The sequence below is a fragment of the Ruegeria sp. BE3 genome, from assembly GCF_056538865.1.
The window spans coordinates 1-113,611 of record NZ_JBQFTW010000005.1; the positions used below are offsets into that span (position 1 = coordinate 1).

Consider the following 113,611-nt stretch of genomic DNA (forward strand, 5'->3'; position numbering starts at 1 on the left):
CAGGATTTGGCGCGTGCCGCCGAAACCCTGCTGCCGGATGGCAGCCTGGATGTCATCAGCTATGCCTGCACTTCGGGCAGTCTTGTTCTGGGCGAAGACAAGGTGTTCGCTGAATTGCAAAAAGGCGCCCCGAACGCAGTGGCAAGCTCGCTGATCACGGCCGTGATCAATGCCCTGAATGCACTGTCCGTAAAAAAGGTCGCGGTGTGCACACCTTACCTGGATGAAGTAAACCGCCAGGAACAGACATATATGGAAGAACGCGGCTTTGAAGTGACCACGATCCGCGGTCTGAACCTCGAAAAAGACAGCGACATGATCCGCGTCCGTCCCGATGCCATCATGGAATTGGCACGATCCGTGGATTCGCTCGAGGCAGAGGCCGTCTTCATCAGCTGTGGCGCATTGCGTGCGGTCGAAATCGTCGATCAGCTTGAGGCCGAACTTGGCAAGCCGGTCGTCTGTTCGAATCAAGCCATGGCCTGGGATGTGTTGCGCCAAGCGGGCATCAAGGATCAGATTTCAGGATACGGACGGTTGTTGAGAGATTACTGATTGGCGGTCAGAAATGGTTAAGAACACGAGGAGGGATCAGAACAGTGACTATTGCAGATCCGGAAATCGCGGCGCCCCCAAAGGTGACTGTAGACGAGATCCAAGAGCAAATCCTGGAGCGCATTTGCTTTGCGTATTACCCACCGGGCGCTCAGTTGAAAGAGGCCGCGCTTGCCAAGGAATTCGGCGTCAGCAGAACACCTGTCAGAGATGCCATTGCGCGAATCGGACATCTTGGACTGATCGAAACCCGCAACGGGGTTGGTACAGTTGTCATTGAGCTTTCGGCAGAACGTGTCCGCCATCTCTATGAGATGAGGATGGAGCTGGCCCAGATGATCGGAACATTGTCGCCGATCACTGTTACAGCGCATCATCAGGAAGAAGCGCGCGCGATTTACGAAGATGCTGTTACGCTGCGAGAGCGGCTGGACTCTCAGGAATATGTAAAACTGAACCAACGGCTGCAGGCACTGATCGCATCTCTGATCGGAAACCGCTCGCTGCGCGAGTTCTGGAACCAGGCATATTTCCAGTCGTCCAGCGTCTGGCATCGCATGGAACAGATTGTTGGCATCGTCGCTTATGACGCTGTGGTTCAGGAAACCTTTGATCTGGCGAAAGCGCTAGAGCGTGAAGACATTGCCGCCGTCGGGTTTCTACAGAGAATCTACATAGGCTATGCTTTTCAACTGATTGAAAAGCACCTGTTGAACCCACAAAAAAGAGATTGAAATTGGCCGCGCTGACCGGCTCTTCGGGCCGACGCTATCGGCTAAGCCCATCAAGGCGAGAGATCTGGACCAGTTGCTCGTTGCCACAGGTCTGAACTGCGTTTTCCGAGCCCATCCAAAGCAATACCGTCTTCGCTCACATACTGGATCGTGCAATGCTTGGACTTGCGCCGATCAGTAACCGGCGCGCGAAAAAGTCGACGCGGGCGGGCAGCGACGATACGCTGCCCTCAGGCTGACGCTCAGGCGATGGATTTCGCCGCCGCCAGCAGACCATGATGAAGGGATCCTGCTGAAGACCTGGGACCGATGACAGCCACATGATCGTCTGCCAGCTTCCACAGGAAGACGCCCAGATGCTCAGCCGTGGTACGGATCGCCGCGCCCTGTTCCATCGTGCGAACCGGGGCATTGGTCAGCCGTTCGAACAAGTCGGACAAGGCAACACCTTGCACATCGAACCGGCACCATCCGTCGGTCTGCTCAGCAACCGAGGCTGCATCACCGGTGATTTGTTTCAGCTCAGATGCCAGCAGCTCGTGGCTGTAATGAGGTGCCGTGACCATCCACTGATCCGGCCCCATCCAAAACACGGCATAGGGTGCCGCCACGGCGGATTGACCAATTTCGGGCAATCTCACACCAATCTTGTCGGCCAGTGCATTTTGCACGGCACCTGCCTGATCTGTCCGTGCGGCGACCGAGGCCAGCGCCTGATCCACTACTTCGGTGATGGTGATCGTACCGATGGTATCGACGCGCGGTGTGTCGCCACCCAGCGGGGTGATGGGTTTCAGTTTATGCACGAAGCTTCTCCCCTTCTGGGTCCACGAAATGAGCGCTGACGATTTCGACCATGATCTCTTGTCCTTCCAGCGGGTTCACAAGGCGCAGCTTTTCGCCCTTGCGATCAAACCCGCCTTTGACGAAGCCCAACCCGATTGAGCTTTCAAGGATCGGCGAATAGGCCGCCGAGGTGACATAGCCCTGATCATGGGCTGCATCGACCGGCCCGGTGGCGTTCATCAGATGCCCGCCCGCTGGCACGGTGTCCTTGGCATCTACCGGTTTCAATCCGACCAGTGCCAGCGCATCCGGAGTATTCATCCCTTCACGGCGGCTGAGCACATTGCCGATGCAGTCTTTCTTCGTGCTGACCATACGGCCCAGTCCAAGGTTCAGCGCGGTGGTTGTGCCGTTCAGTTCGTTGCCCGCAGCGTGGCCCTTTTCGATCCGCATGACGCCTAGCGCCTCGGTACCGTAAGGCACGATGTCGAATTCTTCGCCCGCCTCCATCAGCGCGCGCATCAGCGCGTCGCCATAGCGTGTGGGTACAGCGATCTCATAAGCCAGCTCGCCCGAGAACGAGATCCGGAACAGCCGCGCACGACAACCACCGCACACGGTGATCTCACCGCAGGCCATGAAGGGGAACGCCTCGTTCGAGATGTCAAACTCGGGATCCACGATCTTCTGCAGCAGTTTGCGGCTGTTTGGTCCGGCCACGGCATACTGCGCCCAGGCCTCGGTGGTCGAGATTAGCTGAACATCCATATCCGGGTACAAACACTGGCGCACGAATTCCATGTTGCGATAGACCAGAACCGCGTTGGCGGTGGTCGTGGTCACGACAAAATGGTCCTCGGCCAAACGCGCGGCGGTGCCGTCGTCATATGCTACGCCATCTTCGCGCAACATCAGGCCATAGCGCACTTTGCCCACAGGCAGTTTGGCGAAGCCGTTGGCGTAGATCGTGTTCAGGAAAGCCGCGGCATCCGCGCCCTGCACATCGATCTTGCCCAGTGTGGTCACATCACAGACACCGACTGAGTTACGGGTCTGCAGAACCTCGCGGTCCACCGATTGCCGCCAATGGGTTTCGCCCTTGCGGGGGAACCATTGTGCACGCAGCCAGTTGCCGACTTCAACAAACACCGCGCCCTGTTCCTCGGCCCATTTGTGGCTGGGTGTCAGGCGGGTCGGGTGGAATTCCTTACCGACCGCGCGGCCACCAAAGGCCCCCATCGCCACCGGCGTATAGGGTGGGCGAAAAATCGTCGTGCCGGTTTCCGGGATCGATTTGCCCGTCAGTTCCGCCATCACCGCCAGAGCACCAACGTTCGAGGTTTTACCCTGATCCGTGGCCATACCCAGTGTGGTGTAACGTTTCAGGTGTTCGACCGAAGTGAAGTTCTCCTGATGCGCCAGCTTCACATCCTTGGCGGTCACATCGTTCTGATAATCCAGCCAAGCGCGTTTGGCACCTTTGACATGCCAGAACGGCGTGATCGAAACAGGCGCATCCGCTGCAGCGGGCAGATCAGCAGGTGTTGCCGTAATCCCCAGATCTCCTAGCGCAGTCACTGCTGCCGCCGCACCGCCTTGTAGTGCAGCATCGGTGGTCAGTTCACCCTTGGCCGCACCAGCAACGGTCTGGCCAAGGGGCAGACCCTCGCCTGGAATAAAGGCATGGATATCATCGTTCCAGACCGGGCGACCGCGCTGATGGCAGGTCAGGCCCAGGTTCGGGTTCCAACCGCCGGACATCGCCAGCGCCTCGCAATGCAGATCGCGGGTGTAACCTTTGTCGGTGCGCACCTGCACCGAGGTCAATCCAAGGCGGCCCGATGTGTTGATGATCTCGGCCCCTTTCAGAACTTCGGTGCCCTCAACATCGGGCGCGTCGGGACGCGTATCGACAATGGCCGGAACCTTGACGCCCTGTGCCATCAGATCGCGCGCCGTCTGATGCGCATCATCGTTGTTTGCAAACACCACAACCGATTGTGCGGGCGTCGCGGCCCAGCGGTTGGCGTAGGCCCGTACCGCTCCGGCCAGTAGAATGCCGGGCCGATCGTTGTTCTCGAACGCAATCGGACGTTCGATTGCTCCGGTCGCAATCAACGCGCGCTTGGAGTAGATCCGCCACAAGGTCTGACGCGGCTTGTCCGCCTCGGGCTCAATCAGGTGATCCGCGTTGCGTTCGACCGCGCCATAGATGCCGTGATCATAGGCACCAAAGACAGTCGTGCGCGGCATCACCCGCACATTCTGCATCGACGCCAGCTCTGCCAGAGTCTGCGCAACCCAGTCGGTTCCAGAGATATCGGCTAGAGCCCCAGTCTCGGCAATCAGACGCCCGCCCATACGGAAATCCTCATCCGCCAGAATGACCTGGGCACCCGCACGTCCAGCAGTCAGCGCCGCTGCCAGACCCGCCGGACCCGCGCCGACGATCAACAGATCGCAGTGCAGAAAGCCCTTGTCATAATGATCCGGGTCATCTTCTCCGGTCAGGCTACCCAGACCGGCGGCTTTGCGGATGATCGGTTCATACAGCTTTTCCCAGAACGCCTTGGGCCACATAAACGTCTTGTAGTAGAAACCCGCGGTCAGGAAGTTCGAGAACCGGTCGTTGATCGCCATGAAGTCGCGTTCCAGCGACGGCCAGCGGTTTTGCGAATTGGCACTCAGCCCGCCATAGAGCTCGACCACGGTCGCGCGGGTGTTGGGCTCCTGCCGTCCGCCCGAGCGCAGCTCGACCAGCGCATTAGGTTCTTCACTACCCGAGGTCAGCGGCCCGCGCGGGCGGTGGTATTTGAACGACCGCCCCATCAGCCGCACGCCATTGGCGAGCAAGGCCGAGGCCAATGTGTCGCCTTCAAACCCCTGATAAGACTTGCCGTCGAATTTGAAACTCAGGCTGGCGTCACGGTTGATCAGGCCACCGTTCAGACGATTGCGTTGTGTCATTGGGCAGCCTTCCTTGCGGTTTTGGCGACATCGCGCGCCAGCTCGACGTTCAGAATTTCATGGGTCACCGTGTTGCGGGTCACCACCAGCCACGACCGGTCGCCCTGTTCGTGGAACCACAATTCACGATGTTCGCCCGCGGGGTTGTCGCGCAGGTAGAGGTAATCGTGAAACGCCTGCGCCGCATTCTCAGCCTGCCAGTCGGGCCGGTTGATGAGGGACGCATCGCCCAGATAAGTGAACTCCTGCGCGTCGCGCGGGCCAAGCAAAGGATGGTTGATAATCATCTGATAAGCCCCTCAGTGCAGGTTCGGTTGGGCGCCCTGCCCTTTTTCATCGATCATGTGCCCGGTCATGAACCGGTCCAACCGATAGGCGGTCGCGGTTTCGTGCGGACGGTCGGTTTTCAGAAGATGGGCAAAGCAATAGCCGGACGCCGGCGTTGCCTTGAAGCCGCCGTAGCACCAGCCACCATTGAAATAGAGCCCATCGATATGCGTCTTGTCGATAAAGGGCGAGCCATCCATGGACATATCCATGATACCACCCCAGCTGCGCAGCAGGCGCGCGCGACCCAAAGCAGGGATCAGCGACATGCCGCTTTCGATCACGTCCTCGACCACCGGCAGATTGCCCCGTTGCGCATATGAATTGTACATATCCAGATCGCCACCGAACACCAGACCGCCCTTGTCGGACTGGCTGCAATAGAAGTGACCCGCCCCATAGGTGATCACGCCGGGGATGAAGGGCTTGAGCCCCTCTGAGACAAAAGCCTGCAACACGTGGCTTTCGATCGGCAGGCGCATCCCGGCCTTCTCCATCACGCGGCTGGAACTGCCTGCCACGGCGACGCCGACCTTCTTGGCACCGATGAAGCCGCGGGACGTGTCGACCCCAAGGACCTTACCGTTTTCGATACGGAAGCCCGTGACTTCACAATTCTGGATAATGTCGACGCCGCGCATATCCGCGCCACGCGCATACCCCCAGGCCACCGCATCGTGACGCACCGTGCCGCCCCGACGATGAAGCAATCCGCCTTTGATCGGGAACCGCGCGTCGTTGAAGTTCAGGAACGGATACATCGCGCGGACGCCTTCGGTATCCAACAGCTCGGCATCGGATCCATTCAGGATCATCGCATTGCCCCGACGCCGCGCCGCATCCCGCTGCGCGTCGGAATGCACGAGGTTCAGAATACCGCGTTGGCTGACCATCGCGTTGTAATTGAAATCCTGCTCGAGGTTTTCCCACAGTTTCAGCGAAAACTCATAGAACGGTTCATTGCCGTCCAGCAAATAGTTCGACCGGACAATCGTCGTGTTCCGACCGACATTTCCCCCACCGATCCAGCCTTTTTCCAGAACCGCGATACGGGCCCCACCGAATTCCTTGGCAAGATAGTAGGCAGTCGCCAGACCATGTCCGCCACCTCCGACGATGATATAGTCGTAAGCATCCGCAGGCGCCGGGTCACGCCATTGCGGACCCCAACCCTTGTGGCCGGTCATAGCCTCCTTGAAAAGTCGCAGAGCTGAAAAACGCATGAAGGCTCCTGTTCGTTGCAGTCTTTGGTTTGCACCCAACTCGGCTTGTGTTGCAGATGCTGTTTCGGACAGAATCCATTTCAGAACCGACAAACTTGGGCATCGCCCTAAAAAGACCCGCGCCTGAGCTTCGGACAGAACCTGTTTTTGCCTGCCAAAAAGAGAGCCGGGAGCGCGCGACGACCTGCATATAGAAAACCGGTTTTCGAAAGGGCAACTGCATCTGCCGAAGGAATAAGTCGAAAGCGAAGGTCATCCGACGCTATCGGCGAGATATGATCCTGATGGTGAAAAAGCAGCAATGATGCATTGACAACTGCGCTCCAAAATTGCAACCAATTACATATTGGTTTATTATAAAGGTTGCGAGCTGTGCCCAACCAAAACCCCAACGCCAAGTCTGACTCGTCAGTCGAGATCCTGAAGCTGTCTGACTTCAGCCTCTCGTTTCGCGGCCAACCCGCATCAGCCGTGGATGGTTTGGACCTGTCGGTATCTGCTGGCGAGACTTTGTGCATCGTGGGTGAATCCGGATGCGGAAAATCCGTCACCGCCATGGCCCTGATGGGGCTGCTGCAGCGTGACGTCATCGATATTCCGTCTGGCCTTCTGGAGTTTGAAGGTCGGTCATATGACCTGCGCACCGAACAGCTGGACGGCGCGACACGAGGCGATCGCATGGCGATGATCTTTCAGGAACCGATGACCTCGCTCAACCCCGCCTTCAGGATAGGCGATCAGATCACCGAGGCCGTTTTACATCACCGCAACTGCAACCGAGACGAAGCTGACGCAAGCGCTTTGGCCATGCTGCGCCGCGTTGGCATCCCAGCCCCGGAACAGCGGTTGAACGAATACCCTCACCAGCTTTCCGGTGGCATGCGGCAGCGTGTGATGATCGCGATGGCGCTGATCAATAACCCCTCGCTGCTGATCGCGGACGAACCGACAACGGCGTTGGATGTCACCATCCAGGCGCAGATCCTCGATCTTGTCCGAGAGCTTCAAACAGAAACCGGAATGGGAACCTTGTTCATCACCCACGATCTGGGTGTGGTGGCTGAAATCGCGACGAATGTGGCTGTCATGTATGGGGGCCAGATCGTCGAGAGCGGCCCTGTCGACGCGGTATTCGACGATCCGCAGCACCCCTATACCATCGGCCTTATGAGCTCGGTCCCGCGGATGGCAGGATCGCGGGATCGGCTGATCACCGTGCCCGGAACCGTGCCGTCTATGGCCGATATGCCTACTGGATGCCGGTTTCGCACGCGCTGCCCCTTTGCCACTGGCGAGTGTGCAGACCGCCCGATCTTGTCAGAGATGGGTTCCGAACATGCGGTTGCCTGCCACTACGCCCCACTGGAACAGCTCAAGGGGGTCAGATGCGCGATGTAATCCTTGAGGCGCGGAACCTCACACGCCATTTCACACTGGGTGCCGGGCTGTTCGAACGCAAAACCAGAGTGCGCGCGGTCGATGGCGTTTCGCTGTCGGTGCGCAAGGGTGAAACCTTTGCGATTGTCGGTGAATCGGGGTGCGGAAAATCGACGCTTGCGCGCCTTTTGATGCGGCTGGATCGGCCGACCTCTGGCCAGGTCCTGTTTGAGGGGCGGGAGGTTCAGGACCTCGCCCGTCGCGAAATGGCCCCTTTGCGCCAGCAGATGCAGTTCGTCTTCCAGGACCCATTCTCGTCGCTGAATCCGCGCATGACCGTCGGCAAGCTGGTGGGCGAACCGCTGGAGGTGCATGCGCCTGAATTGGACGAGACCGCGCGCCGTGAAAAGGTGGCTACGTTGCTGGCTCAGGTTGGGTTGTTGCCGGACCACGCCAACCGCTATCCGCACGAATTCTCAGGCGGTCAAAGACAGCGGATCGGCATCGCCCGCGCGCTGGCTTCAGGACCAAGGTTGTTGATCGGGGATGAACCGGTCTCGGCATTGGATGTGTCGGTACAGGCGCAGGTGATCAATCTGTTGAATGACCTGAAACAGGATCTGGATCTGACCCTTGTGATCATCGCCCATGATCTGGCCGTGATCCGTCACATGAGCGATCGCATCGCCGTGATGTATCTGGGTAAGGTGGTCGAAACTGGCCCTGCCGATCAGGTTTTCGAAGAACCGCGCCATCCGTATACGCATGCCCTATTGTCCGCGATACCGGAACCCGAGCCGGGCCGCGACCGTGATCACATGGCGCTTAGAGGCGAAACGCCCAGTCCATCGTCTCCGCCATCGGGTTGCCGGTTTCACACCCGTTGCCCCTTTGCACAGGACGATTGCCGAGCCCAGACTCCGGTTCTTGACGATGCGGATTCGCATCATCACGTCGCCTGCCATCACTGGAAAAACATACCAGAGGCCGGAAAACCGGCCCCGCCCCGACGCCGCAGCGCCGGAGCAGAAGAGCGGTTCGCGCTGTATCGCGCGGCTGTCCAATCTCCCCAGGCTTCTGCCAAAAACAGAGAGGAAATATCATGAATGTCTTGAAAACCGGTCTTGTGGCCGGATTACTCGGCGCGACTGCCCTCAGCGCACAGGCCGCCGATCTGCGCATCGCCCTGCAATCGGACGCCGATGTGCTCGACCCTGATCAGTCCCGTACGTTCGTGGGACGCATTGTCTACGCCTCACTCTGCGACAAGCTGGTCGACATCACCCCCGATCTGGAGCTGATCCCACAACTCGCCACCGGTTGGGAATGGAGCGAGGACGGCACGTCCCTGACCATGACCCTGCGCGAAGGCGTGGTGTTCCATGACGGCACGCCCTTCAACGCACAAGCCGTGGCCGACAATATCGACCGCTCGCAGAACCTTGAGGAATCGCGCCGCAAGTCAGAACTGAAGTCGGTGACCGGAGTTGATGTGGTCGATGACTATACGGTTCGCTTCAACATGGCCGCGCCTGATGCAACTCTGCTGGCGCAATTCGCCGACCGTTCGGGCATGATGGTCTCTCCAACCGCTGCGAAAGCTGCTGGTGCAGATTTCGGGCTGAACCCAGTGTGCTCTGGCCCGTTCAAGTTTAAGGAGCGTGTGGCCCAGGACCGGATCGCGCTGGAGCGCTTCCCGGATTACTGGAACGCGGATCAGATCCACTTTGACAGTGTCACTTTCCTGCCGATCCCCGACACCACCGTACGTCTGGCCAACCTGCAATCCGGTGACATCGACATGCTGGAGCGTCTGGCCGCGACTGATCTGACGCAGGCCGAAGGAGATGCAGGCATTAATGTCGAGAGCGCTGTTTCACTTGGCTATCAGGGCATAACGATCAACGTGAACAACGGAGACAAGGGCGATAATCCCTGGGGCAACGACAAACGTCTCCGTCAGGCGCTAAGCTATGCGTTGGATCGTGACGCGATCAATCAGGTCGTGTTTGAAGGCGCCTTTGCGCCGGGCAATCAGCCCTTCCCACCCACATCACCGTGGTATGACGCCGACCATCCGGTGCCTGCACGCGATATAGACAAAGCCAAAGCGCTGCTGACCGAGGCGGGCTATCCTGATGGGATCGACCTTGAGGTTCAGGTCCCCAACACCACCGTCCCTCTGCAACTGATGCAGGTCGTTCAGGCCATGGCCGCCGAGGCCGGGATCAATATCGAGATCACGTCCAAAGAGTTCGCCACACTGCTCGCCGATCAGAGCGCTGGCGACTATCAGGCCAGCCAGATCGGATGGTCGGGCCGCGTGGACCCGGATGGCAATATCCATCAGTTCATGACCACCGGCGGCGGCATCAATGACAGCCACTATTCGGACCCGAAAGTGGACGAGATGCTGAACAATGCCCGTGCCTCAACAGACTTTGACGCACGCAAGGCTGAATATGACGCCGCGCGGGACATTCTGGCAGCGGATATGCCCATCGTTTACCTCTATCACCAGACATGGATCTGGGCACTGGATGATGGGCTCAAAGGCTTCAACCCCTATCCTGACGGCATGATCCGTCTGGAAGGCGTGAAGCTGGAGAAATAAGCCACTCACGGCCTGCCCGGCCTTTTGGCCGGGCGGGTTCCTTTGATCGAAAGCCCAAGCCATGTTGTCTTTCATTCTGCGTCGCATCCTGATTGCGATACCGACAATCCTGCTGATCTCGATCTTCGTTTTCAGCCTGCAAAAGCTGCTGCCCGGCGATCCCGTGCTGGCGATGGCAGGCGAAGAGCGTGATCCGGAAGTGCTGGAGTTCCTGCGCGAGAAATATCGCCTGAACGATCCGATCCCAGTGCAATACCTGACCTGGGTTGGCAACGCGTTGCAGGGCGATCTGGGGATTTCGCTGCGCACCAATCAGCCAGTGACCGAACTGATTGCAGAAAAGCTGCCGGTGACGATCCAGCTTGCCATTATGGCCATCCTGTTTGCGCTTGTGATCGGAATCCCGGCGGGCATCTTGTCGGCGGTGAAAAAGGGGACTGTCACAGACTACGTGGCCAACATCGTGGCGCTGTCCGGACTATCCATTCCGAATTTCTGGCTGGGGATCATGCTGATCCTGCTTGTTTCGGTAAAGCTCGACCTGTTGCCCGCCTCGGGTTACGTACCCTTGTCTGAGGATCCGGTGAAATCCATCACCACCATGCTGATGCCCGCCTTTGTGCTGGGGACCGCACTGGCGGCAACGCTGATGCGACATACGCGGTCGGCCATGCTGGGCGTGCTGAAATCAGACTACGTGCGCACTGCCCGCGCCAAGGGTTTGCACGAACGCCGGGTCGTCCTGAAACACGCCTTCCGCAATGCGCTGACGCCGATTGTGACCCTGACCGCACTGCTGTTCGGCGAGCTGATCGCCGGAGCGGTCCTGACCGAACAAATCTTTACCATCCCAGGTTTCGGCAAGATGGTCGTCGATGCCGTGTTCAACCGCGATTATGCCGTGGTGCAGGGCATCGTATTGGTCACCGCTGTGGGTTTCATCGTGATGAACTTGCTCGCAGACGTGGCCTATGTGCTGCTCAACCCGCGCCTGAGGGCTGCCTGACATGACCGTTGCCGATCCTATCCTGTCTCGTCGTCCCGAAAACCGTGTGTGGAAGAAATTCCGCACCCACAAAAGCGCCATGCTGGGCGGCTTTCTTGTCACCTTCTTTGTGTTGATTGCCCTACTGGCCCCGATCCTGCCGGTGCCTGATCCGGCGGCCACCGATTGGGGCGCGGTGCGCAAACCACCAACCGCCGCTCATCCGTTTGGTACAGATGAAATCGGGCGCGACGTGCTGGCCCGGATGATCTGGGGGGCGCAAGCCTCGCTTCTGGCTGGGGTGGTTTCCGTTGGGATCGCGGTGATGCTGGGCGTACCTCTGGGCATCATCGCCGGGTATTTCGGTGGATGGGCCGACGCCATCATCTCACGCTGCACCGAGGCGCTGCTGGCTGCGCCTTTCCTGATCCTTGCGATCGCATTGGCGGCCTTTCTAGGGCCATCACTGACCAACGCGATGATTGCCATCGGTCTGTCAGCGACCCCGATCTTCATCCGGCTGACCCGCGGACAAGTGTTATCGGTCCGGGCTGAGGATTATGTGACCTCGGCCCGCGCCATCGGATTGCCCACGGCGAAGATCCTCAGCCGCTACATCTTTCCCAACGTGCTGCCACCGGTGCTGGTGCAGGCCACGCTCACCATCGCCACCGCGATCATCGCGGAGGCGTCGTTGTCCTTCCTCGGCCTCGGCCAACAACCTCCAGCACCCAGCTGGGGATCGATGCTGAATACGGCCAAGAACTTCCTCAACCAGGCCCCATGGATGGCCATGTGGCCGGGCATCGCGATCTTCCTCGTTGTGCTGGGGTTCAACCTTCTGGGCGACGGGCTGCGCGATGCGCTTGACCCGCGCGAACACTGAATTTCGGAGACAAAGAACATGTCAGATTTCACCACCCGCCCCGAGATCCGAGGCACCTTCGGAGTCGTCACCTCGACCCATTGGATCGCCTCGGCTGTGGGCTTTGGCATTCTGGAAAAGGGTGGCAACGCCTTTGACGCCGCAGTTGCCACGGCAATGACCTTGCAAGTGGTTGAGCCGCATCTGAACGGCCCGGCAGGCGACATGCCCGCGATTTTCCACTCGGCCAAAACCGGCAAGACCGAGGTGCTGTGTGCGCAAGGTCCCGCCCCCGCTGCTGCGACAATCGAACACTATACCGGGTTGGGTCTGAATCTGATCCCCGGTTCTGGTCTGTTGGCCACAGTGATCCCCGGAGCCTTCGATGGTTGGATGCTGATGCTGCGCGATCATGGCTCACTGCCGCTACGCGATGTGATGGCGCCCGCTATCGCCTACGCGCGCGACGGGCACCCTGTGCTTCCGCGCGTGGCGCATACCATCAACGGTCTTTCAGATTTCTTTGAAGACGAATGGCCTACATCCGCAGAAACCTGGATGCCGGACGGCAAAGCCCCCGAGCCGCACAGCAACTTTGCCAATCCGGCGCTGGCGGCGACCTATGAACGCCTTGTGACAGATGCCGAAGCTGCGCATAAAGATCGTCTGGAGCAGATCGATGCGGCGCGGCGCGTGTGGCGCGAAGGCTTTGTCGCGGATCGCATCTTCGAATATCTGGCCGATGCCAAGGTCATGGACGTGTCAGGCCAGCGCAACAGCGGGGTCATGGCGCGTAAGGACATGGCCGACTGGCAAGCAACCTACGAAGAGACACTCACCTACAACTACCACGGATGGACCGTTCATAAGACTCACGCCTGGAGTCAGGGGCCGGTCTTGTTGCAAGCTTTGGCCATCCTCAAGGGGATTGATCTGGGCGCAATGGACCCGAACGGGGCCGAGTTCGTGCACACGGTGATTGAGGCGATGAAACTCGCCTATGCAGATCGCGAGGCTTACTATGGTGATCCGGCGTATAGCGAAATCCCGATGGACTATATGCTAAGCGACGAATACGCCGCCCAGCGCCGCGCCATGATCGGCCCGGATGCATCACAGGATCAACGCCCGGGCCGGGTGCCCGGTTTTGAACACTTGGCAGACGCCTATGTCGCTCGCGCAGCGCGTGATTTCTCGGCCAGAACCGGGGCCAGCGCGGGTGAACCGACCATGTCGCATCTGACCGAGAAACGCGGTGACACCGTGCATCTGGACGTGATCGACCGCTGGGGGAACATGGTGTCGGCAACGCCGTCCGGGGGGTGGTTGCAAAGCTCACCCGTCATCCCGGGGCTGGGATTTCCGCTCAACAGCCGGGCACAGATGTTCTGGTTGGAACCTGGCTTGCCGACCTCGCTGGCACCCGGACGCAGGCCACGTACGACACTGACACCCAGCCTTGCGGAAAAGGACGGGGTCCAGCTGGTCTTCGGCACTCCCGGAGGAGATCAGCAGGACCAATGGCAATTGATCTGGTTCTTGCGTTTCGTGCATTTCGGGCTGGGGCTGCAGGAATGCATGGACGCGCCACTGTTCCATTCGATGCATTTTCAGGGCTCGTTCTATCCCCGCGCCACAGCGCCCGGCGAGATGATGATCGAGGAAACCTTTGGCGAGACCGTGATCGAGGACCTGCGCGCGCGCGGTCACAAGATCACCGTGGCCGAGCCCTGGACAGTTGGGCGCCTCACCGCAGCCCTTCGGGAAAAAGATGGAACCTTGCGCGCGGCGGCAACACCGCGGCTGATGCAGGCTTATGCAATAGGACGCTGACATGACGTATTCCCTGATCGCAAAAGACCCCGAGACCGGAGCCATCGGCCTGATCGTGGCCAGCCGCTTCTTCGCTTGCGGCGCGCGCGTTCCGTGCGTTGGTGCGCGCAGTGCGATTGCCTCTCAGGCGTTCTCGAACCCGGTCTGGGGAACCGAAGGGCTTAGGCGGCTTGAGGCGGGCGAAGCTGCGCAGGCGGTTCTGGATGATCTCGTCACCCGGGATTCAGGTCGGGACGCGCGACAAGCCCACCTAATGGACGCACAGGGCAACTTTGCGGCCTATACCGGGGCTGATTGCGTCGACTGGGCCGGGCATCGGCTCGGTGAGGCACATTCGGTTGCAGGCAACATGCTGGCTGGGCCGGATGTCGTGGACGCCACTTTCGAAACCTACGCCTCGGAAACCGGCCTGCCCTTTCCAGAACGCCTGATGGCGGCCATGGAGGCTGGCGAGCGCGCGGGGGGCGACAAACGCGGCAAACAGGCCGCCGGTCTTGTCATTCATCGCGGGCAATCGCATGCATGGCTGGATATGCGCAGCGACGACCACGCTGACCCTCTGGCCGAACTGCGCAGGCTTTATGATGTGGCTGCTGAGCGGTATCTACATTTTGCGGAGGCGATGCCCAGCGAGCAGAATTTCTCGGGCAATCCCGACCGGGGCGCGCTGGAAGAGGCGATTGCCCGCGCGGACGCGAAACGTCAGGCCGAAGGGCGGGTAAGCCGCTCGCTGGCCAGCGACCCCGCGTGAGATATGGGCGGGATTGACCTTTCCACTCTGGCAACGCTGATCGCCATCGCAGGTGCGGCCGGAGTGTTTGGTGGTATTCTGGCCGGTTTGCTGGGCGTTGGCGGAGGGATCGTTATCGTTCCGGCGCTTTACTTTGCCTTGTCATTGACCGGCAGCAATCCTGCACTGACGATGCAGGTTGCAGTGGGTACGTCGCTGGCAACCATCGTGTTCACGGCGCTGTCCTCAAGCTGGGGGCACTACAAGCGTGGGGCGTTGGACATGGCGCTGCTGAAACGCTGGGCCCCGGCCATTCTGGTTGGAGTGATCATTGGCGGCCTGCTTGGCGGCGTGGTCAGCGGCTATATTCTGGTCGCCGTCTTCGCGACGGTTGCTGCTCTAGTGGCGCTGGACATGATCTTTCGCAAACCCGGCAATAGCGGCCCGCCGCGCAGTTTTTCTCCGCGCGTCTGGGCTACGACCGGTGTGTTTGCCGGTGCGATTTCCGCGATGATGGGCATCGGTGGCGGTACTGTCTGCGTACCGGTTCTCAACTTTCTGGGCTACGACATCCGACGCGCGGTGGGCACCTCGGCGGCAATCGGCTTTGTCATCGGCCTGCCGGGCGCGCTGATCTATGCCGGAACAGGTCTGGGGCAATCCGGCTTGCCGCCTTTCTCCATCGGTTACGTCAATCTGGTCGCCGCAGCGCTGATCATCCCGCTGACAACCAGCTTTGCCCATGTGGGCGTCCGCATCGCGCACACGATTTCGCAACGTGCCTTACGCCTTGCCTTTGGTGCATTCCTGATGCTTACGTCTTTGCGCATGTTTTACGACCTGACCGGAGCGTTCTGAACTTGGGAAATTGTCCAACAGATACTGAGCTGACCGCCGCCCTGCGCGCTGGGATCGAAACCGGCGATTTCCTGAAGAACGGCAAGTTGCTGCCCGAACGCGCACTGGCCGAAGCGCTAACCGTTACCCGCGCCCGTATGCGTCGGATTCTGGATCAGCTCGAGGAAGAAGGCACCGTGTTTCGCAGGCACGGGCAAGGCACGTTCGTGTCACCACCCCCGGCCGTTGGCGCAAGCCCGTTCCGCGCCGTTGCAGCCAAGGTTATGCCCCGTGATGTCATGGAAGTACGTCTGGAGATTGAACCGGCATTGGCGGCATTAGCGGCACAACGCGCCTCGATCAAAGAATTGCGAACGCTTGAACAACTCATGCGGGCCACACTGGATGCTGCCGATACGCAGGCTTACGGGGTTGCCGATGATGTGTTTCACTACAAAATCGCGGAACTGGCTCACAATCCGTTGTTCCTGACGGTATATGACTCGATCCGCGCTGTACGGAAGCAGTCGGAATGGACACGTCAGCGCGAGACACAATATTCATCCGCGACTCTGGTACGCCTTGGCGAACAGCACGAACTGTTGTTCAGCAACATCGCATCACGCGACAGTCAGGCCGCCGCAGAGGTCATGCAATCGCATTTGCTTTCGGTATCAAACGCCATGCTACGAGACAGGACATATGCGCAAGCCGAGAACCTCACCGAGCAGCCAGAAGGTTAGCATGACCTTGGCGTCTTCCATCAGGTTTGGATGACCCCCTCTCGTCCACCCTCCTAATACAAGACAGAGACAGAGAAAGATGCCCACACTATTCAGCAGCTTTCACCTTCGTGATGTGACGTTCAAAAACCGTATCGCTGTCTCACCGATGAGCCAGTATCGCGCCGTGGAAGGCCGGGCCAATGACTGGCATCTTGTGCATCTGGGACGGTTTGCCATGGGCGGAGCGTCGCTGGTCTATGCTGAGGCGACGGCGGTGACCCGCGACGGGCGTCGCACGCCAGGGGATCTGGGCCTTTGGGACGACAGCCAGATTGAACCACTGAGGCGTATCGCTGAGTTTATCACGCGCGAAGGTGCGGTACCGGGCATCCAGCTGAGCCATGCGGGGCGCAAAGCATCCGAGCGACGGCCTTGGCACGGCGAAACGCCACTGGATGAGGAGGATGTAAGCGCACGCAACGAAGAGGCGTGGCCGGCCATTGCGCCATCTGCCCTCCCCTATGCCGAAGGTTGGCCGACGCCGCGGGAAATGACGCAAAGCGATATCGAAGCCGTCATTTCCGCATTTGGTTCCGCTGCGAGACGTGCCCATTCCGCCGGTTTCAAGGTGATCGAAATCTATGCGGCCCACGGCTTTCTGGTGCATCAGTTTTTGTCACCGGTGACCAATCAGAGACAGGACAGATGGGGCGGCAATGCAGAGAACCGAATGCGGTTTGCCGTTGAGGTCGCACGCGAAATCCGCAGAAACTGGCCCGAGGGTTTGCCACTGGCCTTTCGCCTGTCAGCGACCGATTGGCTGGAGTCGGGGCTGACCGTCGAGGACACGGTTGAGATCGCGGCAGCGCTCAAATCGGTGGGTGTCGACCTGATCGATTGCAGCTCGGGCGGGATCGGTGGCAAAGAGAGGCCGCAACGGATGACCATTGCACAAGGGTTTCAGGTGCCTTTCGCCGCGCAGATCAAGGCGCAGGCAGATATTCCCACCATGGCCGTCGGCTTTCTGTGGGACCCGAAGGTTTGCAACGCTGTCATAGAACGGGGCGACGCCGACATGATCGCCCTCGCACGTGAGCTGTTGGACGACCCCAACTGGCCCCTGCACTGTGCTGCGGAACTGGGGGAGGACACTGGTCACGCCCGCTGGCCCGTCGAGGCGGGCTGGTGGCTGATGAAGCGAGAGCGGCTGCTGTCCAAACTTGGTCTGCATCCGCTCTAGTCACCTGCCAGCAATCGGAATGCGATTGGTCCTGAATCCGGATTGCAGGTAAGACGACGGTAGCTAAAGCGCAATTTGCCCATTTCTTAGGCGATCCACCGAAAAGCGCTTAACGAATAACCACGCACTCCAGGTTGGTGGCCACCAGCGTTGTCGAGGAGTGGTTTCCAAACGCGCTAACGCGGAAACACGGGACTCGAACCAACGCGTTGCGGGTGCGATATTACTCAACTTGCCTCCATATTGCCCACATCGGAAAGGGTGCAGCCACGTGCGAAAGGCTCAGTGAGCCTCAGCACCAAGCGGCTGGGTGACAGAACGGTGTTGGATGTCCTGCACCAATCCGGCTCGTTTAAGTGTCTGTTTCCCCGCGCGCTCTCGCCTGAATTGGACACGGTTCTGCTGAATACTGCCGGTGGCGTTACGGGAGGTGACTCATTTCGGTTCAGTGGCACAGTTGCCACGGGAACGACACTTACGCTGACCACTCAGGCCTGCGAACGCATCTACAAAGCCAAGCCCGGCCCCTCCGGCCAGGTCACCAACCATCTGACGGTTGGGTCAGGTGCACGGGTGAACTGGTTACCTCAGGAAACGATCCTGTTCAACGGCTGTGCTCTCGACCGCCGACTGCTTATCGAGATGGCACCCGATACAACAACGCTGTTGGTCGAGCCATTGGTCTTCGGGCGCGCTGCGATGGGAGAGACCCTGACTGATATCCGCCTGCGTGACCGGATCGAAATCCGGCGCGATGGCATGCCTATCTTTCTGGATTCCATACGGTTCTCAGGTGACCTGCACAGCCATCTCTCGGGGCAGAACATAGCCAATGGCTCCCTTGCGATGGCGTTGGTCATCTTTGCCGGGCCCTCGGCCGAGGGTCAGTTAGACACTGTGCGCCGGATGCTGCCCGATACTGCCGGAGCCAGCCTGATCGGAAATGATCTTCTGGTCATCCGGATGCTGGCCCAGAACAGCTTCACTCTGCGCAAGGCTCTGCTGCCGGTTCTGCGCCGGTTGAACAACGATACCTTACCACGATGCTGGATGCTCTGACATGAACCTGACCCCACGCGAGAAAGACAAACTGTTGGTCGCCATGGCTGCCGAAGTTGCCCGTAAGCGGCTGGCAAGAGGCGTCAAACTGAACCACCCCGAGGCGATTGCTCTGATCTCCGACGCGGTGGTCGAAGGCGCGCGCGATGGCCGGTCCGTGGCTGACATGATGCAGGCGGGGGCCGAGGTGATCACCCGTGCACAATGCATGGAAGGTGTGCCCGAGATGATCCACGAGGTTCAGGTCGAAGCCACCTTTCCGGATGGCACCAAGCTGGTGACCGTTCACAATCCCATTCGCTAACGAAGGAACTCTGATATGACCCGTATGCTCTTCCCTGCCCTGATCCTGGCCGGTCCTGCCGCCGCCCATACCGACGCACATATACACGCCCACGGCACCGACTATGCCACACTTGGTATTGGTCTGGCGGCGGCAGCGCTGGCCATGGTGGCGCTGATGATCAAGCTGAACAAATGATCCCCGGAGAAATCATTCCGGCCGAAGGCTCTCTGACGCTCAATGCCGGACGACGCAGTCGCCTTGTCGTTGTCGCCAATACCGGTGATCGACCGGTGCAGGTCGGCAGCCATTACCATTTTGCCGAAGCAAACTCGGCTTTGGACTTTGATCGTTACGCTGCCTTGGGGATGCGCGCGGACATACCCGCTGGCACTGCTGTCCGCTTTGAACCGGGACAGATCCGCGAGGTCATGCTGGTGCCGTATGAGGGGCGTCGGCACATCTATGGCTTTAACATGCACATCATGGGGGCTTTGAAAGATGCCGGGCAAGATAAGTCGGAGTGACTATGCCTCGATGTTCGGTCCCACGGTCGGCGACAAGGTACGTCTGGCCGACACTGACCTCATCATCGAGGTTGAAAAGGACCTGATCGTGGATCGCGCGACCGCCGCGCGCTTCAGTGAAACGGGTCATCGCGAAGACGTCTATGGGGAAGAGGTCAAGTTCGGCGGCGGCAAAGTCATTCGCGATGGGATGGGACAGTCACAGGTTACTCGCGCCGCAGGTGCTGTGGATACGGTGATCACCAACGCGCTGATCGTGGATCATTCTGGTATCTACAAGGCAGATGTGGGCTTGAAGGACGGACGCATTGCCAAGATCGGCAAGGCTGGCAACCCCGACACCCAGCCCGGGGTCGACATCATCATCGGACCCGGCACCGAGGCCATCGCGGGCGAAGGGCGTATCCTGACCGCAGGTGGGTTCGACAGCCATATCCACTTCATCTGCCCGCAACAGATCGAGGACGCTCTGCATTCCGGCCTCACAACCATGCTGGGCGGCGGAACCGGTCCCGCGCATGGCACTCTCGCCACGACCTGCACCCCCGGCCCCTGGCATATCGGGCGGATGCTGCAGGCGGCGGATGCCTTCCCCATGAACCTTGCCTTTGCGGGCAAGGGCAACGCCTCATTGCCTGCGGCACTAGAGGAACAGGTAAAAGCCGGAGCTTGCGCTCTGAAACTGCATGAGGATTGGGGCACCACACCCGCTGCTATCGATTGCTGCCTCTCGGTGGCTGATGCGATGGACGTTCAGGTGATGATCCACACCGATACGCTCAATGAATCCGGCTTTGTGGAAAACACCGTGGCCGCCATGAAAGGGCGTACCATCCATGCCTTCCACACCGAAGGCGCGGGCGGAGGTCACGCCCCGGATATCATCAAGATCTGCGGCGAGAACCATGTTCTGCCCTCATCGACCAATCCCACGCGGCCCTTCACGGTCAATACGGTCGAAGAGCACCTCGATATGCTGATGGTCTGCCACCACCTCGACAAATCCATCCCCGAGGACGTAGCCTTTGCAGAAAGCCGCATCCGGCGCGAGACGATTGCGGCCGAGGACATCCTGCATGACATGGGCGCATTCTCGATCATCGCCTCTGACAGCCAGGCGATGGGACGCGTGGGGGAGGTACTGATCCGCACCTGGCAAACCGCTGACAAGATGAAGAAACAACGCGGCCGCCTGCCCGAGGAAACCGGCGAGAACGACAACTTCCGCGTTCGCCGCTATATCGCTAAATACACGATCAACCCTGCCATTGCCCACGGCCTCAGCCATGAGATCGGCAGTATCGAAGAGGGCAAGCGCGCTGATCTGGTCCTGTGGAACCCAGCCTTTTTCGGAGTGAAGCCCGAGATGGTTCTGTTAGGTGGTACAATCGCCTGTGCACAAATGGGCGATCCAAACGCCTCGATACCAACCCCGCAGCCGGTCTATAGCCGTCCGATGTTTGGCGCTTATGGGCGCTCGGTCGAACACTCGGCGATCACATTTATCTCTAAGGCCGCGCAAGCCGAGGGGATTGGTGATACACTGGGACTGGCCAAGCAGACCGTCGCGGTCCGCAACACGCGGAATATCGGCAAGAAAGATTTGTTGCTGAACAACGCGACTCCGCATGTCGAAGTCGACCCCGAAACCTATGAGGTCCGCGCCGACGATGAGCTGCTGACCTGTCAGCCCGCCGAAGTTCTGCCCATGGCGCAGCGCTATTTCATGTTCTGAGATCCCACGAGGCCCCCGATGACTCCTGAAATCAAAACTGCCCGCATCTATCACGATCACTCACATGCCCCGGCTCATGCGCAGGTCTCGCTGGACTATGACGGGCGCTTCCTGCGTCGAAAAATGCTTGCCACCGACGATGGAGAGGCGTTTCTGGTCGACCTGGCCCAAACCTTGTCGCTGGATCACGGCGGTGTCCTGATACTGGAGGACGGTCGCAAGGTCGAAGTGATCGCTGCACCGGAACAATTGCTGGAAGTGACCGGAGGTAACCTTCTTCGCCTGGCTTGGCATATCGGCAACCGCCATACGCCTTGTCAGATTGAACAGGATCGTCTGCTGATCCAGCGTGATCATGTCATCCGGGATATGCTTGGTAAATTGGGGGCGACCACCCGCGAAGTGGTTGAACCCTTCACACCCGAGGGCGGCGCATATGGTCATGGTAGGACCCATGGTCACGCCCACTAACGCAGATATCCTGACGCTGACCCAGTGGTTGTCGCCCGCTTATCCGGTGGGTGGCTTCGCCTATTCCCATGGTTTGGAATGGGCAATCGATTGCGGTGATGTTCAGACGGCAGACGACACCAAAGCCTGGATTGCGGATGTGATCACCTTCGGCGCGGGCTGGTCCGACTGCGTGTTTCTGGAATCGGCATACAAAGCTCAATCGACCGAAGCATTGCACGAGGTCGACATGCAGGCGCGCGCCTACTGTGCCTCATGCGAGCGATTGCAGGAAACACACCTTCTGGGTCAGGCCTTCTGTGAAGTAACCGCAGCGGTGTGGGCGCTGGATCTCGCCGCTCTGACCTACCCGGTTGCTGTTGGTCGTGCGGCGCGTTTGCGGGGATTGCCGGCCGAACTGACCACCCAGATGTTTCTGCACAGTTTCATGTCCAACCTCACCGCTTGCGCGACGCGTCTAATACCGTTGGGGCAGACACAAAGTCAGCGCGTCGTACACGAGATGACGCCCGTTTGCGTCCGTGTTGCCTCGGACGCTCAGACAGCCAACCTGGACGACCTGAGCGCAACCAGTTTTCTGGCCGACATCGCATCGATGAAACACGAAACACAACATTCGAGGATCTTCAGAACATGAGCAACATGAACGGCCCGCTTCGCGTTGGTATCGGCGGCCCCGTGGGCGCGGGCAAAACCACGCTGACGGCAGCCTTGTCCCAGGCGCTGCGGGACAAGCTGTCGGTTGGAGTGATTACAAACGATATCTATACTCAGGAAGATGCCGAAGCCCTAATGCGCATGCAGATCTTGCCTCGGGATCGTATCATCGGGGTGGAAACGGGCGGTTGTCCGCATACTGCGATCCGAGAGGACGCCTCGATCAATCTGGCGGCCGTCGCCGAAATGCAGGCCCGCCATCCGGATCTTGATGTTGTTCTGATCGAAAGCGGTGGCGACAATCTGTCCGCGACCTTCAGCCCGGAATTGGCGGATCTGACCATCTACGTGATTGATGTCGCTGCCGGTGAAGAGATCCCGCGCAAAGGAGGTCCCGCGATCAAGAAGTCAGACATCCTGATCATAAACAAAACCGATTTGGCACCCCATGTCGGTGCGTCATTGGAAGTCATGGAACGCGATGCGCAAACCATGCGAAATGGACGGCCCTTTCTGCTGACGTCGCTTCGTCACAGGAAAGGCGTTGATGCGATTGTCGATCTGCTTGTCCAGCAGGGTGGCCTAGACGTATCGGCCACCCACTAACCGTCGCCTTGGATTATCTTCAACAGTGTTTGGATTCTCGGGCTTTGCCGCTAGTCTGTGATCAAGTGAGTTCCATTTGATCGAAGCTACATCGTGCGCCCTATCATATCACCGGAAACCATCGCCAAATGGCAGCGGATCGTCGATCTGATCGCACGCGTTGCGGACGTACCCGCAAGTCTTGTCATGCGCACGCATGAACCGCACCATTCGGTCTTTGTCACCAGCCACAACGAAGGAAACCCTTATGCGATCGGTCGCCGTTTCACGCTAAACGAAAAGCTCTATTGCTATGGCGTTCTGGAATGCAACGGTGAGCTTACTGTCGAGGATGCCGCCAGCAATCCGAGATGGCAGGACAATGATGATATGGAACTTGGGATGCGATTCTATATCGGATATCCGCTGAAATGGCCGGATGGATCGATATTCGGTACAATCTGCGTTCTGGATTCACGTCGAAATCGGCGCGCCTTGCTATTCCGAGAGGGGCTACAGGAATTCGCCAGGGTTATCGAAGACGACCTTGCGCTGTTGATAGAGATCCAGCGGCGCACCGAGCTTGAGAAAGAGTTGCAGGCAACGTTGGACCAGTTGGAGCAACGCGTCGCCAATCGCACCAAGGATCTTGAAGAGGCGAACGCTGCGTTGCGCGTATTGCTCAATAGCGTGGAAACCTCACGCGAAGACTATGACGAAAAAATATTGCGCCAGATCAAAGGTCTCGTTGTCCCATATCTCTCCAAACTGCGCGGGCGGCTGGATCACGACCCTGCCGGGCAGGCTTATCTCGAACTTGCTGAAGAAAACCTCAAATTGATCACTTCAGAGATGAGCGATCATTTGACCACGATCTTCGAAGCTTTGACACCTGTCGAACAGGAAATCGCGCAGTTGATCATGCGCGGGCAAACCACAAAGGATATCGCGCGAACGCTATCGCGCGAGCCCAGCACGATCGAGTTTCATCGAAACAACATTCGCGCCAAGCTTGGATTAAAGCGCAGCGGCAAGAACCTGCGTAGCCTGTTGTTGGCCGCGCAATAAAACATGGGGATGACCCCCATGTTTTCCCCGTGTTTTTCCGATGCGAAGGCTAAGACATCCGATGGTTACCCTAAGTCAGGTCCGGGTCAGAACCGGATCAGATGACAACAGGGAAATCTAAACGATGGAAAAAGACGATCTGAATATGAAACCGACACTATTGCGCGGCAACGAGGATGACTTGGCGCCGGGCTTGTCGCGACGCTCCTTTTTTATGGCTGCCGGTGCTGCTGGCGTAGGTGGTGCGGCCTCACTTCTGACAACCACATCTGCCAAGGCGCAATCCACCGATTGGACTCAACCCGGCAACAACAATGGTGTCATCGAGTTGCAGAAGACCACCGGGCAGTCGGTAGATGGCGCAGTCGGAATCGACTATTTCGGCCATTGCGCAATCAAGATAACTTCGCCGGGCGGAGCAACCGTTCTGTTCGATCCCTGGCGCGATGATCCCTCGGGCGCATGGGGTCTATGGTTCAAGAATGAATTCCCGGAAACCCCGGTCGACATCTGCATGTCAACGCACACGCATTTCGATCACGACGCCATTCATCGCCCAATCTCGACCATGGTGCTGGACCGGATGGTTGGAAATTTTGAATTCGCAGACATCAAGATTACAGGCTTTGCTGACAAACATGTCTGCCGGGCTCCGGGCTGGTATGACTGGACCAACGCCTTGGGTGAATTCGGCGTTCAGGCCTGCCCACCGGACAACGTCAGCCATATGGATATGGTGGTCTATCTCGTCGAAACGGGAGGAATTCGAACCCTGATCTGGGGTGACAATCGGCACAACCCGCCACAGGAGTTCTGGGATGCCATCGGACAGGTCGACGTACTGACTCTGCCAGTGGACGGATCACAGCATATTCTGGACTATAAGCAGGGAGATGACATTGTCGCGCGTCTCAAACCCAAAGTCATTATTCCAACCCACTACCTGAACGAAACGACCAGCTATACCCTGACAACGCTGCAGCATGCAGACGATTGGGTAAAATCGCAAAGAAGCTACAAGATGCTGGACTCGGCCAGCCTGTCGCTTGAAGCCGGTGAAGTGGCAGGAATGGATCGCGAATTTCTCTACTTTGGTCACAATGCACTTGTGAGCTAATTCCCCCCAGCCCTGGGCGATCTGGAACTTGTCGCCCGGGGATCCTACCGCTCATGTCGAAAATGATCACGATACCGACAGCACGATACGTGAGATCAAAACGGCATTGAGCCTGACTGTGAAATACAGTAGCGGTCCCCGCGCCGGTCGCAGCCTACCCGGTTATCAAAACAAGGACTGACATCATGAAAACGACTTTGGTCTGCTCTGGCGGACTGGATTCTGTGTCTCTGGCACATGTGCTGGCGGGCCAGGGACACCTATCGCGCCTGGTCTCATTCGACTATGGCCAACGACATACAAAAGAGCTCGACTTTGCCGCCGCCTGTGCCACACGGCTGGGCGTCCCCCATCATCTGATCGATCTGCGCTCGGTCGGGGCGACGTTGACCGGATCGGCATTGACCGATGATCTGGACGTGCCCGACGGTCATTATGAAGAAGAGACCATGAAGGTAACCGTGGTCCCAAATCGCAACGCCATCATGCTGACGATTGCATACGGCATCGCATCGGCACAGGGGGATGATACGGTGGCGACTGCGGTGCATGGAGGGGATCATTTTATCTATCCCGATTGCCGCCCTGATTTCACCGATGCTTTCGATACCATGCAACGTGCAGCTCTGGACGGCTACGCGCAGGTCGCTTTGCATGTACCATTCGTGCATCGCGCGAAAGCCGATATCGTAGCGGACGGCGCGCGGGTTAACACGCCATTTGACCAGACGTGGTCCTGCTACAAAGGCGGCGATCTGCATTGCGGGCGCTGTGGCACTTGCGTTGAACGGCGCGAAGCATTCGATCTGGCGGGCGTTCCCGATCCAACCCTCTATGCAGACCCAGAGTTCTGGCGTCAGGCGGTCGAGAGGAAACGCGCCTGATGTACAGGATCACCAAGGAATTTCACTTCTCCGCTTCACATCAACTAACCCACCTGCCTGACGATCACCAATGCGCGAGACTACATGGGCATAATTATATCGTCGTGGTCGAACTGGCCTCGCGCGATCTGAATAACGACGGGTTCGTGCGGGACTATCATGAACTGAAACCACTCAAGAGTTATATTGACGAAACGTTCGATCATCAGCACCTGAATGATGTACTGAACTGCGTGACCACCGCCGAAAACATGGCGCGGCATTTCTATGATTGGTGCACCGCACGCTGGCCGGAAACGGCTGCAGTGAAAGTATCCGAGACGCCCAAGACCTGGGCCGAGTACCGGCCATGACCCTGCGCATCGCAGAAATCTTTGGCCCCACCGTTCAGGGCGAGGGCGCACTGATCGGACAACCCACTGTCTTTGTGCGCAGCGGTGGCTGCGACTTCCGTTGCGCGTGGTGCGATAGCCTGCACGCGGTCGACAGCGCCTTTCGCCACGATTGGAAGGCCATGAGCACCGAGGATATCTGGACCGAAGTTCAACACCTGTCCGGCGGGCAGCCTTTGACCGTGTCCCTGTCGGGCGGCAACCCCGCCATTCAGGACTTCGGACCGCTGATCCGGCACGGTTCGGATGCGGGTTACCTCTTTGCCTGCGAGACACAAGGCTCGGTCGCAAAACCTTGGTTTACGGATCTGGCCAATCTGGTGCTCAGCCCGAAACCGCCCAGCAGCGGTGAGCAGATGGACTGGGCCATGTTCGAGGCTTGTCTGGCGGTCCGCCCCGAAAACACCGTTCTGAAGATCGTAATCTTCGATGAGACCGATTTCACCTGGGCGCAGGATGTAGCCAACCGCTATCCGCATCTGCCCTTGTACCTGCAGCCCGGCAACCCGGAAACCGACCCCGATCTGCCGGTCGATCTGACTCAGGCAACCGGACGGCTGGAATGGCTGATTGACAAAACCCTGAGCGTTGGGTGGTTCACCCCGCGTATCTTGCCCCAGTTGCACGTGCTGGTCTGGGGCAACAAACGCGGCGTATAACGAACGGAGACGGCTATGAGCGATATCTACAGCAACCTTACCCAACTGGGCGGCGACACCGTCCTGCCGACCAATCCTGACGAAGCCGTTTTGGAGCGGGTGCAAAACCCGCAATCTGACGTGTATTACAATGTGCGTTTCACTGCGCCCGAATTCACATCGCTTTGCCCGATGACCGGGCAGCCGGACTTTGCCCATCTGGTCATCGACTATGTACCCGGCGACTGGCTGGTAGAAAGCAAATCGCTGAAACTGTTTCTGGGTTCTTTCCGCAACCACGGGGCGTTTCACGAGGATTGCACGATTTCGATTGCCCGCCGCCTGCAAGAGTTTATGAAACCGCGCTGGCTGCGCATAGGCGGCTACTGGTATCCGCGTGGTGGCATCCCGATCGACGTGTTCTGGCAAACCGGACCCTTGCCCGAGAATGTTTGGGTTCCTGATCAGGGTGTTCCGCCTTATCGCGGGCGTGGCTGAACTGTTGGCTGAAAGCTACGCTCTGAAATCCAGCTCGTTTCCTGAACAGGTTGCGAGCGCCAGTGCTTCACCGTGCATAGCAGAATTCAGGTCCAACAGATCTTACGTGCGACCGTTCTCAACCGTCGCACGCCGCCATTAGGCGATAGGTGATCTGGGCCGCGGTAAAATCCCACGCCGCTTCGCCGTTGGGCGCAAGTTCGACAACGTCGAAACCGACACAGCGTCGGCCTTTCAGCGCATTTTCTACAAGGTGCAATGCCTGATAGAACGATAATCCGCCTGGAACCGGTGTTCCCGTTGCAGGCATCTGACTGGGGTCTAAACCATCCACATCAAAGCTCACATAGATCAGTTCGGGGAAGTCTTCCGGTAATTCCACCGATAAGATGTTTCCCGTCACCAGTTCCTCGGCGTCCACGTGAAAGACCTTGTTGGCCAAACGACTTTCTGCTTCCTGTGGGCAAAGCGCGCGCACACCGAACTGAGCCAGACGAATGCCATCTTCGACCAGCAGGTGCATCACCGACGCGTGGGAGTGTTTTTCACCCTGATAGGCAATCCGCAGATCAGCATGGGCGTCAATCTGCACAATGCCGATGGGCTGGCCCAATGCACGCGCTACTCCGGATACTGCGCCGTAACTCAGGGAGTGTTCGCCGCCCAAAGTCACGGGGATTTTGCCGGCTTTCGCGACGGCTTCGGTCGCGGCGGCGATGCGCTCCATCACCTCAGGCAGTGGCCCTTCGCAATCTATCGGTTGGTGTGTATAGATGCCTGCGCCGCAGGGTTCCTTGCCTTTGCACAGGCGTTCAAGCTCGTTGGATGCCTCGATGATTGCGTCTGGTCCGGATGCCGTGCCAGAGCCGTATGAGACGGTGCGCTCCAACGGTACGGGAATGACATGAAAACGTCCGGCTGCATCCCGTTCCGCCTGGGTAAGCTCACTGTCCAGAAAAACACTCATGAGAGCCTCTCCTTAAAATCTTCATAGCCAAACTGTTTCACGATTTTCAGCGCGTCGGTCTCGCTATTCCACAGAGCGATGGCAGGCAACGGGACACCATTGAAGGTGTTGGTTTTGACCATCGAATAATGAGCCTGATCGAGAAACGCAAAGCGCTGCCCGATGGTCAGCGAAGCGGGCCATGTGTAATCTCCGATCACATCCCCCGCGAGGCAGGACGGACCGCCCAGCCGATAGGTTGTTCCCGCCTCGGATTCATTCATCAGCGCGGGACGATACGGGGCTTCGATCACATCTGGCATATGACATGTTGCCGAGATGTCTGTGATCGCGAGATTCATGCCGTTGACAGGTAAATCGAGGATTTCACCCACCAAAATACCCGCATCCAGCGCCACGGCCTCACCCGGTTCTAGATAAACGTCAACCTGATGTTTGGTTCGAACCTCCTGAAGGAATGCAACCAATGCGTCACGATCATAATCCGCACGGGTTATGTGATGCCCTCCTCCGAAGTTCACCCATTTCAGGTTAGGCAGATAGGGGGCCAGCTGAGGTTCAACTGCGGCCCATGTCCGGGCCAACGGTTCAAAACCCTGCTCACATAGTGTGTGCATGTGAACGCCATCCACGCCTGCCATGTTTTCGTCCGTCAGAGAACTGACAGGCGTGCCGAGCCGGGAACATGGCGCGCAAGGATCGTATTTCGGAATTTCACCCTCCGAGTGCTCGGGGTTGATCCGCAGCCCAACCTGCACACTGGCGTTCCGGGCCTGATCGAGGAAACGGTCTTTCTGCGCGGGGCTATTGAAGATGATATGATCAGAGAGTGCCAATATCTCGGCCATGTCCTGTGCTTTGTAGCCCGCGCAGAACGTTGCAACCTCACCCCCGTATTCTTCGCGCCCCAATCGCGCCTCGAAGATACCACTGGCACAGGTGCCGCCGAGATATCTCTGCACCAGAGGCGCCAGAGAATACATGGAAAAGGCCTTGAGTGCGCTCAGAACATGCGCGCCGGATCGGTCTGAGACATCTTTTAGGATCGACAGGTTCCGCTCGACAGCCTTTTCGTCAACGACAAAACAGGGCGAAGGAACGCGGCTCAGGTCAAAATCGCGAAAGGCACCAGCATCGCCGGCCTGTGTCGTCATCATCTCGGACATGGGTCCCACCTGGTCAGGGCGCAGGAAGGGTGTCCCTCCCGCGCGGTCTTGTTATGGATCAGAACGTAACCGGGCCGTCCAGTTCATGCACTTGCCAGGGCAAACCATGGTCATTCAGCATATCCATGAAATTGTCGGGATCCAGCTGCTCCATATTCCAGACGCCGGGTTCGACCCAGTTGCCTTTGAGAACCTGCGCCGCGCCGATCATCGCCGGAACGCCGGTGGTGTAAGACACTGCCTGCGAGCCCACTTCGGCGTAACATTCCTCGTGGTCGCAGATGTTGTAGATGTAATAGGTCTTCTCGCCCGAACCATCCTTTGCCTGTCCGGTGGCAATGTCGCCGATGCAGGCTTTGCCCTTGGTTTGCTCGCCCAGATCACCGGGATCGGGAAGCAGTGTTTTCAGGAACTGGATCGGGATGATTTCCTTACCGTCATGCATCACTGGGTCAATGCGGGTCATACCGACGTTTTCCAGAACCTTGGCGTGCATGATGTAAGCGTCGCCGAAGGTCATCCAGAAACGGGCACGCTCGATTTCGGGGAAGTGAGTCGAAAGCGACTCCAGTTCCTCATGATACATCAGGTACATATTCTTCGGACCAATGCCCGGAAAGTCGAACTCAACCTTGTGGGACATGGCAGGTGTGGTCCGCCAATCGCCGTTTTCCCAGTGGCGTGCTTCCTGCAGCACTTCGCGCAGATTGATCTCGGGGTTGAAGTTGGTGGCGAAGGCTTGATCATTCGACCCGCCATTCGCATCGAGCACATCAATCTGACGAATGGTGTCCAGCTTGTGCTTTTTCAACCAGGTCGCAAAAACAGACGTTACGCCCGGATCAAATCCTGAACCCAGGATCGCCATAAGCCCGGCTTCTTTGAACTTGTCCTGATACGCCCACTGCCAATGATATTCGAACTTGGCTTCATCCTCGGGCTCATAGTTTGCGGTATCCAAATAATGGCACCCGGCTTCCAGGCACGCGTCCATCAGTTTCAGATCCTGATAGGGCAGCGCGAGGTTCACCAGAATCTCGGCCCCGGTTTCACGGATAAGCGCCACGGTGGACGCGACATCCATCGCATCCAATTGTGCCGTCTTGATATCCACACCCACGCGTTCCTTGACGCTGGCCGCGATGGCATCGCATTTCGACTTGGTCCGGCTGGCCAGAGTGATATCCGTGAAGATATCGGCATTCATTGCCATCTTGTGCACTGCGGCATGGCTGACGCCGCCGGCGCCTACGACAAGTGTCTTTCCCATGGGTTTCTCCTGATCGTGGTTATTCAAAATAGGTGTATCCATTCATCGAGTCGCGATAGGACCCGATCAGCGTCTTGCGTTCATCAGCCCTGATCTTCCCTGCCGAGATCGCTTCGTCCACCATCTTGCGGAAGGCGGCGATACAATCGGCCGGATCATACTCAACATACGAAAGCACTTCGGCAATGGTATCGCCCTCCTGTTCGTGGAGCAGATCGAACCCGCCGTCGGCCCGCAAGTCGATTGTTACCACATTCGTGTCTCCAAAGAGATTGTGCAGATCCCCCAGCGTTTCCTGATAGGCGCCCACGAAGAAGACCCCAAGATAATAGGGCTTGGCTTCAGGTAGAGAATGCACAGGCAAGGACGGCGAGGTTGAGCCTGCCAGTATGAACTGATCCAGCTTTCCGTCGCTGTCGCACGTGATATCCGACAAGACCACGCGCCGGTCAGGCTCTTGGTTCAGCATCTGGAGGGGCACGATCGGGTGTAGCTGATCAATCGCCCAAACATCGGGGAGCGACTGGAAAACCGAAAAGTTGCAGTGATACACATCCGCAATCTTCTGCAGTTCCTTTTCCAGATCACCGCTTTGCTCGGCCTCGGGGGTGATCGTTTTGATCCGTGCCATGAGGTTCAGATAGATGCGTTCGGCCCGCGCCATCTGGCGCAGATCCACGTAGCCGCGGCGGAACAAGGCACGCAGTTCGTCCCGATAGAACCGAGCATCGTTCCAGCATTCCTGCACCCGTTCAGGCACAAGATATCCCGAAATTGCGGCCAGATCCGACACCAGGTGGTTATCATCCGGTTCAACCGCCGGTGCGTCCGGCGCGTCATAAAGCGTACTCTCCAGCACGTCGAAGACGAGCATGGACGACGTCGCCGTGACCGCCCGGCCGCTTTCCGTCACCAGAATTGGGTGATCGATCTCGGCCTCATCCATGGCATAGGCCACGGTTTCCACCACATTGGCGCAGTACTCTGACATCGAGTAGTTGATCGAGTTTTCGGTCGCTCGTTTTTCACCGGTGTAATCCACGCCAAGACCCCCGCCCAGATCCAGATGGGTCAAGGGCGCACCTTCGCGGGTCAGTTCGGTGAAATAGCGGCAAGCTTCGGTCGCGGCGCGGCGCACATCGTTCACGTCCGGGACCTGACTGCCCAGATGGGAATGCTGCAGCTTCAGACAATGCAACAAACCTTCGTCTCGCAGGCGATCCACAACGCGCAACAACTGGTCGGTGTTCATGCCAAAAGCTGATCGATCCCCCGAACTGCTTTGCCATTTGCCGCTGATCTGGTTGGTCAGCTTCACGCGAACCCCCAGCAACGGATCGATCCCCAGCTCTTTCGCGACTTCGATGACGATCTCTGCTTCCTTTGGGCTCTCCAGGACGATTACTGTATTAAATCCCAAACGGCGTGACAGGATCGCCAAGCGTACGAATTCTGCATCCTTGACCCCGTTGCAAACAATAAGCGCCTCTTTCGACAAGCGATGAGCCAGGGCAATAACAAGTTCGGGTTTGGATCCCGCCTCAAGGCCATAGTCATACTGGCGGCCAAATTCGATGATCCGATCCACGACCTGTGCTTGTTGGTTTACCTTGATCGGGAAAACCCCGCGATAAGGTGCACGGTATCCAGTCCTTGAAATGGCTTGCGCGAAGCTCTCGTTCAAATGCCGGATTTCCGCTTCAAGGAAACTTTTGACGCGCAACACCATCGGGCTGGCGATGCCGCGCTGTTGCAAGTCATGCAGGATCGCCGGCAGGCTTACTGCCGCAGCCTCGGGATTGGCAGGATCACACAGAGCAACATCACCGTTCGCAAGGACGGTGAGCAGACCTTTGCCCCAACGGTCGATACCGTAAATGGAGTCGGAAACGGGCTGTTCATCAGGCATTCGAACAAACCTTTTCTGAGATGTATTGAAGATAAGAGTACAGCAGCTCAGCGTAATTGCCGAGTAGCACTACGCAGGTTCTATCTGTCCGGCGTTATGAAGATGAAGCCATTTCATCTGCGTATACTCCAAGTCAAGCTCTCTTTAGAAAGCTGAGCGGCGGATATAATTGCGGAGTTAATGAGTCAACGGAAAATTTCTTCCGATGACCTTGATGCCAACGGTGATAGTGACACGTTTGCTGATCACTGCTTTGGTATCTGTTACAGAGATTTGACTATCTGTCAGGCGAAAAGGCAATTCTGGTGGCCGCTTGCTCAAAGTTGACTAAAGCAAGCCCTAACGATCTCTTTCAAAGGCGCGCAATATCCGAACGAAGTGATCCTGTTGGAGCACAAACCGCCAAACTAGGTCAACAAGTGCAAAGCAGATTCCGATGCTGCGATGCCTTTCATTCATCAGTTCCTACGAAATAGGCTCAATCGCGCGGATATACTGGTCATTCAGAGGCGCGTTATCTTATCACGGACAAGGGGCAGATCAGGTCATCCACCCACGACAACTGGCATCCTCTTGAGCCCTCAGCCTCTGTGCATTGTATAAACATGTCCGGCACATGGTTCGAACCACGGACGCTGATCTGCCGCCTGTCGACGTCTTCAATTCACTCAATCATTGGCCGCAAAGTGCACCGCAAAAGCGCAAGCTACACCGCAGTAGCGAAGACGATCAGGTCGGCCTCATGCCAAAACTCGCGCAGTTTTTGTCGGGATCGGCGCAGTATTGGTGACACCCACACTCCTAAACTCGTTCAAAACGGGGAGAGTTGCTCCCACGACTGGAGAATTTGACATGACCACTCGTCCGCTGGAACACATCCGGGTGCTCGATTTCGGCCAATACTTGGCTGGACCACTCGTTGGTATGATGCTGGCCGATCTGGGGGCTGAAGTGATCCGCATAGATCCGCCCGGTGGGCCGAGGCTGAAAGAACCCGCGACAGATATGCTTTCACGTGGGAAAACTGCGGTGACACTTGATCTGAAATCGCGCACGGGCCTTGCCACGGCACGCGATCTCATAGCCCGCTCGGACGTGGTGATCGAGAATTTTCGCCCCGGAGTTATGAAACGGCTGGGGCTGGGGCCACGGGATTTAATTGCGATCAACCCACGGATAATTTCGCTTTCACTACCGGGCTTCGCATCTACGGACCCCGCATTGGCCGACCTGCCTGCTTGGGAAGCGGTCATCGCCGCCTGCACAGGGCAATTTACCGACATGGGATTGAACCGCCGTCTGATGGGGATCAACCCGTCGTTTACACCTTTGACGCTGGCGTCAGCCTACGGGGCAGCCTTCGGAGCTATGGCGGTACAATTCGCTCTGCTCGCGCGCGGTGACAATGGCGGCGAGCATATCGAGGTTCCGCTTGCGTCTGCGTTGCTCGAAGGGCTCGTCTACAATTGTGAACAGATTGAGGATTACCCTGAGCGTTACAAATCCCCGCGCGAGGTAGAACTGGACCGGCGTGCCGCGGAGGGGCTGCCGCTGGACCTGAGTTTTGCTGAACTGGAGGAGTTTCTCGACCCGTTTTACCGCACCTATACCTGTGCGGATGGGCGCGGATTCTACGTCGTGGCGGGCAGCGTGAAGACGCACCCCCGCAGGGTGCTGAAGATCTTGGGCTTGGAAGAGTTGGCCGACGAACTGCCCGACTTCGATGCCTATCTGGATAAAGCGGACTGGACAGATGAATGGTCGCTTCGCAATTACCCTGTCGGCGACCGGGACCGCGAAAAGGTGTCTTCCGCAATGAAAGCGGCGTTTCTGACGCGATCCTCGCATGAGTGGGAGGCATTGTTTGGCGCCGCAAAAGCGCCAGCCACCGCGCAGCGGTTCAGCCAGGAGTGGATGGCCGATCCCCACGCGCTGGCCTCTGGCCTGGTTATTGAGGTAGATGACCCACGCCATGGCAAGATGCGGCAAATGGGTAATGTGGCCTGGCTGGCAGGTGACACGAACGCCATGGACAAACGTCCCGGCCCAGAGCCTGACAGCGCACCCCTCTCTGATATTCTTGCTGAGCCAAAGCGATCAGGAGGTGTCGGTACAGAATTCAGAGGCTGGCTTGATGGTCTGAAAGTTCTGGATCTGACAAATGTTATCGCAGGGCCGACCATTGGCTCCACCCTTGCCCGGTTCGGAGCCAAGGTGACGTCCGTTCAACCGGTCGAGCCCTCAGTGGATCCCTGGAATACGGTGGTATTTGGTCTGCACGCCCATCGCGGTAAAGATAGCATTCTTCTGAACCTACGCAGTGAAGATGGGCAGGACGCCCTGCGCCGTCTGATTGCAGACAGTGACGTCATCACCATGAATGGCACGGATGAGCAACGCGATGCGCTGGGGCTGGGCGAGGCACAGTTGGCCGCAATCAATCCGCGCCTGATCCTGGTACAGCTCGATGCCTTTGGCGGCCCCGCGCGCGGCCCGAAATCAGACCATCTGGGCTATGACGATCTTGCGCAGGCGGCGACAGGGGTCATGGTACGATTTGGAGGCGGAATGCAAACGCCTGAGGAACACGCCCATTTTGGCACGATTGACGTACTGACCGGATATTGCGCCTGCGTAGCGTTAGGGGCGGCGCTGCTGCGTCTAGAACAGACCGGCAAAGGTGGCATCGCACGTGCTGCGCTAGCTGGAGCTGGCAATCTAATTCAGGCTCAGCTGATGTACGATTTTGACGGCCGCGCACCCTTTGACGAACCAACTGGCCGAGAGGCGCTGGGCTGGGGTCCATTCTATCACTGTTACCGGGCCGCGGACGGTTGGATGTTCTTTGCCGCGCCAACAGAACGGCAGAATGCTTTGCGTATGATTGCCGAATTGGCGGATTTGGCGGAAACGCCCGAATGTCAGTTGACGAATGCCTTGGTTGAGCGTTTCGCTATCCGCTCTGCCACACATTGGGCAGACGCATTTGCAGGTTCCTCGTCCACTGTCATGCCGTTGGGCTCTTTGCACGACACGCGCGATGCGGTTTTGCAGATGGAGAGTGCAGGCGCGGTTGATTTGAACCGAAGTACGTTCAGCGCCATCCGCCATGATTTGCATCCGATGGGGCGCTGGTGCGATCTGGTCGCTCCCAACGCGGTGCGTCCATCCCGGGCAAAGATCACCATTCCTGACCCAATGCCGAAATACGGCGCGGACACTCGCCGTGTTCTTTCGGATTTGGGCTTTCCCGAGGAGCGGATCGCAACGATGATTGCATCCGGCGCGGCCAGCGAAGACTGGTCAGAAAAATACCTACCGGAATAGGAAAATGACGAATTCAGAAGGGCCATCGCCAGCCACCGCACCCCGCACCCGCAGCAAGGCGCGGCATATCCTCGATAACTATTTCATCGGACCGGCCCGGGATGATGCGGTGTTGGAAATCTGGGGCTATACCCCCCGCATGAGCTATGCGCCGGGTGACACAGTGGCGCTGCATGTTTCGACTACGGCTAAGACATGGGACCTGGAAGTAGGTCGCGACGGGTTAAATTATGAACCTGTGTTACGTGAACAAGGATTGGCGGGCTCGCATCAGGAAACCCCTGTCGATTGCTCGGTCAAGGGATGCAATTGGCAGATTAGTCACAAGTTCACCATCCCAGCCAACTGGCGACCGGGTGGCTACCTGATTACGTTTAGCGCCGAGCGCAACGGTGATCGCGTTGAGGAACATCACCTGATCCTCGTACGTGGTGCCTCCAGCAATACTGCGCCGAGCATGGTGTTGATCTGCGCGACGGGCACCTGGCTTGCCTACAATTGCTGGGGAGGCTCAAACCACTACGAAGGAATCACTGGACCCGGCGGCAACGAATTTTCAGCTGTCGTTTCTACCCAACGGCCATGGAGCCGGGGCTTCTGCAGGCTTCCCAACGGCGCCCCTCGTGCAGTCCCCGAGACGCCACACACACCCGGGACTATGGTGCGCTATCCCTATATGGAATGGGCTTATGCCTATGGCTATTCCAAGAAATATGCGTCTGCAGGCTGGGCCAGTTACGAACGTCATTTCGCGCGCTGGCTTGAGTCTGAGGGGTTCGAATTCGAAATCGCCACTCAGCACGATCTTGAAGACGAACCGGATCTTCTGAACCGCTATAAATGCGCAGTTTTCGTGGGGCATGACGAATATTGGTCAGCCAATATGCGACATTCGGTCGACCGGTTTACCGAAGGCGGAGGCAAGGTGGCACGGTTTGCCGGGAACTTCCTTTGGCAGACACGCATTGAAGACGAAGGCCGTACTCAGGTCTGTTACAAATACAAGGCCGAACAAGATCCGCTTTTGGGAACCGATCAGGAGCATCTGGTGACAGCCGCATGGGATGTCCCACCAGTCAACTGGCCCGGTGCGAAAACCTTTGGGGCGAATGGACTAAAAGGAATTTACGCGTGTTTGGGCCGCTGCGTAGGGCAAGGTAGCGGTGGCTTCACTGTCTACCGCCCCGGTCACTGGGCGATGGCAGGAACCGAGCTCGGATATGGCGATCAGCTGGGGGCCGGGTCGCGCATATTCGGCTATGAGGTCGACGGGGTGGACTATCGAATGCAGGATGGACTGCCCTATGCCACAGGAACAGACGGTGCAGACCCGAACATGGAAATACTGGCGATGGGGCTGGCGACCAATATCGAACCTGACCACGGGGCATGGGGTGAGACAGCGTATATCGGCGACGATGAGGCCAAGTTTAAAGCAAAAGCCCTGTTTGGAACCGTTACGGAAGTCACATTAGATCGCAGTGCGCGCGGAAACGGCGTAATCTTGCATTGGCACCGCGGTAAAGGAGAGGTCTTTACTGCCGGCACCTGCGAATGGGTCACGGGCTTGGTTCGTAAGGATCAACAGGTCGAACGTATCACGAACAACGTGCTGAGAAGGTTCGTCGCCTCTGGTTGATAGATCGAAGGATCATTGGAAGTCAGGAAAGCGGGACAAAACATCCACCCATGATCTATTCATTAGCGACGGCTTTTGGTGTCCTGCGTCATGTATTCATCTTCAGGAAGTCAACCAATAAGCTTGCGATCATTTCAAGTTGGTCTTCCATTGAGAAATGGCAGCTCTCTAGAACATGAAGCTCTGAACCCAGAATCGCGCCCCAGATCAGCTACACGGGTTTCCGCCCAAGCGCTGCATATCGAGGCGCGATCTCATTGGTATGTTTGAGATCGTATTCGATAACAGCGCGTGCACTGCCGCTTACTCTGAGGGACGCTGCAGAAATGCTCACTGATTTGGCGATATCAATTGCAGAGCGGAGGGCCGCGTAGAAACTGAATAGTTCGCTGCATTGAAGTGAGACCCTGATCTCACCTGCGGTTTCCTAACCGTGACACGCCGATCCAGAAGGGCGCGCGTCGCATCCATTTCCATCTTTCGTCATTTACAAATTATAATATTCATTTTATTGATTGTATATGAGTGGAAATGCAATTTCTCGACGCACTTTCTTGTACAGCGCCGCGTGCCTCGCGGCGCTTGGCGCTCAATCCAAAATCGTTCGGGCGGAGTTTCAGCTCGGTTCTTCGGCCCGGATTACTACATTGTCAGACGGGTACCTGTCGTTGCCGCCGGAAATGGTCTTCGGCTCGATGCCGAAGGAAGAACTCGAGTTGCTTCTGAACAGCAAACAAGTGGACGTGACCACGTACGAACCAGAGTGCAACGTGGCGCTCTATCGCGATGATGAAAACACGGTCCTGTTCGATGTTGGAGCTGGCCCGGATTTCATACCCACATCCGGCAAGCTTTTGGAAACTCTTGAAACAATCGGCTTGTCGCCCGAAGACGTCACGCACGTGATCTTCACCCATGCGCACCCCGATCACATCTGGGGTGTTCTGGATGACTTCGACGATCTGCTTTTCACCAACGCCACGCATCATATTGGCCGCAATGAATGGGATTATTGGTGGAACCCTTCAACAGTGGCTTCGGTCGGGGAAGATCGCGCTGCGTTCGCCGTGGGCGCAAAACGGCGTATGGAAGCAATTGAGCATCAGGTCGCGTTCTTTGATGATGGGCAAGAGATTCTTCCCGGTATTGCCGCCCATGCAAGCTTTGGGCACACGCCCGGTCACATGGCCTTTGAAATTCGAAATGGCAGTGACTCTGCGATGATCGTCGGCGACGCGCTCGGAAATCCGCACGTGGCTTTTGAACGTCCCGATTGGCACAGTGGCACTGATCAGGATCCCCAAGCCGCCGCATCCACGCGGAACTCGCTGCTGGATCAGATATCTCAGGAACAAATGAAAATCATTGGCTTCCACCTGCCGAACGGAGGGGTTGGCCGGGTCGAAAAGACCGACTCCGCATATCGATTTATTGGAGAGCCTTCATGATGCGATCGCTCATAGTTGCCTTGACCTTCGCCACACCAGCTTGGGCAAGCGAGGATATTGCGGACCAATACCCGCAAAGCATGCTGTATTCCAAGCCGGTCGAGTACATCCCCGGCGTCTATTCCGCCATTGGCGCGACGGCTCCGCCCACTTATGAAAACTCTGGCCACAACAACAACCTCAGTTTCATTGTAACCGGTGAAGGCGTGGTGGTTATTAACGGCGGCGCTGCCTATGTCCTTGCCGAAGCGCTTCACAAGGAAATTCAGGCAATCACAGATCAACCGGTCAAGCTTGTCTTCAACGAGAATGGTCAGGGGCACGCGATGCTGGGCAACGCGTACTGGTCAGAACTCGGCATTCCTATCATCGCTCATTCGGATGCAGCAGCCGAATTCGAGGAATACGGCCCTCAGATCCTCGAAGGAATGCAGCGATACAATCAGGACAAGGCAGAAGGGACATTCCTGGCTGGCCCAACCGAGACATTCGATGATGAGTACGTGGTTGAAATGGGTGAGTTTCGGATTGAGGCAAAATATCTCGGGCCTGCACACAGTCCCGGCGATATCTCGATCTGGTTGCCGAACCAGAGCCTTGTCATCGCGGGTGATATGGCCTTTCACGAGCGTATGTTGCCGATTTTTCAGGAGACCTACACCGCAGATTGGCTGGAAAGCTGGGACAACGAATTCGAGGCTTTGGAAGCTACATATGTCATTCCCGGGCACGGCCATCCGACAAACATGGATCAGGTGCGCCGCTATACCCGCGACTACCTGATATATCTGCGCGGCAAGATTCAAGAGCATATGGATGCGGGCGGTGATCTGGCTGAGGCTTATTACGTCGATCAGTCACCGTACGCCCACTTGGATACGTTTGAGGAACTGGCGACGAAAAATGCCGGGCGCGTCTTTGAACAAATGGAATTCGAGTAACTCAGGAACGTTGCGGAACAGGCATTCGCATCAATAACCTATGCGTGCAGATCGCCCCGACCCACATGAAAAAAACGGCAAGCCATGCGGTCAATGACAGGGCGGACCCTCCTGAAAGCCCGGCACCTACGGCACAACCTCCTGCCAGCATCGCACCGAACCCCATGAGGACAGCTCCAACGAGGTAGCGTTCCATCGGAGTATCCGGACCAAACCGTTCGACCCTCCACTCCCCTGCAACCAAGGCCGAGCCTGCTGCACCAACTGCGACACCCGGAACAAGGCCGATACCGAAGGACAACACGACGTTTCGCTCGGCAACCAACGCCATAAGCGTATCCGTGGCCGGCCCGGTAAACGTGACTGACGACACAGGCACAACTTCAAAAGATGCTTGCGCGATGGCAAATGTCATCATCCAGCCCAGCGCCACAGCCACGCCAACTCCTGCGGCTGTTACGATTCTTGCAAGCGTGACCTTCCGGTGGAATGCAAATGCAATTGCCAACACCAATCCCAAGGCTGCGACGGCTGTATACGTCACTGGCGAAAAACCAAGTATTTCCGAAAGATCGCGCGGCGCGCCTCCTGAGACAGTCCAGATACCAGAAAGCAACTCGCGCGCAGGACTGAGAACGCCCGTGTAAGCTGCCTGAGCCACCAAGGTTAAAACCAATCCTGTCACGAGCGCGCGCAGATTACCGCAAGAGGCCAGTACCAACAGGCGAGATGCACATCCGCGCGCCAGAACCATACCGACGCCGAACATCGACCCACCAATTACCGCGCCGCTAACGCTGCCCGTCGACGCGATGGCGCGTGTCCCGGAAAGGTCCAGCCACTCAAACCAGACAAGCGCCTGTACTAAGGAGAGCGCCGCAGTAAAAGCGATCAGCCAAACCGCAAGACGAGGACCAAACTCGCCTTCGGCGACTTCGACGGTCGATGCTCGTAAACAAAAGTGAGACTTCTGAGCAGTCACGCCGAACAAGACACCGACGAGCACTCCGGCAAATGCCAAGGCGCCAGGGTCTCCCAACAGATCGATGAGCCTCTCCATGAACAGAAACTCTCACTTCGTCGCGTGTGAATCCTTGTCTTCGGTCAAGTTGTCATTGCGCGGCCATTGGCCTGCGCGCCAATTGGCATTGCGTCCACAACTCAGCCAATGCAGATATCAGACGATCCACGTCTTCGGTGGAATGCACCGGCGATGGTGTAATCCGCAGACGTTCCGTTCCCTTGGGGACGGTTGGATAGTTGATTGGCTGGATATAAATCCCGTAGTCACGCATCAATACATCAGAGATGAAGCGACACTTGACCGGATCGCCGACCATGACCGGAATGATGTGACTTGGGTTCGGCGTATACGGAATACCCAGATCGTCCAGCCTGTCTCGAACTTCGCGCACGCGCTGCTGGTGTAGATGTCGTTCCGCATTGCTTTGTTTCAGGTGCCGAACCGAAGCCGTTGCGCCTGCAGCCACGGCCGGAGGCAATGCGGTGGTAAAGATAAACCCACTAGCAAAGGACCGGACAAAATCGACAAGCTCTTTCGACGCCGCGATGTATCCACCGACTACGCCGAACGCTTTGCCCAATGTTCCCTCGATGACGGTTAGCCGATCCATCAGGCCTTCGCGTTCCGCAATGCCACCGCCGCGCGGTCCATAAAGCCCGACGGCGTGAACCTCATCCAAATAGGTCATCGCACCATAGCGGTCCGCCAGATCACAGATCTCGGCAATTGGTGCGATATCGCCATCCATGGAATAGACGCTTTCGAACGCAATGAGCTTAGGGGCATTGGCAGGCAGTTCAGCAAGGTGTCTTTCAAGATCCGCCACATCGTTGTGTTTCCAAATCCGCTTTTGACAACGACTGTGGCGAATACCCTCAATCATCGAGGCATGGTTCAGCTCGTCAGACAGAACAGTGATGCCGGGAATGAGGGATGTCAAAGTGCCTAATGCGGCCCAGTTCGACACGTAACCTGACGTAAACAGCAATGCCGCCTCTTTGCGGTGCAAGTCAGCGAGCTCTTGTTCCAGCAAAACATGCGCGTGAGTGGTTCCTGAGATATTCCGCGTTCCACCTGCCCCAGCACCATTTTCATCAATCGCCTTGTGCATTGCCGCAAGAACACTGGGGTGCTGGCCCATACCGAGATAATCGTTCGAACACCAAACAGTGACGTTTTCGGGGCCGTTTTCCGCGTAGCTGCGTGCGGTTGGAAATGCACCACGCTGTCGTTCGAGATCAGCAAAAATCCGGTAGTTCCCGTCTTCTTTCAACTGCTCCAATTGGTCTCTAAAATACTGTTGGTAGTTCATTTCAGTTCCCAACAGCCTCTTCCACGATCCCGGACAACAGGGACTGGACCTTTTGCATCGGCCCGTCAGGGTAGCTTCGGTATCCCACCATCACGCCACTTTCATTTTCGGCTACAAAAATCCCGTAGGGGCAGAAGCCGATATTCATCGGGTCGGCTTCCATCACCTCGCGCGAGATTTTCGCCGAGCAGAAAATGAAGATGTCTGCGGCGGCGAATATCTGTTTATCGCTACCGACATCAGCGCCTGTTCGATTCAGCATTTCGCCAACATGGCTCACATAGTCGATGACCAACCCCTGCCCCACAATCGCGGACTCGACGGCGAATGTCGCATCATCAAAACTGCCATCAAACGGGGTGGTGATGACCTCTTCCGCAAATGTCTGGCTCGCAAGAACAGCTGAAAACGTGGCCGCAGCGATAAAGTGTTTCATGGTTTTAGTCCTCCTCCTGAACCGCATTTTCTCAGATCGCTCATCGGGGGTTTTGACACCGGCCAAAGCCCCCGAATGCCTTAACCGAACATGTCTGAGGTGATACCGGCGTACCAACCCAGCGACTCTTCGTAAGTTGCTTTCCTCAGGTCGGCATCTTCGCCCGTTTGGCTGATAAAGCCGTCCACTTTGGCGATCTTTTCTGGTGTTGCCTCGTAGGTTGCACCAACCTTCACGCCATCATCGGTATCAATGAGAGACCAGCACGTGTTGGAGAATTTGGCCGGGAACACTTTGGAACCGGTCAACGCACCTCGCACGGCATTCGCACAGACCTTTGCCTGACTGTTGGCCGAGAAACCGGATTTCGGCATGTCACCCTGCTGGCTGGCGTCACCAAGAACGTAAATATCCGGATCGGCCTTGGAGGACATATCCGCGGCGTTCACGGGTGCCCAGTTGCCATCGGTCACGCCTGCCATTTCCGCGATGCGTCCGGCTTTCATCGCTGGGATCACGTTGCAGACATCGACCTTTGTTTCTTCGCCGTCGATGGTCACCGTCATTGCGTCCGGGTTTACGGATACATTGCCGCCGCCGAAATCCTCGCCGATCCAGTCAACCATTCCTTCGTAGTGGTTGGCCCAACCCTCTTGGAACAACGACATCTTGGAAAACTTCGGTTTCGGGTCAGCAACGATGATCTTCGCTGTCGGGTTGTTCGCTTTCAGAACATGCGCAACCATTGAAACCCGCTCATACGGTCCGGGTGGGCAACGGTACGGGTTCGGAGGGGCGACCATCGCAACGGTACCACCCTCGGGCATTGCCATGATCTGCGCTTTCAGAAGCTCGGTCTGAGAACCAGCCTTGTACGCATGCGGCATCTTGTTCTGCGCCGAGACATCCCAGCCCGCGACCGCGCCATCCACAAAGTCGATACCCGGGCTCAGGATCAGCTTGTCATACGGAACGGATCCGCCGCCGGCCAGGGACACAGTCTTGGCATCGCGATCCACACCTGTGGCCCAATCATGGACAACGTTGATGCCGTAGTTCGCGGCAAGTGTGCCATAACTGTGGGCGATGTCCGATAGCTCTTGAAACCCTCCAAGATACAGGTTTGAGAAGAAACAGGTGTAGTAGGTCCGCGACGGCTCAATCAGCGTCACGTCGATCTCACCCTTGCTGTCCTTTGCAATATAACGAGCGGCAGTTGCGCCGCCCGCACCGCCGCCGACTACAACGACTCGTGGTTTGCCTTGAGCCAACACCATCGGTGCCGATAGCCCGGCCGCCACTACGCCGGCAGCTCCGAGAAATACTCGTCTGTTGAGTGTCATCGCGTTTCCTCCCGTTGGGCAATGTTAGTTTGGATTATTGAAGTAGGCGGCCAAAGCTGCGATCTCGTCATTGCTCAGCCGTCCTGCGATCATTTGCATGACCGGATGTGGCCGCTGTTTTTCTTTGTAAGCGTGCATCGCGACGACAAAGTCCTCGTCCGGCCAATACACGATCGAAGGAATACCCTCATCGTTACCTTCGATCTGGTGGCATGTTGTACATTCGCTGCTGAGATATGCGCCGTACTCAGGATCTCCTTGAATCGCCAGGATCGCGGGGTCGACAGAATGGTCCGTGCCCTTCGCCGTTGGATCCGCTTCGGGGATGTCCTGAGGATTGTCGGAGAATCCACGTAGATAGGCGATCACATTTGCCCTGTCTTCTGGATCTTTCAGGCCACGAAAACTCATTCTCGTGCCTGACGCAAAGGCGCGTGGGTTTTCGATATAGGCCGAAAGAGTATCCGCATGCCAATCCAGACCTGAGTTTCCCGCACGCACGAGACTCTTGGAATAGTTGAAGCCATCCAGACCTGCTGCCTTGCGCCCAAAAACCCCATTCAGATGCGGCCCGATTTTGTTTTCTGCCCCTTGTCCAACCTGATGACAGCCTTTGCATTGGGCGAACACTGCTTTTCCCACCTCAGCATCGCCAAGGTCTTCTGCCGCGTAGGTCGATGAGGCAATAGCCCCAAAGAACACGGCGCAAACCAGTGCGTTCGCCCAACGCATCGTCAACTTCCAAACGTCTTCAGATAGAGGATCAAAGCTTCGACATCGCCTTGTTTCTTAAGGCCTGCAAAAGACATCCGAGTGCCTTTCATGTATTCCTTGGGTTTCGTGAGGAAGGCGGTCATTTCTTCATCGGTCCAGACGAGCCCTGCCTCGGCAGCGGCCTTCATCGCTTTGGAATATTTGAACCCCTCGACCGATCCGGCATTGGCTCCGATCACCCCATTCAGCGCAGGCCCGGTGCTGTGCTTTGCACCGTCTCCGACCTGATGACAGGACTTGCACTTCTTGAAGACTTTCTCTCCAGCGGCAACCAGTTCTGCCGCCCCGTCGACCTCAGCGGCTTCCTGAACTGCTGGTGTTGCGGCGGCCTCTTCTTCCGGCTTTGGCGCAGCTACGGGAATGAACGTGGGCCCTTCTGCCGTAAATGTCGGCAACTCATCCGGATTGGCATCATTCATGACCGAGTTCGAACCACCCTCCGGCGGGGTTTCAACCAGAAAGACAGAGCGCATCGTAACGGCGGTTTCTGCTTTGCAGTTCTCCATGCAAGGTTCTTCGCTCCATTCGGCGTACTCGGTCTCGGGTCGAACATCGACGACAAAGCCGTCCATGTTGTACATCTCGAAATCGGCGAAGTTTTCGTTGTTCAGCTCGAAATCGTCATCCACCAAATCATTGGAATAGAGGATGTATGCGACAATTGCGTAGGTCTCATCCGGTGTCAGTGTGCCCGCTTCACCAAAGGGCATTGAGCGGGAGATGTAATCCCATGCGGTCGACAAATGCGGCCAATAAGATCCGACGGTTTTTACAGGATCGTCGTCCGCAAGCGTATCGAACCCACCGGCCAGAACAGGCCAGTTGTCGGCACCTTCGGCAAATTCGCCGTGGCACGACGCGCAGCGGTCGACAAACACCTCTTCACCGGTCCAGACGTCGCCTGATCCAACGGGTAGGCCACGCCCATCAGGCAAGACGTCAACGTCCCAGGCCATGATCTCTTCTTCCAGTGCGAGCCGCCCAAGCCCAAAGGTACCGTCACGGTCGGGCACGGGCGCGGTCAGGTTCATACCATTCGCTGCCCGTTCTGCCGCCGCAGCCTGTATTTCTTCAACCTTAAGCTCTAACTCGGCTGCTCGATTGGCTTCTGCCTGCGCTTTTTCCTGGGCCGTTGCTGCGTGCGCTTCGACCTGGCCAATCCGGGTTTCCAAAGTTTCTATCTTCGCCTGGCCGTAGTTTCGGTTCGCGAAAGCCACAGCTGCCGCAAGCACCAACGCCGTGCCGCCAAATACGGGCAGGAAAACATGACTAAGAGATTTCGACATTCTCAGCGATCCCTTCTGCGCTTACGTACCAAGTCTGGATACAGTTGTTGTGATAGACCGCGTTTTCTCCGCGTTTTTCGCGCAGCTGGTCTTTGGTTGGCTGCACGTAGCCGGTCTCGTCTATCGCTCGGGCCTGCAAAAGCATTGGTGCTCCGTCCCAGTTCGTATCGAGATAGAAACGCGTCAAAGCCTTGCTGTCGCCCTGTTTGCCAAGGCGCGCGGTCTCCCAGGTGATCCCACCGTCCTTGGACACATCGACCCGTGTAATTTGCCCGTGGCCTGACCAGGCAAGTCCGGAAATGACCAGCGGGCCCGGCCCGTGTTTGATCGGCATTTGCGGGCTGGGTGAGGTGATGACGGATTTTGCATCCATCACCCAAGTCCATTTTTGGGCTGTGCCATCGGCGTAAACATCGGTGTATTTTGATGTTTCTTCCCGGCTTTCGACCGCCATATCGACGACTTCGATGCGGCGCAGCCACTTGACCCACATGTTGCCTTCCCAGCCCGGGACGACCAGTCGCACGGGGTATCCATGCTCCATCCGCAGCGCTTCGCCATTTGCCTTAAAAGCCACCAACACGTCATCCAGCGCTTTTTCCATCGGGATGGAGCGGCCATTGGATGAGGCATCTGCGCCTTCAACATAGACCCATTTGTCTGGTGAGATATCGGCGCCTGCTTCCTGCAATAGCGTCCGCAGCGGAACGCCGGTGTATTCCATGTTGTGAATCATGCCGTGGGTAAATTGGACGCCATTGAGTTGCGCACCCGCCCACTCCATACCGGTATTCGCCGCACATTCGCAGAAATACACGTGGTTTTCGCGCGGGAACCGCTCAATGTCGTCGTAAGTAAACACAAGCGAGCGATCGACCAGCCCGTTGATCATCAGGCGATAATCCTCTTTGCGCAGCTCGATCGCACCTGAATGGTGACGTTCAAAGGCACACCCTTGCGGAGTGATCGTGCCATCAAGCGCGTGGATTGGTGTGAAGTTGATCGACGAAATCGGAGAGGCGGTCAGCCATTCCACGTTGCGCCGAACGACATGGGATTCGAAGCTGATTGGCATACCGTAAGGTGACTCATCGACACCGGCACCCGTGTAAGACGCCCAATCCTGAAGTTCTGTTATCAGCGGGTCGGGCGTGTCTGCCGCTGCTGCCCCTGCAACAGACCCTGCGGCGACCGCGGCGCTACCTTTCAGGAAGGCCCGGCGGGACGGTTTGAACGCGTCATCCATATCTCTTAGGTCTCCATCTGTTTCTTAAGCGCCGACAACATCGACACTGGTGTTCTCTTGCACCGTTACGGTGCCAAGGTTGCGAACGTGATTTTCGACGACATCCCAGATCGGCGGGCCCTCAGTGCCCTCGTTGACACTGGCCCAACCAGCCACGACGTAGGTTTTCGAAGGATCAATCGCTTCACCCGTTTTGAGCAGGGTCATTTCGCTGATCCGCTGCCCTTGCGGTTTGGTCACATCGATGCGGTAGCCAAGACCACCGACGCGGACCATATCACCGCCCTGCTGGTAGTAGGGATCGGGATTGAACAGGTTGTCACCGACATCCTCGAGGATCACATGGATGAATTCGCCTGTCATTTCTGTGCGATAGGCATTGGGATACGACATCGATGTGACGTTCCAGATGTCCTCGCGCGTAATCTCCTGTCCCGGCAGGATTGAGGGTCCCCAACGGACGCCGGGCGACATCGCGATATCCGCTTCGCGTTCGCTAAGCAGCGCATTGCAAATCAGGTCATCCCAGGTGCCGTTAAAGTTGCCGCGGCGGTAGAGCAACGAGTCCGTTTTGCCGATCACCTCGCCCAGCGCGGTTTCATATGGCGCACGCTGTTCGTCGATCAGCGCAGTGATCGCTGGATCGGGCGCAATGACGTCCGAGAAGATCGGGATCAGCTTGTGCTTCAGCCCCATCATCTGCCCGTCCCTCACGTCGAGATCGACGCGGCTGACGAATTTTCCGTTCGAGCCAGACGCGATGATATGCGTTTTACCCACCAGAACCGGCTCGGGCAGCGCATCATGAGTGTGGCCGCTGAGGATCACGTCGATCCCTTGCACCCGGCCTGCCATCTTCTTGTCCACGTCAAAGCCGTTGTGACTGAGGACGACAACAACATCGGCGCCGGCATCACGAACCTCATCCACCATGGCTTGCATGTTCTCATCCCTGATACCGAAAGAGTATTCAGGGAACATCCAGCCCGGGTTCGCGATTGGCATGTAAGGGAATGCCTGGCCGATCACGGCGACCTTTGCACCGCCCCGATCAAAGAACTTGTAGGGTTGGAACAATTCTGCAGGTTCATCCCACTCGGCATCAAAGATGTTCTGACCCAAGGCCGCAAAGGGCAAACCTTCGACGATTTCGTTAACCCTGTCGCTGCCCAACGTGAACTCCCAATGGAAGGTCATAGCATCGGGTTTCAGCGCGTTCATGACATTGACCATGTCCTGACCGGCCGTCTGATAGCAGGTATAGGAACCGTGCCACGTATCGCCACCGTCCAATAGAAGGGCATCGGGACGGTCCGCTCGAATTGCGTTTATGACAGTTGAGACCCGGTCCAAACCACCGACCCGACCATAAGCCTTCGCCAGTGCCGAGAAATCATTGTAGGTCAGTGCATAGGCCGACGGGCTTCCATCTTCGATACCGTAGGCCTTGCGGAAAGCGGCGCCAGTAACATGCGGCATCTGACCCTGCGCATCGCCAATCCCAAGATTGATCTCGGGCTCACGGAAGTAAATCGGCTTGAGTTGCGCGTGAATATCGGTGACATGGATCAGGCTGATGTTACCAAAGGTCTCAAACTCCAGCAGTTGATCCTGTGTCAGGCTTTGTTGTGCAGCAAGTCTGGCCCAGTTGCCAAACCCGGACGTTCCGTACAGTGCCGATGCCGCCATTGAAACCTGCAAGAAGTCACGTCGAGAAATCATCTATCAGCTTTCCTATGATACATATAAATGTGTGAATGTTATTCGTATGAAAAACCCGCGCCGGGCATTGCCCACGCGGGTCGTTCGTTACTGACGTACTGCAGGAGTTTCGACTGAAAGCCCGTTGCCACGCGAGGCAACATAGAGCTCCAGCGCACGGAACTCGTCCGACCCTTCAGCAAAGGTTTCCGCCCGCGTATCGCGAATACAACCGCGGAAACGATTGTGGCGCGAGATCAGCTTGGCCTGCTTCAAACGGTAAGTCGGGAACCCATTGATCATACCCTGGCTCAGGTGATCCGCTCGGATCATATTGCCCCAATTGTCTTCGTGACAGTTGGCACAGCTCAGCTCCAGCTGACCGTAGCGGGTATAGTACATTTCCTTGCCCTGCTCCCAAAACGGGGCAGCATCGCCATCAATAGCGACATCCATAGGCATCCCGCGTGACTGCAGACCGATCAAGGCGACCATACCCTGCATGTCCCCACCAGACCATTTCCAGGCATCCGCCTCCATGCGATCCGTACGGCATTTGTTGATCAGATCTTCCATGACCACCAGCTTGCCGCTTTCGGCATCAACCTTTGGCATGGACGCTTGCAATCCTTTGAAGCTTTCCACCCCATCATGGCACGAGGCACAGCTTTCGCCAGCGGCACCATCAACCGTCTCAAAGAGATCGGCAGCCTGATCGACGAAGATCATCGCCGGATTGTCGAAATCATCAATTTGAAGCGCCTGGGTTTCATCTGTCCTAAAATGCCAGCCCGAGTAGATCGTATCGAAGTTCTCGACATGCGCTGGCGCCTCGGTGACCGAGGTCATGTCCAGCTCGTCATTGATCACAAGATTGTCGTCGTCCGGTCCGGCCATTGCCGCCACTGGGAAAACCAGAACTGCCGCGATCGCCGTTAGTGCCTTGGTATTCATTGCGTTCCTCCCTTGGTGGACCAGCGCCAGAATTCACAACCGGCACTGACCTTCCTTAGTGGTCGAGCCGTCAGGCGATCTCGATCGTTTTTTTCTCGTCGTAGACAGAGCCGTCATCATCGTACCAAGTGAAAACGAACTCGCCGGCTTCAGGCACAGTTGCTTCAAACTGAAAGTACGGATTGGTCGAAATCGCCGGCTCCATAGTCACATCAACCACCATTTCTCCGTTAAACTCGCAGGTGAAACGGTTGATAATCGAACGCGGAATAACGTTGCCTGCTTTATCCTTACGCTGGCCGCTTTCCATCTTGTGGCTGATCAGAGTCTTGATCGTTATGGTTTCACCAGCAGCGGCTGTCTTTGGAACCTTGACGCGGGGTTTTACACCGGATGCCATTGGTTAGTCTCCTGTTCTTCAGGGCGCGTGGCGATCAGCCGCCGCAGCCGCCGATTGTCACTTTTACGGTCGCGGACGCTTTGGCAAAGCTGCCATCTGCCATCTTCGCCACGGCGATGACATCTTGCGTTCCGGCAAGACGGATGCGGGTTGAAGCGGCTTGTTCAGCAGCCAGCGGGCCGAAATTGAACGTTGCGACACCCGGCTCGGGGTTGCCCGCGGCCACAATGAGAATTGCAGCAGCACCCGGAGCGTTAACCTCGATTGGTACGGTGTTCCCGTTTTCTGCGATTTCCGGTGCTGTCAGCGTGACGCCGCCGTCAGCCACATCTGCCCCGCCTGTAAATGCGGCGATTGCATCTTCAGCGGCCGCATTTGCGCGTAACGGCATAATTGTCAGGAACGCGGCGCCCAGCCCAAGGGCCAGAGTCTCGCGGCGAGAGAGTTCCATTTTCAATCTCCTTTGAATCTTCGAGAATTCACGCCAGAAAGCGCGATTATTCCTCTTTCAAGGTCGCAAGAAACGCGACCACGTCTTCGATTTCCTGTGCTGTCAGGATCGACATCAACGGCGCGCTCGGTGCTTTGCCCGTGTAGGCGTCGCCCGGGCGGATATAGCCGTCATCCTTGTAGAATGCCGGCATTACCGTGCCTTCGAACGTCATCTTTGCGTTTGCGACCAATCCGCGAAGCTCTGCTTCGGTCCAACGATCACCGGCACCGTCCAGTATCGGTCCAACTTCGCCATGGAACGGAATGTCGGCCAAGGCCGAGACCGCGTGGCACGCCACGCAATTGCCTTTTGACTTGTCGCCAACGATAAGCGCGCCGTTTGCCGCGTCACCGGTAACGCCTGTCAAAGAGACCTCGATAGCGCCATAGTCATCATAGGTTACGTTTTTCGGATCTGTATCTGCCGCATATGCGGCAACTCCCGTCATTGCGCAGACCGATATTAAGAGTCTCAGCTTCATGATCCCTCCCATTTGCTAACGCGCCGACGGCGCCTTGCGACCCAAAGCCTTTGTGTACCGTAGTCGACGAGTACCGCCTGTCGCAACATTAAATTCATTATAATGAATTTTTTTATTTATAACAGTAGCGCTCAATCTTGTGAAACATTGTTTCGCTCTTGAATGCGACGCGCGTGATACCGCTGAAAATCTTCACCATTATCAAGTTCGTATCGTTTCTCATCGACCCAGGTGAAAAGATCTAAGGTTGTTCCCTTGGCGAACGCTCCGGGCATTACAGCGACCGCGGCATCGATGGCTGTGGCACCCTCGGGCACCTCTTCTGGCAGGAATACAAGCGTTGGAGTAAACAGAATCCCCCATTTGCGCATCAGCGCTCTTTGCTCGTTCTCTTCCCCGTCAAAGTCGGTGGCCGTAGTGCTTCCATGCAAATCCAGTTGGACGACAAAGAAATTCTCTTCGATAAACGCCTCCAGGTCAGGCTGGGGGAACACCTCTTCGTGCATCTTTTTACAATAGATGCAGCCCTGCTGTTCAATGAATAGTACCAACCGTTTGCCCTCGCTTGAGGCCTCTTCAAGATCCTCGCGGAGGTCTTTGAACGTGTCGCGCATCCACGGTGTCTTATGCAATCCGTCGTCGCCCAGCTCAGCGGCGGAAACTACCCCGCCTATCAGGCAAGCGATTAAAACTGACAAAGCTCGTTTCATGTCTTCCTCCCGAATTAACCTATGGCTGCAAGCCATGGCATGTGGTCGAGCATCCATTGTGCAATGTTATTGATGGAGTTGGTTGCGATGAGGGTGCCGAAGAGTATCAAAAAGCCACCCATAGTCTTTTCGATGAGGGGCAAGTGTTTCCTGAACCGCGCCATCCACTGCATGAAGGGGCGAACCAGAAAGGCCGCTAGAACAAACGGTGCGGTCATTCCAACCCCGTAGACAAACAGAAGCACCGCACCACGCCAGGCTGTTTCGGTTCCGGCCGCCGTGAACAGGATCGCAGCAAGGACCGGCCCAACACAGGGTGTCCAGCCAAAAGCAAATGCCAATCCAAGGACATAGGCCCCAATCAGACTTACGTTTGATGTCTCACCGACGTCTGCACGAAATTGGCGATACAGGAACCCGATGCGAACGAAACCCAGGAAATGCAGACCCATCGCAATGATGATCGCCGCTGCGATCCAACGCAGGATGTCGAAATACTCTCGTACCAGCTGTCCAAATATCGAAGCCGTCGCCCCAAGCGCCATGAAGATCGTTATGATCCCCACTGCAAATGCGATTGCAGAAAGCGTCGCCCTGCTTCGAACATCAGCGGAGATAGACGAACCCGCAGATATCTGCTCCATCCCAACCCCCGCCAGATAACTCAGATAGAACGGCACAATCGGTAGGATGCAGGGCGACAGAAAGGATAGCAGTCCTGCGACCAAAGCTCCTGCAAATGTAATGTCGAGCATGGTCAAACCTGTCCTGACGCGCTATCATTCACACATTCAAAATAATAAAGATATATTACTGCAGTCAATCGGAGCTTGAGATGCGCCACCTATTTCTGCTTTTGCTTGCGAGTTTTTTGCTTGTTTGCCCCGGGATTTCACGGGCAGAAATGGCGCTTCTGATGGCAGAAGAAGAAGGGTGTATGTGGTGTGCCCGATGGGACGCCGAAATTTCAGAGATCTACCCCAAGACACCCGAAGGAAATGCCGCTCCGCTTCAGCGCGTCGATATTCATGAGGCCCTACCTGATGGCATAGCGTTGGAGCGATCTCTCTACTTCACACCAACCTTTGTTCTGCTGGACAACGGTCAAGAAGTCGGCCGGATCGAAGGCTATCCCGGTGAAGACTTTTTCTGGGGTTTGCTGGGCGTTTTGCTGCGTGACGCAGGGGCGCCGCTTGAGACCTCTGGATAAATTGGGGCAGATTACATAAACTGTTTTGAATGCGTGAAGCCAAGAAAGCGAGGCGATCTTGTTGGACAAATCTTCGAAACTGCCTGTGTTCTCCAAGGACATGTGCGCCGAAGACATGGACAGAATGATGGAGAATGCTCAGACGGCGTCAAGTTTCCTCAAGGCAATCAGCCACGAGGGGCGCCTGATGATTTTGTGTTATCTGTCGTCAGGGGAAAAATCTGTCACGCAGATGGAAGAAATGCTCTCGGCACGTCAGGCTGCCGTGTCTCAACAACTATCCCGCTTGCGCTTTGAAGGCTTAGTGAAAACGCGGCGTGAGGGGAAAACGATTTACTACAGATTGGCTGATGATCGATCGACGCAAATTCTGGAAGTCGTTTACGATCTTTTCTGCAGGGAGAAGTAGAAGCCGTTCAGAAAACCGCCAGCTTTGGGAGGAGACTGGCAATGTTCGAAGCATTGGGAGACGCAAATACCGTTGCTCTGATCGGTTTGATTGGTGGCATCGTATTGGGGCTGGCTGCGCGCATCGGCCGTTTTTGCACGTTGGGTGCAATTGAAGACTACCTTTACGCAGATGATGACCGACGGCTGCGCATGTGGGCTATTGCAATCGGTGTTGCGATTGTCGGCAGCCATGCAGCCATAGGGTTGGGATGGCTTGATCCTGTCGGAACAAGGTACCTTGCGCAGACCTGGAACCCACTCGGTTCGATCGTGGGTGGCCTTATGTTCGGTTACGGAATGGCCATCAGCGGAAACTGCGGCTATGGCGCGCTGGCACGGCTGGGAGGTGGCGACCTTAGATCATTTGTCATCGTTTTGATCATGGGTCTGTCTGCTTACGTCGTGATGTCCGGGCCGCTCGCATATCTGCGGGTTTGGGCCTTTCCAGTGGAAATGGACCTGCGTGACCCGCAGAGCATTAGCTTCCTGACCGAGCGGCTGACCTCTATTCCAGCTTGGCTCATCGGCGCTGTCATCGGCATCGCTTTGGTGATCTTTGCTTTGGCGAACCAGCGCTTCCGCCGTACACCGGCGCAAGTATTTTGGGGATCTGTCGTCGGACTAGCGATCGTCTCAGGCTGGCTTGGTACGAATTGGGTTGCGACAAACGGTTTCGACGGTGAGCCGGTGCAAACCCATACCTTCGCTGCACCCCTTGGTGACACGATGCTCTACCTTATGACAGCGTCTGGAAACACGTTGTCCTTTGCGGTCGGATCAGTTTCTGGCGTTCTCATTGGCGCATTCTGGGGGTCGTGGTCTAAAGGCCATTTCCGATGGGAAGCTTGCGAAGATCCGCGTGAGCTCAAGCGGCAAATGCTAGGCGCGGCGATTATGGGTCCAGGAGCGATCATCGCGGTTGGGTGCAGCGTCGGGCAAGGCATATCTGCCTTCTCACTTCTGGCCTACAGCGCACCCGTAACATTCGCCGCAATATTTGCAGGCGCAGCGCTTGGATTGAGGCAACTCGTGTCTGGACTGTCGTTCATAACTGAGCGTTGAGTTAAAGGTTCAATTCAGAGTGGATCCGGGTTCGCACCAGCGCAGCTTACGTGCGACCTGAAAAAAATAAAATGGTTCAATTGCTGTAGTATTGGCAGTTCTACAACAAATGTGAGTGTGCTTATAAAGCTGCATCTTCGAGAGTGACTACATTCAAAACTTTACGGAGTCCTCGCCAGTAGTCTTGTGCTTTTGGCTACGCCGTTTGTAGCAGCGTTTGTCGTATTGAACGGTTGCTTTTCGTTGTTTCCGACCAGGGATGCAGGCTCGTATCCCTTTGTCTTTCAACGCCTTACTGTACCAGCCGACGTCGTAGCCCCGATCTCCGAGCAGCCATTCCACATTCGGCAAGCTGCTGAGCATGGCCCGTGCACCGATGTAGTCACTGACCTGTCCGGCAGTGACGAACAAGTTGAGTGGACGCCACTGGCTGTCGCAGACCGCGTACAATTTGGTGTTCATGCCGCCCTTGGTTCGACCAATCTTTCGGCCACGCCCCCCTTTTTTGAAGGGCTTTGTCAGGTTGTTCATCTTTTGCCGAAGAGCATGTCCTGAGCGATAATCATGCGATCACTTCGGATGTATACTCTTGCCAAATATTGAAAGCATCGGCGCGGGCGTAGCGTTAAGATCTGACGGAATAGCGGTGAAATTTTTTTGGGCGGAGCAGAGCAGTGGTTTGCTCATAGGCTAAGAGAAATCGTGCCCTGATTGGGAGACCTGTAGTGCCTCATGATCTTCTCTCGTCGGCAGGCGTACCAGTGCGAGGTTTCAGTTCGATTATTCAGGCCCTTTTTCCTGATGGCGATCCCAACCTTGGCTGTGGCATCCTGATTTTCATGCGCATCTTTCCTATCGCACCACTTCGATACGCCAAGCTCCGAAACTGTGGGAGATTGGTTCTTTCATTGGATATCGATCCATCTCCCGTCATGTTTTGAAGATTTCAAGGCGCTGGCAATGAAGGCCATACCCAGCATTCCATCGTTCAAACCTGGCAACAGATTTTGCGCCCCCTGATCCCCCCGGATCAGGGCCGCGGCATCCGCATACAAAGTCGCAAACCCCTCCAGATAGCCTTCAGGGTGTCCTGGGGGTACGCGTGTGGCTGCCCTCGATGCTTGGGACGTAGCAGCAGAACCACGCGTCATGGTCTGACTTGGGTGCCCAAATCGCGTGAACGTCATGTGATTTGGATGTTCTTGCGACCATTCAATGCCGCCGCATTCGCCATATACACGTAAACGCAGACCGTTTTCATTCCCCACTGCCACCTGACTGGCCCATAGCATACCGCGCGCGCCGCTGGCATAGCGCAACAGGATGTGGGCGTTGTCATCCACCCGACGGCCCGAAACCATACTGGACAGGTCGGCGGCAAGGTGCGAGGGGACTTCGCCGGTCACAAAATGCGCCAAATTGAACGCGTGGGTGCCGATATCGCCGATGGCTCCGGCCCCAGACCGCTCCGGGTCGGTCCGCCAATCGGCCTGTTTGTTATCGGACGCGGCGGGTTCGGTCAGCCAGTCCTGCGCGTATTCCACCTGTACCAGCCGCAGCTTGCCCAGATCACCCGAGCGCACCATGTCACGCGCCTGCCGGATCATGGGATAGCCGGTATAATTATGTGTCAGAATGAAATGCGCAGGCGACGTTTCCACCGCTGCCTTGATCCGCGCGGCGTCCCTGACTGTGGACGCCAGTGGCTTATCGCAGATTACATGAATCCCAGCTTCAAGAAACGCAATTGCCGGGTCCGCATGCATGTGGTTCGGGGTCACGATGGCCACCGCGTCGATGCCGTCCGCGTGTGCGGCCTCGGCCTGTGCCATCTGGCGGAAGTCGGAATAGGACCGTTCGATCCCCAGTTCTTTGGCCGAAGCCTCGGCCCGCTTCGGGTCCGACGACAACGCCCCCGCTACCAGATGCCACTGCCCGTCCAGCCGGGCCGCGATACGATGCACACCTCCGATGAATGCGCCCTGCCCACCACCAACCATGCCCAGTTTCAAAGGCATCACTGGTCCAGCCCCAGCATGGATCGGATCATGGCCTGATCCACTTCACCGCCCGCGAAATCGTCAAAGGCCTTATCTGTGGTTTCAATGATATGGCGCGCGATGAAGGGCGCGCCCTCGGCTGCACCCTGTTCGGGGGATTTCAGGCAGCATTCCCATTCCAACACCGCCCAGCTGTCATAGCCATATTGCGTCAGCTTCGAGAAAATCGCACCGAAATCCACCTGCCCGTCGCCGGGGCTGCGGAACCGCCCTGCCCGGTTGGTCCAGCCTTGATAGCCGGAATAGACGCCTTGGCGACCGGTCGGGTTGAACTCGGCATCCTTGACGTGAAAGGCGCAAATGCGCTCGTGATAGAGGTCGATGAACTCTAGGTAGTCCATCTGCTGCAGCAAGAAATGCGAGGGGTCGTAGTTGATGCGGCAGGCCTCGTGCCCGCCAACGGCATCGAGAAACATCTCAAAGGTCGCTCCGTCGAACACATCCTCGCCGGGGTGGATTTCGAAGCCAATAGCCACGCCCTGCTCCGCATACGCGTTGAAGATCGGACGCCAACGCCGGGCAAGCTCGGCGAAAGCTTCTTCGATCAAGCCCTGAGGCCGTTGTGGCCACGGATAGAGATAGGGAAAGGCCAGCGATCCGGTGAAGCTGACCGTGGTATCCAGCCCCATGCGCCGCGCGGCGATGGCGGCCTTTTTGACCTGATCGACGGCCCAATCCTGTCGCGCCTGCGGGTTGCCGTGCACGGTCTCGGGGGCAAAGGCATCGAAAGACTGGTCATAGGCGGGATGGACGGCAACAAGCTGTCCCTGCAGATGAGTCGACAGCTCACTGACCTCAACGCCCGCATCGCGGCAGGTGCCGACAATCTCATCGCAATAGGTCTGGCTGTCGGCGGCCTTGTCCAGATCGAACAGCCGCCCGTCAAATGTCGGGATCTGTACAGCCTTGTACCCCAGACCCGCTGCCCATTCCGAAATTGACCCCAACGAATTGAACGGAGCCGCGTCATCCGCAAACTGTGCCAAAAACAACCCCGGTCCTTTGATCGCACCCGGCATATCAGCCTCCCATGAATATCCTGTATGTCAGGCCCCGACCGGGGCCTGACGGGTTCAGGCAATTACTTGCCGCCCCAGCGTTCGGGGTAACCCGGCATGCCTTCGCAGCCACAAGCCGCATAGTGCAGCGGCGGCATCGACGGGTTCACGAAATCGGCCAGATTGTCGTTGGTGATTGCCGGCTGCGGCAGGTTCCATTCAGGTCCGGGGATCGCTTCGCCATCCAGAATTTTCAGAGCCGCCAGAATAGGCGTGCGCCACTGATAGGTCGGGTAGGTCGGCGCGATGGTGTTCAAGCCGATCTCTTGCCATTTCTGCAGGAAATCCTGCTGGTCTTCGCCGGTCACAATCGGCACGTCCAAACCCATATCCTCGAAGGCTTCAATCGCCGCGACCGAAGTTGCGCCCGCGTCCATCCAGACCGCGCCCAACTGGGTGCCGCGCTGAATATAATCCTCGACAATCGCTTTGGTCTTGGCGCGGTCGCCATCGGTGAATTCCGCACCGACGATGTTCAGACCGGCCTCTTCCAGAATGCGTTTCGCAGCGGAGTACCGGGTTTCCAGAACGTCTACACCAGGCAGGATGCGTAGCATCAGCACGTCCGAGCCTTCGGGCGCGTTGGCGGCGATGAATTCACCGGACTGGATGCCAAAGCCATATCCGCCAACCGGTTTGATGAACGTGACCGGGCAATCGGTGTTCACACCTCGGTCGAACACAATCACGGGCAGCTGTTCGCAGGCTTTTTCCACAGCGGGGGTCAGGGCTGCGGTCGTGTTGGGGGACACGATCAGGGCGTCACAAGTGCCACCGGCCAGCAGATCCTCGATATCGGCGATCTGCTTGTCGTCCGAGCCCTCGGCGTCGGTCACAACGAACTCGGCGATGCTGTCATGCTGTTCGACCTCGGCCTGCATGGTATTCCAACCGACCACGCGCCATGGGTTGTTCACGCCTGCGTTCGAAAAACAGATCGTATGCGGGCCGTCCTTCTTGAAGCCCGAGGTATCGGCCATCACATCGCCATAGTGTTGCAACCATGGGGTTGCGGCATCACCATTGGCGGTTGCGCCCAGCATGTCTTTTTGTTTTGCAAACTCGGCCGGGTCGTCGAAGTTCTGCGCTTGGGCGGGCAAGGCCAACGCTAGCGTAGTCAGGGCTGTTGCCGTGAATTTGTTGATCATTCTTGTTTCCTCCTCTGAATAGTTTCGGGCGCCTATCCCCCGGATCGGCGTCGTCGGTATCCGGCGATCACCACCGCCGAGATCAAAATCAGTCCCTGCACCACGTCGCGAATGGGTTTGGGAAAGCCCAGGATGTTGAGCAGCGTGAACATCGCCTGCAACACCAGCGCCCCCGCAATAGTGGCTCCTACGGTGCCGCGCCCGCCCAGCAATTGTGCACCGCCGATGACGGCGGCGGTGATCGCCTGAAGCTCCAGCCCGACGCCCACATCTGTGGATACGCCCGCGAAGCCGCCCAGCAAGATCCCAGCCATGACGGCCGAGATCGAGGACATAATAAAGGCGACAATCCGCGTTTCCGTGAGTGGGATTCCGGCCAGCAATGCGGCCTTTGGATTGTCGCCCATCGCAATCAAGCGCTTGCCATAATTGGTGCGGTGCATCAGCCACCACATGGCAACGCAGACTACGACCATCACGATCACCGCGACGGGCAGGATTTTGATCAGCGGCAGATCTTTGATCAGGTAGCGGCCGAAGAACCGAAAGTTCTCTGGCAGATACCCGCGCGGAGCACCTCCCGACCATGTCAGGGCCACACCGCTGAGCGTGATCATCATCCCCAGCGTGGCGATGATCGACGGCACCTTGAGCCACGACACCACCAGTGCGTTCACCGTGCCCACGATCACGCCCAACCCCAGCATGACAAGGATCACCCACCACGTCGCGCTGGCATCCCCGTCCAGCAGGATCGAACTGCCGATCACCGTCAGCGTCACCAATGCTCCTGCCGACAGATCAAACCCGCCCGAGTTGATGACGTAAAGCTGCCCCACCGCCAGGATCGCAATCGGTGCCGCACGTTTGAGGAAATTCATGTACCCCGTCGGCTGCAGGAAATACGGCGACAGGATCGCAATCGCCACAAACAACAGCGCCAGCACCAGAAAGACAGGATTCATCTGCTTCAGCCGCGCCATCATGCCTCGATCCTCCGGCTGCGCACGGCATAGACGGCAACGGCGGCTACGATGATAACCCCGCGCAGGATCTGTTTGGCAAAGGCATCGACGCCCGCGATGTTGAAGATCGAGTCGATCAGCGAGAAGATCATCACCCCCATCAGAGTACCCCAGACGCCCCCACGCCCGCCGGACAAGGCGGTGCCTCCGATGACAACCACAGCGATGGATTCCAGATCATAGACGCCGTCTCGCCCGATCCACGGCGCGCCCGAGCGTAGGCGACTGGCCAGATACAGCCCCGCTATGGTTGCGCAGACCGAGCAGATCACATGAGCCATGATGACCACGCGCGCGGTGCGCATACCGGCCAATTTGGCCGCATCCGGATTGCCACCAACCGAATAGATGTTTGATCCTGCACGAGTGAAGCGCAGGAACACCCAGGCGACCACCGCCAGGGCGATCAGAAAGATCAGGCTGATCGAGATGCCCCCGACCTGCCCATAGGCGAAGACCTGAAACTCTTCCGGAACTTCCCCGGCAAAATTGTTGAACGTAGCACTCAACAGCCCCTGCAGGATCAGCGCCATACCAAGGGTGGCGATCAACGGGTTGACCTCGAACTGAGTGATTACCAGCCCGTTGATCAGGCCAACCACAACGCCCACCGCCAGGACGGCGGCAATCGCCGGCAGCATCATCGACGGATCGCCCGACATGATGGACGAGGCCAACACCGCAGATACCGAGATCAGGTTCGCCACGCTCAGATCGATGGACGCGATCAGAATGGCAAAGGTCTGCCCAATCGCCGTGATCCCCAGCGCAATTGAGCGGCCCAGAAGGCCCAGAAGGTTTTCGGCGGTCAGATATTGCGTCTGCCCGGTCGCCACCGCGACAATGACGTAGATCGCTACCGCCACCAGCAGCAACAGAAACGGCGCAAGAGCTGCCAGGTTCCGGGGTTTGCCGATCTTCATGAGGCTTCCAGTTCCAGATGCGCCTCGGTCGCGGCATGCATGACCTCGGCCTCGCTGGTGCCATATCCGAACTCGGCCACGATCTTGCCGTCGCTCATCACCAGAACCCGGTCCGAGATGCCAAGAACTTCGGGCAAATCAGACGAGATCGCCATGACCGCCGCCCCCTCTTGCGCCAGCTTACGCATCTGGGCGTAGATCCCGGCCTTTGTGTTGACGTCGATGCCACGGGTGGGTTCGACAAAGATCAGAATCTTCGGGGCCAGCGACAGCCAGCGTGCAACGATAGCCTTTTGCTGGTTGCCGCCGGACAGAGACTGAATTTCGACCTCATAATTCGCCGCACGTAAATCAAACGCATCAAACAGCGCATCCATCTGATCAAGAGTCGCAATCGGCGACTTGTTCGGCGCGCCCAGAGCCTCGGAAAACGCCCGCGCCGAGATCATGCCGTTGTCACGGACCGATTGCATCAGCATCAACCCCTCGGCCTTGCGGTCGCCGGGCAGCATGGCGATCCCGGCCTTGGCGGCGCTGCGCGGATTGGTCAGCCGGACCGGTTCCCCCTCAACCGTCACCGCACCAGTTTCGAACGGCTCCACGCCAAACAGCGCCAGCGCCAGTGCCGTACGGCCCGCACCCTGAACGCCCGCAAACCCGGTGATCTGACCCGCGCGCAAGTCCAGTTCAATGTCGAACAGGCGGTCATTGCCTCCCCCGCGCACAGTCAGCACGGCCTCGCCAACCTCATCCGGCGTCGCGGGTTCGGGGTAGAAATGCCCAATGTCACGCCCGACCATGGCTTCGACGATCTGACCGGTTTCCGGCACATGATCGAATGCGGCCGCGACCTTGCCATCCTTGATGACAGTGACGCGATCGGCCAGACGGCGAATTTCGCGCATGCGGTGGGTGATATAGACAATCGACCGCCCCTGCCCGCGCAGATCGTCAATCAGTTGGAACAGCAGATCACATTCGGCATCGTTCAACGCCGCCGTCGGCTCGTCCATGACGATCACCTGTGCGTTAAGCGACAACGCCTTGGCAATCTCGACCATTTGCTGCTGCGCGACGTCCAGATCGCTGACCAAGGTGTCCGGGCCAAAGCGATGGCGATCCCCAAACAACGCCAACACCTCCTGCGTTTCGCGCCGCATCCTGTCGATGTCCAACAGGCCCCAACTACGCGTGGGCTCCCGGCCCAGAAAGATGTTCTCGGCCACGGTCCGGTCCGGCAGTAACGAAAACTCCTGATAGATTACGCTGACACCTTGAGCGAGGGATTCCAGCGGGTGCTGAAACCGCACCTTCTGGCCGCGCAGAAAGATGTCGCCTTCTTCTGCCTGATACACGCCGGACAGTACCTTCATCAGCGTGGATTTGCCTGCGCCATTTTCTCCGACCAGGGCATGGACCTCGCCAGGGCGCGCCGAAAAACTGACAGCGTCCAGCGCTTTGATCCCCGGAAAGACCTTGGTGATCCCCTTCATCTCAAAGATGACATCACTGCTCATGCCTCCGCCCAGCCCTTACGAATGAACGCAGCACTATCGTGAAACAGCTGCGGGTGGTCTTCGAACATCGGGCGCCAGATGCGGGTGGCCGCAGCGAGTTCCGGGACACCTGCACCAAAGGCCTCCATCACCACCCAGCCATCGAACCCGGTTTTCTTCACCTCCGTAAAGATCGTGCCAAAGTCGATCTGCCCAGTTCCAGGCGTGCCGCGGTCATTTTCCGAGATATGCAGAACGTTGATCCGGCCAGAGAGTGCTGCAATCGCCTGCGCCTGATCCTTTTCTTCGATATGTGCATGGAACGTGTCGTACATGATCCCGAACGCGGGATGCTCGACCAAGTCACAATACCGCGCTGCCTGTTCGGCCGTATTCAGAAAATGGGTTTCAAATCGGTTGAGAGGCTCCAGCGCCAGTCGCATCCCCCGCTCAGCCGCTTTTTCAGCCATTCGGTGATGCGCTTCGGCACCGCGCTGCCATTCGTCAGCGGTTGGCCCGCTGCCGGTGAAATGCCCGATCGGCGCATGAAAGGGCCCGCCGATGGTTTCGGCACCCAGTGCTGTCGCGCAGTCCAGTATCCAGTCCAGATGAGCAACACCGCCCGCCCGGATATCTGGGTCGGCACTGGTCGGGTCTGCGTTGGGATCAGGGACAATCGCTGTGCAGGTCCGTTCCAGCCCCAGCGCATCCAGCTCAGCCCCCAGCCATGCATAGTGATCGGCGGACCCTTCAAGGACTGGAATTTCAACACCGTCATACCCTGCTTCGGCAGCGAGCTGGCAAAACTCCAGCCGCGCCTTGTCGATCAGCCCACCGACGCACAGCAGGTTCACACCCAGCTTCATGTCCCCTCCCCAGAGCTCAGAAGATGTCACGGTGCGAATCTATGTAATCGATTTCATTTATTATGTAAACCATTACATTCTTCGTTTTTCGCTGCTATAAATCGTCAGCATGACAAGAAACTCGAATAAGAGACCCACGGTTCGGGACGTTGCGCGGGTGGCCGGTGTCTCTACCGCCACAGTAAGCCGGGCGTTGCAATCGCCTGATATCGTTTCCAAAAAAACACGCGACGCTGTGTTCACGGCTGTCTCGGAAACTGGGTACAGTGTCAACACTGCTGCGCAGATGCTGCGGCGAAATCGGTCGGGTACGGTGCTGGTCATCCTGCCGGATATTTCCAACCCCTTCTTTTCCAAGATCCTGTCAGGCATCGAAGAAGTTGCGACCCGCGCCAATCTGACGATCTTAATCGGCAACACCAACGGGGAAGACGCGCGGTATGCGAATATCCTCGAAAACCTGCGCAACGGACGCGCGGATGGTGCTTTGATTCTGAACGGTGCCGCGCCTCCGGATGGGATGCTGCCGGAGGGCACCCCGGTCGTCTCAATCTCAGAACGACTGGATGATGCAAGCTATGCTCATGTCGGGACCGACAACCGGAAAGCGGCGTTCGATGCCACGCAATATCTGCTTGCTCAGGGACACCGAAGAATCGCGCATGTCACCGGACCCGAAGGCAATCCGCTGACCAATGACCGGTGCGCTGGCTATGTTCAGGCGATGGAAGAAGCCGGCCTGACAGACCACATCCACACCATCCCCGGTGGCTTCACCTATGAATATGGTGAGCAGGCGGCAGATCAGTTAATCACCCAATATCCGCGAACCACCGCCGTTTTCTGCGCCAACGATGAATCCGCTATGGGGGTAATCCGGGGCCTTCAGCAACATGGATTTACCGTGCCCGACCAGATATCTGTGATGGGCTTTGACGACATACCGTTTTCCCGAATTTTTCAACCTGAACTGACGACCGTACACCAGGCGCGAAACCTTATAGGGCAACGCGCGATGGAGATGTTATTGGAACTTCTGGCGAATAACGAATATCCGGTTGGCTCAGTGTTTCTGGAACACTCCATCGTGACGAGAAACAGTGTTGGAAAGCTACGCGAATAGGTTCCATTGGCTTTGTCAGGTTGTTCACCTTTTACCGAAAAGCGTGTCCTGAGCGACAACCATGCGGTCACTTCGGACGCATACTCTCGCTCAATATTGAAAAGCATCGGCCCGGGCGTGGCCTGCCCCAACACCAAAACAGCTTTCGCAAGAAGCGCTTAGCTGAACCCTTTTTTCAGCGCGATTAAACTAGGATATCCAGCCCATCGCCATTTGAATCAATGACATGTTACCACCAGTGTTTCTTGCCGTTGATCAATATCACCACCCCAACCAGATGCGAATTGTTTGTCAGCTCGCTGAACCACCTTCCCTGTTCAGCCAGTTTGAAACGCTACTTATCCCCAAAATGCATAGTCTTGGAATTAAGGGTACAGTCCGGCAATTGGTGACACAGTCCAGAAATTGAGAGCACAATTTTTAAACTGATTTTGCATAGTTTTCTGAAGCAAGCATCCAGCAATTAGCGGCCTGTGACATCGGGCTACAATTGGCTTTGTGAAGCTGGCTGCCCAAACCGAACGATGTTACGCCTCGCAAGTATGGCGGCGATGCGCAGTAGGCAGAATTTGCAAAGCTCGACGGGCGCCTCCAGTAGTCCCTTGCTTACGCCGGTATGCACTACCGCAGTAGCAGTCAGGGACGAAGCCGATTTTTGCAGTAACAACCGGAGGGATGAAACCCTTTTTGCGTGAAACTATCCACTACACCGTTAGGTCAGGTTGTAAGTCTAGGTGACAATGTGGACGAAATGCACTGCGCGCGCCTAGTATAAAAAGGTCGTCTAGGAGGTTCGCATGCCGACAATGCAGTAAAGACGAGAACGCATTACAGTTCAGCCGAGGGGAAGGAAATGATCTTCCACGATTGTATGATCGAATTTCGTAAAGACTTTGAAGCACTTCCATGGTGGATGCGAAAATCGCTCGTTCGCCACGGGAAGTCACGCATCGAAGCGTATTTTGTTTATTTGGAAACACATTTCACGTTGAAAGCTCCGGTCAAGGACAGCGCACTCATATCCAATGGGATGTAGGCTAATGTTCTTTTCACGTAATTCTTGTTTGCTTCCGATCGTACTTGTCGCTGGTGTCAGTTATCCCGGCGATGCGTCTGCTCAAGAAGATGCGACGTCGCTCTTAACGCTCCAGGGCGCTGTGCTTGAAGCCGATCTGACTGCCCCGGAACATTTGCCGTCCATTGCCGCGCTGTTGGACGGCAATGCAGATACGGTCGCTCGATTTGACATTGTTGGCGGGGAACCGGTGGATGTGGTGATTGGTTTCGGAGGACGCGTTGCCAGTGCGACGGAACTTGTTCTTGCCCTGTCAAACAATCCCTCAGACACGCCACCTGCCCGAGTGGATATTCTGATTTCAACCTACTCTCCGACTTCCGGGTTTCGATCTATGTTCGAAGAACGCATAGATGCACTGAAGCCCGAACAGGTCATCACGCTGGCGCCCGCCGCGGCGTCCTGGGCATTAATTCGCCTTTTCCCGGCAGACGGTCAGACACAATTCGCCCTGACCGACGTGTGGTTGATGGGCCGGGACGGCCCACCAGAGCCGCAATACGCATTTGGCGAAGCTCCGGCGACAGCGATTACCATGATCGAAGAACTTGAAGCTCTTGGTGAAATCGGATTTTCGCTGACAGCGGCTGAGCAGGGCATTTTTGAGCGAGCGAAGACTGAAATGCTCGATATGCGCGATCTGGAGGAAATTGCCCTATTGGCTTCGGGTGTGATCGAACAATCCGATCGCGATGCCTACCGTGCACAGCTTGATGGGATCGAAGCCCAGATTCGTGCAGATTTAGATGAGAACGCATCCCCTTTTGTGCTTGGTGCAAACCTTTTGGAATGGTTGCACGAGAACACGTTTTCCAACGGGTACAGACTGCGACAAACGGATGTATCAACGGTTCTCGACCAAGGTATTTTTAACTGTGTCTCATCAGCAGCCCTGTATAACATTCTTGGTTGGCGTTTGGGTTTGGACCTAAGAACTATTGAAGTTCCCGACCATGCTTTTTCAATACTCTATGACGGGATTGACCATGTGGACGTCGAGACAACGACCCGACGTGGGTTCGCACCCGCCCGTGAACAAATCGAGGAATTCCGCGAGCTCACAGGGTTCAACTACATTCCCCAGTCGAACAAAGATCTACGACGCGAGATTGACCGCAACGGGACGGCTGCGTTGATCTACTATAATCACGGAGTGGAATATTATCGCGACGGAAAATTCCGTGAAGCTCTACTTGCCAATTTCCGCGCCATGAGCCTTGACCCTGAATTCTCATCCGCCATCACGAATGCACTGGCGGCGTTGAACGGATGGGCCAGATCGCTGGGGCAAGCCAGCGAATGGGAGCAGGCCACGGCCGTTGCTGCTTTGGGCCGACGATTGTCTGCAGATGACGAAATTCTTGCCGCAAACCAGCGCGCGGTATGGAGCAAATGGGCGGACTCTCTATCAGCTTCGGGGGACTATGTTGCAGCGCTTGAAATACTCGATCGGGCAGCGAAAGAGATTCCAGACCAAAACTTCGATCCCGACCGCATTGCAGTTTTTTTGAGGCCGGCAGAGGTAGCCATATCTCGCGGTGAATGGGAGCAAGCCTTTGCAATATCGAACCGGGCGGTCGATCTCCTGGAGGGTGCGGCACAAGCCGAAGTTGGTAAGTGGCAGTCAAACCTCTATCTTCGACAGGCGCGGTCTTTGATTGGCACAAAAGACTATGAGGTCACTGCGGATCTGCTGATGCAGGGTCTCAGCGCAGACGCCGACTCCAAAAGCGTTCAGCGACTGGCACGCTTCCTTGCGCAGGAATGGGCCAAGGACAGCGGTGGAATTGTCGAAGGGCTATCCAGAATTGCGGATCTATCAAACCGATTTGCGGCCCTTGCGGAATTTGATGCCGTGGCCGAAAACTTTGCCATAATGCAAATCAATGCGGGACTCGGAGCCCGCACACTGGAAGAAACATTGGCCGTGGCGCAAGAAATTCAGCCTTTGATTGCCAAAGCGGGTTCCGATTTTGACGCCGGAGCGTATGCCTATAACGCTTATAGCCGCGCGCTGATCGATGGAGAGGATTGGCAAGCGGCTGCTGAACTGCATTCAGATGGGCTGACAGCGCACCCCGATGACTATTACCTATCTAGGAATGCGCGCTTTGTTGCACAGAGGTGGCAGGCAACTGCGCTATCAGAAGGGGGAACCGCTGACCTGGAAGCGGTCAACGCCTTGCTTCGTCAGTTGTTTCCGACCTTCGCGATAGACCCAGGATTTGAAGAGAATGAGATTATCAGAAAGGTGAACGCGCAACTGCGCGATGGAGACTATGATGATGCAGAGCGATTTCTGGCAAGTGCACAGCTGCTACTATCACCCGACAGCTTTCGCAAACTCAGAGTTCTAATCATTGATCATCGCGCACAACTCGCAATGAATGACAAAGATTGGGAAACAGCCGCAATACTATATTCTAATGGCCGCAGCGAATTAAACGACGCCAAACTGTTTTCCAATAACGTGGCGTACGTGGCGCAGGAATGGACGCGTTCGGCCGGAGCTGAATCGGGCGCTCAGGGCGTGGCCACTGCGGCAGAAAAGCTGGGTATCTTATTTCCAAGCGACAACAAGGTCGCGAAAATGGGCACGCGAACAATACAGAAACTGATCTCCGAAGCCGTTCGATCCGGCGAGATTGACCTTGCGAAGACACAACTGGCGAGCGCAAGGCCGTTTCTTTCGCCCAAGGATTTCGACAGCAGCACCATTGTGCTTTACCGTGACTGGGGGAACGCGCGATTGGAGCAAAGTGATTGGCAAGGCGCACTGCTTGCCTATGCCGCTGGGCTTGAGCTGGTTCCGGACTCGCGCGATTTGCGACGCAATGTTCCTTATGCCTTTCAAGAATGGTCCAAAACTGCACTCAACGCGGATGGCCCGGTTGGCTTGCTCGCTGCAGTTGAGAAGATGGAACAGACCTTTCCCGACAGCAAAACCATGTCAGATGTTTTAGACAACGTTCTGTCTGATCGGATTGAAGTGATGATCAATGACGATAGGCCGGACGCCGCCTTGAAACTCATTGACGACGTTGCGGTTGTTCTTGATCCCGACACGACGCACGATGTTAAAGTATACGCCTACGAGAAATGGGCGAGGCTGTATTTCAACAATGATGGCTGGCAACGCGCGGTGGAAATCTACGACCAAGGGCTTGAAGACGTGGGCAAAAGCTCGCTTTTAGAGAACAATCGGCGATATGCGCAATCAAAAGCGGATTAGGCGACTCAGGCCTCCCCGTCCAAACCTCACAGTAGCCCGCTGGGTGCCCTTGATGCAGATGATATGGGGGCGACACCCAAGTTGCTCAAAGCTCGGCTTGGTAGAGATGGTTGTTCTGGTTGGGACCCTCCTGCAATTAGAGACGATCTTGCAGCATCCGCGTTTGACCGTCGGGTCACACCAAAATCAAGCCGTAAAATGGAACACTTAGCCCGCCATATTTGAGTGATGGAATGTCAACGACAATCGGCCATACCGGCTCAGGCGGTGTAATACTTGCGGCTGGATATCGGGAGAAAATACGTCTTTATGCGGCTTGGAAGTAACTTTTCCTGGGGAACGAGCATCTGCGGCGAGTGCGGTCGTGATCGACACTGATTGGGTTTAGTTCTCTCCCTTTCCTTTCTTCTATACCAACTCAGGTCAGCATATTCGCGCAGGAAGGGATAACTCGGATCCTCAATATGCGGATTCCTTCAATTTGCAGAGCTCACAAGATGACTATATCCAACCTGAGCGCTAGCTTTGAACCACCCCAAAGCTTGCGACAGATCATCCGATACCCTTCGGCTATTTGACGAGATCCCAGAATAGGTACTCGTAACCTGGTGCTTTGTTTTTGCTTGGATGACGTTTAACGCCGGACGTGATTCAGAGCAGGATAGTTTCCAACAGATTTCAATTTAACCTTTCGTTAACGCTTAGGTTCGTTCGCTTCTGATGCAGAAATGTCATGATTTTTCAATCACTTTGATACTAACTGCATTTCCACGCTATGCTCTGTGCCGCAGCTGCGTTGGCGGCGTGAGATCGAGCTAAAGCTGACAGCAGGTCACGATGAGGCATCGGCATGTCGTAGCGTCGGCACCAGCGATGCCACGTACTGCAACTAGAGAAAGCGCTTCGGCGGGATGGGCCGAGCACAGCTGCCCGAGCAGAAGCGCCTGGAGAAAGAGAACGCTCGGCTGAAGAATATCGTGGCTGAACTTAAGCTGAACAAGCTGATCCTCAAGGAGAGCTTGAGCCATCTAAAGCCCGGGACCCGCCCACAGAGGAGTTTCGTCAGGCCGTCATTCACACGCGCCAGAAGTTGGCAACGTCTGAGCGACGGACGTGCCAGGTGACCGTGTTTGCTTGCTGGTTGTCGCTAGCCTTCGATATCTTCTCTGCCATGACTAGGCTCTTCTCACCAAGAGCGAGTGAAACGAAGATCCGTTCCTGAAAGGAAAGCTGTGAACCTGTTGCATGGATGAGTACCTGACTGTTCTACACCTATACTCTATGGAGTGTTGGTGCCATTCATCCATCTTGGTTGCCACTGGGAGAAGTTAAAATGAACCCGAGAAACTTTATTCCAAAGGGCGCGGCCAGCTATCGCATAGACTTCGATGGGTCGGCCAAAGAATTATATTTCCTGCTGTTGCCTAAACTGACCATGCTTGCCTTTAGCGCTGCAGTGGAACCTTTACGGATCGCCAATCAGGTCACAAACAAGGAATTGTACAAGTGGTTTCTGATCACAGAAGACGGAAATCCGGTTTCTTGTTCGAATGGAATTGAGATTACGCCGGATTTCGCCTTGTGTAGCCTACCGCGATCCTCGCGGCTGTTTGTCTGCTCGGGTATTGAACCGGCAGAAAGCACCAACCCCAATGTGCTGTCATGGATTCGCCGCCAGAAGGCCTATGGTTGTAACTTGGGTGGTATCTGTACTGGAGCTTTTGCCCTTGCAAAGGCTGGAGTTTTGTCAGGGAAAAGATTCACTTTGCATTGGGAAAACCGCCCTGCTTTTATCGAACACTTTCATGATTTGGAACCGTCGGCAAACCTGTATGAGATCGATAACGAGCTTATGACATGCGGTGGTGGCAACGCTGCAATTGACATGATGCTGGACATAATCGAATCCGATTTTGGAAACGACCTCGCGGTCATCGTTTCAGACATGTGCATCCACTTTCGGTCCAACAACAGTAAAACGCTTCAGAAATCAGCGTTCTCGGTGGCGTTGGGCAGCCGCAACCAATACCTGATCAATGCCATGCAGATCATGCATGAAAATCTTGAAGACCCATTGGATATCTCTGAAATAGCGGAGGCCGTACAGATATCTCGTCGTCAGTTAGAGCGCCTTTTCCAAAAGTATGTCGAAACTTCACCAGTGCAGTTTTACATCGAATTACGCGTTGAACGGGCTTACGCATTGCTCAGCGAAACCGAGATGCCCGTATCTGAGATCGCAGCCGCTACGGGCTTTGGAAGCGCCACCCAGCTGACAGTGCGGTTCAAGAAACGCTATGGTGAAGCACCAACTTCGTTCAGAAGAGGCTGGTCTGGAAGACGGGGATAATTTGCGATTGGCTTGTGTCAGAAATCGCAACCTCCATGCTGTTATTATAAGTTCCGCCTAGATCGTGTTTATAGAAGGCTCAGAGTGGGTCGTAAGAAATGAGACTGTTCCTTCGAACCGTCAACAACAATCAGCATCACCAACTTTCCAGATCGGGGTGTTGCCGTTGCTGAGATTGTTCAGGGCTTGGTTTTTTGCGGCAACGAGACGACAGATAGATTTCGGTTTTTCGGGTGATTTCATCAGACCTAGCCTTTTCAAAGAATATTGGAGAAGTGGCAATTTCAGTAGCTGGGCTATGCTGCGTTCGACCATGAACTCTTCCAGATCCCGATAGAGCACGCCGTATCGGACATAGCAAAACACAGCAACACGCCATACTTGAGTCGGCTGGTAGACTGCTACTATTGCGAGCATGTCGATCCAAATCACAAGGACTGCGTAAAAGGAGAAGCTATGCTCGTCTTATCCCTTCGTCACAGCTGCGATGTTTGACTTGAATCAATATCGCTTAAAGGGTGGTGCCTCGAACCTCAATAAATTCACAGGAGAGAATGAGTTGCTTCAAATTTCGGTCTCTGATCGGCCCTGAGAACTAGGCGATGGCGCCAGTTATACCGTCATATTTTAGATCGAAGGGCAGAACTTCTTCCTCAATCTGTCAGATAGCTTCAGCGCATACGATAAGAGTAGGAAAATCTAGATGTCAGACTACCTCCAGAGTCATTAACTGACGATGTTGAGAGGCTCACATTCTTGACAGAACAACTCGGTGCCTTCTCGGATTCAGAAGGTCAGCCCAAACCTATTATCATAATAATCTTCGGCATTCAGAGTCTCGGGGATTGCAGCTGGTGCGTTACAAACAAGGGATGCCTGCTTAAAGGGTGCGGTACGTTCTCGTTGTGTGATGGGTTTTCGTGCTCCAGCATCCCAAAGTAGCGCGTGCTCTGATCCCAAATGAAAGACAACGAAGGGTAACGTCAGGAGGTTACCCTTCAAATCTCTGGTCATAAGAACTTCGCGCACTCCGTCGACCAGGTTGGTGTTTTCCCCTCGATTATTTCTATGCGTCTAAGTTTCCAAAGATAGCCATGCGCTTTCCCCTGACGACGAATTGCGCAAAGACTACTATCAGGAACGAACCCTGCGCAAATTCGGTCAGAGCGTCGAAGAATTCGAAGCTGACTCTGAATCCGCACATCACGCGATCAAGCAAGCGCTGAGCCCGCTTGAGGCAATGCCCAAAAAAATATTTAACAGATCCATCACAAGGAATGCCAAAAGATGCCGTTGCCCGAAGAGAATTCTCAAGCATAAGAGCAAAGCTTTGTAGTCGTCAGTTTTGCCTTAACCAAGGCCTCTACAAACGTAACTCCGCAAGCAACCCCATCGACGACTGGCAGGCCGAATTCCTCGGACAAATGCGACATCAGGTCAGTCATTCCGGCACAACCCAGAACAATGGCTTCGGCCCGATCCTCGTCGATGGCCGCGCGGATTTCAGCGCGGATAATATCAACCGTATTCGGATCGTTCTCTTCCAGCTTAAGAACCGGTACATCTGACGCGCGGACCCTAACGCAGCGGCGATCCAGACCGTAGCGCAACAGATTGGCTTCCAGTCCCGCCAATGAGCGGGATAGTGTCGTAATGACGCTGAACTTGGGACTGATCATAGACGCCGCGTGATAGGCGGCCTCACCAACACCAACGACCGGAGCCGAGGTGATGCAACGTACAGCGTCGACGCCTGTGTCATCGAAACAGGCCACTACGATGCCATCCACATCCGGATGCTGCTTGACCACATCCAACAAGCCCGGAACACAGGTCGAAACATCCAGATACCCTTGGATACTGGCGGGACCATCCTGCGAATTGATGGCAATGATCTCGGTATCAGGGCTCGCGACGGCGCGGGCCGCCGCCTCGATCTTTCGAGTCATAGAACCGGTGGTGTTGGGATTGACGACTAACAGTTTCACAATATCCTCACACTTCCCCGCCCAGATAAGCGGCTTTGATCCGGGGATCGGTCAAAAGCTCTTTGGAATTGCCTGAGATCACCACATTTCCGGTGGTCAGCGCATAGGCACGGTGCGAAATCGATAGCGCCATGCGCGAGTTCTGCTCGACAAGCAGTACCGACACGCCTTCGTCCCGGTTGATCGCCACGATGGACCGCGCGATGTCCTGCACCAGTTTAGGCGCAATTCCCAGCGACGGCTCATCCAGCAAAAGTAAGCGAGGTTTGGCCATCAGGGCGCGCCCGATTACCATCATCTGCTGCTCGCCGCCCGACAGAGTGCCAGCCGATTGCGAATACCGCTCACGCAGGCGCGGAAACCGTTCCAGAACCGAATCCAGCGTGCGCTGCACTTCCGCCTTGTCCGAACGGGTGAACGCCCCCATCAGCAGATTGTCTTTCACCGTCATGTAAGGAAAGACACGCCGCCCCTCGGGCACCATCGCGATGCCTTTCGAGACGATTTCGGCCGGGTTGGTTCCGGCAATCTGTTCGCCCTCAAACGCCACTGAACCGGATTTGATCTTCGCCAGCCCGGTGATCGCCCGCAAGATTGAACTTTTGCCCGCGCCATTAGCGCCAATCAGAGCGACAGTTTCACCTTGTTCCAAATCAATCGATACACCTTTCAGCGCATAGACGTGATCGTAGTAGAGTTCGACATCCTTGAATTCCAACATCTTGCTCATGGTTCAGATCCCGATTTCGTCATCTGCGCTGCCCAGATAGGCTTCGATGACTTTTTCGTTGTTCTGGATTTCTGCCGGCGTACCCTCGGCAATCATTTCGCCGAAGTTCAAAACCACAATCCGGTCGGAGATTTTCATCACCGCTGGCATATCGTGTTCCACCAACAATACGGTGACACCCCGGTCATCGCGCACCTTGCGTACCAGATCGACCATTTTCATGGTTTCATCGTGGTTCATTCCCGCAAAGGGCTCATCCAGCAGCAGTACCTTTGGATCGGTCGCCAGGCCAATGGCGATCCCCAGCGCCCGCAGATTGCCCTGCGGCAGGTTCGAGGCCTGCTCGTTGGCAATGTCTGTCATACCGAGGAAGTCGATCAGATCGTCCGCATATTGCCCAAAACTGTCGACATCTTCGTGGGCTGTTTTGGTCCCCCAGAAATACCCGGCCAACGAGGCTCTGGCCCGCAGGTGCTGCGCGACAACGATGCTTTCGCGGACTGTCATCGATTTGAAGATCGTCGTCTCCTGAAAGGTTCGGACAACCCCTTTTCTGGCCACCACATGCGGCTTCAAATTCGAGATGCGCTTACCTTCGAACAACACTTCGCCTGATGTCGTCGGCAAGAATGACGAAATCATCTTGAACAACGTGCTTTTGCCTGCCCCGTTTGGCCCGATCACTGACAGGATCTCGTTCTCGTTCACATTGAACGAGATATCGCTGTTGGCAGTCAGCCCTCCGAACTTCTTGGTGACATGACGGACTTCCAGAAGATGGCTCATTTGTCCGCCCCCTTCTGACCCGGCAGGCGCAGGCTGAGCAGCCCGTTAGGCAGGAACAGCATCAGGATGATCAGCATGCTGGAATAAGCCAACAACTGGAAGCGACCAAGTTCAAACAACAAGTCCCAACCGAAGTACAGAACCAGCGTGCCCAGCATCGGGCCAAAGACATAGCCCAGCCCGCCGAGGAAACAGTTCAGCATGAAATTCACGCTATCGGCGACTTGAAAGCTGGATGGGTAAACCGACTGGGCAATGGAACCGAACATCGCCCCTCCAATGCCGCCCAGAAAGGACGAAATGGCGAACACGATGACCCGGATGTACGAGATGTTCACGCCGATCGAACTCGCCAGTTCCTCGTTCTGCTGCATCGACCGGCACAAGTGGCCAAGCCGCGAATTCACCAGCCGGTACATTGCGGCAAAGGTCAGAACCATCAGCACGCAGGCGGTGTAGTAGAAGGCCAGCCTCGGGTTCTCAAGCGTCGCGAAATCCGGGATCAGTGTAAGTCCAAGGACCGAGACGCCTCCGGGAAGCGGGATCGAAGTAATTCCCTTCGCCCCGTTGGTAATGGGCAGGGCCAGCGCGGTCAGCGTGACCACCTGTGTCAACACCAGCGAGATCATGGCGAAATAGACGCCGCGCAATCGCAGGATCGGCAGTCCGATCACAACCGCCACCCCGGCAGCAAACAGCCCCGCAAGCGGCAGTGATAACCAGAAAGACATACCTGCCTTTGTCACCAGAATGGCCGAGACATAAGCGCCGATCAGCGCAAAGGCACCCTGACCGATATTGATGCGGCCGATATAGAAGGTCAACCAGACACCCGCGCTGGCGATGGACAAAAGTGCCACCGAGGTCAGGGTATAGTACAGATCGGACCGTCCTGAGGCCGCGACGAAGCCAGGCACCAGGATGAATATCGCCAGCAGGAACACTGCCAGACCGGCCCATTGGATCATGTTGAGTTTCGGCACTGCGCTATCCCCACGGCTTACCCATCAGCCCCTGCGGGCGGATGGCCAGGAAAATCATCAGCGAGACGAAAATCAGCAGATAGGTGATGTCGCCGTATTGCGAGAGGACGGCCAAACCGATGGCTTCCAGGAACCCAAGGATGATACCGCCAGCTATCGCACCGGAAATCACGCCCGCACCACCGATCATTACCATCATGAAGGCCTTGATCGAGGTTGGGCCACCCATCCCCAGATTGACGCCGGTGATGGTCACCAGCAGCCCGCCGACCAGACCGGCCAGCATCGCACCCAGTGCAAACCCGATCATGGAATAGCGGTCGACATTGACGCCCATCAACTGCGCCGCGGTTCTGTCCTGCGCCAACGCGCGCAGGGCGCGACCGGTTTTGGAATACTGCATGAACAGAATGAATGAGACGATGGACAAAATGGCCAGAACGCAGATCAGAATGCGGTCATACGGCATGATCAACCTGAAATCCCAGTTGAAAACACCGTCGACGATTTTGGGGACACCGCGTTGTTTCTCGCCAAAGACCAGCAAGATTATGGCGTCGAACAGGAAGGCCAGCCCAGCCGCCAGCAACATCGTGCTTTCCTCGCGCGATGACCTTCGTATAACCGGTGCGAACAGGAACCTTTCGATCAGTGCACCCAATACGGCAAGAGTGATGCACGAGGCCAGCAAAGCCAGCACAAAGGGCCAGCCGAGCTGCCCGTAGAATGTGTAAGTGACAAACCCACCCAGAACATACATCTGCCCATGGGCAAAGTTCAGCACGTTCATCAAGGCGAAAATCAGCGTCAAACCCAGGGCGATCATCGCATATTGCGCCCCCAGATAGATACCGTTTGCTAATATCTGTTCCATGAGTGTCCCGCGTAAGGTTCGGGTCTCCCGGGCTGTTTGTCAGCCCGGGAGAGTGAGTGGCTCGTTAGGCTTTTGCCTTGATTGGGAGTATTGCCTCAGTCAACTTCAGCGACGAAAAGCGTGTCAAACTCTCCGTCCTGATAGACATTCACTACCAGCGGAACGGCAATCTGACGCTTTTGTCCAAACGATGTGGTCCCCACATACCGCATCGTGGCGTCGCCTTTCATGAAGGGATTGGGGGCCTCAAACGTATCCATCGTGGTCTGGAAAGCAGTAACGTCGTCAATGCCAGCCGGGTTGGCGTTCAACGTCGCCAGAATGTATTCCAGCGCATAAACTTTGGTGTTCGACTCGTCGTTATACTCGCCGAACATATCGGTATAGCGTTTGACGAACTCCTTCATGTCATCCGATGCGATCTCGGGCGTTGACGCGCCACCGACAGAAATGAACCCATTGGCCAAATCCCCTGCCCCTTCGCGCAGAACTGTCGCGTCCTGCGCAGTTTCGGTCGAGATCAGGCCCTGGAATCCAAGTTCACGTGCCGAGCGGATCAGTTGCGGCGCATTGGCCGGAGAGACGCCCGAAAGAACCAGCAAATCGGGCTGGGTACGCATGACCGGGGTCAGGACCGGAGTAAAATCGGTGGTATCCACCTGATAGGTGACGTTGTCCGAAACAACCTCAAGCCCCAGCGCCTTGGCCGCTTCCACACCACCGTCCCGCTGGCTTAGCGGGTCGGATTCGTTCGCGGCAACAAACGCCACGGTCTTCACGCCCTTCTCGTCTTTCAGGTACTTATAGATCGCAGGACCAGATTGGTAATTCGCCACCATCCCCAGAACCGCGTTGGATGCGGGTGCGGTATAAAGTTCTTTCGGGAAGGCGTAAGGGAAATACATGATCCCGTTGGCCTCGGCCACGGGGCGCACGGCGGCAGCACCGTCATCGACATTCGGGCCGACCACATAGTGGATGCCTTCCTGCGCCATCTTTTCCATGCCCGCGATTGCGCGCTTGGGGTCTTTCTGGTCATCGAAGGATACGATCTCGATATCATAGGTCGTATCGCCGATCTTATACCCGCCCTTTTCATTGAGCCACTCGGCGCGAGCCTCCATTGAGCGCTGGTTGGAAATCCCCCAGGCTGCCGCCGGGCCGGATGTCACGCCCACAAATCCGATCTTGAGGACAGGGTTTTCCGCCCAGGCCGCAGAAGCCAGCGCCGTTACGGAAAATGCCAGGGCGACTGAAGTTTTCATCAGGGTTCTACGTTTCATTCTTTCCTCCCTATGAGGTCTCGGCGCCTCTTCTGTGCGCTTGGCGAAGTAAACAATGCGTCGGGTCGAATCCCGGAATGCACCTTGGATACTGCATTGTTAACAATCTATGTCAACGTTTTTAGTAAACGTATCTGTTGAATTTGTGAACAGAAGTCCAATATATTGTCAGTTAAGAGTAGTACGGCTAAATACGATCGACGTGTATTCCAGCCAAATTGGAACAAGATGACAGACGCCCAGCAAAAACTCGACACCGTTCAAACCGATCCGAATGAGCAATTGATCGTCGACCGTATCTATTCGGCAGTCATGGAACAAAAGCTGGCACCCAGAACCAAGTTGAGCGAACAAACTTTATGTGAAACTTTCGGCGTCGGTCGGATGCGGGTCCGAAGAGCTTTGCTGCTGCTGAGTAGCCAAGGCATTGTCGAACTGCGCTCAAATCGCGGCGCCTTTATTGCCTGCCCGAGTCCTAAGGAAGCCCAGGAGGTTTTCGAAGCTCGCTTGATGATCGAAACGGGCATCGTGCGAGAATTGACACGTGAGATCAGCAGCGCAGGTGTCAATGCGTTGCGAACACATATCGAAAAAGAAGACGAAGCTCGCGCAAGAAACGACAGAACTGAGGTTATCAGACTTTCCGGCGAGTTTCATGTCGAATTGGCTAAATGCCACAATAACGCGGTACTCACACGCGTCGTTAAGGAACTGGCGACCCGATCGTCTCTGATCGTAGCACTGTTCGGCACCCACAAGGATTCATCTTGTCCAGATGATGAGCATGCATCAATCATTGATGCAATCGTGAGTGGCGACCCGCAATCCGCAGAAGACAACATCCGACACCACCTTCTCCATATAAAAAACAGCCTGGATCTGGAGCAAACCCAAAAGGTTGAACCCGATCTTGCTAAGATACTCACCGGGCGCATGTAGTTGGTCGTGCCCAAACTATTAGAGGGGACTACGTCAACGAAGTTGTGGGCGCACTTGTCCTGCGACTTCGGTAAACAGCAGAAAACCGGATGTCATTACACTTGGGAATTGCCGCTGTCGGCGCCAGAACGGCATACATTGATTTAGGCTCGCCTTGGGAGAATGGATGTTGCGATAGCTTCAACGGTCGAATGAGGGATAAACTGCTCAATGGCGAGATATTCCATAACCTGCGCGAAGCGCAGATCGTCATCGAAAATTGAAAAAAGCACTACAACACCAGAAGACCACACATTGCATTGGCTTATCGCCCATCAACGCCAGAACCCATCGTGCCGATAGGCCAAAGGCCGATCATGCACTAACAATCAAATTGGACCCGGCAGATGGGGTCACTCAACCCTGATCCCCCCTGCTGAAATAGTCTTCTGCCATCATTAGCGAACGGAGAATCAAAATGGAAACGAAACGACACAAGCCCGAAGAGATTATCACGAAGCTACGGTAAATTGAGGTGCTTGGGTTGGGCAAAAGAACCGTCCAGTAGCGACCAGGCTCTTTGGCAAAGCGCTGTCGTCAAGTCAATTCCCGAGTAAGATCGTCATCGACAAAAGCGGTGCTGATGCGACCGGCATGCGAGAAGTGAACAGAATTCTGAGGCGATTTGGGTGCCCCGCCAAAGCACAGACAATCAAGCCCCAGTATCTGAGCAACATGATCGAACAGGATCATAGATTCATCAAGCGTCTCATCGGGCACATGTGTGGGTTCAAATCGTTCAGATTTGTCTCGGCTACTTTGGACGGCATCGAAGTCGCGAACATGATCCAGAAGGGCAATTCTCCAGCACTACGACTGCGGGCTTTCGGATGTTTGCTGAGATCGCAGGATAGGTGTGTCCAGTAAGTCGCTGGCGCTGGATGTCACAAAAGTTTGCGACACATCCAGCCTAGGTTCCCTCTTATTATGGCGAGATTGGCATCCTTTATTTCATGGTTGGCGAAACTGGCATTGTCTATGAGGCAAGTTTCGGTCGTGAGTCGCTAGAAGTGGCAGAGGGGTTTTCGGTATTCGATCTCGAACCAGATTGGACGCCAGTCGAGTAGTAAACCAAGGTTCGAGTTTTTCCCGTATAGTTGCTTTCGCCAACGGCGGTACAAATGATTGACTGGGCCAACAAAATTGGCGCAACTATAGAAATTAGCTTTAGGCGAACCATCTTCGAGATCGGCACGGAAGACTGTGATCAAACAAAGAGATATTGAGCACGATGTCGGACAAACGCTGCTGAGATTGAGGCAGGAACGTAATCTGACCCTTTCTGAGTTGGCCACTGCAGCGCAGATTTCAACGTCGATGATCAGCCGTATCGAGAATGGTAGCGTCTCGCCCTCTCTTGGGACGCTTCAGGCTTTGGCGGGGGCAATGGATGTCCCTCTGATGGCATTGTTCGCACATACCGAGGTTTCAGCAGACGTGCATCATGTCAAAGCCTGCGAAGGATTGGCCTCGCGGCGGATCACACAAGGACACGCGCATGACTACCTGTTGCTTGGCAAGCATGGCGGGCCAGGCGGCATGTTTCAATCTGCGAGGATCAGCATCTCGAAAGACCAGTCAGAAACGTTGCCAAGTTATCAGCACGAAGGATACGTCTTTCTGTACCTGATCAAGGGTGATGCAGTGTATCGGTGCGGTACAGAAAACTTTGCCATGACAACCGGCGATACCCTGAGTTTCGATGCCAAATTGCCTCATGGGTTTTCCGAGATCGTGTCAGACAGCATCGAATTCATTACTGTCTCGACACGCCCACAATAATGATGGCCTCACGTTGTCCGCGGACTTTTACAACATAACTTTCCTCGACCATTGTCGGTCGTTACATAATATTTTACTATGAGTAGCCAACCCAAAGAACGACAGCGTTGCCCCATATGAAGATCACATTCAAACAGGTTGACGCGTTTCGTACCGTTGTATCGACCGGAACGGTGACCGAGGCTGCAGCGATGCTTGGGATATCGCAACCGGCGGTCAGTCGGTTGATTTCGGATTTCGAGGCCGAGGTTGGTTTTCAACTGTTCCAACGGTCAGGACGGGTATTGGTGCCCACCGATGAAGCCCGGTTGCTGGTAGAAGAGGTGCGCCAGGCTGTCAGCGGTATGGAGCACATCAAAGACTCGGCCGCTGCAATCGGTAAATTCGGTCATGCCCGGCTGAATCTCGTGATCACGCCGGGGGTCTCTTCTCAACTGGCACCCGATCTACTCGGTGAATTCGCAACCGCTTGGCCGCACGCCATGGCGCGCATGGAAATCGCCCCCAGCGACGATGCGGTCGAATGGATGGTATCTCAGAACTATGATTTTGGGATCACGACGACTGAACCGGCCAATCCCTCTTTCGAAAGCCTTGTTATCCGTGACAGCGATGTGTGCTGCGTGCTGCCCACTGGCCACCGTCTGGCAGATAATACAATCGTGCAGGCGCGGGACTTGGAGGGTGAGAACTTCATATCTTACATGCCGTCTTCACGCTTCCGGTTCGAGATCGATCAGTTTTTTGAAGCAAAAGACATCGCACGGCACATGCAGTACGAAACCCGGACCACCGATGCCGTTTGTCGTCTGGTCGCTCGAGGCCTTGGCGTTTCTGTCGTCGGGGCCAGCCTTGAATACCTCAAGACACTACCCGACTGCGTCGCCCTGCCCTTTGCCGCGCCGCTGACGTTTCGGGCAGTATTGTTCTGGTCCAAGAACAAACCACTCACGGCCGTTGGGCAATCTTTTCTGAAAATCGTCCAGACGAAAGTCACCCGCGATTGAGCGCCTCGCGAAATGTTTCGCGGGCCTGCGCACTGTGGATATAGGCGTAGTCTCGCGGGTGCGATTCTCCGGCTTGTATCTCCATTGAAACGAATTGCGGGCCGCTGGCCGACAAGACATGTGGCAGTGACTCTGAGAATTGGTCAAGCGCTGTAAAGCGCTGCACTCCGGCATAGCCCGCGGCCCATGCCATGGCCGCAAAGTCGACGCGTTCAGCACCAGGCAAGGGATGTGATCCGTTTACTTCATACACCCTGTTGGCGGACAGGAAATGATACAAGTTGCTGACCCCGGCATTGGCAATCGTCACAAGCGAGCCGAGGTTCATTAGCAAACTGCCGTCCCCGTCCAGAACGATCACCCGCCGGTCAGGATTTGCCAGCGCCAGCCCCAGACCGTGTGAGGATGCCTGGCCCATCGCTCCGACAGCCACGTAGTTCAGATCGCGCGGGTTCAGCGCCAACCAGTCGAAACAACTTTGGTAGACCGCGACCACGATATCTTCTTCGCGTACATGCGGGATCAATGCCTTAAGAGCCGCGTCTCGATACATGATCATGGGGCCTCCGGCGATCGGCCAATCAAGAAGATATGAGGTCTGGACGCCGCATAGGCAGCCTCAACCATGGACGGAATCTGAGCCTCGTCCCCCGGTGCCTCGATCAAAGAATGCGACAGGTTCATCGCGTCCAGAACCGGCTGGATGATCCGAACACCGTACGCGGCCGATTGATCCGGTAGCAGATGCGGTTCTTTCCCTTGCAGGCCAACCATCATGACGATGGGCAATTCGTAGTCGACACCAATCGCCCGGATCGCATTCAATGAATCCATCAAACCGGTCTGCTGCATCATCAGTATTGCCCGCGTGCCGTTGTAAGACATCGCGCCACAAATACTGACGCCTTCATCTTCCTTGCAGATCCGGGTCAGGCGAAAATCGGGATCGCGCGAGATCGGCCATAACAGACCATCGCTGGTCACTATGTCCGGCAGGGCCACAACTTCACCGATGTGGCACGCTTTGATAGCTGCAATGATAGCGGCCCCGGACACATGCGCCACCGACGGCGCGTCGTTGCGGGATTGCGGTGCAGCGACCATCACGAAGCTCCGTCCAGAAACGCGGCGATCCCGCAACGCGCCGCATGCATTTCATGAGGGTGACCAACGGTGATGCGGATGTAGTCGTGGTAAGCAGCCGAGGCGAATCTGCGCACGGCAACGCCACGTTGTCGCAGAAATCGATCGGCCGCTTCGGCAGATTTTCCTTGGTCCGGGAAGCGAACCAATACGAAATTGGCCTGACTTGGTACAACCTCCAACCCCAGAGCACGCAATTCTGTTTCGATCCAGCGCCGTCCCTGCGCGTTGGCTTGGAAAACCGCCTGCGTATGCGCCTTATCTTCCAACGCGGCGATGGCCGCGGCAACCGAAGGAGACGCAACCGGGAACGTCAACCCGATCCGCCGTACGCTGTCCACAACGTCGCTGGGCCCGTACATCCACCCCACGCGTGCCCCGGCCAGCCCGTATATTTTGGAAAATGTCCGGCACATAACCACATTTTCTGAATCCTCGACCAGCCTGTGTGCAGGCTCGTAATCATGGGCATCGACATATTCTTCGTATGCGGCATCAATGATCAGCAAAACATGGTCGGGCAATGCCGCATGTAGCAGTCGCAACTCGGCCCGGTTCAGGTAGGTTCCAGCCGGGTTTTCGGGATTGGCAAGGTAGACCACGCGCGTACGTTCACTTAGCGCGTCGATCATTCGGTCCACCGACGGCTTGAAGCTGTCATCATCAACAGACACGACCTCGGCATCATTGGCATAGGCGTAGTTGGGCACTTTCAGATAGCCATTGGCGCTGCGGATCAGCTCGGTTCCTGGCCCCAGATACGCGCGGGCCAGCCGTGCCAACAGATCGTCCGATCCCTGCCCGGTTGTGATCCGCGCCGCGTCCAGCCCAAAATGCGCGGCAATGGCAGGGGCCAGAATTTGGTCTGGATTTTCCATGTACCGCTCGACCGAACTAATGGCCGCACAAGCGGCGGCACGCGCGTTCGGGCTCGGGCCAAAAACGTTCTCATTTGAATTCAGCAGAGCCGCTGGCGGTGGCACGTCGTCGGACGCCCCGCCCACCATATGAGGTTTGATTTTTTCGATTCCCGCTTTCGCGCGCGTCAGAGTCATAGAGTTCCTCCGGCAGAGCCAAGGATGGCTTTGCGCCATCGCACTTCATATCACATAACAATAGATTTTTTACAATTCACTTTCAAAAAAATTATGATATGAAGTGGATGCGCCAGCAAAAAGAAATCGGATGACCCGCACAGAATCTCACCAATCTAGTAGGCTGCACCTGACCATCGATCTTGATGCGCCGGGCAGGCAGGTGGGCGATCTGATGCTGAAGTGGTCGGACAATTCGGTGCCGCTGGGCTATCACCCAGTACCGGTGATCAGCCTGAAAGGGCGGCCGGGACCGAGTGTTCTGGTCCTTGGCGGTACGCATGGGGATGAATTCGAAGGACCGGCCGCGATAATGCGGCTCGCGGCGCGCCTGAACTCCGACGAGTTGGCTGGACAGGTGATCCTGATCCCCGGGCTAAGCGCACCGGCGCTGGCGGCTGCGTCCCGTGTCTCTCCGCTGGATGGTCAGAACCTGAACCGTGCCTTTCCCGGAGAAGCCGATGGCGGTCCAACCGCAATGCTGGCGCATTTTGTCGAGACGGTTCTTTTGCCACGCGTGGACGCCGCAATCGACTTGCATTCCGGGGGCAAAGCCTCGGTCTTCGAACCCTGCGCATTAGCCGCCCGTACGCAAGACAAGGCGCTCACCTCCGCCAACATGGATCTTGCCCGTGCCTTTGGATTGCCTTTGATCTGGGTGCTGGGCACACATAATGACAATCGATCTGTAAACTCGGCAGCCGCGCGGACCAACACGCCCATGATCGCGACCGAATTGGGCGGAGGAGGAGGAGTTGATCCCGAAATCACCGATTTGGCTGAAACGGGTTTGCTTCGATGCCTCAGGCATCTGGGAATCTTGCAGGGCGATCAGCCCAAGCAAGTAGCAGCAGAATGCGTGGAGATCGCTGACCCGTCGCAATCGATATACGCCCCCGCGGATGGTTTGTTTGATCGGCGCAGTAGGGCTGGCCAATACGTCGAACGTGGTACACTCGCTGGAAGGTTGCATTTCCCGGCGGAGCCTGAGCGTGCATCAATAGATCTGAACTTCTCTGCCTCGGGGTATGTTCTGGCCCATGGCAACCGGGGCGTGGTCTGCCGCGGCGATCTGCTGGCACTGGTGGCACAACCTGCGGTCGGAGACATTGAATGAGGGCGTACACTCCATTCATCTCGGGCGTGTTTGTGGACTGGAGCGGCGAAATGTTGACCAGCATCGACCCCGCAACAGGTCAAGGGTGGAGCACCATCGCCCGCGGCAATGCCCAAACCGCCGATCAGGCAATCCGAGACGCTGATTACGCCTTTCGCAACGGGCCATGGGCCAAAACGGGCCCAAATGAACGCGCCGATATGCTCGACCGGCTGGCGGATGTTCTGGAACATCGATGGGAAGAGCTTGTAACACCGGAAATCCGCGACAATGGCAAACGGATCACCGAAGTGCGGGGCCAGTTTTCCGGGCTGCACACTTGGTTTCGCTACTTCGCCACCCAAGTGCGCAAGCTGGGACCCGAAGCACAAGCGAACTCCATCCACGGTGTCCACAGCGTCGGCCATCACATTCCCTATGGCGTAGTTGTTGCCATTACGCCGTGGAATTCACCCCTGATGATCCTGGCATGGAAACTGGCCCCGGCCTTGGCGGCGGGCAATACAGTGGTCGTCAAACCATCGGAAATGGCGTCGGCCTCGACTTTGGAATTCGCGCGCCTGGCACATGACGCGGGCTTGCCACCCGGCGTGTTGAACGTCGTCACCGGGCTGGGGCATGAGGTCGGCGAAGCGTTGGTACGGCACCCTTTGACACGTAAAGTCACCTTTACCGGATCAGATCTAGGCGGTCGCAAAGTGGCCGAGGCTGCGGCGGCAGGTGTGATCCCCGCCGTACTGGAACTGGGCGGCAAGTCACCCCAGTTGGTGTTCGCCGATTGCAATCTTGACAACGTGGTCAATGGGATTTTGTCCGGGATCTTCCTGTCCAATGGTCAGACCTGCGTCGCCGGTTCACGCCTGATCGTTGAGGCGGGCTTGAAAGACACGCTGGTCTCGCGCCTGATCAACCGCGCGCGTATGTTGAAGATGGGCGATCCGATGGACCCTGAAACACAGATCGCACCGCTGGCCAACGAACCCCATCTGCACAAAGTCATTGCGATGATCGACCAAGCCAAAGCCGAAGGGGCCGTTTGTGTACTGGACGGGTTGGAATCCACTGCAGGGCGCGACGGGTTCTATGTCGGGCCGACCATATTCGACGGTGTTTCGCCTGAGATGCAGCTTTGGCGGCAAGAGGTCTTCGGCCCTGTACTGGCAGTCACCAGCTTTGAGACCGAAGACGAAGCCATCGCGCTGGCCAATGACAGTGACTACGGTCTGGCCGCAGGGGTCTGGACGACAGACTCCAAGAAAGGCGAACGGGTTGCTGAAGCCATTGCAGCAGGCACAGTTTACATCAACCATTATCGCAGCGTCGATCCCGCCAGCCCCATCGGCGGGATCAAGCTGTCGGGCTATGGCCGTGAGCTTGGTCCCGACGCCATCAAGGATTTTTGCCAAACCAAATCGATCTGGACCGGTGCCCAACCGATGCCTGATCCCTTCCCCTGACCACCGGCGTGCACGGAGGACGCAATGAACGATCATTTCTCGGCCCCCCAAGGCAATTTCCGCGGCCATGACCAGCAGAATGTCTGGCACGAAACCCCTGACCCTGAGCTGACCGAAGTTGGCCCCGGCACACCTTGCGGTGAGTATCTGCGCCGATTCTGGATGCCGGTTGCGATGACGGACCAGATCGGTGACCTGCCCTATCGCATCCGCATCCTGGGCGAAGATCTGGTTCTGTTCCGCGAAAAGAAGGAGGGCAAACTGGGTCTGACCCATCTGCATTGCTGCCACCGCAACATGAGCCTTGAGTTTGGTATTGTCGAGGAAGGCGGCATTCGCTGTTCCTATCACGGCTGGAAATACGGGCTGGACGGCACCGTTCTGGAAACCCCGTGCGAACCGCCCGCTTCTCAGGTCAAGAAAAAGGCCTGTCTTGGGGCCTACCCTGTGATCGAGTACAACGGCTTGGCCTTTGCCTATATGGGCCCGGCCAGTGAACAGCCGCCCTTCCCGGTGATGGACACGTTTGACGAAGAGGGCGATGAACTGGTGCCCTACCTCATCAAATCCCCCTGCAACTGGCTGCAAGTGATGGAAAACGCCTGGGACCCCTTCCACGTGGTCTACCTGCACACGCTGGCCGTGCGCAGCCAGTTCATCGATGCTTTTGCCGAAATGCCGATGATCGAGTTTCACGAAAGCCAGACGGGCGATTTCTACACCAATGTCCGACGCGTCGAGGATATCGTCTGGGTCAGGATACATGACCACATGCTGCCATCGTTCACGCAGAATGGGGGTCATTTCCCGGTTCCGGACGGGCCGCGCTATTTCGGGCGCTGCGGGTTGTCGCGCTGGATCACTCCAATTGACGACACCAACACGATGGTCATCGCCTGGCGACATTTTCGGGATGCTGCGGCAAATGACGACCCCAAGGGGCTGACGGACAAAAGCAAGGTTGGCTACGGCATGACAGATTTCTATGGCCAAGACCCGGACCGTCCCTATGAGATGCGCCAGCGTGATCCGGGCGACTACGATGCCTGGGTAAGCCAAGGACCAAAGAACATCCATGCGCGCGAAAACCTCAGCTTTACCGACCGGGGTGTCGCCAAGGCGCGCCGCCTGCTACGCAACGCCATTCGCGCCCTGCAAAACGGTGAACGCCCGCCGCAACCCTCCGACAATTTCGCAGACAAGGTGATCCCGACCTATGCCGGGGATACGATGCTGCGCATTCCGTTGCAGGAGGGTCGCGACGATGGGGCGGTGCTGAAAGAGATTTCGCATCAAGTGGCCGAGATCTACAAATCCGGCGACCATCTTCAGGGCGACGCCCGTAGGGCGTTCATCATCGACGCCCTCAAAGACTACGAGGCAAGCTGGTCATGACTACACGCATTCCCCACAACCCCGGCCGCGTTGACTGGTCCGGCGAAAACCCCGGCATCTATCTGAAACGGGATCCCGAACAGGATCATTACGACACGCTGGCGCTGTTCTTTCGGGTGGTTCTGTCGCCCTATGGGCGCGGGAATGCAGCGTTGATCCTGGGTGCTCCGGATCAGGCGCAGGGCTGGCCGCAAGTGCCTAACCTTATCATGACCGACAACCAGCGAATGATGCGCTGGATCGTAGATGGCTGGGTGACCAAAATGCCAACCTTTATCGGCAAGGCCGGGCTAGGCGCAATGACATGGCTGGATTGCGACAGCGTGGAAAAGCGTCCCGGCGACTTGAAATCCCGGTACTCCGAAACCCTGCGCGGATCGGGCGTGACGGTCGAGATGATCTGGCAGGATATGGGCCCACCGTTGCCAGTTGAGGTGACCAAGGAAAACTCGGCCACCAAAGCGCATGAGATGTATTCTGTGTTCCTTGAGGCCAAAGCGGCACAGATTGTGGTCAACGGCACCCCCCTGCCCGGTCAGGTTGCCAGCCGCCAGTTCTTTGGTCGCACCATGTCGACCGCGTTTCTCGCCTTCTCTGAGACCTGGGTGACCCCGCAGGAGGATCTGTGATGCCTTTGAATGAACCGATCACCCCCGGCACCGTTGATTGGACCGGCGAAAACCCCGGCATCCTGCTGAAAGACGACAACGACAATTTCTCGGCTATGGCACTGTTTTTTCGCGTGGCATGGTCTCCGGTAGGTCAGGGGCAGGTTTTGCTGCTCTACGGAGCACCGGATCGGATTGAGGGATCGCCCGACGCACCAAACGTGATCCTGAGCGACAATCCAGACCTTACGGCGTTTCTGAAGACCAATTTCATCAGCAAACTGGCCGCTTTCGCCAACGCCCCAGCCTTTGCAACCCTACCCGAGATCGGCGCGCAGGTCGTACGCTCAACCGGTGATCCCATGAGCCATCGCTATACCGAGACCATCGTCGGCGAGAACCTGACAATTGAGCTGATCTGGGAGGGGTTCGAACCACCCCGCGCGCTGGAATTGTCTCCGCATGAGGTCGCCTCGGGCGAGCAGAACATGTTCTCGCTTTTGGTGCCCGCACATTCAGCGCAGATCATCGTCAATGGCCACCCGCTGCCGGGCAAGCTGGGCACACGCGTGCAGGCCGGATACGAGACGACGACTGCATTTCTGTATTTCTCGGAAACTTGGATCATTCCACCAGAGGGCACGTGATGCTGCATCCGGCCGATCAATTAGCCTTTGACCGGGCAATGGTGACGCAACCGGTCTGGAACCGGTTCAATACGGCATCTGAGGCGCTGGGTCTGGATGAAAACGTGCTTCTGCACGCCGGTCCTGCCTTTGCCAGTCCGAATCAGATCACTGTACCGATCCTGAATTCGGCCTGTGTTGCTGCCGTCTGGCAAGGTCTGGCGAAGGATTTTGATCAGGCCGAGGCGATGATCAGCGGGGGTGAGATCGTTTTGAAGCCTGCGCAGGACCACGACGTCGTGACACCTCTGGCTGCCGTGGTCTCGGCCGATATGCCGCTACATACGATCTATGATGCATGGCGCGGGCAGCAACGGGTCTATGCACCGATCAACGCAGGCAGTCGCCCCGCTATGCGGCTGGGGCTGCGGTCCGAGGCGGTTCTGGATCATATCCGATGGCTCAACACCCGGTTTCTGGATGTTTTGGAGAAAGGGCTTGCCGAGGGGATCGCACTGGTACCACTGGCCGTGATCGGCTTGCTAGGCGGGGATGACTGTCACGGCCGTACCCCTGTGGCGGCGCAGGCACTGATTGCAGAACTCAAGGATCGAACGCCCGGCGGGATCACCGATCACGATGTGCTGGCGTTCATTAACAGCTCGCCCTCGCTGTTTCTGAACCTGTGGATGGCCGCCACCAAGTGCATGATGAAACTGGCCGAAGGGATTGACAGTTCCAGCTTCGTAACGGCGGCAGGCGGCAATGGGCGAGAGGTCGGCATTCAGGTTTCCGGCCTTCCGAACCAATGGTTCACGATTCCAGCCGGCACGCCGAAAGGCACATTCGACGTGGACTTGCCAAAAGACCGAGCCTTGGGCGCGATTGGTGACAGCGCCGTGGTCGAAGCCTTTGGGCTGGGCGCGATGGCCATCGAATTGAGCCCCGAACAGCAAAAAGGGCTTGGTGCCTATCTGCCCGATGACGCACAAGCGCGCATGTCGGGCCTGTCGGTTGGTGCGCACCCTTATTTCCGAGCGTTGGATGTAAGGTTGGGCAGCACGGCGCGTGGTGCCGTTGCGCAGGGGTCGGGGCCAGTGATCGGCTTAGGTATCCTTGACCGGCTGGGTCAAGCCGGACGGTTGGGTGGTGGCATCTACGACATGCCCGTCACACCGTTTGCAGCAGCGTTGAAAGCGTTGGAGGCATGATCGCGCTGAATCAACACTCTGCCCATGTGCTTGCCGCGATGATCCAGCGGGGTGAGGTGAAACCGTCCGAGGTGATGGCCGCACATCTGGACCGGATCAAAGATCGTGAACCTGTCATCGGGGCCTTCCAGACCCTCGATGCGGCGCGCGCCATGGAGCGGGCCTATGCCGCCGATGCACTCCCCTCTGGCGGCGCGCTCCATGGCGTGCCTTTTGTGATCAAGGACATCATCGACACAGACGAAATGCCAACAGGGTGGGGCAGCGACCTGTATGCCAGGCGGAGCCCAGAGCGCAATGCGGCCTGTGTACAGGCCTTTCTAGACGCCGGTGCAATACCGATCGGTAAAACCGTCACTACCGAATTTGCCTATTTCAGACCGGGCAAGACCGCCAACCCGGCCAACCCAGCACACACTCCTGGTGGGTCGTCATCCGGCTCGGCCGCGGCTGTGGCCGATTTCATGACACCGCTCGCATTCGGGTCTCAAACGGCCGCGTCGCTGATCCGACCTGCCGCCTATTGCGGGGTATGCGGGTTCAAGCCAACGACCGGACGGTATGATCTGACGGGTGTCATGGGGCTGTCCGAAAGCCTTGATACGCTGGGTATTCTGACCCGTGACCCTCGGGACCTGGCTCTGTCCGACGCTGTGTTGCGCGGTACAGACCTGCGTCCGCCACCTGAGTTCGATGATGCCCTGCCCCGGATCAGCTTAATGCGCGGCCCATATTGGCAGGACGGCTCAGTCGAAATGCGGGATACCTGCACGCGCGCCCTGGGCGCCATTGCCGCCACCGGCGCTGAGGTCGGAGAGATCGTCCACCCGCCTGTTTTTTCCGAACTCACTCAGGCTCAGATCGCTGTTATGGGGTACGAGGTCGCGCGACAACGCGCGACGGAGTACGCGGTCGGCGTTCCCGGTATCAGCCCGCAGTTTCATGAGCTTGTCACCGCAGGTTTGGCAGTCAGCGACAGGGAATACCGTGCAGCTCTGGACCTGCGGGACCGTGCAGATGCGATGCTGGATCAAATGTTCCGCGACATAGATGCGCTTTTGGTTCCCTCTGCGCCCGGACCGGCCCCTATGGGATTGGAGGCGACCGGAGATCCGCTTTATTCTCGCATGTGGAACCTGTTGCAAGTGCCGTCGGTGGCGCTGCCCTTTGGGACCGATCAAAACGGGCTGCCACTAGGCATTCAACTGATCGGACGAAAAGGTGGTGATGCCCGCCTATTAGATACCGCGGCCTGGGTTCACCAACATCTATCGCGATTAGCCATCACGGGATCAGCGGCAACAGCACGGCGAGCGAGACCGGAATGCTGACGGCGGCAATCAGCGTCTGTAGCGTAACAATAGCCGCCATCAGCGGTGCATCACCACCCAGTTGCTTGGCCAGCGTGTAGGACGAGGCACCTGTCGGCACGACCGAATAGACGACCGCAATCTGCAGCACATCGCGTGGCAGCCCGGTCAGCAAGCCGATCACCAGGACCGCGACAGGAAACACAACCATCTTGCCCGCAAAGGCAAGGATCAAAGGCAGCGTGCTGGCAGCCATAGCACGAACCCTCAGATTGGCCCCCACCGCAAGCAAGGTAATCGGCAAAGCCCCCGCCCCCAAAACATCCGTTACATCATGCACGACCGCGATCCTGTCCCCGATCAACTGGTTGGCGCAAACCGCCAGAAAGATCGAGATCACGTATGGATTGCGCGCCAGTTCTCGCAAAATGGCGATGGGCAGGCTATTGGCGCGGTCGCTTTTCAGCGCACCGACCATCAAGATGACCATCACGATATTGGTCGTCGGCACCAATATCGCCGTTGCAAGAATAGCGATGTCCAGTGCCGCCGGCCCGTACAGATTGGCCGCCAGTGCAAGACCAATGAATGAATTGTGCCGCGCGCTGCCTTGCAAAATCGAAGTCGCCTGAGGCGGTGCGAACCCCAGCAGACGGGCGGAGACAACTGCAAACACAAGTGCCGCCACAAACCCGCCCAGAATAGCCATCGAATAAAGCCCCAAAGCCGACTTGTCCAAAGGTGACAGTGAGATTTTGCTGAACAAAAGGCAGGGCATCAGAACCCAATAGACAAGCTTGTCATTCAGGTTCCAGAAATCGGTACTGGGAATACCGCCTTTGCGCAGGGCAAGCCCCAGCGCAATGATCAGGAAGATCGGCAGGATTGAGGTCAGCGTCATCAGCATTGCGGCATCTCTTTCACCCCGGTGATTACCGATCCGCTGTGCCGCCCCGCGCCTGTTGGGTCAAGCCATGGCCCGCGCCAGATAGTCGTCGATCATGTCACCAAAGCTCTGTTCGACCGCGAACTCGAACCCGTCCTGATACCGCATCACCAGTGCCTTGAGGCCAAAAACCTCGGAATAGGTCACTGCATCCGGTCCGAACACGCTGTCATGCAGGTCCAGCGGGCAGGCAATCGCCATGATCTCGGCCGCATCGGGACCAGTAACGCGGAAAAAGGTCATCGTGTCCGAAACCCGAACGATACTGATATCAGCCGGGCAGTCCGTGGGTTTCAACTGGGCCTCCAGAGCCTCTTCCCGCGCCAGCGGCGCTCGGGCGATCCAATGATCACGACCGACATAGAAAAGCTCCGTCCCCTCTTCTTCCGTCCGGTGATTGGCACGGTCCGGAAAACCCGGCAATGTATCGCAAACCCAGGCCCCGACCGCCTCAGCCGCTCCCTTGAGGTCGAACAACGCGGTCAGCCCGCAGCGTTGAACCGTAACATCGTAGCTCATCTCAGGACCTCAGCAGTTTGCCTTCGGGATCGTGGAACACCGGTTTCGTCACCTTGACCGGGATCACATCATCCTTCAGCCGAACATGGGCGGTTTCGCCCTGACGCGCATGGCCGTTTTCCAACAGCGCCAGCCCGACCCAGCGGTTGTTCACAACGCTCCAAACACAGGCCGTGACCAGCCCGTCTGTCGCCTCTTTCCGGCCTCCCGGCGTCAGGGGCGCGCCTTCTGGGATTTGTCGGTTGGGATCTTCTGGCAGGATGCCCACCAACTCGCGCCGTGGCGCACCGCGCGATCGGCGCAGCGCAATCGACCGTTTGCCCAGATAATCCGACTTTTTCTTGGACATCGCCCAACCCATACCCAGATCATAGGCATCGACGGTCCCGTCAACCTCGTGTCCCAGTGACAAAAACCCTTTTTCGACCCGCAGCACATGGCTGGATTCCGACCCTACAGGCAGAATGCCAAAGGGCGTGCCGGCTTCCATCACCTTTTCCCACAGCTCGGCCATGTGGCGGGGGGCGACATTCACCTCAAAGGACAGCTCTCCGGTAAAACTTACGCGCACGACCCGAGCCGGCACTCCGGCGACAGTGCCTTCGCGGAAGGACATGAACGGAAATGCCTCGGTTGAGAGGTCAATATCGGTGCAAAGCGCCTGCATCACTTCACGCGATTTGGGGCCGCATATGGTGGCATTGTTCCACTGGCTGGTGATCGTGGTGATCATCACCTGCCAATCGGGAAACTCGGTCTGCAGCAGTTTCTCCATATGCTGGTTCACCGCATCCGCATGGCCTGTCGAGGTCGAGATTAGCCAGCGATGCTCATCCAGTCGAAAGGCCACGCCATCATCCAGGATCAAGCCATCCTCGGTCAGCATCAAGCCATACCGCCCGTCACCCGGTTTCAGGCTGGACATGATGTTGGAGTAGATGAAATCCAGGAATTTCGGAACGTCTCGCCCTTTCAATTCGAACGTCCCCAGCGGCGAGCCGTCATAGACACCCACGCCCTCACGCACGGCACGACATTCGCGGTTCACCGCCTCTTGCAGACCTTCGTTGGGTTTCGGAAAATACCCCGGACGCCGCCAGCGGGCGCCAGCTTCGTACATCACCGCACCATTATCCTTGTTCCACTGGGTCACAGGGGTATGACGATACGGGAACAGCCTCCAGCCTTCGCGCAATCCACCTATCGCGCCGAAGGACACCGGAGTGTACGGTGAACGAAAGGTTGTTGTGCCGATCTCTTGCAGCGGCAGACCCTTTTCCATCGCGACAGTGCCGATGATGTTGATATTGCCGGTCTTGCCTTGATCAATGCCCATGCCACCGGTTGTATAGCGTTTGACATGTTCGACATTGTCATAGCCTTCGCGCAGGGCCAGATGCACATCGCTGACCGAGACATCATTCTGAACGTCCAGAAATGCCTTGCCGCGCTGACCGGGAACATCCACCCGCCAAAGCGGTTCAATCGCATAGGTAAGATCTTCACCCCCATCGACAATCCGATCAAGCGTCAGATTGCCCGCCGCCGCGCCCACGGCTCGACAGGCCTGCGCCGCCTGATCGGGACAGAAGGCCGCCAGATCCTCGTCAAACCGTAACGTGCTACGGGACTGAGACCACAGATGCACCGTTGGGTTCCACCCGCCGGAACACGCCAGCAGGTCGCAGTCGATCCAAACTCCCGCTCCACCGGTTTTGGGCACAGCCTTTACGGCGCGGACACTCTTGTGCCCTCGAACCTCACTGACGACGGTCGCGACATGCACCGTGACCCCGGACACCAGATCCAACGCCGCCTGTGGCACCTTGTTACGACTGTCAAGGATCGCCTCGACCGTGACGCCTGCGGCAGCCAAATCTGCGGCCACTGCATAAGCGCTGTTGTTGTTGGTAAACAGCACCACGCGCTGTCCTGGCATCACGCCCCAACGATTCACATATGCTTGCACGGAAGAGGCCAGCATCACGCCGGGGCGATCATTGTCGCCGAATACCATCGCGCGTTCGGTAGCCCCGGTTGCGATCACAACCTCGGCTGCACGAACCCGCCAACTGCGTTCAAGGATCCCATCCACCTCGGGGTCACGCTCATTGACAATCATCAGATTGTGCTCGCGATAAGCCCAGACGGTTGCATTTTGCAGATGGGTCACGTTCTGCATCCCGTCCAACTCGGACACCGCGTCGGCCACCCAATCCATTGCCGGGCGGCCCCCGATGGTCAGGTTCCGATTGAGCAGGCTGCCGCCAGCCTCGGTCCCCTCATCCGCCAGAAACACCCGCTTGCCCGCACGCCCTGCCTCAAGCGCTGCTTGCAATCCGGCGGGACCCGCCCCGGCGATCAGCACGTCGGCATGGGCATGCCGTGCCTCGAAATGACCCTTGGACGGAGGTTTGGACGGAGCAGCAGCCAGACCGGCGGCCTTGCGGATCGACGGTTCAAACAGGTGCCAGTTGGGCCATTTGAATGTCTTGTAGTAAAACCCGGCCGGGATGAAGCGTGTGAACAGCTGGTTGATACCACCCAGATCGAACTCGGGTGAAGGCCAGCAATTGACCGACCTTGCACTCAGGCCGTCGCGCAGCGGTACGGTGGTCGCAGGGCGGTTGCCCGAGGCATCATTGCCATCCAGTTCCACTAGAGTCGCGGGTTCCTCGGGGCCGTGACCCATGATCCCGCGCGGGCGGTGATATTTGAAACTGCGCGCGGTGACACGAACACCGTTGGCCAGCAGAGCCGATGCGAGCGTATCCCCTTCGTAACCCTCATAAGGCTTGCCGTTGAACGTAAACCGCACAGGGCGGTTTCGGTCGATACGCCCACCCGAAGCGCGGCGGTTACTCTGTGCCATCGGGTGCCTCCACAATGTCATGGGTCCGGGTGTCGCGCCAGATCGTGAACCATTCACCGCACCCGCGCGCGTGCCACCATTTTTCTTGGACCGGCCCCAGCGGATTTGGCGTTACAGTCAGATATTCGACCCATTCTGCATCGCTGACCGCATTGGGGTCGGGACGATCCGCCCCAACCGGTCCCCCATAGATGAATTCGCTTTCATTACGCTTGCCACAGAACGGGCAGGTTATAAGCAACATGATCCGTCCTTTCCTATCGCGCAGTGGTGGTGCCAGCTTCCATTACGAAATCCAGATACCGGAACCGACCGAGCGTGAAGGGCGCCATCAGCGGGTGCGGTTGTTCCTTGGCAACCAGATGCGCCAGTGTCAGTCCGCCCGCCGGGATCGCCTTGTACCCGCCCCACCATCCGGCGGTGACGAACAGGCCCGGAACTTCGGTCTGGTCCATGATGGGTGAGGCATCATGCGCAATATCCAGATGCCCGCCCCATTGCCGCATCAGCTTGAGCTTTTTGAAACTTGGGAACAGAGACAGCATCGCGGTCACTGTATCCTCGAAGACGTGCTGTTTGATGTCGCGGCGAAAGCTCTGCCCCATATCGGGTGCCCCGCCAATTACCAATTCGCCCTTGTCGGACTGGCTGAAATAGAACCCACTATCGGGGCAGTTCACGATCACATCGACCAGAGGCTTCACCGGCTCGGACACAAATGCCGTCAGGTTTATCGTCCGCAAAGGCAGCTTCAGCCCAACCGTCTCGGTCAGCGTTGTCGTATGTCCCGAAACGGCCACCACCACCTTGTTTGCCTTAACGACGCCGCGATTTGTCTCAACCCCTTCGATCCTGCCATCTGCCCCGCGTATCAGGGATTGCACTGCGGTTTGCTGGTGAATTTCAACCCCGCGCGCGTCCGCCGCGCGCGCATAGCCCCATGCCACGGCGTCATGCCGGTTCACACCCGCATCCGTATGCACCATCCCGCAGATCACCGGCAGGCGTGCATCAGGCCCACCCCCAGTCAGCGCCGGAATGCGTCGGCGCAATTCCTCGGTCGTGATTTGCTCATAGGTCGAGCCGTAAATATCCATCGTCAACTGCCGCCTGCGCAACTCACGCAGTTTGGGCCAGGTCTGCACTACATCCACCATGGTGCGCTTTGAGTGCATCATGTTGAAGTTCAGCTCATCCGTGAGCCCTTCGTACATGGCAACGGATTTGACGTAGAACGGAATCGACTCGTCCCGCATGTAATTCGAGCGGATCGTGACGGTGTTGCGGGCGATGTTTCCGCCCCCAAGCCAGCCGCGCTCAAGCACCGCAACGTTTGTGATGCCGAATTCCTTGGCCAGATAGTAGGCGGTTGCCAGCCCGTGGCCCCCCGCCCCGATCACAACCACATCATACTGATCTTTCAGCGGTGGGCTGCGCCAGGCCAGTTGCCAGTTACGGTGGCCGGACAGCGCATTCCGGGCAAGAGAGAAGATGGAGTATCTTTGCATGATAGTAATAATATTTATTAATATGCACTTTTCGTCAATGAGTTTTTGCCCGTTTGCCTTCGATAGCTCGATAAGCTCAGCCCTATGCGGTTTTGAAAAATTCAGGTAATGTATAGCCATGAGTTTACGCGTAGCGCAGTTCCATCAACGCCTCGCCGGCAAGTGGTCGGCGCGGTCACAATGGCCCTGCTTCATCATCAACTGCCGCAGCTCACCTGCCTTGTAACGCCAGATCAACCGGGCGCGATGCGCCCTCTATCTGTAACAGCCTCAGAGGGTGAGGCGATGGAAATGGACGTTACATGACACACAATTCTGACCTGAAATCCATTCAGGAAACGTATGCGCGCGACGGCGTCGTGCTGTTGAAACACGTATTGTCGAAGGACTGGTTGAACAAGCTACGCCAGGCCGTCGACGACGAAACCGCCAAAGGCGACCGCTATTTTGCCTACAAGAATATGCGCGAGCATCCGGGTGTGTTTCAGGAATATTGCCTGAGCTCGGATATCGGACGACGCGTGGCCGAGGTGGCTGACAGCCCATGGACCTCGCTGATCTACGATCAGATTTTTGCGAAAGAGCCAGGAACCAGAACCCAAACGGGTTGGCATACTGATCAACCCTATTGGCCGGTCGCGGGGCCTATCATGACAATGTGGATTGCATTGGACCCAGTGGACCCAGACAACGGAGCATTGGAATTTGTCCGCGGCTCACACGCGTGGGGTGCCAAGTACCGACCCTTTAGAACCGACCAGCTTGGTGCATTCCTGCATTATCTTGAGGAAGACAATCCCGACTATATCGACATGCCGGATTTCGAGGCCAATCGCACCGCGTATGACATCTTTCACTACCCGAAAATGGAACCCGGAGATGCGCTGGCTTTTGACGGCATGACCGTGCACTCGGCGATGGGAAACCGAACCTCGACGCGACGCAGGCGCGGCTATGCGATCCGCTTTGCTGTAGACGGGGCAACTTACCAACCGCGCGACTCTGTGACCGAATGGCTGCATGACGACAGCCTAAGCCCCGGTGCGCCCTTCGCCGGGGGGCGGTTTCCGGTGATCTACGGTGCGGCATAACCCCTAGTCATGTCTTCGGTAACTTGACGTTTGCCTGCCGAAAACGGATGGTTGGGTCATGATCATCATGACCCAATCCTTCGGACGCTATTACAACGCCCCCTAAAGTGGAGCGGTCAATGATGTTTAGTCTGAAAGTGCCGCCACAGTGCGGTATTTTTCGTTTCGCTTCTGTGGCCCGAACAGGAGGTGACGATGGAGAACACAAACTCAGACCCGATTGTGCAAATTCGCGACGCAGAGCTAAGTGATCTGTCTCAGATACTAACAATGATCCGCGCATTGGCCGAACATCACGGCGATGTTCCAGATGTCAACGCGTCAGATTTGAAACGTGATTTGTTCGCCAATCCGCCTTGGATTTATGCCCTGGTCGCCGAATTGGGCGATCAGATCGTCGGCTATGCCGCGCTTTGCCCTTTGGCCCAGTTGCAGGTGGGGCTGCGCGGCATTGATATACATCATCTCTTTGTCGAGCGGTCGTTTCGGGGCGTGGGGATCGGACGGCAACTGATCGAAGGGTCCAAACGTAAGGCGCGGGCTCTGTCCTGTCGTTACATGATGGTCGGTACACATCCCGATAATTCAACCGCTCAAGCTGTCTATCTGTCCTGTGGATTCGAGCAACGACACGGAACACATCCAAGGTTTCGCATTTCCCTTGATGCCTGACCGCATTGGGGCTTTGGACCGCTTGTCTCGCGCTTCATGCCTGAACTGTGAGTTCTACCGGGTCAACCTCGGCTTCGATCGCCCGATCCAGTGTTTTGCGGAACAGTTTTGCGCCCGCGTCCAACCCCAAGTCTATATGGGGCGTTTTGGCGTGTTTCATGCCCAAATGCACCTTCTCCAGAACCTCCTTGTCCTCAAGAAACGCCATTCGAGCACCGTCATTCATGAATTTGGAAACCTCAGCATTCTCAGGATCTGAATTGCGATGCTGGAACCAGAAATACCGTGTTCGGTCCTCATCAATCGGAGTCATGAAATTGTAAGAGATGTTGATGAACGTCTCGGCAACCGCTTGCTTGTCATACCCTCCGGTCCCGACGGGCGTATAGATGGATTTGTTCAAACCAATCGCAGGCATACACATTTCGTAATGCTGTAACCTGTCGCAATCCCCTTCGAATGCCACCAGCTTGGCATAGTACGGCGAGGGCGGCTTGTTCTCGATCCAGCGTGAGACGATCACACCACGATCCGTTCTTTCGACATTCAGTGGCTCTTCGTCTGTACCAGCCCCTGCAAAGGACGACACATGAACCCAGGCCACATGGCTGGGGTCAAGCAGATTGTCACAGACCCAAAGGTAATGGCAGTCGATATCCATCACGCCACCGTCGGTCTTACCCCAGCTTGGATCATCAAAATTTTCAATCGGAAATATTTTGTCGGGATCGGCCAATTCCGGATCTCCCATCCAGATCCACAAGAAGCGGTAACGATCCAACACAGGATAAGATTTAACGACTGCCCGGCGCGGGGTCATGCCGCGCTGGGTCGGACTGTCAGTGCATTTTCCCGAGCAATCGAATTTCAGACCATGGTAACCGCATTCCACCACATCGCCGATCAGATTGCCTTTGGACAGCGGCAGTTTGCGGTGCGGGCAGGCATCCTCCAGCGCGACCGGGGTGCCGTCCTGCTGGCGGTAGAACACAATGTTTTCACCAAGAAACGTCTCGGCCTTCAATTCGCGTCCGATATCCTTGCTCCAGGCGGCGACGTACCAGCAGTTTCTCAGAAACATCGATAGGCTCTCCATTTGGTCAGATGGCTTATAACAGTATGGGCGGTAGAGGCCCCCTGTGCCATGCCGGAAAGGTAATATCTTGTATAAGCCTGGCTAATTTAAAGCGGTGGCTGGATCGGGGATCTCCGGTTGCGCCTCGACCTCGGCATGAATCCAGTTCAGGAATTCGGCTACCTTCTCACTATCTTTGGCTTCCTGTGATCGCACCAACCAATAGGACAGCGGGGATTGCGTCATCTCGGCGAAGGGGCGGATCAAGCGACCATCCGCCAACATATCAATGACCAGCGGCTCTCGCCCCAAAGCCACACCCAAGCCTTCGATTGCGGCCTGAACAACCATGTTCGATTGCCCCAGCCGACGGGTTCGCATCGCGTTCGGCAATGTCAGGCCGCACTGCCGCGCCCAGAACTCCCAAGTCGGGCTGGCTGCCCCGTGATGCAGATTCTCATCTATCAGCATGGTGTGCCGCGCCAAATCCTCGATCCTGTGCAAATCGGGGCGCAAGCCGGGCGCGCAAACCGGAAACAACCGTTCGCCCATCAACAAATCCACCTCAAAGCCGGGATACTCGCCCAACCCATAACGAATACCGACATCCGCATCTGCCCCGGAAAACGGATATTGTCCTGTATCCGTCGCGATCGAAATCGACAGGTCAGGGTGCGCCATGTCAAAGCGCAAGAGCCGCGGGAATAGCCAGTTGAACGCAAAGCCAGGCAAGCAAGAAATAACGATCGTCCGATCGGTCCGCGTCTTGTCCCGAAGCTGCGTGCACACGTCTGAAATGCGCCCCAACCCTTCTGAGATTGCAAGCGCAAGTTGCTCGCCCTCGCGTGTTGGGCGCGACTGACGCGCACCGCGCACCAACAAGTCCCGGCCCAGCCACTCTTCTAGTGAACGGACATGCTGGCTGACGGCACTCTGGCTAACGCCCAGTTCCGCTGCGGCGGTAGAAAACCCCGAGTGCCGGACCACCGCCTCGAAGGCGCGCAGCGCGGAGTAAGGCAGGTTCAGGATCATATTAGCCACCCTAATGCCAACCATTATCACATTCAAATGGATTGGGCGTCCTTCCGCAGCTTACTTTATGCCCACCCGAACCCGCAGGAAACGCCAATGTCGGACATCACACCCGAGCGCGGAGCGCGCAATCTCTTGTCAAACTGTGCCCATGCAGTGGCCGGGGAACGGCTGTTGATCGCCTATGAACCGCCCGAGTTCGGATATTTCGATGCCGATAGCGTAGCTATCGTCTCAGGCGTTGCCCGATCCATGGGTCTTTCCGTCGACGCCGTGGATGTGGGATTCAATCCCGGCAATCCACATCTGTCGCCCGAGTTGCTGTCCCGGTTCGAAGATGCCGACATCATTCTGTTTCTGGCGCGGCTGGGGGATCAGCTGAGGTTCTCAGACATGCCGCAAGGCAAGAAGGTCATCGTCAGCTTCGCCCTCAGCCGAGAGCTGTTCGGGTCAGGGTTCTCGAACGGGCATCACGATGCGTTCATGGAACTCAAAGCCGGAATAAATGCAGTGCTGAACACCGCAGAGGACGTGCGCTTTACCTGCCCCTTGGGCACGGATGTACGAGGTCGGCCAGAGATGAACCTGGACCCATCCGGCGACACCTCGATCCTGCGGTTTCCAATGTCGGTCTTCACGCCGGTTCCGGCGCACAGCTTCTCCGGCCGCGTGGCATTGACGTTCCTGACCGGGACGGGGTCGAAATACTATGACGACTATACCGTCGAGTTTGACCACCCGATTTTTGCCAACTTCAACAACGGTCGCCTGATCGGCTTCGAAGGCCATCCTGCAGACGCCGCCCAAGCCGAAGCGCATTATGACCGGGTTGCCGAGCAGTTCGGCATTGACCGCAACTTCGTGCATTCGTGGCACGCGGGTATTCACCCGGGCTGCGGCTATCCCTGGGACATGCGCGACAATTACGAGCGCTGGGGTGGTGCCGCCTTTGGCAATCCGCGCATCCTGCATTTCCACACCTGCGGAGCCTACGCTCCGGGCGAGATTAGTTGGAACGTATTCGACCCGACCATTGTGATAGACGGCGTGACCTACTGGGAAAACGGGATTTTCCATGCCGACCGTTTGCCCGGCGGACCCGAGATACTGGAGCGTTATCCCTGCGCCGCCGGGCTGTTTGTCAGCCCGGACATAGATATCGGACTGCGAAATGCGAGCTAAGCTTTCTGTCTTGATTGAACGCCCCCTGGCACGTTAGCCTGCTAACAATAGCACCCGTCAGAATGGGCGCTATGGTGCGGAGCACTCCCGTCTCCGGTGCCGGATTACGCGATGAGGGCGCAGCCCCCGCTCCGGCAAATATTGTGGAATTCTCATGTCACAAGCAATCGTAACGCCTCTGACTCAGGCTTTGGCCGAAGGTAAATTGACGCGCGAAGAGTTGAAGGGATTCATGCAAAGATCAAACGGGCCCGGCCTACGCCACCTGGCGCTTTGGATCGCTGTGCTGACCTTCACAACCACCCTCGTCACATTGGCCTGGAACAGCTGGCTGATCTGGCCTGCGATGTTCCTGCAGGGCATTGTTCTGGTTCACCATTTCTCATTGCAGCATGAATGTGTGCATTATACCGTCTTTCGCACGCGCTGGCTGAACGATCTGGTCGGTCAAATCTGCGGTCTGATCATCATTCTACCGCATCGGTTCTTCCGCTACGAGCATTGCGACCACCACACCTATACGCAGTTGACCGGGGAAGACCCCGAACTTATCCCGTTACCCCAAACCATTGGCCAGTACCTGCTGTATCTGTCCGCCCTGCCCTATTGGCGCGGTAAGTTCACCGAACTGTTTCGCCATGCTTTGGGAAATCTCAGCGAGACGGAATTGCGGTTTATTCCAAAGGTCGAACATCAGGCGGTTTATCGCGATGCCCGCCGAATGCTTACCATCTATGCGGCGATCTTTTTGGGTATGGCTATTACCGGTTGGTGGGGTCTGATCTGGTACTGGATCATACCGCTGTTTCTGGGCGAGCCGGTGATGCGCTTTATCCGCATGACGGAACATGTAGGACGCCCAACCGTGGCGCAGATGTCGGAAAACACGCGTACCAATCTGGTCTCGGCACCCTGGGCCTTTCTGTGCTGGAACATGAATTACCATGCCGAGCATCACTATGTGGCCTCGGTTCCGTTTCACGCGTTGCCGCGCCTGCATGAAAAGCTGAAAGACCACATATACGTCGAGCCCGGAGGGTATCTGGCCGCTCACCGCGAGATTCTGCGCCAGATCCAGCACAAGGCAGAGGCGTGATCCATGGCTGATGAAAAACCGTGGAAGGATGTGATCGAGGTGGATCGGCTGGAAAAGAACTGGGTCACACGGGTGGAAGTCGGCAGGCGTCTGATCGCAGTCTATGACACATCTAGCGGGATATTTGCCTCACTGGCACTCTGCAATCATGGCGGCGCGGATCTGTGCGATGGCTATTTTGATGGGCATATCATCGAATGCCCCTTGCATCAGGGTGCGTTCGACGTGCGGGATGGGCGCCCGGTTTCAGCACCAGCGACAAGAGTTATGAAGGTATTCGAAACTCGGGTTGAAAACGGCATGGTGCAGATCAGAGCCTGAACCGGTCTCGCGCTTAACTGGCTAACGCCTGTCTGAGCGTTTTTCGAGGCGTGCGAACAATCGACTGAGGCCAAAGCAGACCACAAAGTAGAAGGCCGCTGTCGTGATCCACGCCTCAAATATCATGCGGGACGAAGCCACAAGCTCAACCGTTTTATAGGTCAGTTCCTGTACCGAAATCAGAGACAGGATCGAGCTGTCTTTGATCAGTGAAATAAACTGGTTTGCGAGCGGCGGCACCACTTTTTTCATCGCCTGCGGCAGGACCACATAGCGCAGTTCCTGAAACCGGCTCATGCCGATGGACCGGGCCGCCTCGCGCTGGCCTTTGGGAATCGACTGGATACCAGCACGGACGATTTCGCCAACAAAGGCACTTTCGAACAGGGCCAGAACGATGACGCCCGAGACCAGAGAGGGAAAGCGGCGCATGTCGCCAAAGAAGAACTCCCAAACCTGATTGTCCTCTTGCCGCGCAATGCTGCGGGCCCAGCGATCCAGGTTCAGCGCGTCGATCAGCTGTTGGGACAGGAAGAAGAAGAAGATAAAGACCACAACGACCGGCGGTACGTTGCGCAGAAATTCAAGATAGGTGCGGGCCAGCATGCGGATCGTCAGATTGCCCGAACAGCGCGCAACGCCCAGAATGGTGCCCAGGATCAGGGCCAGAATGCCGGAATAGATGCTGATGCGGATCGTTGCCACAAGGCCCTGCAACAGCAGGTTGGCAAAGTACTCCTCGCGCCCCGAATGCCAGCCGACGATATAGCCGGGGATCAGTTCCCACCGCCATTTGTAATTCAGCGTGCCTTCGATCGACAGCCAGATATACCCGAAAAACGCGATCAGAATCGCGACAATCAGGTAATCGGGCCATCTGAGTTTTTTCAGGAAGTCTTGCACCTGGGCCGCTCCGCGTCTGGGTCGGGGACGACGGTGCCGCCCCCGGTTCGTTCAGTTATTGCGCAACCTGATCGGCCCACTCTTCGGTGGCGAACCAGTAATTGTGACGTTCTTCCAACCAGCCAGAGCGCCAGTTCTGCGCGATCCAGTTGTTGAAAAAGTTTATCGCATCCGGGTCGCCCTTTCGCATAGCAAAGGCTTCGCCGCGCGGGTCGAACAAATCGCCCTCCAAAACGACCAGAGTGTCAGGATTACGGCCCGCCTCGCGGTTTGGCGTGGGCTGCGATGCCATGGTTGCATGGGCATTGCCATTGAGAACCTCTTGGGTCGATGCGCCGTCCTCATCAAACAGCAGCAGATTAGCCTCGGGGAAATTCTCGGCGATAACAACAGCTGGCGTGGCCCCGCGACGTGCGGCAAATGTCACGTCCGGAGAGTTCAGGTCCTCTCGGGTCATGCCTGCCGTCATTTCCTTGTTGGCCAGAATGGCCAGACCGGAAAACGCATAAGGGTCGGTGAAATTCACCGTCAGGTTCCGCTGCGCCGTCACCGACATGCCCGAGATGATCACATCGAAGTTGCCCGACACCAGCGCGGGGATGATGCCATCCCAAGCCGTAGGCACGAATTCGACCTCAACCCCCATGTCTTCGGCCAGTTTGCGCCCGACATCCAGTTCAAACCCTATCAGGTCACCGTTCTTGTCTCGCATGGACCACGGCACGAACAACGACAATCCGATGCGGATCACGCCGTCTTGTTTGATGGTTTCAATTACACTTTCGCTGGACAGGCCCTGGGTCGCGCTTTGCGCCCAACCCGATGTGGCGACACTTGTTGCCACGACCGCGCCGAGAGCGGCCCCCAACATTCTGCGAGAAAGCTTCATCTTGGTTCTCCTTGTTGTCCGACATAGTTCTCAGTTTTATTGGTCGACGGCATATTTCTTCTCCAGATGGCTCACGCCGATCGACAGGATCAGGGTCACCACCAGATAAACCAGAGCGATGGTGAACCAGATTTCGAAACTCATGTAGGTATCGGAAATGATGTTGCGGCCAAACGTGGTCAGCTCGGCCACCGCAATCACGCTGACAATCGCCGAGGATTTGATCAGATGAACGACCTCACCGGTCATCGGCGGTAGCATGAAGCGCACTGATTGCGGCAGGATGATATAGCGATAGGTCTGATAGGGACTCATCCCGATGGATTTCGCAGCTTCCCATTGACCGGTTGGGATCGCATTGATCCCGGCCCGAAAGATTTCGGAAATCAAAGCCGAGTGGAACACCGCCAATGTCAGAATACTGGCGGTGTAGCGGTCAAATCCAAAGATCGGGCCAAGCACATAGTAGAAAAGGTATAGCAGAACCAACAATGGGATGTTGCGGATCAGTTCCAGAAACCCCACTGCGACAGCTGATCCGATTACAAGACCTGACAATCGCAGCAATGCTATGAGAAGACCAATCGCTGTCGCCAGCAGGAACGATATCACCGACAGTTTGATTGTAGCAACCAACCCGATTGGAATTTCGCCCCATTCAAACCCGACCTCGGTATTGCGATACAGGAATTGCGGCACGCGGTACCATTGCCAGTTATACCCCATGCTTTGCGCACCAACATACGCACCGTATGAGATCAACCCGACAATGATGGCGTAGATCGCAATCGAAATCAGAACCGAGTCGAAAAAACGCTTCAGGATAGGCGGCCTTGGCAGCGGCTGACCCTTTGGTCCGGATATGCCCAGGTCGCTCATGCTCAGTGGGCCAGAATCTGATCCAGGAACAGGCGGCACCGCTCACTGGAAGGATTGGTAAAGAACTGCTCAGGTGGCGAGACCTCGACGATCCGCCCTGCCTCCATAAAAACCATCGTGTCCGCGACTTTACGGGCGAAACCCATCTCATGTGTGACGACGACCATGGTCATGCCGGTGTCGGCCAGTTCGACCATTACATCCAGAACCTCGTTGATCATCTCGGGATCAAGCGCCGAGGTCGGCTCATCAAACAGCATGATCCGGGTTTCCATACACAAGGATCGTGCAATGGCCACGCGTTGCTGTTGCCCGCCCGAAAGCTGCGCAGGGTATTTGTCCGCTTGTTCCGGGATGTGCACACGCTCTAAGTAATTGCGCGCGGTCTCTTCGGCCTGAGCCTTCGAGATTTTGCGCACTTTCATCGGACCAATCGTAAGGTTTTCAAGAACGGTCAGGTGCGGAAACAGGTTGAACTGCTGGAACACCATTCCGACTTCCTGACGCAGTTCGCGAATTTCCTTGGCGCCGTCATAGACCTCGATCCCGTCAATCACGAGGCGACCGGAATTGTGCCATTCCAAACCATTGAAGCAGCGGATCAACGTCGACTTGCCGGAACCGGACGGACCGCAAATCACAACCTTCTCGCCCTGATGCACCGTCAGATCAATATCTTTCAGCGCGTGGAAAGTGCCATAAAACTTGTCCAGATTGGTCACTTCGATCATCGGAGTGGCTTGGTTCATGTCGTGCCTGTCTGGGTTCGGGACGCCAAGGTCGGTTGTTTGAAGTTATCACGGGCGCACCACGCCCGGCTGCGCAGCCTGGTCGACCATCACAATTCAGCCGGTATAGGACGGCCGCTGCGATTGCGTGGAGCGGTCGGCCAAAGCCAGAGACTCCTCAAAGTTGTTGCACTGTAATTAATATGGTTGCTTAATATGCAATACTCGTCAATAAAAAAGTCAGAGCGAAGGATTACACTGCCTGAAATTTGTGCTCGTGACCAAAGGAGGAACTGTGGATGTCCGCATGGATCAGGATGATATCTGACGAAGATGCCGACGCGCAGCTGCGGACCACTCTGGACCTGGCGCGTACGCCACATGGAACGGTGGACAATGTCATGCGCGTCCATTCTCTGCGACCTAACACCATGAAAGGACACGTGATTTTGTATCGGGCCTGCCTTCACGATCAGGTCAACACCGTTCCGATGTGGTTTCAGGAAGTCATCAGCTCTTACGTCTCCACACTCAACACTTGCCCGTATTCCTACGCCAATCATTGGGCCAATGCGCGCCACCTGATCGGCGACGACGCGCGCGCTGACAAGATCGAAGCCGCACTGAAAGCCCAACGCCCGCAAGAGGCGTTCGAAGGCGCCCATCTTGAAGCACTTAGATATGCCGAGAAGCTGACAATCTCACCGGGAACGATGATCGAATCAGATGTCACTGCCCTTAGGGAATCCGGATGGTCGGATGGAGAAATTCTCGAAATCAACCAGATCGTTGGTTATTTCAACTACGCCAACCGATTGTTAAATGGCCTTGGCGTCACGACTAAAGGCGATGTTGTGGGGTATTACAGCAGCGAGTGAAAGGACGGATCATGCAAGGAGACCCTCCGGGCAGACAGATCGACCGCGCCATTGGTGCTTCGCTGAAGGAACTGCGTCAAAGCCGCAAACAATCCGCGCGTCGACTTGCTGAACAATCTGGTATTTCCGCCGCCATGGTCAGCCGCATCGAAAACGGATTGGTTTCCCCGTCGATTGACACATTAGCTGCATTAGCAGAAGCGCTTGAAGTCCCGATTGTGTCGTTGTTCCGTGAGGCGCGGACCGACCACACTGACTACACCCTTGTACGCCACGGTGAAGGACTGAAATCGACCCGCATCTCGGCGGGGCACAGCCACGAATATGTCAATCTGGCACTGCATTCACGAAAAGACCTGCGCTTTCAGGCGCGCCGCGTCACGCTGCTGCGCGAAGGTGGCCCACCCCCCACTTATGTGGGTCATGGCGTGGTCTTTGTGCAAGCCATCGAGGGCGAAGCCGTCTACCGATATGGCGAGGCCCGCTTTACGCTCTCGGCCGGTGACTCGATCAGCGTTGACGCTGAGCTCAACCATGGGTTCGAAGATGTTCTGACCCGCAAGTTTGTCTTTCTGACCGTTCAAGCCGAGCGCCCGTGAAGCCCTGATGACATGGCGGAGGCAATCGATCTTGAACTGACCAAAGGGTCCATTCCAAGTCACTTTCGGACCCTGGCCGTTCCAGGCGCGGTCGGAATGTTGTTCAGTACGCTATACAATATTGTCGACATCTTTTTTGCAGGGCTCCTGTCCACCAGCGCGCAAGCAGGGCTCGCGCTAGGGTTTCAGGCCTTTTTCATCTCAATCTCGGTGGGCGTTGGACTGGGTGCCGCCATGAGTGCTCTGGTCGGCAATGCCTTGGGCGCAGGCGACAACAGAACGGCGCGACGACTGGCAGCGCAAGGGATGTCATACGGATTTGTTGCATCCTGCCTGCTTGCCCTGGCCGGATTGTGGTTTGGGCCCTTGCTGATCAAGCTGGTTTCTGAACCCGGCGTATACCGTGACGCGGGGCTACGCTATTTCTATTGGCTGCTTCTAGCAATGCCGGGGTTCCTGCTGGCCCATGGCTGTAACGGTATCCTTCAGGCCCATGGTGATGCTGTTTCCATGCAGCGGGCACTCATTGTGGCTTTTCTGGCAAACATTATTCTGAACCCGCTTCTGATCTACGGGATCCCGGGTGTGATCCCAGGTATCGGCTTTGATGGTTTGGCTTTATCCACCGTAATCAGTCAGACCGGTGTGATGATCTTTCTGATCCGGCAAGTGCTCCGGAGGCGACGGATGAAACGATTGCGTGTCGCCTATTTCATTCCCCGCATGAAACGGTTTGCCGAAATCTCTTTACAGGTTCTACCCACTGCTCTTTCCTTCATGGTCATGCTGCTGTCGGCCTTCGTCATGCAGTTCGCGCTAAAACTGTTTGGCGAACATGCCATCGCGGGGTACGCGATCGCAATTCGTCTGGAACAAGTTTTGCTGCTGCCCATTCTGGGCGTGACAGGCGCTCTACTGCCAATCGCGTCTCAGAATTTTGGGGCACGTGATAATCAGAGAGTACGCGCCGCGCTATTCTACTGCTGGCGCATCGGCTTCATCATGTCACTGATCGCGATCCCGATCCTCTGGTTTGGCGGACCCTTGCTTATGCGACTTTTCACAACGGACCCCGAAGTGATCCGTGTCGGCGTCAGCTACTTACGCGTCGATAGCCTGATTTTGCCCTTCTACATGATGTTGTTTTCGATCAACTCGCTGCTGCAGGCCTTTAAGAAACCGATCTGGACAGTCTGGATCAGCCTGTATCGCCAGGGGTTCGGAGTGGCATTCTTTGTCTGGGTGTTTATTGGCCCTTTGGGATTCAATGAAATCGGGGTCTGGTTGGGAACAGCAGCGGCTGTTGTATCCGGTTGGGTCATCGCTATGGCATTGACTACAAGGATTGCACAAACACAGATCGGCGGTTTAAGATCTGAAGACATATACAGACCCTCGGGAGGCTTCCGATAAAATCCCAGTTTTGGGAAGGAGGAGGTTTTCATGACGGACAATCAACGAGAGATTCAGCGTAAGCTCCGTGTTCTGCAGCCTGCTCAGAATACGGCTTTTCTTGTTAATGCAGATCTGCAACGCGGGCGGAGCCGCCATCAAAGAACAGACCGCGCTGATGGCGGTGCCGTGTTCGCCACTGGTGGTGACAATCGTAACGGGCATCACCGCTTTGCGCATCGCGGATGTGATTTCGGTGGTGTCTAGCACGTCGCCTCCGTCTGGCTCATACCTTTGTGCGAGGGCGACCGCCTTGATCACAAGAACGAATTGCTTAAGCTCTGCCCAACAAAAACTTATGCAGGTCTGCGATGCGACGTGCCCTTCGAAACAAACTGGATCATCTTCGGCCCGATGCATTGTCGAAACTTGAACCGGTTGGCTTTGACAGCAATCGTATGCGGCGTTCGCTGCCACCATTACAGACCCTGATCGCCTTTGAAGCGGCCGCGCGGTTGCATAGTTTCACGCTGGCCGCTGCGGAACTGAACCTGACACAACCGGCGGTCAGCCAGCAGGTCAAACTGTTAGAGCATCGTTTGGGCGTCAAACTCTTCCGTCGTCGCAACAACATGATCCTGTTGACTGAAAAAGGTGAACAATTCGCCGAAGACGTGGCTGAGATCCTCAACACACTGGGCGAATGTGTGCAGAATCTGGCCCCTGATGCCGGGCGGACGACGCTGACGGTCAGCTTGCTACCGTCCTTTGCCTCGACATGGTTTGCTTCGCGGGCGCATCGGTTTGTGGCGGCCAATCCTTCGGTCGACTTGCTGACGTTGTCGACCGTGGCAAAGACAGGCTTTGGGCAAGAGGATGCGGATGTCGCCATTCGCTGGGGTTCGGGCGGATACACGGATGGTTATGAAGAGTATCTTTTCGGTGAACAGCACATGCTCGTCGCCTCAGCGCAAACTGCCGCGATGTTGGGCGACATTTCAGATATCGGCGCGCTGGCAGACCGGCCCTTTCTGCACGACACCAATTACAATGAATGGCGTGCTGTGATTGAAATAAATGGCGGAGATCCGGCGGCGTTCGAACACGGGGTCTATTTCGGCGACAGCAGCGCCACAGTGAACGCCATTCTCTACAGTCAGGGCATCGGTGTAGTGCGCGATGTAATTGCCCGACATCTGCTGGCCTCAGGTGCTTTGGTCCAATTGCCGTTCGAGCCCGTCGAGGGGCCGTTTTCCTACTATTTTATCTGTCCCGAACGCCGCGTCGAACAGCCCCGCGTTCAGACCTTTCTGACCTGGTTGAGGCAAGAGGCACAAAGCCCATAAGAAATTCTTTGTCGCTGATAAAGGATTCACCATTTGGTGCTTTGTCAACGTTTCGTCAAACTGCGCGGAATACATGTAGCAGCCAGACCGGAGCCCGAAGGACATGGAATTTTCGTTGTTCAACTTGATGACCAAGCCTGTTGACGGGTCTTCACATTCAGATGTGTTTAACCAGATGCGCAGCATGACGAAAATGGTTGATGACGCAGGCTTTGGCGTGGCGTGGTTCGCCGAACATCACTTATCGAACTATTGCATCTCGCCCTCGCCGCTGATGATGGCTTCGCACATGGCCGCGCAAACCAAGCGGATCAAGGTAGGTCCTGCGGTTGTGGTGATGCCTTTCTATGAGCCCCTGCGTCTGGTCGAGGATATCTGCCTGACCGATCAGTTGACAGAAGGCCGTCTCGTACTGGGTCTGGGCACCGGATATCAGCCGCGCGAATTCAAGAAGTTCGGGTTTGAGATCAATGACCGTCTGATGCGCGGGCTGGAGATTTGGGACTGCATCGAACAGGGCGTCTATAGCGGCGTGATCGACTATCAGGGCGACCACATTCAGATCAGCAACGCGGCGCTGTCCATCGCGCCGGTTCAAGATCGCATCCGCACCCTCGCAGTCGGCAACGCGCCCGAAATGCGCCAGAAGATGATCGACTACGGGGCTGAAACGCTGACCACCCCGGCCATCGGGCCAAACGCAATCGTGGGCACCGCTCGGCGGCTGTACAAGGAAACGCGGACCGAGAACGGCTTGATGGGCGATGATTTCCCGTTTGCGGTACAGCGCTATGTCTACGTCGCCAATGACAAGGACGATGCCCGCGCCGCGGCCGTGCAGGTTCTGATCCATGCGCGCATGGCCAACAACATGCGCCGCCCCGAACCGCTGATGGACGGCGCGGACCTCAAGATCGTGCCCTTCGACAATGAGCCCGACATCGACACAGTTCTGCAACGCGCCATCATCGGCGATGTCGAAGAGGTCACGCAACGCATCGTGGCCGAGGCGCGAGAATTCGGCATCACCCATCTGAGCGTCTTCATGCAGATCGCCTCGATGCCGTTTGCCAACACCCTGCGCTCGCTGGAGCTGTTCTGCGATCAGGTGATGCCTGCGGTCAATGCCGCGCTTGAGGCCGATAATGCAGCGCTCGCTTCATGACCGGTCTAGATTTTTCGCTGGCAGGCAAATCCATTCTGATCACCGGGGCTGCGCGCGGATTAGGCGCGGCCATGGCGCAGGCCTGCGCTGCGCAGGGCGCACAGCTGTGCCTGCAAGACATCAACGCTGAGGCAGTCGAGGCCACGGCGGACAGCTTGCGCGCGGATGGAGCAACTGTGCAAACAGCCGCCTTCGACCTGACTGATTTCGACACCTGCACCGATTGGGTGCAGGGCATCGGTTCGATCTGGGGCCTGATCAACAATGCTGGCATCACCAATCACGGGCATGTGCTGGACCAGACTATCGACGACTACCGGTCCATCTATGACTTGCATGTCTTTGCGCCTTTCGTACTGGCGCGTGAGGCAGCTCAGGTGATGAAGGCCAATCCGGGGCCGCAGCGGGGTCGGATCGTCTCGGTGTCCTCGATCGCGGCCACGCACCCGCGGCCCGGAATCGGCAACTATGCCTCGTCCAAGGCGGCCATCGCTGGGCTGACGCGGTCTCTGGCGGCGGATTTCGGGGC

108 protein-coding genes and 4 pseudogenes (1 of these 112 cut by a window edge) are annotated in these 113,611 nt (G+C 56.8%); 60 read left to right on the forward strand and 52 right to left on the reverse strand.

Annotated features, from left to right (window positions below; genetic code table 11):
• Together ACR0AZ_RS12965 and ACR0AZ_RS12970 are read left to right on the forward strand one after the other, a co-directional pair.
• The coding region (locus tag ACR0AZ_RS12965; RefSeq protein WP_480667614.1) for a maleate cis-trans isomerase family protein at positions 1–555 on the forward strand (555 nt) is incomplete at its 5' end.
• 44 nt (positions 556–599) lie between these two features.
• A complete protein-coding gene (locus tag ACR0AZ_RS12970; RefSeq protein ID WP_480667615.1) occupies positions 600–1,289 on the forward strand; it encodes a GntR family transcriptional regulator in 690 nt (229 codons plus the stop codon).
• A 242-nt stretch (positions 1,290–1,531) separates the two neighbouring features.
• On the opposite strand, the gene ACR0AZ_RS12975 is transcribed toward ACR0AZ_RS12970, so the two are convergent.
• Genes ACR0AZ_RS12975 through ACR0AZ_RS12990 form a run of 4 tightly spaced genes read right to left on the reverse strand, consistent with a single transcriptional unit; the run spans position 1,532 to position 6,592 of the window.
• On the reverse strand, positions 1,532–2,095 hold the full coding sequence (locus ACR0AZ_RS12975) for a sarcosine oxidase subunit gamma (protein ID WP_480667616.1): 564 nt from the start codon (positions 2,093–2,095) through the stop codon (positions 1,532–1,534).
• Positions 2,088–5,042, reverse strand: a complete 2,955-nt coding sequence (locus ACR0AZ_RS12980) for a sarcosine oxidase subunit alpha family protein (protein WP_480667617.1) — start codon at positions 5,040–5,042, stop codon at positions 2,088–2,090. The genes ACR0AZ_RS12975 and ACR0AZ_RS12980 overlap by 8 nt, the downstream gene beginning before the upstream one ends.
• Positions 5,039–5,329: a sarcosine oxidase subunit delta gene (locus ACR0AZ_RS12985; protein WP_480472295.1), complete on the reverse strand. Its 291-nt coding sequence runs from the start codon at positions 5,327–5,329 to the stop codon at positions 5,039–5,041. Before ACR0AZ_RS12985 ends, ACR0AZ_RS12980 begins: the two co-directional genes overlap by 4 nt.
• Positions 5,330–5,341: 12 nt before the next feature.
• Complete coding sequence (locus tag ACR0AZ_RS12990; protein ID WP_480472294.1) at positions 5,342–6,592, reverse strand: sarcosine oxidase subunit beta family protein; 1,251 nt, start codon at positions 6,590–6,592, stop codon at positions 5,342–5,344.
• Between the two features lie 372 nt (positions 6,593–6,964).
• Between ACR0AZ_RS12990 and ACR0AZ_RS12995 the strand changes: the two genes are divergently transcribed.
• The 24 genes from ACR0AZ_RS12995 (at position 6,965) to queF (ending at position 27,712) form a co-directional block, all read left to right on the forward strand.
• Entirely contained in the window at positions 6,965–7,990 is a 1,026-nt protein-coding gene (locus ACR0AZ_RS12995; protein WP_480667618.1) for an ABC transporter ATP-binding protein, read from the forward strand.
• Positions 7,978–9,075 carry an ABC transporter ATP-binding protein gene (locus ACR0AZ_RS13000; protein ID WP_480667619.1) on the forward strand — a complete coding sequence of 366 codons (1,098 nt, stop codon included), beginning with the start codon at positions 7,978–7,980 and terminating at the stop codon, positions 9,073–9,075. Before ACR0AZ_RS12995 ends, ACR0AZ_RS13000 begins: the two co-directional genes overlap by 13 nt.
• Positions 9,072–10,583: an ABC transporter substrate-binding protein gene (locus tag ACR0AZ_RS13005; RefSeq protein WP_480472291.1), complete on the forward strand. Its 1,512-nt coding sequence runs from the start codon at positions 9,072–9,074 to the stop codon at positions 10,581–10,583. Before ACR0AZ_RS13000 ends, ACR0AZ_RS13005 begins: the two co-directional genes overlap by 4 nt.
• Before the next feature lie 61 nt (positions 10,584–10,644).
• Complete coding sequence (locus tag ACR0AZ_RS13010; protein WP_480472290.1) at positions 10,645–11,589, forward strand: ABC transporter permease; 945 nt, start codon at positions 10,645–10,647, stop codon at positions 11,587–11,589.
• A 1-nt stretch (position 11,590) separates the two neighbouring features.
• The gene (locus ACR0AZ_RS13015) at positions 11,591–12,454 is read left to right on the forward strand and encodes an ABC transporter permease (protein ID WP_480472289.1); all 864 of its coding nucleotides are present in this window, start codon (positions 11,591–11,593) and stop codon (positions 12,452–12,454) included.
• A gap of 18 nt (positions 12,455–12,472) precedes the next feature.
• Entirely contained in the window at positions 12,473–14,266 is a 1,794-nt protein-coding gene (locus ACR0AZ_RS13020; protein ID WP_480472288.1) for a gamma-glutamyltransferase family protein, read from the forward strand.
• Position 14,267: 1 nt separating this feature from the next.
• The gene (locus ACR0AZ_RS13025; RefSeq protein ID WP_480472287.1) at positions 14,268–15,017 is read left to right on the forward strand and encodes a DUF1028 domain-containing protein; all 750 of its coding nucleotides are present in this window, start codon (positions 14,268–14,270) and stop codon (positions 15,015–15,017) included.
• 3 nt (positions 15,018–15,020) lie between these two features.
• Positions 15,021–15,854 (forward strand): sulfite exporter TauE/SafE family protein, encoded by an 834-nt coding sequence (locus ACR0AZ_RS13030; protein WP_480472286.1) that lies wholly within the window; start codon positions 15,021–15,023, stop codon positions 15,852–15,854.
• Positions 15,855–15,856: 2 nt separating this feature from the next.
• On the forward strand, positions 15,857–16,576 hold the full coding sequence (locus ACR0AZ_RS13035) for a FadR/GntR family transcriptional regulator (RefSeq protein WP_480472285.1): 720 nt from the start codon (positions 15,857–15,859) through the stop codon (positions 16,574–16,576).
• A 79-nt stretch (positions 16,577–16,655) separates the two neighbouring features.
• Positions 16,656–17,798, forward strand: coding sequence for an NADH:flavin oxidoreductase/NADH oxidase (locus ACR0AZ_RS13040; protein WP_480472284.1), 1,143 nt, complete (start codon positions 16,656–16,658; stop codon positions 17,796–17,798).
• A 285-nt stretch (positions 17,799–18,083) separates the two neighbouring features.
• A complete protein-coding gene (locus ACR0AZ_RS13045) occupies positions 18,084–18,857 on the forward strand; it encodes an urease accessory protein UreD (RefSeq protein WP_480472283.1) in 774 nt (257 codons plus the stop codon).
• Between the two features lies 1 nt (position 18,858).
• Positions 18,859–19,161, forward strand: a complete 303-nt coding sequence (locus ACR0AZ_RS13050) for an urease subunit gamma (RefSeq protein WP_480472282.1) — start codon at positions 18,859–18,861, stop codon at positions 19,159–19,161.
• Between the two features lie 15 nt (positions 19,162–19,176).
• Entirely contained in the window at positions 19,177–19,338 is a 162-nt protein-coding gene (locus ACR0AZ_RS13055; RefSeq protein WP_480472281.1) for a hypothetical protein, read from the forward strand.
• Complete coding sequence (locus ACR0AZ_RS13060; protein WP_480472280.1) at positions 19,335–19,667, forward strand: urease subunit beta; 333 nt, start codon at positions 19,335–19,337, stop codon at positions 19,665–19,667. The genes ACR0AZ_RS13055 and ACR0AZ_RS13060 overlap by 4 nt, the downstream gene beginning before the upstream one ends.
• The gene (gene ureC, locus ACR0AZ_RS13065; protein WP_480472279.1) at positions 19,642–21,402 is read left to right on the forward strand and encodes an urease subunit alpha; all 1,761 of its coding nucleotides are present in this window, start codon (positions 19,642–19,644) and stop codon (positions 21,400–21,402) included. Before ACR0AZ_RS13060 ends, ureC begins: the two co-directional genes overlap by 26 nt.
• 18 nt (positions 21,403–21,420) lie before the next feature.
• A complete protein-coding gene (gene ureE, locus ACR0AZ_RS13070; RefSeq protein WP_480472278.1) occupies positions 21,421–21,873 on the forward strand; it encodes an urease accessory protein UreE in 453 nt (150 codons plus the stop codon).
• Positions 21,845–22,510 (forward strand): urease accessory protein UreF, encoded by a 666-nt coding sequence (locus ACR0AZ_RS13075; RefSeq protein ID WP_480667620.1) that lies wholly within the window; start codon positions 21,845–21,847, stop codon positions 22,508–22,510. The genes ureE and ACR0AZ_RS13075 overlap by 29 nt, the downstream gene beginning before the upstream one ends.
• Positions 22,507–23,136 carry an urease accessory protein UreG gene (ureG, locus tag ACR0AZ_RS13080; RefSeq protein ID WP_480659489.1) on the forward strand — a complete coding sequence of 210 codons (630 nt, stop codon included), beginning with the start codon at positions 22,507–22,509 and terminating at the stop codon, positions 23,134–23,136. Before ACR0AZ_RS13075 ends, ureG begins: the two co-directional genes overlap by 4 nt.
• A 93-nt stretch (positions 23,137–23,229) precedes the next feature.
• On the forward strand, positions 23,230–24,183 hold the full coding sequence (locus tag ACR0AZ_RS13085) for a LuxR C-terminal-related transcriptional regulator (RefSeq protein WP_480659488.1): 954 nt from the start codon (positions 23,230–23,232) through the stop codon (positions 24,181–24,183).
• A 124-nt stretch (positions 24,184–24,307) separates the two neighbouring features.
• The gene (locus ACR0AZ_RS13090) at positions 24,308–25,300 is read left to right on the forward strand and encodes an MBL fold metallo-hydrolase (RefSeq protein WP_480659487.1); all 993 of its coding nucleotides are present in this window, start codon (positions 24,308–24,310) and stop codon (positions 25,298–25,300) included.
• 185 nt (positions 25,301–25,485) lie between these two features.
• The gene (queC, locus tag ACR0AZ_RS13095) at positions 25,486–26,184 is read left to right on the forward strand and encodes a 7-cyano-7-deazaguanine synthase QueC (RefSeq protein ID WP_480472273.1); all 699 of its coding nucleotides are present in this window, start codon (positions 25,486–25,488) and stop codon (positions 26,182–26,184) included.
• Complete coding sequence (gene queD, locus ACR0AZ_RS13100; RefSeq protein ID WP_480472272.1) at positions 26,184–26,537, forward strand: 6-carboxytetrahydropterin synthase QueD; 354 nt, start codon at positions 26,184–26,186, stop codon at positions 26,535–26,537. The genes queC and queD overlap by 1 nt, the downstream gene beginning before the upstream one ends.
• On the forward strand, positions 26,534–27,235 hold the full coding sequence (gene queE, locus ACR0AZ_RS13105) for a 7-carboxy-7-deazaguanine synthase QueE (protein WP_480472271.1): 702 nt from the start codon (positions 26,534–26,536) through the stop codon (positions 27,233–27,235). Before queD ends, queE begins: the two co-directional genes overlap by 4 nt.
• A gap of 15 nt (positions 27,236–27,250) precedes the next feature.
• The gene (gene queF, locus ACR0AZ_RS13110) at positions 27,251–27,712 is read left to right on the forward strand and encodes a preQ(1) synthase (RefSeq protein WP_480472270.1); all 462 of its coding nucleotides are present in this window, start codon (positions 27,251–27,253) and stop codon (positions 27,710–27,712) included.
• A 118-nt stretch (positions 27,713–27,830) separates the two neighbouring features.
• Here queF and speB read toward each other — a convergent pair whose 3' ends face one another.
• The 4 genes from speB to speA are packed head-to-tail and all read right to left on the reverse strand — an operon-like array spanning position 27,831 to position 33,024.
• Positions 27,831–28,679 carry an agmatinase gene (gene speB / locus ACR0AZ_RS13115; protein ID WP_480659484.1) on the reverse strand — a complete coding sequence of 283 codons (849 nt, stop codon included), beginning with the start codon at positions 28,677–28,679 and terminating at the stop codon, positions 27,831–27,833.
• Positions 28,676–29,845 carry a carboxynorspermidine decarboxylase gene (gene nspC / locus ACR0AZ_RS13120; RefSeq protein ID WP_480659483.1) on the reverse strand — a complete coding sequence of 390 codons (1,170 nt, stop codon included), beginning with the start codon at positions 29,843–29,845 and terminating at the stop codon, positions 28,676–28,678. The genes speB and nspC overlap by 4 nt, the downstream gene beginning before the upstream one ends.
• A gap of 58 nt (positions 29,846–29,903) precedes the next feature.
• A complete protein-coding gene (locus ACR0AZ_RS13125; RefSeq protein ID WP_480659482.1) occupies positions 29,904–31,115 on the reverse strand; it encodes a saccharopine dehydrogenase family protein in 1,212 nt (403 codons plus the stop codon).
• A gap of 19 nt (positions 31,116–31,134) precedes the next feature.
• Positions 31,135–33,024, reverse strand: a complete 1,890-nt coding sequence (speA, locus tag ACR0AZ_RS13130; RefSeq protein WP_480667621.1) for a biosynthetic arginine decarboxylase — start codon at positions 33,022–33,024, stop codon at positions 31,135–31,137.
• Between the two features lie 852 nt (positions 33,025–33,876).
• Between speA and ACR0AZ_RS13135 the strand changes: the two genes are divergently transcribed.
• The 4 genes from ACR0AZ_RS13135 (at position 33,877) to ACR0AZ_RS13150 (ending at position 40,379) form a co-directional block, all read left to right on the forward strand.
• Positions 33,877–36,351 carry a CoA transferase gene (locus ACR0AZ_RS13135; RefSeq protein WP_480667622.1) on the forward strand — a complete coding sequence of 825 codons (2,475 nt, stop codon included), beginning with the start codon at positions 33,877–33,879 and terminating at the stop codon, positions 36,349–36,351.
• A 4-nt stretch (positions 36,352–36,355) separates the two neighbouring features.
• A complete protein-coding gene (locus ACR0AZ_RS13140; protein WP_480472264.1) occupies positions 36,356–37,990 on the forward strand; it encodes a N,N-dimethylformamidase beta subunit family domain-containing protein in 1,635 nt (544 codons plus the stop codon).
• Between the two features lie 521 nt (positions 37,991–38,511).
• The gene (locus tag ACR0AZ_RS13145; protein ID WP_480472263.1) at positions 38,512–39,438 is read left to right on the forward strand and encodes an MBL fold metallo-hydrolase; all 927 of its coding nucleotides are present in this window, start codon (positions 38,512–38,514) and stop codon (positions 39,436–39,438) included.
• On the forward strand, positions 39,438–40,379 hold the full coding sequence (locus ACR0AZ_RS13150) for an MBL fold metallo-hydrolase (protein ID WP_480472908.1): 942 nt from the start codon (positions 39,438–39,440) through the stop codon (positions 40,377–40,379). The genes ACR0AZ_RS13145 and ACR0AZ_RS13150 overlap by 1 nt, the downstream gene beginning before the upstream one ends.
• A gap of 1 nt (position 40,380) precedes the next feature.
• Here the strand turns inward: ACR0AZ_RS13150 and ACR0AZ_RS13155 are convergent, their stop codons facing one another.
• The 14 genes from ACR0AZ_RS13155 to ACR0AZ_RS13220 all read right to left on the reverse strand — a co-directional run bounded on the left by ACR0AZ_RS13155 (position 40,381) and on the right by ACR0AZ_RS13220 (position 53,294).
• Positions 40,381–41,439: a YeeE/YedE family protein gene (locus ACR0AZ_RS13155; RefSeq protein ID WP_480667623.1), complete on the reverse strand. Its 1,059-nt coding sequence runs from the start codon at positions 41,437–41,439 to the stop codon at positions 40,381–40,383.
• Between the two features lie 52 nt (positions 41,440–41,491).
• On the reverse strand, positions 41,492–42,715 hold the full coding sequence (gene hemA, locus ACR0AZ_RS13160) for a 5-aminolevulinate synthase (RefSeq protein ID WP_480667624.1): 1,224 nt from the start codon (positions 42,713–42,715) through the stop codon (positions 41,492–41,494).
• Between the two features lies 1 nt (position 42,716).
• Positions 42,717–43,151 (reverse strand): DUF302 domain-containing protein, encoded by a 435-nt coding sequence (locus ACR0AZ_RS13165; protein WP_480472260.1) that lies wholly within the window; start codon positions 43,149–43,151, stop codon positions 42,717–42,719.
• Positions 43,152–43,231: 80 nt separating this feature from the next.
• Positions 43,232–44,494 (reverse strand): FCSD flavin-binding domain-containing protein, encoded by a 1,263-nt coding sequence (locus ACR0AZ_RS13170; protein ID WP_480472259.1) that lies wholly within the window; start codon positions 44,492–44,494, stop codon positions 43,232–43,234.
• A 24-nt stretch (positions 44,495–44,518) separates the two neighbouring features.
• Positions 44,519–45,226, reverse strand: coding sequence for a c-type cytochrome (locus ACR0AZ_RS13175; RefSeq protein WP_480667625.1), 708 nt, complete (start codon positions 45,224–45,226; stop codon positions 44,519–44,521).
• A gap of 2 nt (positions 45,227–45,228) precedes the next feature.
• Positions 45,229–46,554, reverse strand: a complete 1,326-nt coding sequence (locus tag ACR0AZ_RS13180; protein ID WP_480472257.1) for a c-type cytochrome — start codon at positions 46,552–46,554, stop codon at positions 45,229–45,231.
• Positions 46,538–47,800, reverse strand: a complete 1,263-nt coding sequence (soxC, locus tag ACR0AZ_RS13185; protein ID WP_480667626.1) for a sulfite dehydrogenase — start codon at positions 47,798–47,800, stop codon at positions 46,538–46,540. The genes ACR0AZ_RS13180 and soxC overlap by 17 nt, the downstream gene beginning before the upstream one ends.
• A 24-nt stretch (positions 47,801–47,824) precedes the next feature.
• On the reverse strand, positions 47,825–49,522 hold the full coding sequence (soxB, locus tag ACR0AZ_RS13190) for a thiosulfohydrolase SoxB (protein ID WP_480667627.1): 1,698 nt from the start codon (positions 49,520–49,522) through the stop codon (positions 47,825–47,827).
• An 87-nt stretch (positions 49,523–49,609) separates the two neighbouring features.
• Entirely contained in the window at positions 49,610–50,455 is an 846-nt protein-coding gene (soxA, locus tag ACR0AZ_RS13195; RefSeq protein ID WP_480667628.1) for a sulfur oxidation c-type cytochrome SoxA, read from the reverse strand.
• A gap of 70 nt (positions 50,456–50,525) precedes the next feature.
• Complete coding sequence (gene soxZ, locus ACR0AZ_RS13200; RefSeq protein ID WP_480667629.1) at positions 50,526–50,855, reverse strand: thiosulfate oxidation carrier complex protein SoxZ; 330 nt, start codon at positions 50,853–50,855, stop codon at positions 50,526–50,528.
• A gap of 34 nt (positions 50,856–50,889) precedes the next feature.
• Entirely contained in the window at positions 50,890–51,306 is a 417-nt protein-coding gene (gene soxY / locus ACR0AZ_RS13205; protein ID WP_480667630.1) for a thiosulfate oxidation carrier protein SoxY, read from the reverse strand.
• A 46-nt stretch (positions 51,307–51,352) separates the two neighbouring features.
• Entirely contained in the window at positions 51,353–51,829 is a 477-nt protein-coding gene (gene soxX / locus ACR0AZ_RS13210; RefSeq protein WP_480659134.1) for a sulfur oxidation c-type cytochrome SoxX, read from the reverse strand.
• 131 nt (positions 51,830–51,960) lie between these two features.
• Positions 51,961–52,539 (reverse strand): thioredoxin family protein, encoded by a 579-nt coding sequence (locus tag ACR0AZ_RS13215; protein WP_480667631.1) that lies wholly within the window; start codon positions 52,537–52,539, stop codon positions 51,961–51,963.
• A gap of 14 nt (positions 52,540–52,553) precedes the next feature.
• Positions 52,554–53,294, reverse strand: coding sequence for a cytochrome c biogenesis CcdA family protein (locus ACR0AZ_RS13220; RefSeq protein ID WP_480667632.1), 741 nt, complete (start codon positions 53,292–53,294; stop codon positions 52,554–52,556).
• 161 nt (positions 53,295–53,455) lie between these two features.
• On the opposite strand from ACR0AZ_RS13220, the gene ACR0AZ_RS13225 reads away from it, so the two are divergent.
• The 3 genes from ACR0AZ_RS13225 to ACR0AZ_RS13235 all read left to right on the forward strand — a co-directional run bounded on the left by ACR0AZ_RS13225 (position 53,456) and on the right by ACR0AZ_RS13235 (position 55,261).
• Positions 53,456–53,749: a hypothetical protein gene (locus ACR0AZ_RS13225; RefSeq protein WP_480667633.1), complete on the forward strand. Its 294-nt coding sequence runs from the start codon at positions 53,456–53,458 to the stop codon at positions 53,747–53,749.
• Positions 53,750–53,849: 100 nt separating this feature from the next.
• Entirely contained in the window at positions 53,850–54,158 is a 309-nt protein-coding gene (locus ACR0AZ_RS13230; protein WP_170543314.1) for an ArsR/SmtB family transcription factor, read from the forward strand.
• A gap of 41 nt (positions 54,159–54,199) precedes the next feature.
• Positions 54,200–55,261, forward strand: coding sequence for a YeeE/YedE family protein (locus ACR0AZ_RS13235; RefSeq protein WP_480472247.1), 1,062 nt, complete (start codon positions 54,200–54,202; stop codon positions 55,259–55,261).
• Positions 55,262–55,453: 192 nt separating this feature from the next.
• Here ACR0AZ_RS13235 and ACR0AZ_RS13240 read toward each other — a convergent pair.
• From ACR0AZ_RS13240 to ACR0AZ_RS13275, 8 genes and pseudogenes are all read right to left on the reverse strand, one after another.
• Positions 55,454–55,768, reverse strand: a pseudogene (locus tag ACR0AZ_RS13240) (transposase); the annotation flags it as partial.
• A gap of 398 nt (positions 55,769–56,166) precedes the next feature.
• Positions 56,167–57,279, reverse strand: a complete 1,113-nt coding sequence (locus ACR0AZ_RS13245; RefSeq protein WP_480472246.1) for a Gfo/Idh/MocA family protein — start codon at positions 57,277–57,279, stop codon at positions 56,167–56,169.
• Positions 57,279–58,340, reverse strand: a complete 1,062-nt coding sequence (locus tag ACR0AZ_RS13250) for a sugar phosphate isomerase/epimerase family protein (RefSeq protein ID WP_480472245.1) — start codon at positions 58,338–58,340, stop codon at positions 57,279–57,281. Before ACR0AZ_RS13250 ends, ACR0AZ_RS13245 begins: the two co-directional genes overlap by 1 nt.
• A 62-nt stretch (positions 58,341–58,402) precedes the next feature.
• The gene (locus ACR0AZ_RS13255) at positions 58,403–59,527 is read right to left on the reverse strand and encodes a substrate-binding domain-containing protein (protein WP_480472244.1); all 1,125 of its coding nucleotides are present in this window, start codon (positions 59,525–59,527) and stop codon (positions 58,403–58,405) included.
• Positions 59,528–59,559: 32 nt separating this feature from the next.
• On the reverse strand, positions 59,560–60,513 hold the full coding sequence (locus ACR0AZ_RS13260) for an ABC transporter permease (RefSeq protein WP_480658994.1): 954 nt from the start codon (positions 60,511–60,513) through the stop codon (positions 59,560–59,562).
• Positions 60,510–61,475 (reverse strand): ABC transporter permease, encoded by a 966-nt coding sequence (locus tag ACR0AZ_RS13265; protein WP_480472242.1) that lies wholly within the window; start codon positions 61,473–61,475, stop codon positions 60,510–60,512. Before ACR0AZ_RS13265 ends, ACR0AZ_RS13260 begins: the two co-directional genes overlap by 4 nt.
• Positions 61,472–62,992 (reverse strand): sugar ABC transporter ATP-binding protein, encoded by a 1,521-nt coding sequence (locus ACR0AZ_RS13270; RefSeq protein WP_480667634.1) that lies wholly within the window; start codon positions 62,990–62,992, stop codon positions 61,472–61,474. Before ACR0AZ_RS13270 ends, ACR0AZ_RS13265 begins: the two co-directional genes overlap by 4 nt.
• On the reverse strand, positions 62,989–63,837 hold the full coding sequence (locus ACR0AZ_RS13275; RefSeq protein WP_480658998.1) for a sugar phosphate isomerase/epimerase family protein: 849 nt from the start codon (positions 63,835–63,837) through the stop codon (positions 62,989–62,991). The genes ACR0AZ_RS13270 and ACR0AZ_RS13275 overlap by 4 nt, the downstream gene beginning before the upstream one ends.
• A 109-nt stretch (positions 63,838–63,946) precedes the next feature.
• Here ACR0AZ_RS13275 and ACR0AZ_RS13280 point away from each other — a divergent pair, with 109 nt between their 5' ends.
• The 3 genes from ACR0AZ_RS13280 (at position 63,947) to ACR0AZ_RS13290 (ending at position 71,617) form a co-directional block, all read left to right on the forward strand.
• A complete protein-coding gene (locus tag ACR0AZ_RS13280) occupies positions 63,947–64,960 on the forward strand; it encodes a LacI family DNA-binding transcriptional regulator (RefSeq protein WP_480472239.1) in 1,014 nt (337 codons plus the stop codon).
• Positions 64,961–66,000: 1,040 nt separating this feature from the next.
• Positions 66,001–69,267 carry a transglutaminase-like domain-containing protein gene (locus tag ACR0AZ_RS13285; RefSeq protein WP_480667635.1) on the forward strand — a complete coding sequence of 1,089 codons (3,267 nt, stop codon included), beginning with the start codon at positions 66,001–66,003 and terminating at the stop codon, positions 69,265–69,267.
• A 1,333-nt stretch (positions 69,268–70,600) separates the two neighbouring features.
• The gene (locus ACR0AZ_RS13290; protein WP_480667636.1) at positions 70,601–71,617 is read left to right on the forward strand and encodes a GlxA family transcriptional regulator; all 1,017 of its coding nucleotides are present in this window, start codon (positions 70,601–70,603) and stop codon (positions 71,615–71,617) included.
• A 120-nt stretch (positions 71,618–71,737) separates the two neighbouring features.
• Here the strand turns inward: ACR0AZ_RS13290 and ACR0AZ_RS13295 are convergent, their stop codons facing one another.
• The 7 genes from ACR0AZ_RS13295 to ACR0AZ_RS13325 form a co-directional block, all read right to left on the reverse strand.
• On the reverse strand, positions 71,738–72,049 hold the full coding sequence (locus tag ACR0AZ_RS13295; RefSeq protein ID WP_480472236.1) for a hypothetical protein: 312 nt from the start codon (positions 72,047–72,049) through the stop codon (positions 71,738–71,740).
• Positions 72,050–72,927: 878 nt separating this feature from the next.
• Complete coding sequence (locus tag ACR0AZ_RS13300; RefSeq protein ID WP_480472235.1) at positions 72,928–73,605, reverse strand: aspartate/glutamate racemase family protein; 678 nt, start codon at positions 73,603–73,605, stop codon at positions 72,928–72,930.
• Between the two features lie 7 nt (positions 73,606–73,612).
• Complete coding sequence (locus tag ACR0AZ_RS13305; RefSeq protein WP_480472234.1) at positions 73,613–74,335, reverse strand: ABC transporter ATP-binding protein; 723 nt, start codon at positions 74,333–74,335, stop codon at positions 73,613–73,615.
• 3 nt (positions 74,336–74,338) lie between these two features.
• Complete coding sequence (locus tag ACR0AZ_RS13310) at positions 74,339–75,121, reverse strand: ABC transporter ATP-binding protein (RefSeq protein WP_480472233.1); 783 nt, start codon at positions 75,119–75,121, stop codon at positions 74,339–74,341.
• The gene (locus ACR0AZ_RS13315; protein ID WP_480472906.1) at positions 75,118–76,089 is read right to left on the reverse strand and encodes a branched-chain amino acid ABC transporter permease; all 972 of its coding nucleotides are present in this window, start codon (positions 76,087–76,089) and stop codon (positions 75,118–75,120) included. Before ACR0AZ_RS13315 ends, ACR0AZ_RS13310 begins: the two co-directional genes overlap by 4 nt.
• Before the next feature lie 19 nt (positions 76,090–76,108).
• Positions 76,109–76,978 carry a branched-chain amino acid ABC transporter permease gene (locus tag ACR0AZ_RS13320; RefSeq protein WP_480472232.1) on the reverse strand — a complete coding sequence of 290 codons (870 nt, stop codon included), beginning with the start codon at positions 76,976–76,978 and terminating at the stop codon, positions 76,109–76,111.
• Positions 76,979–77,073: 95 nt separating this feature from the next.
• Positions 77,074–78,261 (reverse strand): ABC transporter substrate-binding protein, encoded by a 1,188-nt coding sequence (locus ACR0AZ_RS13325; protein ID WP_480472231.1) that lies wholly within the window; start codon positions 78,259–78,261, stop codon positions 77,074–77,076.
• Between the two features lie 228 nt (positions 78,262–78,489).
• On the opposite strand from ACR0AZ_RS13325, the gene ACR0AZ_RS13330 reads away from it, so the two are divergent.
• The 6 genes and pseudogenes from ACR0AZ_RS13330 (at position 78,490) to ACR0AZ_RS13355 (ending at position 82,028) form a co-directional block, all read left to right on the forward strand.
• Positions 78,490–79,200 (forward strand): GntR family transcriptional regulator, encoded by a 711-nt coding sequence (locus ACR0AZ_RS13330; protein WP_480472230.1) that lies wholly within the window; start codon positions 78,490–78,492, stop codon positions 79,198–79,200.
• Between the two features lie 107 nt (positions 79,201–79,307).
• Positions 79,308–79,565: pseudogene (locus ACR0AZ_RS13335) on the forward strand (integrase core domain-containing protein); the annotation flags it as partial.
• A 178-nt stretch (positions 79,566–79,743) separates the two neighbouring features.
• Positions 79,744–80,106, forward strand: a pseudogene (locus ACR0AZ_RS13340) (DDE-type integrase/transposase/recombinase); the annotation flags it as partial.
• A gap of 62 nt (positions 80,107–80,168) precedes the next feature.
• Positions 80,169–80,306 (forward strand): annotated as a pseudogene (locus tag ACR0AZ_RS13345) (DUF2950 family protein); the annotation flags it as partial.
• A gap of 136 nt (positions 80,307–80,442) precedes the next feature.
• Positions 80,443–81,021, forward strand: a complete 579-nt coding sequence (locus ACR0AZ_RS13350) for a helix-turn-helix domain-containing protein (protein ID WP_480667637.1) — start codon at positions 80,443–80,445, stop codon at positions 81,019–81,021.
• Positions 81,022–81,137: 116 nt separating this feature from the next.
• Positions 81,138–82,028: a LysR substrate-binding domain-containing protein gene (locus tag ACR0AZ_RS13355; protein ID WP_480667638.1), complete on the forward strand. Its 891-nt coding sequence runs from the start codon at positions 81,138–81,140 to the stop codon at positions 82,026–82,028.
• On the opposite strand, the gene ACR0AZ_RS13360 is transcribed toward ACR0AZ_RS13355, so the two are convergent.
• Genes ACR0AZ_RS13360 through ACR0AZ_RS13370 form a run of 3 tightly spaced genes read right to left on the reverse strand, consistent with a single transcriptional unit; the run spans position 82,015 to position 84,226 of the window.
• A complete protein-coding gene (locus tag ACR0AZ_RS13360; protein ID WP_480472227.1) occupies positions 82,015–82,587 on the reverse strand; it encodes a thiamine pyrophosphate-dependent enzyme in 573 nt (190 codons plus the stop codon). The two genes, ACR0AZ_RS13355 and ACR0AZ_RS13360, sit on opposite strands and share 14 nt — an antisense overlap.
• Entirely contained in the window at positions 82,584–83,132 is a 549-nt protein-coding gene (locus ACR0AZ_RS13365; protein WP_480472226.1) for a decarboxylase, read from the reverse strand. Before ACR0AZ_RS13365 ends, ACR0AZ_RS13360 begins: the two co-directional genes overlap by 4 nt.
• A complete protein-coding gene (locus ACR0AZ_RS13370) occupies positions 83,132–84,226 on the reverse strand; it encodes a pyridoxal phosphate-dependent aminotransferase (RefSeq protein WP_480667639.1) in 1,095 nt (364 codons plus the stop codon). The genes ACR0AZ_RS13365 and ACR0AZ_RS13370 overlap by 1 nt, the downstream gene beginning before the upstream one ends.
• A gap of 130 nt (positions 84,227–84,356) precedes the next feature.
• Between ACR0AZ_RS13370 and ACR0AZ_RS13375 the strand changes: the two genes are divergently transcribed.
• From ACR0AZ_RS13375 to ACR0AZ_RS13405, 7 genes are read left to right on the forward strand one after another with little or no spacing between them, the layout of a single operon-like run.
• On the forward strand, positions 84,357–85,382 hold the full coding sequence (locus ACR0AZ_RS13375) for a succinylglutamate desuccinylase/aspartoacylase family protein (protein ID WP_480472224.1): 1,026 nt from the start codon (positions 84,357–84,359) through the stop codon (positions 85,380–85,382).
• On the forward strand, positions 85,379–86,839 hold the full coding sequence (locus tag ACR0AZ_RS13380) for an aldehyde dehydrogenase (protein ID WP_480667640.1): 1,461 nt from the start codon (positions 85,379–85,381) through the stop codon (positions 86,837–86,839). The genes ACR0AZ_RS13375 and ACR0AZ_RS13380 overlap by 4 nt, the downstream gene beginning before the upstream one ends.
• A 24-nt stretch (positions 86,840–86,863) precedes the next feature.
• Positions 86,864–88,234 carry a Rieske 2Fe-2S domain-containing protein gene (locus tag ACR0AZ_RS13385; protein ID WP_480667641.1) on the forward strand — a complete coding sequence of 457 codons (1,371 nt, stop codon included), beginning with the start codon at positions 86,864–86,866 and terminating at the stop codon, positions 88,232–88,234.
• Positions 88,231–88,863: a hypothetical protein gene (locus ACR0AZ_RS13390; protein ID WP_480472221.1), complete on the forward strand. Its 633-nt coding sequence runs from the start codon at positions 88,231–88,233 to the stop codon at positions 88,861–88,863. The genes ACR0AZ_RS13385 and ACR0AZ_RS13390 overlap by 4 nt, the downstream gene beginning before the upstream one ends.
• On the forward strand, positions 88,863–89,489 hold the full coding sequence (locus tag ACR0AZ_RS13395) for a hypothetical protein (RefSeq protein WP_480667642.1): 627 nt from the start codon (positions 88,863–88,865) through the stop codon (positions 89,487–89,489). The genes ACR0AZ_RS13390 and ACR0AZ_RS13395 overlap by 1 nt, the downstream gene beginning before the upstream one ends.
• Positions 89,489–90,679 (forward strand): YlbE family protein, encoded by a 1,191-nt coding sequence (locus ACR0AZ_RS13400; RefSeq protein ID WP_480667643.1) that lies wholly within the window; start codon positions 89,489–89,491, stop codon positions 90,677–90,679. Before ACR0AZ_RS13395 ends, ACR0AZ_RS13400 begins: the two co-directional genes overlap by 1 nt.
• Positions 90,676–92,010 (forward strand): amidase, encoded by a 1,335-nt coding sequence (locus ACR0AZ_RS13405; RefSeq protein ID WP_480472218.1) that lies wholly within the window; start codon positions 90,676–90,678, stop codon positions 92,008–92,010. The genes ACR0AZ_RS13400 and ACR0AZ_RS13405 overlap by 4 nt, the downstream gene beginning before the upstream one ends.
• On the opposite strand, the gene ACR0AZ_RS13410 is transcribed toward ACR0AZ_RS13405, so the two are convergent.
• From ACR0AZ_RS13410 to ACR0AZ_RS13430, 5 genes are read right to left on the reverse strand one after another with little or no spacing between them, the layout of a single operon-like run.
• Entirely contained in the window at positions 91,964–92,896 is a 933-nt protein-coding gene (locus ACR0AZ_RS13410; RefSeq protein WP_480472217.1) for an AEC family transporter, read from the reverse strand. The genes ACR0AZ_RS13405 and ACR0AZ_RS13410 overlap by 47 nt on opposite strands.
• A 60-nt stretch (positions 92,897–92,956) precedes the next feature.
• Entirely contained in the window at positions 92,957–93,454 is a 498-nt protein-coding gene (locus ACR0AZ_RS13415) for a sarcosine oxidase subunit gamma family protein (RefSeq protein ID WP_480472216.1), read from the reverse strand.
• Position 93,455: 1 nt separating this feature from the next.
• Positions 93,456–96,326 carry a 2Fe-2S iron-sulfur cluster-binding protein gene (locus ACR0AZ_RS13420; RefSeq protein WP_480667644.1) on the reverse strand — a complete coding sequence of 957 codons (2,871 nt, stop codon included), beginning with the start codon at positions 96,324–96,326 and terminating at the stop codon, positions 93,456–93,458.
• Positions 96,313–96,570 (reverse strand): sarcosine oxidase subunit delta, encoded by a 258-nt coding sequence (locus ACR0AZ_RS13425; protein ID WP_480472214.1) that lies wholly within the window; start codon positions 96,568–96,570, stop codon positions 96,313–96,315. The genes ACR0AZ_RS13420 and ACR0AZ_RS13425 overlap by 14 nt, the downstream gene beginning before the upstream one ends.
• A gap of 13 nt (positions 96,571–96,583) precedes the next feature.
• On the reverse strand, positions 96,584–97,834 hold the full coding sequence (locus tag ACR0AZ_RS13430) for an FAD-dependent oxidoreductase (protein ID WP_480472213.1): 1,251 nt from the start codon (positions 97,832–97,834) through the stop codon (positions 96,584–96,586).
• 302 nt (positions 97,835–98,136) lie between these two features.
• Between ACR0AZ_RS13430 and ACR0AZ_RS13435 the strand changes: the two genes are divergently transcribed.
• Both ACR0AZ_RS13435 and ACR0AZ_RS13440 read left to right on the forward strand, forming a co-directional pair.
• Positions 98,137–98,925, forward strand: a complete 789-nt coding sequence (locus ACR0AZ_RS13435; RefSeq protein WP_480667645.1) for a phytanoyl-CoA dioxygenase family protein — start codon at positions 98,137–98,139, stop codon at positions 98,923–98,925.
• Positions 98,926–99,120: 195 nt separating this feature from the next.
• Entirely contained in the window at positions 99,121–99,597 is a 477-nt protein-coding gene (locus ACR0AZ_RS13440) for an N-acetyltransferase family protein (protein WP_480660973.1), read from the forward strand.
• 34 nt (positions 99,598–99,631) lie between these two features.
• Here the strand turns inward: ACR0AZ_RS13440 and ACR0AZ_RS13445 are convergent, their stop codons facing one another.
• Positions 99,632–100,678, reverse strand: coding sequence for an aromatic ring-hydroxylating dioxygenase subunit alpha (locus tag ACR0AZ_RS13445; RefSeq protein WP_480667646.1), 1,047 nt, complete (start codon positions 100,676–100,678; stop codon positions 99,632–99,634).
• A gap of 96 nt (positions 100,679–100,774) precedes the next feature.
• On the reverse strand, positions 100,775–101,704 hold the full coding sequence (locus tag ACR0AZ_RS13450; protein WP_480472209.1) for a LysR substrate-binding domain-containing protein: 930 nt from the start codon (positions 101,702–101,704) through the stop codon (positions 100,775–100,777).
• A gap of 96 nt (positions 101,705–101,800) precedes the next feature.
• Between ACR0AZ_RS13450 and ACR0AZ_RS13455 the strand changes: the two genes are divergently transcribed.
• From ACR0AZ_RS13455 to ACR0AZ_RS13465, 3 genes are all read left to right on the forward strand, one after another.
• Positions 101,801–102,886: a hypothetical protein gene (locus ACR0AZ_RS13455; RefSeq protein ID WP_480667647.1), complete on the forward strand. Its 1,086-nt coding sequence runs from the start codon at positions 101,801–101,803 to the stop codon at positions 102,884–102,886.
• A gap of 154 nt (positions 102,887–103,040) precedes the next feature.
• Positions 103,041–103,982: a fatty acid desaturase family protein gene (locus tag ACR0AZ_RS13460; RefSeq protein ID WP_480472207.1), complete on the forward strand. Its 942-nt coding sequence runs from the start codon at positions 103,041–103,043 to the stop codon at positions 103,980–103,982.
• Between the two features lie 3 nt (positions 103,983–103,985).
• Positions 103,986–104,303, forward strand: a complete 318-nt coding sequence (locus ACR0AZ_RS13465; protein ID WP_480660981.1) for a non-heme iron oxygenase ferredoxin subunit — start codon at positions 103,986–103,988, stop codon at positions 104,301–104,303.
• 21 nt (positions 104,304–104,324) lie between these two features.
• Here the strand turns inward: ACR0AZ_RS13465 and ACR0AZ_RS13470 are convergent, their stop codons facing one another.
• The 4 genes from ACR0AZ_RS13470 to ACR0AZ_RS13485 are packed head-to-tail and all read right to left on the reverse strand — an operon-like array spanning position 104,325 to position 107,723.
• On the reverse strand, positions 104,325–105,206 hold the full coding sequence (locus ACR0AZ_RS13470; RefSeq protein ID WP_480472205.1) for an amino acid ABC transporter permease: 882 nt from the start codon (positions 105,204–105,206) through the stop codon (positions 104,325–104,327).
• 55 nt (positions 105,207–105,261) lie between these two features.
• Positions 105,262–106,095: a transporter substrate-binding domain-containing protein gene (locus ACR0AZ_RS13475; RefSeq protein ID WP_480472204.1), complete on the reverse strand. Its 834-nt coding sequence runs from the start codon at positions 106,093–106,095 to the stop codon at positions 105,262–105,264.
• A 36-nt stretch (positions 106,096–106,131) separates the two neighbouring features.
• Positions 106,132–106,974 carry an amino acid ABC transporter permease gene (locus tag ACR0AZ_RS13480; protein WP_480472203.1) on the reverse strand — a complete coding sequence of 281 codons (843 nt, stop codon included), beginning with the start codon at positions 106,972–106,974 and terminating at the stop codon, positions 106,132–106,134.
• Between the two features lie 2 nt (positions 106,975–106,976).
• Positions 106,977–107,723 carry an amino acid ABC transporter ATP-binding protein gene (locus ACR0AZ_RS13485; protein ID WP_480472202.1) on the reverse strand — a complete coding sequence of 249 codons (747 nt, stop codon included), beginning with the start codon at positions 107,721–107,723 and terminating at the stop codon, positions 106,977–106,979.
• 278 nt (positions 107,724–108,001) lie between these two features.
• Here ACR0AZ_RS13485 and ACR0AZ_RS13490 point away from each other — a divergent pair, with 278 nt between their 5' ends.
• The 3 genes from ACR0AZ_RS13490 to ACR0AZ_RS13500 are packed head-to-tail and all read left to right on the forward strand — an operon-like array spanning position 108,002 to position 110,592.
• Positions 108,002–108,580, forward strand: coding sequence for a carboxymuconolactone decarboxylase family protein (locus ACR0AZ_RS13490; RefSeq protein ID WP_480472201.1), 579 nt, complete (start codon positions 108,002–108,004; stop codon positions 108,578–108,580).
• A gap of 11 nt (positions 108,581–108,591) precedes the next feature.
• Positions 108,592–109,179: a helix-turn-helix domain-containing protein gene (locus tag ACR0AZ_RS13495; RefSeq protein ID WP_480472200.1), complete on the forward strand. Its 588-nt coding sequence runs from the start codon at positions 108,592–108,594 to the stop codon at positions 109,177–109,179.
• Positions 109,180–109,191: 12 nt separating this feature from the next.
• Complete coding sequence (locus ACR0AZ_RS13500; RefSeq protein ID WP_480472199.1) at positions 109,192–110,592, forward strand: MATE family efflux transporter; 1,401 nt, start codon at positions 109,192–109,194, stop codon at positions 110,590–110,592.
• Here ACR0AZ_RS13500 and ACR0AZ_RS13505 read toward each other — a convergent pair.
• Entirely contained in the window at positions 110,548–111,051 is a 504-nt protein-coding gene (locus tag ACR0AZ_RS13505) for a flavin reductase family protein (RefSeq protein ID WP_480667648.1), read from the reverse strand. The genes ACR0AZ_RS13500 and ACR0AZ_RS13505 overlap by 45 nt on opposite strands.
• Here ACR0AZ_RS13505 and ACR0AZ_RS13510 point away from each other — a divergent pair.
• The 3 genes from ACR0AZ_RS13510 to ACR0AZ_RS13520 all read left to right on the forward strand — a co-directional run.
• Positions 110,943–111,917 (forward strand): LysR substrate-binding domain-containing protein, encoded by a 975-nt coding sequence (locus ACR0AZ_RS13510; protein WP_480472198.1) that lies wholly within the window; start codon positions 110,943–110,945, stop codon positions 111,915–111,917. The genes ACR0AZ_RS13505 and ACR0AZ_RS13510 overlap by 109 nt on opposite strands.
• Before the next feature lie 103 nt (positions 111,918–112,020).
• Positions 112,021–113,082, forward strand: a complete 1,062-nt coding sequence (locus ACR0AZ_RS13515; RefSeq protein WP_480667649.1) for an LLM class flavin-dependent oxidoreductase — start codon at positions 112,021–112,023, stop codon at positions 113,080–113,082.
• Positions 113,079–113,611, forward strand: partial view of an SDR family NAD(P)-dependent oxidoreductase gene (locus ACR0AZ_RS13520; protein ID WP_480472196.1) — the 5' portion only. The gene runs 247 nt beyond the window's last position; only the first 533 of its 780 coding nucleotides appear in the window; the start codon lies at positions 113,079–113,081; its stop codon lies beyond the right edge, outside the window. Before ACR0AZ_RS13515 ends, ACR0AZ_RS13520 begins: the two co-directional genes overlap by 4 nt.

Excerpts from the sequence above, each read along its gene's own strand:
- ACR0AZ_RS13420 (WP_480667644.1), bottom strand. The coding sequence starts at position 96,326 with ATGGCACAGAGTAACCGCCGCGCTTCGGGTGGGCGTATCGACCGAAAC.
- ACR0AZ_RS13050 (WP_480472282.1), top strand. The coding sequence starts at position 18,859 with ATGAACCTGACCCCACGCGAGAAAGACAAACTGTTGGTCGCCATGGCT.
- queC (WP_480472273.1), top strand. The coding sequence starts at position 25,486 with ATGAAAACGACTTTGGTCTGCTCTGGCGGACTGGATTCTGTGTCTCTG.
- ACR0AZ_RS13005 (WP_480472291.1), top strand. The coding sequence starts at position 9,072 with ATGAATGTCTTGAAAACCGGTCTTGTGGCCGGATTACTCGGCGCGACT.
- ACR0AZ_RS13000 (WP_480667619.1), top strand. The coding sequence starts at position 7,978 with ATGCGCGATGTAATCCTTGAGGCGCGGAACCTCACACGCCATTTCACA.
- hemA (WP_480667624.1), bottom strand. The coding sequence starts at position 42,715 with ATGAACTACCAACAGTATTTTAGAGACCAATTGGAGCAGTTGAAAGAA.
- ACR0AZ_RS13495 (WP_480472200.1), top strand. The coding sequence starts at position 108,592 with ATGCAAGGAGACCCTCCGGGCAGACAGATCGACCGCGCCATTGGTGCT.
- ACR0AZ_RS13250 (WP_480472245.1), bottom strand. The coding sequence starts at position 58,340 with ATGCCGGGTGCGATCAAAGGACCGGGGTTGTTTTTGGCACAGTTTGCG.
- ACR0AZ_RS13475 (WP_480472204.1), bottom strand. The coding sequence starts at position 106,095 with ATGAAGCTTTCTCGCAGAATGTTGGGGGCCGCTCTCGGCGCGGTCGTG.
- ACR0AZ_RS13145 (WP_480472263.1), top strand. The coding sequence starts at position 38,512 with ATGAGTGGAAATGCAATTTCTCGACGCACTTTCTTGTACAGCGCCGCG.
- soxB (WP_480667627.1), bottom strand. The coding sequence starts at position 49,522 with ATGATTTCTCGACGTGACTTCTTGCAGGTTTCAATGGCGGCATCGGCA.
- ACR0AZ_RS12990 (WP_480472294.1), bottom strand. The coding sequence starts at position 6,592 with ATGCGTTTTTCAGCTCTGCGACTTTTCAAGGAGGCTATGACCGGCCAC.
- ACR0AZ_RS13380 (WP_480667640.1), top strand. The coding sequence starts at position 85,379 with ATGAGGGCGTACACTCCATTCATCTCGGGCGTGTTTGTGGACTGGAGC.
- ACR0AZ_RS13025 (WP_480472287.1), top strand. The coding sequence starts at position 14,268 with ATGACGTATTCCCTGATCGCAAAAGACCCCGAGACCGGAGCCATCGGC.
- ACR0AZ_RS13370 (WP_480667639.1), bottom strand. The coding sequence starts at position 84,226 with ATGACTCTGACGCGCGCGAAAGCGGGAATCGAAAAAATCAAACCTCAT.
- ACR0AZ_RS13175 (WP_480667625.1), bottom strand. The coding sequence starts at position 45,226 with ATGCGTTGGGCGAACGCACTGGTTTGCGCCGTGTTCTTTGGGGCTATT.
- ACR0AZ_RS13455 (WP_480667647.1), top strand. The coding sequence starts at position 101,801 with ATGTCGGACATCACACCCGAGCGCGGAGCGCGCAATCTCTTGTCAAAC.
- ACR0AZ_RS13170 (WP_480472259.1), bottom strand. The coding sequence starts at position 44,494 with ATGACACTCAACAGACGAGTATTTCTCGGAGCTGCCGGCGTAGTGGCG.
- nspC (WP_480659483.1), bottom strand. The coding sequence starts at position 29,845 with ATGTCCGAGATGATGACGACACAGGCCGGCGATGCTGGTGCCTTTCGC.
- queE (WP_480472271.1), top strand. The coding sequence starts at position 26,534 with ATGACCCTGCGCATCGCAGAAATCTTTGGCCCCACCGTTCAGGGCGAG.
- ACR0AZ_RS13165 (WP_480472260.1), bottom strand. The coding sequence starts at position 43,151 with ATGAAACACTTTATCGCTGCGGCCACGTTTTCAGCTGTTCTTGCGAGC.
- ACR0AZ_RS13445 (WP_480667646.1), bottom strand. The coding sequence starts at position 100,678 with ATGTTTCTGAGAAACTGCTGGTACGTCGCCGCCTGGAGCAAGGATATC.
- soxX (WP_480659134.1), bottom strand. The coding sequence starts at position 51,829 with ATGAAGCTGAGACTCTTAATATCGGTCTGCGCAATGACGGGAGTTGCC.
- ACR0AZ_RS13285 (WP_480667635.1), top strand. The coding sequence starts at position 66,001 with ATGTTCTTTTCACGTAATTCTTGTTTGCTTCCGATCGTACTTGTCGCT.
- ACR0AZ_RS12980 (WP_480667617.1), bottom strand. The coding sequence starts at position 5,042 with ATGACACAACGCAATCGTCTGAACGGTGGCCTGATCAACCGTGACGCC.
- ACR0AZ_RS13220 (WP_480667632.1), bottom strand. The coding sequence starts at position 53,294 with ATGCTCGACATTACATTTGCAGGAGCTTTGGTCGCAGGACTGCTATCC.
- ACR0AZ_RS13460 (WP_480472207.1), top strand. The coding sequence starts at position 103,041 with ATGTCACAAGCAATCGTAACGCCTCTGACTCAGGCTTTGGCCGAAGGT.
- soxZ (WP_480667629.1), bottom strand. The coding sequence starts at position 50,855 with ATGGCATCCGGTGTAAAACCCCGCGTCAAGGTTCCAAAGACAGCCGCT.
- ACR0AZ_RS13125 (WP_480659482.1), bottom strand. The coding sequence starts at position 31,115 with ATGGGAAAGACACTTGTCGTAGGCGCCGGCGGCGTCAGCCATGCCGCA.
- ACR0AZ_RS13425 (WP_480472214.1), bottom strand. The coding sequence starts at position 96,570 with ATGTTGCTTATAACCTGCCCGTTCTGTGGCAAGCGTAATGAAAGCGAA.
- ACR0AZ_RS13395 (WP_480667642.1), top strand. The coding sequence starts at position 88,863 with ATGCCTTTGAATGAACCGATCACCCCCGGCACCGTTGATTGGACCGGC.
- ureE (WP_480472278.1), top strand. The coding sequence starts at position 21,421 with ATGACTCCTGAAATCAAAACTGCCCGCATCTATCACGATCACTCACAT.
- ACR0AZ_RS13180 (WP_480472257.1), bottom strand. The coding sequence starts at position 46,554 with ATGTCGAAATCTCTTAGTCATGTTTTCCTGCCCGTATTTGGCGGCACG.
- ACR0AZ_RS13430 (WP_480472213.1), bottom strand. The coding sequence starts at position 97,834 with ATGCAAAGATACTCCATCTTCTCTCTTGCCCGGAATGCGCTGTCCGGC.
- ACR0AZ_RS13280 (WP_480472239.1), top strand. The coding sequence starts at position 63,947 with ATGACAAGAAACTCGAATAAGAGACCCACGGTTCGGGACGTTGCGCGG.
- ACR0AZ_RS12985 (WP_480472295.1), bottom strand. The coding sequence starts at position 5,329 with ATGATTATCAACCATCCTTTGCTTGGCCCGCGCGACGCGCAGGAGTTC.
- ACR0AZ_RS13410 (WP_480472217.1), bottom strand. The coding sequence starts at position 92,896 with ATGCTGATGACGCTGACCTCAATCCTGCCGATCTTCCTGATCATTGCG.
- ACR0AZ_RS13360 (WP_480472227.1), bottom strand. The coding sequence starts at position 82,587 with ATGATCATGTATCGAGACGCGGCTCTTAAGGCATTGATCCCGCATGTA.
- ACR0AZ_RS13450 (WP_480472209.1), bottom strand. The coding sequence starts at position 101,704 with ATGATCCTGAACCTGCCTTACTCCGCGCTGCGCGCCTTCGAGGCGGTG.
- ACR0AZ_RS13440 (WP_480660973.1), top strand. The coding sequence starts at position 99,121 with ATGGAGAACACAAACTCAGACCCGATTGTGCAAATTCGCGACGCAGAG.
- soxA (WP_480667628.1), bottom strand. The coding sequence starts at position 50,455 with ATGAATACCAAGGCACTAACGGCGATCGCGGCAGTTCTGGTTTTCCCA.
- ACR0AZ_RS13275 (WP_480658998.1), bottom strand. The coding sequence starts at position 63,837 with ATGAAGCTGGGTGTGAACCTGCTGTGCGTCGGTGGGCTGATCGACAAG.
- ACR0AZ_RS13040 (WP_480472284.1), top strand. The coding sequence starts at position 16,656 with ATGCCCACACTATTCAGCAGCTTTCACCTTCGTGATGTGACGTTCAAA.
- ACR0AZ_RS13500 (WP_480472199.1), top strand. The coding sequence starts at position 109,192 with ATGGCGGAGGCAATCGATCTTGAACTGACCAAAGGGTCCATTCCAAGT.
- ACR0AZ_RS13375 (WP_480472224.1), top strand. The coding sequence starts at position 84,357 with ATGACCCGCACAGAATCTCACCAATCTAGTAGGCTGCACCTGACCATC.
- ACR0AZ_RS13305 (WP_480472234.1), bottom strand. The coding sequence starts at position 74,335 with ATGAGCAAGATGTTGGAATTCAAGGATGTCGAACTCTACTACGATCAC.
- ACR0AZ_RS13485 (WP_480472202.1), bottom strand. The coding sequence starts at position 107,723 with ATGAACCAAGCCACTCCGATGATCGAAGTGACCAATCTGGACAAGTTT.
- ACR0AZ_RS13020 (WP_480472288.1), top strand. The coding sequence starts at position 12,473 with ATGTCAGATTTCACCACCCGCCCCGAGATCCGAGGCACCTTCGGAGTC.
- ACR0AZ_RS13235 (WP_480472247.1), top strand. The coding sequence starts at position 54,200 with ATGTTCGAAGCATTGGGAGACGCAAATACCGTTGCTCTGATCGGTTTG.
- ACR0AZ_RS13030 (WP_480472286.1), top strand. The coding sequence starts at position 15,021 with ATGGGCGGGATTGACCTTTCCACTCTGGCAACGCTGATCGCCATCGCA.
- ACR0AZ_RS13270 (WP_480667634.1), bottom strand. The coding sequence starts at position 62,992 with ATGAGCAGTGATGTCATCTTTGAGATGAAGGGGATCACCAAGGTCTTT.
- ACR0AZ_RS13055 (WP_480472281.1), top strand. The coding sequence starts at position 19,177 with ATGACCCGTATGCTCTTCCCTGCCCTGATCCTGGCCGGTCCTGCCGCC.
- ACR0AZ_RS13015 (WP_480472289.1), top strand. The coding sequence starts at position 11,591 with ATGACCGTTGCCGATCCTATCCTGTCTCGTCGTCCCGAAAACCGTGTG.
- soxY (WP_480667630.1), bottom strand. The coding sequence starts at position 51,306 with ATGGAACTCTCTCGCCGCGAGACTCTGGCCCTTGGGCTGGGCGCCGCG.
- ACR0AZ_RS13135 (WP_480667622.1), top strand. The coding sequence starts at position 33,877 with ATGACCACTCGTCCGCTGGAACACATCCGGGTGCTCGATTTCGGCCAA.
- ACR0AZ_RS13230 (WP_170543314.1), top strand. The coding sequence starts at position 53,850 with ATGTGCGCCGAAGACATGGACAGAATGATGGAGAATGCTCAGACGGCG.
- ACR0AZ_RS13225 (WP_480667633.1), top strand. The coding sequence starts at position 53,456 with ATGGCAGAAGAAGAAGGGTGTATGTGGTGTGCCCGATGGGACGCCGAA.
- ACR0AZ_RS13320 (WP_480472232.1), bottom strand. The coding sequence starts at position 76,978 with ATGGAACAGATATTAGCAAACGGTATCTATCTGGGGGCGCAATATGCG.
- ACR0AZ_RS13260 (WP_480658994.1), bottom strand. The coding sequence starts at position 60,513 with ATGATGGCGCGGCTGAAGCAGATGAATCCTGTCTTTCTGGTGCTGGCG.
- ACR0AZ_RS13435 (WP_480667645.1), top strand. The coding sequence starts at position 98,137 with ATGACACACAATTCTGACCTGAAATCCATTCAGGAAACGTATGCGCGC.
- ACR0AZ_RS13310 (WP_480472233.1), bottom strand. The coding sequence starts at position 75,121 with ATGAGCCATCTTCTGGAAGTCCGTCATGTCACCAAGAAGTTCGGAGGG.
- ACR0AZ_RS13510 (WP_480472198.1), top strand. The coding sequence starts at position 110,943 with ATGCGACGTGCCCTTCGAAACAAACTGGATCATCTTCGGCCCGATGCA.
- ACR0AZ_RS13325 (WP_480472231.1), bottom strand. The coding sequence starts at position 78,261 with ATGAAACGTAGAACCCTGATGAAAACTTCAGTCGCCCTGGCATTTTCC.
- ACR0AZ_RS13150 (WP_480472908.1), top strand. The coding sequence starts at position 39,438 with ATGCGATCGCTCATAGTTGCCTTGACCTTCGCCACACCAGCTTGGGCA.
- soxC (WP_480667626.1), bottom strand. The coding sequence starts at position 47,800 with ATGGATGACGCGTTCAAACCGTCCCGCCGGGCCTTCCTGAAAGGTAGC.
- ACR0AZ_RS13480 (WP_480472203.1), bottom strand. The coding sequence starts at position 106,974 with ATGAGCGACCTGGGCATATCCGGACCAAAGGGTCAGCCGCTGCCAAGG.
- ACR0AZ_RS13490 (WP_480472201.1), top strand. The coding sequence starts at position 108,002 with ATGTCCGCATGGATCAGGATGATATCTGACGAAGATGCCGACGCGCAG.
- ACR0AZ_RS13255 (WP_480472244.1), bottom strand. The coding sequence starts at position 59,527 with ATGATCAACAAATTCACGGCAACAGCCCTGACTACGCTAGCGTTGGCC.
- ACR0AZ_RS13265 (WP_480472242.1), bottom strand. The coding sequence starts at position 61,475 with ATGAAGATCGGCAAACCCCGGAACCTGGCAGCTCTTGCGCCGTTTCTG.
- ACR0AZ_RS13330 (WP_480472230.1), top strand. The coding sequence starts at position 78,490 with ATGACAGACGCCCAGCAAAAACTCGACACCGTTCAAACCGATCCGAAT.
- ACR0AZ_RS13290 (WP_480667636.1), top strand. The coding sequence starts at position 70,601 with ATGAACCCGAGAAACTTTATTCCAAAGGGCGCGGCCAGCTATCGCATA.
- speA (WP_480667621.1), bottom strand. The coding sequence starts at position 33,024 with ATGCCTGATGAACAGCCCGTTTCCGACTCCATTTACGGTATCGACCGT.
- ACR0AZ_RS13515 (WP_480667649.1), top strand. The coding sequence starts at position 112,021 with ATGGAATTTTCGTTGTTCAACTTGATGACCAAGCCTGTTGACGGGTCT.
- ACR0AZ_RS13075 (WP_480667620.1), top strand. The coding sequence starts at position 21,845 with ATGGTAGGACCCATGGTCACGCCCACTAACGCAGATATCCTGACGCTG.
- ureC (WP_480472279.1), top strand. The coding sequence starts at position 19,642 with ATGCCGGGCAAGATAAGTCGGAGTGACTATGCCTCGATGTTCGGTCCC.
- queF (WP_480472270.1), top strand. The coding sequence starts at position 27,251 with ATGAGCGATATCTACAGCAACCTTACCCAACTGGGCGGCGACACCGTC.
- ACR0AZ_RS13315 (WP_480472906.1), bottom strand. The coding sequence starts at position 76,089 with ATGATCCAATGGGCCGGTCTGGCAGTGTTCCTGCTGGCGATATTCATC.
- ACR0AZ_RS13090 (WP_480659487.1), top strand. The coding sequence starts at position 24,308 with ATGGAAAAAGACGATCTGAATATGAAACCGACACTATTGCGCGGCAAC.
- ACR0AZ_RS13010 (WP_480472290.1), top strand. The coding sequence starts at position 10,645 with ATGTTGTCTTTCATTCTGCGTCGCATCCTGATTGCGATACCGACAATC.
- ACR0AZ_RS13365 (WP_480472226.1), bottom strand. The coding sequence starts at position 83,132 with ATGGTCGCTGCACCGCAATCCCGCAACGACGCGCCGTCGGTGGCGCAT.
- ACR0AZ_RS13140 (WP_480472264.1), top strand. The coding sequence starts at position 36,356 with ATGACGAATTCAGAAGGGCCATCGCCAGCCACCGCACCCCGCACCCGC.
- ACR0AZ_RS13405 (WP_480472218.1), top strand. The coding sequence starts at position 90,676 with ATGATCGCGCTGAATCAACACTCTGCCCATGTGCTTGCCGCGATGATC.
- ACR0AZ_RS13415 (WP_480472216.1), bottom strand. The coding sequence starts at position 93,454 with ATGAGCTACGATGTTACGGTTCAACGCTGCGGGCTGACCGCGTTGTTC.
- queD (WP_480472272.1), top strand. The coding sequence starts at position 26,184 with ATGTACAGGATCACCAAGGAATTTCACTTCTCCGCTTCACATCAACTA.
- ACR0AZ_RS13215 (WP_480667631.1), bottom strand. The coding sequence starts at position 52,539 with ATGAAACGAGCTTTGTCAGTTTTAATCGCTTGCCTGATAGGCGGGGTA.
- ureG (WP_480659489.1), top strand. The coding sequence starts at position 22,507 with ATGAGCAACATGAACGGCCCGCTTCGCGTTGGTATCGGCGGCCCCGTG.
- ACR0AZ_RS13465 (WP_480660981.1), top strand. The coding sequence starts at position 103,986 with ATGGCTGATGAAAAACCGTGGAAGGATGTGATCGAGGTGGATCGGCTG.
- ACR0AZ_RS13060 (WP_480472280.1), top strand. The coding sequence starts at position 19,335 with ATGATCCCCGGAGAAATCATTCCGGCCGAAGGCTCTCTGACGCTCAAT.
- speB (WP_480659484.1), bottom strand. The coding sequence starts at position 28,679 with ATGAGTGTTTTTCTGGACAGTGAGCTTACCCAGGCGGAACGGGATGCA.
- ACR0AZ_RS13400 (WP_480667643.1), top strand. The coding sequence starts at position 89,489 with ATGCTGCATCCGGCCGATCAATTAGCCTTTGACCGGGCAATGGTGACG.
- ACR0AZ_RS13355 (WP_480667638.1), top strand. The coding sequence starts at position 81,138 with ATGAAGATCACATTCAAACAGGTTGACGCGTTTCGTACCGTTGTATCG.
- ACR0AZ_RS13155 (WP_480667623.1), bottom strand. The coding sequence starts at position 41,439 with ATGGAGAGGCTCATCGATCTGTTGGGAGACCCTGGCGCCTTGGCATTT.
- ACR0AZ_RS13390 (WP_480472221.1), top strand. The coding sequence starts at position 88,231 with ATGACTACACGCATTCCCCACAACCCCGGCCGCGTTGACTGGTCCGGC.
- ACR0AZ_RS13385 (WP_480667641.1), top strand. The coding sequence starts at position 86,864 with ATGAACGATCATTTCTCGGCCCCCCAAGGCAATTTCCGCGGCCATGAC.
- ACR0AZ_RS13505 (WP_480667648.1), bottom strand. The coding sequence starts at position 111,051 with ATGGTGGCAGCGAACGCCGCATACGATTGCTGTCAAAGCCAACCGGTT.
- ACR0AZ_RS13245 (WP_480472246.1), bottom strand. The coding sequence starts at position 57,279 with ATGCCTTTGAAACTGGGCATGGTTGGTGGTGGGCAGGGCGCATTCATC.